The 113,492-nt window shown below is 68.3% G+C and carries 98 protein-coding genes and 22 pseudogenes (2 of these 120 running past the window's edge); 62 read left to right on the forward strand and 58 right to left on the reverse strand.

Annotated elements, in window-relative coordinates:
• The 5 genes and pseudogenes from OG978_RS41370 to OG978_RS41390 all read left to right on the forward strand — a co-directional run.
• A pseudogene (locus tag OG978_RS41370) lies at positions 1-1,046 on the forward strand (IS1380 family transposase); it begins 335 nt to the left of the window's first position.
• A gap of 218 nt (positions 1,047-1,264) precedes the next feature.
• Positions 1,265-2,434, forward strand: a pseudogene (locus OG978_RS41375) (IS4 family transposase); the annotation flags it as partial.
• Between the two features lie 16 nt (positions 2,435-2,450).
• Complete coding sequence (locus tag OG978_RS41380) at positions 2,451-3,401, forward strand: family 78 glycoside hydrolase catalytic domain (protein WP_326763312.1); 951 nt, start codon at positions 2,451-2,453, stop codon at positions 3,399-3,401.
• 13 nt (positions 3,402-3,414) lie between these two features.
• Complete coding sequence (locus tag OG978_RS41385) at positions 3,415-3,537, forward strand: hypothetical protein (protein ID WP_326763313.1); 123 nt, start codon at positions 3,415-3,417, stop codon at positions 3,535-3,537.
• Between the two features lie 61 nt (positions 3,538-3,598).
• Positions 3,599-4,219, forward strand: a complete 621-nt coding sequence (locus OG978_RS41390) for a DUF7691 family protein (RefSeq protein WP_326763314.1) — start codon at positions 3,599-3,601, stop codon at positions 4,217-4,219.
• A 167-nt stretch (positions 4,220-4,386) separates the two neighbouring features.
• On the opposite strand, the gene OG978_RS41395 is transcribed toward OG978_RS41390, so the two are convergent.
• Positions 4,387-4,971 (reverse strand): DNA-binding protein, encoded by a 585-nt coding sequence (locus OG978_RS41395; RefSeq protein WP_326763315.1) that lies wholly within the window; start codon positions 4,969-4,971, stop codon positions 4,387-4,389.
• Between the two features lie 333 nt (positions 4,972-5,304).
• Between OG978_RS41395 and OG978_RS41400 the strand changes: the two genes are divergently transcribed.
• Complete coding sequence (locus OG978_RS41400; RefSeq protein WP_326763316.1) at positions 5,305-5,691, forward strand: hypothetical protein; 387 nt, start codon at positions 5,305-5,307, stop codon at positions 5,689-5,691.
• 254 nt (positions 5,692-5,945) lie between these two features.
• Here OG978_RS41400 and OG978_RS41405 read toward each other — a convergent pair whose 3' ends face one another.
• The 3 genes from OG978_RS41405 to OG978_RS41415 all read right to left on the reverse strand — a co-directional run bounded on the left by OG978_RS41405 (position 5,946) and on the right by OG978_RS41415 (position 8,261).
• The gene (locus OG978_RS41405; RefSeq protein WP_326763317.1) at positions 5,946-6,704 is read right to left on the reverse strand and encodes an IS6 family transposase; all 759 of its coding nucleotides are present in this window, start codon (positions 6,702-6,704) and stop codon (positions 5,946-5,948) included.
• Between the two features lie 62 nt (positions 6,705-6,766).
• Positions 6,767-7,183 (reverse strand): nuclear transport factor 2 family protein, encoded by a 417-nt coding sequence (locus OG978_RS41410; RefSeq protein ID WP_326763318.1) that lies wholly within the window; start codon positions 7,181-7,183, stop codon positions 6,767-6,769.
• A 109-nt stretch (positions 7,184-7,292) separates the two neighbouring features.
• Positions 7,293-8,261 carry an NADP-dependent oxidoreductase gene (locus tag OG978_RS41415; protein WP_326763319.1) on the reverse strand — a complete coding sequence of 323 codons (969 nt, stop codon included), beginning with the start codon at positions 8,259-8,261 and terminating at the stop codon, positions 7,293-7,295.
• Between the two features lie 129 nt (positions 8,262-8,390).
• On the opposite strand from OG978_RS41415, the gene OG978_RS41420 reads away from it, so the two are divergent.
• Positions 8,391-9,371, forward strand: a complete 981-nt coding sequence (locus tag OG978_RS41420; protein ID WP_326763320.1) for a GlxA family transcriptional regulator — start codon at positions 8,391-8,393, stop codon at positions 9,369-9,371.
• A gap of 54 nt (positions 9,372-9,425) precedes the next feature.
• A pseudogene (locus OG978_RS41425) lies at positions 9,426-9,809 on the forward strand (transposase); the annotation flags it as partial.
• Positions 9,810-9,836: 27 nt separating this feature from the next.
• Here the strand turns inward: OG978_RS41425 and OG978_RS41430 are convergent.
• Together OG978_RS41430 and OG978_RS41435 are read right to left on the reverse strand one after the other, a co-directional pair.
• A protein-coding gene (locus tag OG978_RS41430; RefSeq protein WP_326769883.1) for an IS3 family transposase occupies positions 9,837-11,047 on the reverse strand; the annotation gives its coding sequence in 2 pieces (ribosomal slippage) (positions 9,837-10,753 and positions 10,753-11,047; 1,212 coding nt in all).
• 51 nt (positions 11,048-11,098) lie between these two features.
• On the reverse strand, positions 11,099-12,724 hold the full coding sequence (locus tag OG978_RS41435) for an IS4 family transposase (protein ID WP_326763322.1): 1,626 nt from the start codon (positions 12,722-12,724) through the stop codon (positions 11,099-11,101).
• 645 nt (positions 12,725-13,369) lie between these two features.
• On the opposite strand from OG978_RS41435, the gene OG978_RS41440 reads away from it, so the two are divergent.
• Together OG978_RS41440 and OG978_RS41445 are read left to right on the forward strand one after the other, a co-directional pair.
• Positions 13,370-13,543, forward strand: coding sequence for a hypothetical protein (locus tag OG978_RS41440; protein WP_164495457.1), 174 nt, complete (start codon positions 13,370-13,372; stop codon positions 13,541-13,543).
• Positions 13,544-13,548: 5 nt separating this feature from the next.
• Positions 13,549-15,681, forward strand: a complete 2,133-nt coding sequence (locus tag OG978_RS41445; protein WP_442817633.1) for a SpoIIE family protein phosphatase — start codon at positions 13,549-13,551, stop codon at positions 15,679-15,681.
• Here the strand turns inward: OG978_RS41445 and OG978_RS41450 are convergent.
• From OG978_RS41450 to OG978_RS41465, 4 genes are all read right to left on the reverse strand, one after another.
• Complete coding sequence (locus OG978_RS41450; protein ID WP_442817814.1) at positions 15,665-17,155, reverse strand: ISKra4 family transposase; 1,491 nt, start codon at positions 17,153-17,155, stop codon at positions 15,665-15,667. The genes OG978_RS41445 and OG978_RS41450 overlap by 17 nt on opposite strands.
• A gap of 29 nt (positions 17,156-17,184) precedes the next feature.
• Positions 17,185-17,604 carry a hypothetical protein gene (locus OG978_RS41455; protein WP_326763325.1) on the reverse strand — a complete coding sequence of 140 codons (420 nt, stop codon included), beginning with the start codon at positions 17,602-17,604 and terminating at the stop codon, positions 17,185-17,187.
• Positions 17,605-18,322: 718 nt separating this feature from the next.
• Positions 18,323-20,152 (reverse strand): hypothetical protein, encoded by a 1,830-nt coding sequence (locus OG978_RS41460; RefSeq protein ID WP_326763326.1) that lies wholly within the window; start codon positions 20,150-20,152, stop codon positions 18,323-18,325.
• Between the two features lie 207 nt (positions 20,153-20,359).
• A complete protein-coding gene (locus OG978_RS41465; protein WP_326763327.1) occupies positions 20,360-21,256 on the reverse strand; it encodes a LysR family transcriptional regulator in 897 nt (298 codons plus the stop codon).
• Positions 21,257-21,468: 212 nt separating this feature from the next.
• Between OG978_RS41465 and OG978_RS41470 the strand changes: the two genes are divergently transcribed.
• The 5 genes from OG978_RS41470 to ku all read left to right on the forward strand — a co-directional run bounded on the left by OG978_RS41470 (position 21,469) and on the right by ku (position 26,337).
• Positions 21,469-22,347 (forward strand): carbon-nitrogen hydrolase family protein, encoded by an 879-nt coding sequence (locus OG978_RS41470; protein WP_326763328.1) that lies wholly within the window; start codon positions 21,469-21,471, stop codon positions 22,345-22,347.
• Positions 22,344-23,714, forward strand: coding sequence for an APC family permease (locus OG978_RS41475; protein ID WP_326763329.1), 1,371 nt, complete (start codon positions 22,344-22,346; stop codon positions 23,712-23,714). The genes OG978_RS41470 and OG978_RS41475 overlap by 4 nt, the downstream gene beginning before the upstream one ends.
• A gap of 915 nt (positions 23,715-24,629) precedes the next feature.
• Complete coding sequence (locus OG978_RS41480; protein WP_326763330.1) at positions 24,630-24,956, forward strand: hypothetical protein; 327 nt, start codon at positions 24,630-24,632, stop codon at positions 24,954-24,956.
• A 5-nt stretch (positions 24,957-24,961) separates the two neighbouring features.
• Complete coding sequence (locus tag OG978_RS41485; RefSeq protein ID WP_326763331.1) at positions 24,962-25,153, forward strand: hypothetical protein; 192 nt, start codon at positions 24,962-24,964, stop codon at positions 25,151-25,153.
• Between the two features lie 236 nt (positions 25,154-25,389).
• Positions 25,390-26,337 (forward strand): non-homologous end joining protein Ku, encoded by a 948-nt coding sequence (ku, locus tag OG978_RS41490; protein ID WP_326763332.1) that lies wholly within the window; start codon positions 25,390-25,392, stop codon positions 26,335-26,337.
• Positions 26,338-26,544: 207 nt separating this feature from the next.
• Here the strand turns inward: ku and OG978_RS41495 are convergent, their stop codons facing one another.
• The gene (locus tag OG978_RS41495; RefSeq protein ID WP_326763333.1) at positions 26,545-27,912 is read right to left on the reverse strand and encodes a transcriptional regulator; all 1,368 of its coding nucleotides are present in this window, start codon (positions 27,910-27,912) and stop codon (positions 26,545-26,547) included.
• Positions 27,913-28,106: 194 nt separating this feature from the next.
• Between OG978_RS41495 and OG978_RS41500 the strand changes: the two genes are divergently transcribed.
• The 8 genes and pseudogenes from OG978_RS41500 to OG978_RS41535 form a co-directional block, all read left to right on the forward strand.
• Positions 28,107-28,976: an aspartyl/asparaginyl beta-hydroxylase domain-containing protein gene (locus OG978_RS41500; RefSeq protein ID WP_326763334.1), complete on the forward strand. Its 870-nt coding sequence runs from the start codon at positions 28,107-28,109 to the stop codon at positions 28,974-28,976.
• Positions 28,977-29,016: 40 nt separating this feature from the next.
• Positions 29,017-29,931, forward strand: a complete 915-nt coding sequence (locus OG978_RS41505; RefSeq protein WP_326763335.1) for a nucleotidyltransferase domain-containing protein — start codon at positions 29,017-29,019, stop codon at positions 29,929-29,931.
• Positions 29,928-30,482 (forward strand): LOG family protein, encoded by a 555-nt coding sequence (locus tag OG978_RS41510; protein WP_326763336.1) that lies wholly within the window; start codon positions 29,928-29,930, stop codon positions 30,480-30,482. The genes OG978_RS41505 and OG978_RS41510 overlap by 4 nt, the downstream gene beginning before the upstream one ends.
• A complete protein-coding gene (locus tag OG978_RS41515) occupies positions 30,479-31,003 on the forward strand; it encodes an orotate phosphoribosyltransferase (protein WP_326763337.1) in 525 nt (174 codons plus the stop codon). Before OG978_RS41510 ends, OG978_RS41515 begins: the two co-directional genes overlap by 4 nt.
• Positions 31,000-31,659: an HAD family hydrolase gene (locus OG978_RS41520; protein WP_326763338.1), complete on the forward strand. Its 660-nt coding sequence runs from the start codon at positions 31,000-31,002 to the stop codon at positions 31,657-31,659. The genes OG978_RS41515 and OG978_RS41520 overlap by 4 nt, the downstream gene beginning before the upstream one ends.
• A 189-nt stretch (positions 31,660-31,848) precedes the next feature.
• Complete coding sequence (locus tag OG978_RS41525) at positions 31,849-33,261, forward strand: NF041680 family putative transposase (RefSeq protein ID WP_326763339.1); 1,413 nt, start codon at positions 31,849-31,851, stop codon at positions 33,259-33,261.
• A 201-nt stretch (positions 33,262-33,462) separates the two neighbouring features.
• Positions 33,463-34,398, forward strand: a complete 936-nt coding sequence (locus OG978_RS41530) for a phosphotransferase family protein (protein WP_326770330.1) — start codon at positions 33,463-33,465, stop codon at positions 34,396-34,398.
• A 427-nt stretch (positions 34,399-34,825) separates the two neighbouring features.
• Positions 34,826-36,052: pseudogene (locus OG978_RS41535) on the forward strand (IS1380 family transposase); the annotation flags it as partial.
• On the opposite strand, the pseudogene OG978_RS41540 reads toward OG978_RS41535, so the two are convergent.
• Positions 36,020-36,169, reverse strand: a pseudogene (locus tag OG978_RS41540) (NUDIX domain-containing protein); the annotation flags it as partial. The pseudogenes OG978_RS41535 and OG978_RS41540 overlap by 33 nt on opposite strands.
• 1 nt (position 36,170) lies before the next feature.
• Here OG978_RS41540 and OG978_RS41545 point away from each other — a divergent pair.
• From OG978_RS41545 to OG978_RS41585, 9 genes and pseudogenes are all read left to right on the forward strand, one after another.
• Positions 36,171-36,716 (forward strand): annotated as a pseudogene (locus tag OG978_RS41545) (PLP-dependent aminotransferase family protein); the annotation flags it as partial.
• Positions 36,717-36,927: 211 nt separating this feature from the next.
• Positions 36,928-37,144 (forward strand): annotated as a pseudogene (locus OG978_RS41550) (MBL fold metallo-hydrolase); the annotation flags it as partial.
• 488 nt (positions 37,145-37,632) lie between these two features.
• Positions 37,633-38,679 (forward strand): LacI family DNA-binding transcriptional regulator, encoded by a 1,047-nt coding sequence (locus OG978_RS41555; RefSeq protein WP_326771044.1) that lies wholly within the window; start codon positions 37,633-37,635, stop codon positions 38,677-38,679.
• 11 nt (positions 38,680-38,690) lie between these two features.
• Complete coding sequence (locus OG978_RS41560) at positions 38,691-40,286, forward strand: FAD-dependent oxidoreductase (RefSeq protein WP_326763342.1); 1,596 nt, start codon at positions 38,691-38,693, stop codon at positions 40,284-40,286.
• A gap of 24 nt (positions 40,287-40,310) precedes the next feature.
• Positions 40,311-41,606, forward strand: coding sequence for an extracellular solute-binding protein (locus OG978_RS41565; protein ID WP_326763343.1), 1,296 nt, complete (start codon positions 40,311-40,313; stop codon positions 41,604-41,606).
• A gap of 116 nt (positions 41,607-41,722) precedes the next feature.
• Positions 41,723-42,580 carry a carbohydrate ABC transporter permease gene (locus OG978_RS41570; protein WP_326771045.1) on the forward strand — a complete coding sequence of 286 codons (858 nt, stop codon included), beginning with the start codon at positions 41,723-41,725 and terminating at the stop codon, positions 42,578-42,580.
• Complete coding sequence (locus OG978_RS41575) at positions 42,570-43,442, forward strand: carbohydrate ABC transporter permease (RefSeq protein WP_326763345.1); 873 nt, start codon at positions 42,570-42,572, stop codon at positions 43,440-43,442. The genes OG978_RS41570 and OG978_RS41575 overlap by 11 nt, the downstream gene beginning before the upstream one ends.
• Positions 43,443-43,450: 8 nt before the next feature.
• Positions 43,451-44,824 (forward strand): glycoside hydrolase family 5 protein, encoded by a 1,374-nt coding sequence (locus OG978_RS41580; RefSeq protein ID WP_326763346.1) that lies wholly within the window; start codon positions 43,451-43,453, stop codon positions 44,822-44,824.
• A gap of 26 nt (positions 44,825-44,850) precedes the next feature.
• Positions 44,851-46,806: a hypothetical protein gene (locus OG978_RS41585; protein ID WP_326763347.1), complete on the forward strand. Its 1,956-nt coding sequence runs from the start codon at positions 44,851-44,853 to the stop codon at positions 46,804-46,806.
• Between the two features lie 418 nt (positions 46,807-47,224).
• Here OG978_RS41585 and OG978_RS41590 read toward each other — a convergent pair.
• Positions 47,225-47,415, reverse strand: a pseudogene (locus OG978_RS41590) (IS630 family transposase); the annotation flags it as partial.
• A 155-nt stretch (positions 47,416-47,570) separates the two neighbouring features.
• Positions 47,571-47,840 (reverse strand): annotated as a pseudogene (locus tag OG978_RS41595) (hypothetical protein); the annotation flags it as partial.
• Here OG978_RS41595 and OG978_RS41600 point away from each other — a divergent pair.
• From OG978_RS41600 to OG978_RS41610, 3 genes are all read left to right on the forward strand, one after another.
• Positions 47,839-48,045, forward strand: coding sequence for a hypothetical protein (locus OG978_RS41600; RefSeq protein WP_326763348.1), 207 nt, complete (start codon positions 47,839-47,841; stop codon positions 48,043-48,045). The pseudogene OG978_RS41595 and the gene OG978_RS41600 overlap by 2 nt on opposite strands.
• A 10-nt stretch (positions 48,046-48,055) precedes the next feature.
• Positions 48,056-48,673, forward strand: coding sequence for a TetR/AcrR family transcriptional regulator (locus tag OG978_RS41605; RefSeq protein WP_326763349.1), 618 nt, complete (start codon positions 48,056-48,058; stop codon positions 48,671-48,673).
• Positions 48,674-48,761: 88 nt separating this feature from the next.
• A complete protein-coding gene (locus OG978_RS41610) occupies positions 48,762-49,556 on the forward strand; it encodes an SDR family NAD(P)-dependent oxidoreductase (protein ID WP_326763350.1) in 795 nt (264 codons plus the stop codon).
• Between the two features lie 152 nt (positions 49,557-49,708).
• Here the strand turns inward: OG978_RS41610 and OG978_RS41615 are convergent, their stop codons facing one another.
• The 7 genes and pseudogenes from OG978_RS41615 to OG978_RS41640 all read right to left on the reverse strand — a co-directional run.
• Entirely contained in the window at positions 49,709-50,386 is a 678-nt protein-coding gene (locus tag OG978_RS41615) for an IS6 family transposase (protein ID WP_326763351.1), read from the reverse strand.
• Between the two features lie 158 nt (positions 50,387-50,544).
• Complete coding sequence (locus OG978_RS41620) at positions 50,545-50,802, reverse strand: hypothetical protein (protein ID WP_326769884.1); 258 nt, start codon at positions 50,800-50,802, stop codon at positions 50,545-50,547.
• 333 nt (positions 50,803-51,135) lie between these two features.
• A pseudogene (locus OG978_RS48595) lies at positions 51,136-51,348 on the reverse strand (DUF3761 domain-containing protein); the annotation flags it as partial.
• 82 nt (positions 51,349-51,430) lie between these two features.
• A pseudogene (locus OG978_RS41625) lies at positions 51,431-51,838 on the reverse strand (transposase); the annotation flags it as partial.
• A 23-nt stretch (positions 51,839-51,861) separates the two neighbouring features.
• Positions 51,862-53,103: an IS110 family transposase gene (locus OG978_RS41630; RefSeq protein ID WP_326769885.1), complete on the reverse strand. Its 1,242-nt coding sequence runs from the start codon at positions 53,101-53,103 to the stop codon at positions 51,862-51,864.
• A 428-nt stretch (positions 53,104-53,531) separates the two neighbouring features.
• Positions 53,532-54,344 (reverse strand): annotated as a pseudogene (locus OG978_RS41635) (IS110 family transposase); the annotation flags it as partial.
• 288 nt (positions 54,345-54,632) lie between these two features.
• A pseudogene (locus tag OG978_RS41640) lies at positions 54,633-54,761 on the reverse strand (undecaprenyl-diphosphatase); the annotation flags it as partial.
• On the opposite strand from OG978_RS41640, the gene OG978_RS41645 reads away from it, so the two are divergent.
• Both OG978_RS41645 and OG978_RS41650 read left to right on the forward strand, forming a co-directional pair.
• Positions 54,718-54,867 carry a hypothetical protein gene (locus OG978_RS41645; protein WP_326770308.1) on the forward strand — a complete coding sequence of 50 codons (150 nt, stop codon included), beginning with the start codon at positions 54,718-54,720 and terminating at the stop codon, positions 54,865-54,867. The pseudogene OG978_RS41640 and the gene OG978_RS41645 overlap by 44 nt on opposite strands.
• Positions 54,868-55,043: 176 nt before the next feature.
• Positions 55,044-55,961 (forward strand): IS5 family transposase, encoded by a 918-nt coding sequence (locus OG978_RS41650; protein WP_326763352.1) that lies wholly within the window; start codon positions 55,044-55,046, stop codon positions 55,959-55,961.
• On the opposite strand, the pseudogene OG978_RS41655 reads toward OG978_RS41650, so the two are convergent.
• The 5 genes and pseudogenes from OG978_RS41655 to OG978_RS41675 all read right to left on the reverse strand — a co-directional run bounded on the left by OG978_RS41655 (position 55,918) and on the right by OG978_RS41675 (position 59,121).
• A pseudogene (locus OG978_RS41655) lies at positions 55,918-56,451 on the reverse strand (hypothetical protein). The gene OG978_RS41650 and the pseudogene OG978_RS41655 overlap by 44 nt on opposite strands.
• Before the next feature lie 62 nt (positions 56,452-56,513).
• A pseudogene (locus OG978_RS41660) lies at positions 56,514-56,894 on the reverse strand (transposase); the annotation flags it as partial.
• Between the two features lie 82 nt (positions 56,895-56,976).
• Entirely contained in the window at positions 56,977-57,468 is a 492-nt protein-coding gene (locus OG978_RS41665) for an NUDIX hydrolase (protein ID WP_326769886.1), read from the reverse strand.
• Between the two features lie 104 nt (positions 57,469-57,572).
• Positions 57,573-57,845, reverse strand: a complete 273-nt coding sequence (locus tag OG978_RS41670) for a DUF6225 family protein (protein WP_326763353.1) — start codon at positions 57,843-57,845, stop codon at positions 57,573-57,575.
• 337 nt (positions 57,846-58,182) lie between these two features.
• A complete protein-coding gene (locus tag OG978_RS41675; RefSeq protein ID WP_326763354.1) occupies positions 58,183-59,121 on the reverse strand; it encodes an alpha/beta fold hydrolase in 939 nt (312 codons plus the stop codon).
• Positions 59,122-59,249: 128 nt separating this feature from the next.
• On the opposite strand from OG978_RS41675, the gene OG978_RS41680 reads away from it, so the two are divergent.
• Positions 59,250-59,885 carry a TetR/AcrR family transcriptional regulator gene (locus OG978_RS41680; RefSeq protein ID WP_326763355.1) on the forward strand — a complete coding sequence of 212 codons (636 nt, stop codon included), beginning with the start codon at positions 59,250-59,252 and terminating at the stop codon, positions 59,883-59,885.
• 160 nt (positions 59,886-60,045) lie between these two features.
• Entirely contained in the window at positions 60,046-60,522 is a 477-nt protein-coding gene (locus tag OG978_RS41685; protein ID WP_326763356.1) for a hypothetical protein, read from the forward strand.
• A 27-nt stretch (positions 60,523-60,549) separates the two neighbouring features.
• On the opposite strand, the gene OG978_RS41690 is transcribed toward OG978_RS41685, so the two are convergent.
• Complete coding sequence (locus OG978_RS41690) at positions 60,550-60,738, reverse strand: hypothetical protein (protein ID WP_326763357.1); 189 nt, start codon at positions 60,736-60,738, stop codon at positions 60,550-60,552.
• Between the two features lie 32 nt (positions 60,739-60,770).
• Between OG978_RS41690 and OG978_RS41695 the strand changes: the two are divergent.
• Together OG978_RS41695 and OG978_RS41700 are read left to right on the forward strand one after the other, a co-directional pair.
• A pseudogene (locus OG978_RS41695) lies at positions 60,771-61,430 on the forward strand (TniB family NTP-binding protein); the annotation flags it as partial.
• 631 nt (positions 61,431-62,061) lie between these two features.
• A pseudogene (locus OG978_RS41700) lies at positions 62,062-62,261 on the forward strand (ferredoxin).
• 30 nt (positions 62,262-62,291) lie between these two features.
• On the opposite strand, the gene OG978_RS41705 reads toward OG978_RS41700, so the two are convergent.
• The 3 genes and pseudogenes from OG978_RS41705 to OG978_RS41715 all read right to left on the reverse strand — a co-directional run.
• Positions 62,292-63,431 (reverse strand): lipid II:glycine glycyltransferase FemX, encoded by a 1,140-nt coding sequence (locus OG978_RS41705; RefSeq protein WP_442817634.1) that lies wholly within the window; start codon positions 63,429-63,431, stop codon positions 62,292-62,294.
• 217 nt (positions 63,432-63,648) lie between these two features.
• Positions 63,649-64,425, reverse strand: coding sequence for a cation:proton antiporter (locus OG978_RS41710; RefSeq protein ID WP_326769887.1), 777 nt, complete (start codon positions 64,423-64,425; stop codon positions 63,649-63,651).
• Between the two features lie 157 nt (positions 64,426-64,582).
• Positions 64,583-65,398, reverse strand: a pseudogene (locus OG978_RS41715) (ABC transporter transmembrane domain-containing protein); the annotation flags it as partial.
• Positions 65,399-66,146: 748 nt separating this feature from the next.
• On the opposite strand from OG978_RS41715, the pseudogene OG978_RS41725 reads away from it, so the two are divergent.
• Positions 66,147-66,420 (forward strand): annotated as a pseudogene (locus OG978_RS41725) (IS5/IS1182 family transposase); the annotation flags it as partial.
• Between the two features lie 160 nt (positions 66,421-66,580).
• Here OG978_RS41725 and OG978_RS41730 read toward each other — a convergent pair.
• From OG978_RS41730 to vanH, 4 genes are read right to left on the reverse strand one after another with little or no spacing between them, the layout of a single operon-like run.
• Positions 66,581-67,252, reverse strand: a complete 672-nt coding sequence (locus tag OG978_RS41730; RefSeq protein ID WP_326763359.1) for a hypothetical protein — start codon at positions 67,250-67,252, stop codon at positions 66,581-66,583.
• Positions 67,224-67,832 (reverse strand): D-Ala-D-Ala dipeptidase VanX, encoded by a 609-nt coding sequence (vanX, locus tag OG978_RS41735; RefSeq protein WP_326763360.1) that lies wholly within the window; start codon positions 67,830-67,832, stop codon positions 67,224-67,226. Before vanX ends, OG978_RS41730 begins: the two co-directional genes overlap by 29 nt.
• Entirely contained in the window at positions 67,829-68,869 is a 1,041-nt protein-coding gene (gene vanA / locus OG978_RS41740) for a D-alanine--(R)-lactate ligase (protein WP_326763361.1), read from the reverse strand. Before vanA ends, vanX begins: the two co-directional genes overlap by 4 nt.
• Positions 68,857-69,897 (reverse strand): D-lactate dehydrogenase VanH, encoded by a 1,041-nt coding sequence (vanH, locus tag OG978_RS41745; RefSeq protein ID WP_326763362.1) that lies wholly within the window; start codon positions 69,895-69,897, stop codon positions 68,857-68,859. Before vanH ends, vanA begins: the two co-directional genes overlap by 13 nt.
• A 441-nt stretch (positions 69,898-70,338) precedes the next feature.
• Between vanH and OG978_RS41750 the strand changes: the two genes are divergently transcribed.
• Both OG978_RS41750 and OG978_RS41755 read left to right on the forward strand, forming a co-directional pair.
• Positions 70,339-71,721, forward strand: a complete 1,383-nt coding sequence (locus tag OG978_RS41750; RefSeq protein WP_317865730.1) for a UDP-N-acetylmuramoyl-tripeptide--D-alanyl-D-alanine ligase — start codon at positions 70,339-70,341, stop codon at positions 71,719-71,721.
• 263 nt (positions 71,722-71,984) lie between these two features.
• Positions 71,985-72,281: pseudogene (locus tag OG978_RS41755) on the forward strand (peptidoglycan bridge formation glycyltransferase FemA/FemB family protein); the annotation flags it as partial.
• Positions 72,282-72,399: 118 nt separating this feature from the next.
• Here the strand turns inward: OG978_RS41755 and OG978_RS41760 are convergent.
• Both OG978_RS41760 and OG978_RS41765 read right to left on the reverse strand, forming a co-directional pair.
• Positions 72,400-73,521: a sensor histidine kinase gene (locus tag OG978_RS41760; RefSeq protein WP_326769889.1), complete on the reverse strand. Its 1,122-nt coding sequence runs from the start codon at positions 73,519-73,521 to the stop codon at positions 72,400-72,402.
• Positions 73,514-74,209 carry a response regulator transcription factor gene (locus OG978_RS41765; RefSeq protein ID WP_317865726.1) on the reverse strand — a complete coding sequence of 232 codons (696 nt, stop codon included), beginning with the start codon at positions 74,207-74,209 and terminating at the stop codon, positions 73,514-73,516. Before OG978_RS41765 ends, OG978_RS41760 begins: the two co-directional genes overlap by 8 nt.
• A gap of 86 nt (positions 74,210-74,295) precedes the next feature.
• Between OG978_RS41765 and vanY-N the strand changes: the two genes are divergently transcribed.
• Both vanY-N and OG978_RS48600 read left to right on the forward strand, forming a co-directional pair.
• A complete protein-coding gene (vanY-N, locus tag OG978_RS41770) occupies positions 74,296-74,847 on the forward strand; it encodes a D,D-peptidase/D,D-carboxypeptidase VanY-N (RefSeq protein WP_266694172.1) in 552 nt (183 codons plus the stop codon).
• Positions 74,828-75,520 carry an ATP-binding protein gene (locus OG978_RS48600; RefSeq protein ID WP_442817635.1) on the forward strand — a complete coding sequence of 231 codons (693 nt, stop codon included), beginning with the start codon at positions 74,828-74,830 and terminating at the stop codon, positions 75,518-75,520. The genes vanY-N and OG978_RS48600 overlap by 20 nt, the downstream gene beginning before the upstream one ends.
• 28 nt (positions 75,521-75,548) lie before the next feature.
• Here the strand turns inward: OG978_RS48600 and OG978_RS41775 are convergent, their stop codons facing one another.
• The 3 genes from OG978_RS41775 to OG978_RS41785 form a co-directional block, all read right to left on the reverse strand.
• Positions 75,549-76,469, reverse strand: coding sequence for an IS3 family transposase (locus tag OG978_RS41775; protein ID WP_326763363.1), 921 nt, complete (start codon positions 76,467-76,469; stop codon positions 75,549-75,551).
• Entirely contained in the window at positions 76,466-76,774 is a 309-nt protein-coding gene (locus tag OG978_RS41780) for a transposase (protein WP_176740405.1), read from the reverse strand. The genes OG978_RS41775 and OG978_RS41780 overlap by 4 nt, the downstream gene beginning before the upstream one ends.
• A 951-nt stretch (positions 76,775-77,725) precedes the next feature.
• Positions 77,726-78,256, reverse strand: coding sequence for a helicase associated domain-containing protein (locus tag OG978_RS41785; protein ID WP_326763364.1), 531 nt, complete (start codon positions 78,254-78,256; stop codon positions 77,726-77,728).
• On the opposite strand from OG978_RS41785, the gene OG978_RS41790 reads away from it, so the two are divergent.
• On the forward strand, positions 78,257-78,517 hold the full coding sequence (locus OG978_RS41790) for a hypothetical protein (protein WP_326763365.1): 261 nt from the start codon (positions 78,257-78,259) through the stop codon (positions 78,515-78,517).
• A 326-nt stretch (positions 78,518-78,843) separates the two neighbouring features.
• Complete coding sequence (locus OG978_RS41795) at positions 78,844-80,271, forward strand: helicase associated domain-containing protein (RefSeq protein WP_326770331.1); 1,428 nt, start codon at positions 78,844-78,846, stop codon at positions 80,269-80,271.
• Positions 80,272-80,355: 84 nt separating this feature from the next.
• Here the strand turns inward: OG978_RS41795 and OG978_RS41800 are convergent, their stop codons facing one another.
• The gene (locus OG978_RS41800) at positions 80,356-80,742 is read right to left on the reverse strand and encodes a hypothetical protein (RefSeq protein WP_326770332.1); all 387 of its coding nucleotides are present in this window, start codon (positions 80,740-80,742) and stop codon (positions 80,356-80,358) included.
• 351 nt (positions 80,743-81,093) lie between these two features.
• Here OG978_RS41800 and OG978_RS41805 point away from each other — a divergent pair.
• Together OG978_RS41805 and OG978_RS41810 are read left to right on the forward strand one after the other, a co-directional pair.
• Positions 81,094-82,444: pseudogene (locus OG978_RS41805) on the forward strand (IS630 family transposase).
• 147 nt (positions 82,445-82,591) lie between these two features.
• The gene (locus OG978_RS41810) at positions 82,592-83,233 is read left to right on the forward strand and encodes a gamma carbonic anhydrase family protein (protein WP_326770333.1); all 642 of its coding nucleotides are present in this window, start codon (positions 82,592-82,594) and stop codon (positions 83,231-83,233) included.
• Positions 83,234-83,554: 321 nt separating this feature from the next.
• Here the strand turns inward: OG978_RS41810 and OG978_RS41815 are convergent, their stop codons facing one another.
• The 6 genes from OG978_RS41815 to OG978_RS41840 all read right to left on the reverse strand — a co-directional run bounded on the left by OG978_RS41815 (position 83,555) and on the right by OG978_RS41840 (position 88,265).
• Complete coding sequence (locus OG978_RS41815) at positions 83,555-84,490, reverse strand: phosphotransferase family protein (RefSeq protein ID WP_326770334.1); 936 nt, start codon at positions 84,488-84,490, stop codon at positions 83,555-83,557.
• Between the two features lie 215 nt (positions 84,491-84,705).
• Positions 84,706-85,365: an HAD family hydrolase gene (locus OG978_RS41820; RefSeq protein ID WP_326770335.1), complete on the reverse strand. Its 660-nt coding sequence runs from the start codon at positions 85,363-85,365 to the stop codon at positions 84,706-84,708.
• A complete protein-coding gene (locus OG978_RS41825; protein WP_326770336.1) occupies positions 85,362-85,886 on the reverse strand; it encodes an orotate phosphoribosyltransferase in 525 nt (174 codons plus the stop codon). Before OG978_RS41825 ends, OG978_RS41820 begins: the two co-directional genes overlap by 4 nt.
• Positions 85,883-86,437 carry an LOG family protein gene (locus tag OG978_RS41830; protein WP_326770337.1) on the reverse strand — a complete coding sequence of 185 codons (555 nt, stop codon included), beginning with the start codon at positions 86,435-86,437 and terminating at the stop codon, positions 85,883-85,885. Before OG978_RS41830 ends, OG978_RS41825 begins: the two co-directional genes overlap by 4 nt.
• Positions 86,434-87,351 carry a nucleotidyltransferase domain-containing protein gene (locus OG978_RS41835; RefSeq protein ID WP_326770338.1) on the reverse strand — a complete coding sequence of 306 codons (918 nt, stop codon included), beginning with the start codon at positions 87,349-87,351 and terminating at the stop codon, positions 86,434-86,436. Before OG978_RS41835 ends, OG978_RS41830 begins: the two co-directional genes overlap by 4 nt.
• Before the next feature lie 38 nt (positions 87,352-87,389).
• Positions 87,390-88,265: an aspartyl/asparaginyl beta-hydroxylase domain-containing protein gene (locus OG978_RS41840; RefSeq protein WP_326770339.1), complete on the reverse strand. Its 876-nt coding sequence runs from the start codon at positions 88,263-88,265 to the stop codon at positions 87,390-87,392.
• 206 nt (positions 88,266-88,471) lie between these two features.
• Between OG978_RS41840 and OG978_RS41845 the strand changes: the two genes are divergently transcribed.
• The 3 genes from OG978_RS41845 (at position 88,472) to OG978_RS41860 (ending at position 91,574) form a co-directional block, all read left to right on the forward strand.
• The gene (locus OG978_RS41845; RefSeq protein WP_326770340.1) at positions 88,472-89,845 is read left to right on the forward strand and encodes a transcriptional regulator; all 1,374 of its coding nucleotides are present in this window, start codon (positions 88,472-88,474) and stop codon (positions 89,843-89,845) included.
• Between the two features lie 429 nt (positions 89,846-90,274).
• Positions 90,275-90,982 carry an IS21-like element helper ATPase IstB gene (istB, locus tag OG978_RS41855; RefSeq protein ID WP_326771046.1) on the forward strand — a complete coding sequence of 236 codons (708 nt, stop codon included), beginning with the start codon at positions 90,275-90,277 and terminating at the stop codon, positions 90,980-90,982.
• A 100-nt stretch (positions 90,983-91,082) separates the two neighbouring features.
• A complete protein-coding gene (locus OG978_RS41860; RefSeq protein ID WP_326771047.1) occupies positions 91,083-91,574 on the forward strand; it encodes an NUDIX hydrolase in 492 nt (163 codons plus the stop codon).
• Between the two features lie 358 nt (positions 91,575-91,932).
• Here the strand turns inward: OG978_RS41860 and OG978_RS41865 are convergent, their stop codons facing one another.
• Positions 91,933-94,479 (reverse strand): tetratricopeptide repeat protein, encoded by a 2,547-nt coding sequence (locus OG978_RS41865; protein WP_326770341.1) that lies wholly within the window; start codon positions 94,477-94,479, stop codon positions 91,933-91,935.
• Between the two features lie 47 nt (positions 94,480-94,526).
• The gene (locus OG978_RS41870) at positions 94,527-94,907 is read right to left on the reverse strand and encodes a hypothetical protein (RefSeq protein WP_326770342.1); all 381 of its coding nucleotides are present in this window, start codon (positions 94,905-94,907) and stop codon (positions 94,527-94,529) included.
• Between the two features lie 409 nt (positions 94,908-95,316).
• Here OG978_RS41870 and OG978_RS41875 point away from each other — a divergent pair, with 409 nt between their 5' ends.
• Entirely contained in the window at positions 95,317-95,745 is a 429-nt protein-coding gene (locus OG978_RS41875; protein WP_326770343.1) for a hypothetical protein, read from the forward strand.
• A 182-nt stretch (positions 95,746-95,927) separates the two neighbouring features.
• Complete coding sequence (locus OG978_RS41880; protein WP_326770344.1) at positions 95,928-97,607, forward strand: tetratricopeptide repeat protein; 1,680 nt, start codon at positions 95,928-95,930, stop codon at positions 97,605-97,607.
• A 304-nt stretch (positions 97,608-97,911) separates the two neighbouring features.
• Here OG978_RS41880 and OG978_RS41885 read toward each other — a convergent pair whose 3' ends face one another.
• Complete coding sequence (locus OG978_RS41885) at positions 97,912-98,175, reverse strand: hypothetical protein (protein ID WP_326770345.1); 264 nt, start codon at positions 98,173-98,175, stop codon at positions 97,912-97,914.
• Positions 98,176-98,449: 274 nt separating this feature from the next.
• On the opposite strand from OG978_RS41885, the gene OG978_RS41890 reads away from it, so the two are divergent.
• The gene (locus OG978_RS41890) at positions 98,450-99,451 is read left to right on the forward strand and encodes a hypothetical protein (protein ID WP_326770346.1); all 1,002 of its coding nucleotides are present in this window, start codon (positions 98,450-98,452) and stop codon (positions 99,449-99,451) included.
• A 197-nt stretch (positions 99,452-99,648) separates the two neighbouring features.
• Here the strand turns inward: OG978_RS41890 and OG978_RS41895 are convergent, their stop codons facing one another.
• Positions 99,649-100,065, reverse strand: coding sequence for a DUF6234 family protein (locus OG978_RS41895; protein ID WP_326770347.1), 417 nt, complete (start codon positions 100,063-100,065; stop codon positions 99,649-99,651).
• A gap of 528 nt (positions 100,066-100,593) precedes the next feature.
• Between OG978_RS41895 and OG978_RS41900 the strand changes: the two genes are divergently transcribed.
• Positions 100,594-101,238 (forward strand): dihydrofolate reductase family protein, encoded by a 645-nt coding sequence (locus OG978_RS41900; RefSeq protein WP_326770348.1) that lies wholly within the window; start codon positions 100,594-100,596, stop codon positions 101,236-101,238.
• Between the two features lie 105 nt (positions 101,239-101,343).
• Here the strand turns inward: OG978_RS41900 and OG978_RS41905 are convergent, their stop codons facing one another.
• From OG978_RS41905 to OG978_RS41925, 5 genes and pseudogenes are all read right to left on the reverse strand, one after another.
• Positions 101,344-102,960 carry an IS1634 family transposase gene (locus OG978_RS41905; protein WP_326770349.1) on the reverse strand — a complete coding sequence of 539 codons (1,617 nt, stop codon included), beginning with the start codon at positions 102,958-102,960 and terminating at the stop codon, positions 101,344-101,346.
• A 613-nt stretch (positions 102,961-103,573) separates the two neighbouring features.
• Positions 103,574-103,840, reverse strand: a complete 267-nt coding sequence (locus tag OG978_RS41910) for a hypothetical protein (protein WP_326770350.1) — start codon at positions 103,838-103,840, stop codon at positions 103,574-103,576.
• A gap of 162 nt (positions 103,841-104,002) precedes the next feature.
• Complete coding sequence (locus OG978_RS41915) at positions 104,003-104,572, reverse strand: transcriptional regulator (RefSeq protein ID WP_326770351.1); 570 nt, start codon at positions 104,570-104,572, stop codon at positions 104,003-104,005.
• Positions 104,573-104,868: 296 nt separating this feature from the next.
• A complete protein-coding gene (locus OG978_RS41920; RefSeq protein ID WP_326770352.1) occupies positions 104,869-105,264 on the reverse strand; it encodes a hypothetical protein in 396 nt (131 codons plus the stop codon).
• Positions 105,265-105,303: 39 nt separating this feature from the next.
• A pseudogene (locus OG978_RS41925) lies at positions 105,304-105,523 on the reverse strand (hypothetical protein).
• Between the two features lie 98 nt (positions 105,524-105,621).
• Between OG978_RS41925 and OG978_RS41930 the strand changes: the two are divergent.
• On the forward strand, positions 105,622-105,999 hold the full coding sequence (locus tag OG978_RS41930; RefSeq protein ID WP_326770353.1) for a hypothetical protein: 378 nt from the start codon (positions 105,622-105,624) through the stop codon (positions 105,997-105,999).
• A gap of 10 nt (positions 106,000-106,009) precedes the next feature.
• On the opposite strand, the gene OG978_RS41935 is transcribed toward OG978_RS41930, so the two are convergent.
• Positions 106,010-106,984, reverse strand: a complete 975-nt coding sequence (locus tag OG978_RS41935; RefSeq protein WP_326770354.1) for a LysR family transcriptional regulator — start codon at positions 106,982-106,984, stop codon at positions 106,010-106,012.
• A 161-nt stretch (positions 106,985-107,145) separates the two neighbouring features.
• Here OG978_RS41935 and OG978_RS41940 point away from each other — a divergent pair, with 161 nt between their 5' ends.
• The 3 genes from OG978_RS41940 (at position 107,146) to OG978_RS41950 (ending at position 111,173) form a co-directional block, all read left to right on the forward strand.
• Positions 107,146-107,937 carry an ISL3 family transposase gene (locus tag OG978_RS41940; protein ID WP_326770355.1) on the forward strand — a complete coding sequence of 264 codons (792 nt, stop codon included), beginning with the start codon at positions 107,146-107,148 and terminating at the stop codon, positions 107,935-107,937.
• A 457-nt stretch (positions 107,938-108,394) separates the two neighbouring features.
• Entirely contained in the window at positions 108,395-110,179 is a 1,785-nt protein-coding gene (locus OG978_RS41945; RefSeq protein ID WP_326770356.1) for a reverse transcriptase/maturase family protein, read from the forward strand.
• A gap of 142 nt (positions 110,180-110,321) precedes the next feature.
• Complete coding sequence (locus OG978_RS41950; RefSeq protein WP_326770357.1) at positions 110,322-111,173, forward strand: transposase; 852 nt, start codon at positions 110,322-110,324, stop codon at positions 111,171-111,173.
• 36 nt (positions 111,174-111,209) lie between these two features.
• Here OG978_RS41950 and OG978_RS41955 read toward each other — a convergent pair whose 3' ends face one another.
• Together OG978_RS41955 and OG978_RS41960 are read right to left on the reverse strand one after the other, a co-directional pair.
• Positions 111,210-111,716 (reverse strand): GNAT family N-acetyltransferase, encoded by a 507-nt coding sequence (locus tag OG978_RS41955; protein WP_326770358.1) that lies wholly within the window; start codon positions 111,714-111,716, stop codon positions 111,210-111,212.
• A 642-nt stretch (positions 111,717-112,358) separates the two neighbouring features.
• Positions 112,359-112,940, reverse strand: a complete 582-nt coding sequence (locus tag OG978_RS41960; protein ID WP_326770359.1) for a class I SAM-dependent methyltransferase — start codon at positions 112,938-112,940, stop codon at positions 112,359-112,361.
• 108 nt (positions 112,941-113,048) lie between these two features.
• On the opposite strand from OG978_RS41960, the gene OG978_RS41965 reads away from it, so the two are divergent.
• Positions 113,049-113,492, forward strand: partial view of a TetR/AcrR family transcriptional regulator gene (locus OG978_RS41965; protein ID WP_326770360.1) — the 5' portion only. It continues 219 nt past the right edge of the window; the window shows 444 of its 663 coding nt (coding positions 1-444); the start codon lies at positions 113,049-113,051; its stop codon lies beyond the right edge, outside the window.

The raw sequence follows: 113,492 nt of genomic DNA on the forward strand, positions 1-113,492 counted from the left end.
GCTCACCGCGATCCGCGCGGCACGAGCCGAAGTGCGCACGCGAGTATGGGAGTTGGCCGGTGAAGACAATCCGGCCGCCGGTGGCAGCGTGATCGTGGACATCGACGGCGTGCTGGTGCTTGCGCACTCCGAGAAGCAGGACGCCACCGCGACCTGGAAGAAGACCTTCGGTCACCATCCGCTCGTTGCGTTCGTCGACCACGGCCAGGCCGGTTCCGGGGAACCGGTGGCCGCGCTGCTGCGGCCTGGCAACGCAGGCTCCAACACCGCGAGCGATCACATCGAAACCACCCGCCTCGCCCTGGCCCAACTGCCCAAACACCTGCGGCGGGGACGGCAGACGCTGGTCCGCACCGACTCCGCCGAGCGGCACCCACGCCTTCCTCGACTGGCTCTCCCGCCGCGGCCGGTGGCTGTCCTACTCGGTCGGAATGACCATCACCGACGCCATCCACCAGGCTGTGCTGAAGATCCCGAAACGGGCCTGGACACCGGCCTACGACTCCGACGGCACCGAACGGCCCGGCGCCTGGGTCGCAGAGATCACCGACATGCCCGACCTGAGCACCTGGCCCAAGGGCATGCGGCTGATCGTCCGCAAGGAACGGCCACACCCCGGCGCCCAGTTGCGCTTCACCGACGTTGACGGGCTGCGACTGACCTGCTTCGCGACCAACACAAAGGGCGGCCAGCTCGCCGACCTCGAACTGCGTCACCGCAGGCGGGCCCGCTGCGAGGACCGCATCCGAAACGCCCGCGATACCAGCCTGCGCAACCTGCCCCTGCACGACACAGCCCAGAACCGGATCTGGCTGGAGATCGTCTCCATCGCGCTCTACCTCCTCGCCTGGATGCCGATGCTCGCCCTGACAGGCGAAACCCGCCGTTGGGAGCCGAAGCGCCTCCGCCTCCGCTTGTTTTCCGCCGCCGCCCAGCTCGTGAACACCGGCCGCCGCCGCTGGCTCCGCCTGGCCGCCCGATGGCCCTGGACATCCGTGATCACCAGCGCCATGGACCGGCTCCAGGCCCTACCGAACCCCGGCTGACCAGTAAATTCACCCGTCCCAACAACCTGCACGACCACCCCGGGAGTGGAACCCGGCGCCCACCCGACGCGACAACCGGGCCACCAACATGCCCTCGCACATCCGCAACAGCAAAACGGCCCGACGGAAGAACCGACGGACCGTCATGCAAGATCGAGGCTAAGCTTGGCTTAAACCCAATACCGTTCAGTTAAGGGTCAGGGCGGTACTGTGGGGGCATGCCGCGTTCTGGTTGGGTGAAGCCGTCTTCTGGTGTCCGGTTGTCGGATTTGGTGTCTGTGGGGTTGCTGACGCGGGTGTTTCCCGCGGACGTGGTTGACGCGGTGATCGAGGAGGCGGGGCGTACTGAGCGGCGTCGCCGGTCGTTGCCCGCACGGGTAATGGCGTACTTCTCGATCGGGATGGCGCTGTATTCCGATGACTCGTACGAGGATGTGTTCGCGCAGCTCACGGACGGGCTGTCGTGGGCGTCGGGGTGGTCCGAGTCGTTCCCGCCGCCGTCGAAGTCGGCGATCTTCCAGGCCAGGTCTCGTTTGGGGTTCGAGCCGGTGCGGGATCTCTTCGCGCGGGTCGCACGTCCGCTGGCGGGGCCGGGCACGCCGGGGTCGTGGCTGGCGGGGCGTCGTCTGGTGGCGGTCGATGGGACGTGCCTGGACGTGGCGGACACGTCAGTCAACGCAGAGTTCTTCGGGCGGCCCGCTTCAAGCCGAGGGGAGCGGGCCGCGTTTCCGCAGGCCCGCCTGGTGGCATTGGCTGAATGCGGCACCCATGCGGTCTTCGACGCTGTTACCGGCCCGTGCGGTGTGTCGGAGATGGAGTTGTCCCGGCAGCTCGTCGGGCGGCTGGAGCCGGGCCAGCTGGTCCTGGCCGACCGGGGTTTCTACGGGTTCCGCCTCTGGCAACAGGCCGCAGCCACGGGCGCGGATCTGCTCTGGCGAGTGAAGACGAACCTGAGGCCCCGGTACCTGGAAACCCTGGCCGACGGGTCGTGGCTGGCCCGGATCGTCCCGACATCGGGAACGAACCGGGCCACGACGGATCCACTCACGGTCAGAGTGATCGACTACACGATCGATGACGGCCGGGACAACCCCGAGGAATACCGGCTGCTGACCACGATCCTCGACCCTGCCGAGGCCGGCGCCGAGGACCTCGCAGCCGCCTACGCCCAACGGTGGGAAATCGAGACCACCTTCGACGAGCTGAAGACCCACCAGCGCGGGCCCCGCGCGGTACTGCGCTCGAAGGCCCCCGACCTTGTCCAGCAAGAAATCTGGGGACACCTGTGCTGCCACTACGCCATTCGCACCCTGATGGCCGACACCGCCGCCCACGCCGGCCACGACCCCGACAGAGTCTCCTTACGCGCTTCGAGTACTGCAAGGCGAGTGGATCACGGACTCGATGACGTACGCAGCCGACGAAGATCCGGTGCTCTACTTCGGGGCCGCCCTGGAAATTCCCGAACGGGTCGTCCGGGCCCGCGCCTACGCCTCGGCCCTGGGCTGGTACCGCCTGGTGGTCAACGGCAAGGACCTGACCGGGGCGAGCCTGGTGCCACGCTTCACGCCGTTCGAGCAGGAGGTCGAGTACCGCGAGTACGACCCGGCCGGCGCGATCGTCCCCGGCATGAATCTGTTCCACCTGGTGGTCGCCGACGGGCGTTTCCGTGGCCGCCTCGGGTTTCTCGCACGCCGCTGCGTCTACGGGCCGGAACTGGCGGCATACCTGCACTTGGAGCTGGAGTTCGCCGACGGAACCCGACGCACGTGGGGCACGGACGCCACGTGGACCGTGGGCCGCGGGCCCGTCGTGCGTGCCGACCCGAAGTTCGGTGAGTTTGCAGATCTGCGTATCCCTGCGCCGTGGAGTCAGCCTCATGACCACGCTCAGTCGCGCCCGGTGCGTCCGTTCTCCCCGCACTCCCGGCAGCTGATCGCTGAGCAGGTACCACCGGTCACTGCCGTGAAAGAGCTGACACCGGTTTCGGTGTGGCGATCCCCCAGGGGACGCCAACTGGTTGATTTCGGGCAGAACTTCGCCGGCGTCGCGCGCCTGCGCCTCACCGGCCGGGCGGGCACCTCTGTCCGCGTCACCTATAGCGAGCTCATCAGCCCTGACGGCGAGCTGGACACGCAGTGGATTCTGAGCGACAGGAAAAAGCCGTGGTACCAGCGTGACGAGGTCATCATCGGCGCCCCGGGTGAGTGGTTCGAACCGAGCTTCACCATCCACGGCTTCCGTTACCTGGAGATCGAGGTCCTGGATCAGGACCTGGCGCCCAACGACATCGTGGGCGTGGTTCTGTCCTCCGAGCGGGACGCGGTCGGGTTGGCCGCTCGTAGCGTGCCGTAGGACGCCGGTCCGGGTGACTCAGGGTGAAGCCGCGGGGCGGACCGGCATCGACGACATGCAGCGCGTCGACCGTTCCGCGCTCCTCCGCGGTGGTCATGATGACCGGCACGCCCTCGAAGACTGCACCGGGCCGTGACCTGCCTGGCCGGGCGGTGCCCGCGCGCAGCAGTGTCAGCGGCTTCCCTTAGGTTCGTCCCATGAGTTCTTCTCTGAGCGTCTACCTGCTCGACGTGGCCGCTACGCGCGCCTTGGTCGGATCCCGCGACAACCAGTTGCTGGAGGCGATCCGCAACGGCTTCGGGGACGACCTGGCACGCGACGACGACTATTTCAGCGACGCGATCGAGGAAGGCGCCCCCACGGCATACGAGGCACTGCGCGCGGTCATCGACGGCGAGCCCTTCAGTGAGGATAGGGACCACGCCTTCCAGTACGGCTACGCCTACAAGCGGCTGTGTTCGCTCACCGGCTCGTTCTTGGACAACGACCGTTTTACGCCGCACCGGGGTGACTGGCTGTCGGTGGTCGACGAGGGCCTGAATGCTCTGGGCGTCACCGCCGTGTCTGTTGAGGACTTCAGCTACAGCGACCTGCCCGATCCTCTGCCGTACACATTCATACCGGGCTGCGGCGAGTGGACGCCCGATCACATCGCACAGGCGCTGGAGCAGTTCGAGGCCACCAAGCGGGCGGTCGACGAGTCGGGCCAGGCGCCACCGCTGGAGTCTGAGGTCGTGGAGGCCGTTATGCAGTGTCTCGGCTGGATGCGGCACGCCGCGGGACGGCCTGGCTTTGGAGTCATCGGCTTCCGGTCCTGAACGCGAACACCGACGCCAGGCCCTCGTACGGCACCTCGGTGAGCAGTACCGCCGACTGTCCGAGCGCTTCCTGATGCCGAACGGGGTGTCGCTGGAGAACCGGCGCGACCCGCATTCGCTGCTGATCTCCACGGTGCCCCGGATCGGGGCGCGGACGGAGAAGAAGGTCACCGGGACGGGGAGCTGCGGTGGGCTTGGGCGAGGAGCCGTTCCCAGGTACGGGTTGATCCGCCGTACTGGGCGGCGAGAGCGGCCGCGAGGCGGGTACGGGGGACGTCCTCGGCGGTTTCGAGTGCCTCGGTGGCGGTGCGCAGGCGGGGGTCGCCTTCGTAGGCGTGGGCCTTGAGGGGCCCGTTCCCTGTGCCCGGGGGGCGTCCGCCTCCCTTTCCCTGCCGGGGAGGGGCGTTGCGGCGTTTCTCGACGTCGCGTCGGGCCCAGAGTCGGAGGCTGTAGACGGTTGTGCCGGGCGGGAGGTAGCCCTGGGTCGCGTAGGCGCGGACGGTGCTTGCCGCGACGTCGAGCAGGGCGGCGGCCTCCTCGTCGTTGAGGAGGTCGTCGGGGTGTTCGCGGGTGGGCAGGGCGGGGATGGGCCGCCCGTCGAGGTGGGCCTGGGCCTGGGCGAGGTCGTAGACCAGGACGCGACTGTCGGGGAAGAGGGTTGGCACGTGCTGGCGGAATGCGGGGGCGTCGCGGCGCCGCCAGGTGGCGATGGGTACGCCGGCCTGCTGGGCGATGTCGGCTTCGTTGATCACGGGGCGGCTGTGGGGGATCACGGGCGGTTGGCTTCTCTCGGGTGTTCCGGCGGACGGGCTACGCTGGTGGGACTTCCTCGGCTGGCGGTGACGTCTGCGTGGATGTTGGTCAGGGGCCGGTGGTGTGCCGGGTCGCTTCTCGCAAGTGGCTCTCCGCCGGCCCCTTCTCTGTCTCCCTCTTCCAGCGGCGGACCTCGCGCGGGTTGGCTGAACTTTCGGCTGCGGGCGATGGGCTGGCAGACCGCGCGCGCCTGTGCCGTCAGCTCATCGCGGAGCGCACCTGAGGAAGGCCACGGTTTCGCGCAGACGTTTCGCTGCCCGGGTTGACTTTAAATGGAGGCCGATTCCACTGCCACCGGATCGGGCACGGTCAATTTCGACGACGAGTCGCCGAAGTACACGGACGGCGGCCCGTACCCCGGTACCGACTACTCCGGCAAGGTGCCGGGCGACGACGCCGAGCTGACCCATTCACTGATCGACGAGTACAGCCGCAGCTTCCCCGGCAAGAACATCATCGTGGCGAAATCGTTCAACAACCTCTCCTTCTCCGGGGTGTCCGGCCTCGAACATCTTGCGGTGGTGGACGGTGTCGATGTGTTCGCCCTCGACAGCGGAACCATCACCAACAAGGGGGACGGCGGCTGGAAGAACTGGGGTTTCACCGGCAACTTCGAGTACGCCGAGGACGCGAAGGAGGTGACCTTCGGCGACCGGTGAGGTAGAGGTCGACCGCGCGCCCGTCGAGGGCTGAGGGGTGCCGTCGGAGACGCTGATCGGAGGACTGCCCACCACCTGGCCGGGCGCAAGGACCTCGGACGGTGGGTAAACGTGCAGCGGTTCGGGTGGGAGCAGCTCCTACCCGAACAGCAGTGGATCCTGGAGAACACCCTCACGGGTGCTGTTACGTTGTTGGGTTGCAGGTGCCTGACGGTGCGTCGTGGCCTGGTGGGGCCCGCGGTCCGGGCCTGTGGTCAGGCTGTGGTGGGCCGGCCGGCAGCGCCGGTGATCTGGTCCCAGATCGCGAAGCGGACGGTCATCTCGGCTCGGTGGTCGGAGGCGGTCATCAGGTGGCGGTGAGGGCGGAAGTGGGGTGAGATGCCGCTGAACGCGGACAGGAACCGCTGGGCCCCGCCGACGGAGCGGAATCCCTTAATGGCACGTTCGCGCTGCCGGGTAGGCTGATGACTGTTCTCGGCCCGGTTGTTCAGGCCCTTGTGGGCACGGTGTTCCACCGAGGGCATGACCTCGCGGTGCGCCGCGCCGTAGGAACGGAGCTTGTCGGTGACGACCACCCGCGGCACCGTACGGGTCTTCTTCATCAGGCGGCGGAAGAAGCGTCCTGCCGCGGCCTTGTCCCGGCGGCTCTGCAGGAGGATGTCGAGCACGTTGCCGTCCTGGTCGACGGCCCGCCACAGGTACTTCTGCTCTCCGTTGTTCTTCACGAAGACCTCGTCCAGGTGCCACTTGTCCCCGGGCCGTGGCCGACGGCGGCGCAGTCCGTCCGCGTAGGCCTGGCCGAACTTGGCGGACCAGCGGCGGATGGTCTCGTAGGAGACGATGACGCCGCGCTCGAGCATCAGCTCCTCGACCTCGCGGAAGGACAGCGGGAAGCGGAAGTACAGCCATACCGCGTGCGCGATCACCTCCACCGGGTACCGGTGGCCCTTGTACGACGGCGACGCGGACGACACGAACGAATCTCTCCCCGGCACGACCAACCAGAAGATCATCCCACCCGGCCAGTCAACGTGACAGTGCCCTGGAGCACTGTGCGGTAGTTGCCGACGTGTGGTCAGAAGGTGAAGGCTTCGCTGATGGCGTGGCTGTCCTCGTACATGCGGTAGCCGGTGATCTTGCCTTCGGCTGCGGTGATGTGGAGGGCAAAGTGGTTGGTGAAGGTCTTGCCGGTGGCCAGGACCCCGAAGCGGTTGTGGCCGATGACCACGGCGTGGTCACCATCGACGACGGTCGTGGCGACGACGTACTCCTTTGCGGGGGTGAGGTGCCGGCCGAAGGAGGCGAAGAACGCGGCGATGTCGTCCTTGGTGGTGCGGTTTCCGGCCCAGGGGACGTTGGGAGCGCCGCCGACGTGGAAGGCAATGTCGTCGGCGAACAGGTCCAGCAGGGCGGGCATGTCGCCTTCGCCGAAGCGGGCGAAGAATGCGTCGACAACGTCACGGGTGCTGGCCTGGGCGGTGATGGTGCTCATGGTGGTTCCGTTCTGTGTGGTGTGTGTCGTGCGGGTGGGATGGGTCCTGCCTGACGCAGGCCGGGGAGCCGGCGGTCTGGCTGCCGCAGGGCAGAAGCTGCGGGGCGGGTCAGGGGGCGATGGAGAGGACGATCTTGCCGGTGGTGCGGCCGATCTCGCCCAGCGTGTGGGCCCGGACGGCTTCTTCGAGGGGGAAGACCGCGTCGACAATCACGCGCAGGTGGCCGTCCTCGACCAGGGAGGTGATCTCGCGCAACCCCGCATGGTCGGGCTCGACGAGCATGAACACCGCCCGGATACCGGCCGCCTCGGCCTCCTTCGCGGGGAAGGTGTCGTCCAGCGGCAGGATCGAGATCAGCGTGCCGCCCGGCCGCAGCGTTTGCAGGGACCGGGCCCAGTTGGGGCCGCCGAGGGTGTCCAGGACGACATCGACGTCGCGGAGGGTCTCGGCGAAGTCCTGGGTGCGGTAGTCGATCAGCTCGTCGGCGCCCAGCGAGCGCAGCAGCTCGTGCTTGGCCGCGCTGGCCGTGCCGATGACGTACGCGCCGCGGGCCTTGGCGATCTGCACGGCCAGGTGGCCGACGCCTCCGGCGGCCGCGTGGATCAGGACGCGCTGGCCGGGCTGGACGTTCGCGGTGTCCACCAGGGCCTGCCAAGCGGTCAGCGAGGCCAGCGGCAGGGCGCCGGCCTGGATGTGGTTCAGGCCGTTGGGGCGCGGGGCGAAGTGGCGGGTCGGGGCGGCGACGTACTCGGCATAGGCCCCCGCCGGGTGCGGGAAGCGCGGCATCCCGAACACCTCGTCGCCGACCTCGAAGAGTGTCACCCCGCCGCCGACCGCCTCGACCACCCCAGCGACGTCGAAGCCCAGGGTGAACGGCGGCCTGGCTCCGGTGGCGAACACGCCGCGCTCGCGGGTCTTCCAGTCGGCCGGGTTCACGCCTGCCGCGTGCACCCGGACCAGGATCTCGCCCCGGCCCGGGACCGGACGCTGCGTCTCGACGGTCTTGAGGACCTCCGGGGCTCCAGCGGCGTCCTGGGAGACGGCGCGCATGGTCGAGGGGCTGGTGGCCTGGTCCATGATGACGTGCTCTTTTCAGCAGTGCGTTTCTTGTCGTTCGTGCCGTTTCTCCTGGGCACGTCCTAAGACTGCCTGGGAGGAAAGACCCCCAGTAGTGGCCCGATGGCCATGGAGTGAAAGGATCGGGTCATGCACCACATTGGCGTTCTGGCCCTGGAAGGTGTCGTCCCCTTCGAGCTCGGCATCCCCGCGCGGATCTTCGGCGCCGCCCGCGACGGCACGGGCAACCGGCTCTACTCCGTGACCACGTGCAGCCTGGACGGCCACCCCGTCCGCACCGAGGCCGACTACCAGCTCACCGTCTCCCACGACGCCTCCCTGCTGACCACCGTCGACACCGTCGTCATCCCGCCCTCCCACGCGCTGGGCCCCATTCGCGAGGAGGGCCGCCTGCCCGACCCCCTGCGCGAGGCCCTGGCCGCCATCCGCCCCGAAACCCGGATCGTGGCGATCTGCACCGGCACCTACGTGCTGGCCGCCGCGGGGCTGCTAGACGGCCGCCCCGCCACTACCCACTGGCGCGAAGCCGACCGCCTGCAGCGCATGTTCCCCACCGCGCGCATCAACCCTGACGTCCTCTTCATCGACGACGGCGAGATCCTCACCTCTGCCGGGGTCGCCGCCGGAATCGACCTGTGCCTGCACATCGTCCGCCGCGACCACGGCAGCGAAATCGCCAACGAGGTCGCCCGCTCGTGCGTCGTACCGCCCTGGCGCGACGGCGGACAGGCTCAGTACATCCAGCGCCCCGTCCCCGACCCCACTGCCCCCGGCACCGCCCCCACACAGGCGTGGATCATGGAACACCTCGCCGAACCCGTCACTCTGGCCGATATGGCCGCCCACGCCAACGTCAGCGTGCGCACCTTCACCCGCCGCTTCCGCGACGAGGTCGGCACCAGCCCCGGCCAGTGGCTCGTCCGCCAGCGCGTCGACCTGGCCCGGCACCTGCTGGAGACCACTGACTGGCCCGTCGACCTGGTCGCCGGCCGCGCCGGATTCGGCACCGGTGTCTCCCTGCGCCAGCACCTTCATGCCGCCATCGGGATCACACCCCAGGCATACCGCCGCACCTTCCGCCCCACCCCCGCAACGCTGGGGGGTGGCTAGTAGGGCTTTGTTACGTATCTGGGCAAGTGGTCGCCTTGATGGTTTCCTGCAGTTATGAGGGCGGATGAACTCGCGGCGTGCAGGGCCCGGTTGGAGGAGTTCGCTGGGGAGGTGTTCGCGCCTTTGGCGCGTGCTGATCAGCGGAGGAAGGGCGGGCTGTACCTGCGGGGCCTGCTGCTGGACGGGCATCGGAAGTCGATGCAGCCGATGGCTGGTCGGCTGGGTGTGGACCACCAGCAATTGCAGCAGTTCATGACCTCGTCGACCTGGCCGGTGGACACGGTTCGTGCCAGGCTGGCTCGCAGGGCGGTGGCTGTGGTCCGGCCGCAGGTGTGGGCCGTGGACGACACCGGGTTCCCGAAGGACGGAAGGTCCTCGCCCGGGGTGGCCAGGCAGTACTCCGGCACCCTGGGCAAGGTCGGGAACTGCCAGATAGGGGCCTTGACCCCTGATCTTGAACACGGGTTATGCGGATTCGGCCAGCGTAGTTGATGTTGTTCGGAGTGCTCGCTCGTAGGCGATGGGGCTGCGATGTCCGAGGCGGGAGTGGCGTCGGACGGTGTTGTATCGGTGGAGCCAGCGGAGGAGGTCCAGGTGGGCCTCGTGCTCGGTGTCCCAGGCCCGGCGGCCTTGGAGGGTCTCCCGTTTGCAGGTCGCGTTGAACGACTCGGCGAGTGCGTTGTCCGCGCTGGAGCCGACCGCGCTCATGGACTGGGTGACGCCGGCTTCGCGGCAGGCATCGGCGAAGGCCCGGCTGCAGTACTGGGCCCCGTGATCGCTGTGGAAAATGGCGCCGGTGAGATTGCCGCGGGTCCGTTCGGCCGCATGCAGGGCGTCGATGACGAGGTCGGCCCGCATGTGGTCGGCGATCGCCCACCCCGCCAGGCGCCGCGAGGCGAGGTCGATCACGGTCGCCAGGTAGCGGAACGTCCCGCCGCTCAGCGGCAGATAGGTGATGTCGCCGACGTACTTGGTGTTGACGTCGGTGGCGGTGAAGTCGCGGCCGATCAGGGCCGGGACCTTCGCGACGGTGAGGTCGGGGACGGTGGTGCGGTGCCGGCGGCGCAGGCGGAGCCCGGCCAGGCCGATGGCCTTCATGACCCGGGCGACGCGTTTGTGGTTCACCACCTCACCCCCGTCGCGAAGCTCGGCGGTGATCCTCGGGACACCGTAGGTGCCGTCCGAGGCTCGGTGGACGGTGCGTATCAGGGTGGCAAGCCGTGCGTCGGCCGCCTGCCGGGCTGCCCGCAGCGACGCCGTCCGGCGCCAGTAGTAGAAGGTCGACCGGGCCAGGCCCAGCACACGGCACAACCGCTTCACGCCGTATCGGCGCTGGTGGTCCTCAACGAACTGGCAGCGGTTCACCAGCCCGTCTCCGCCGCGAAATAGCGGGCCGCCTTGCGCAGGATCTCGCGTTCCTTCTTCAGCTCGGCGTTTTCCCGTCGCAGGGCGGCGACCTCGGCTTCCAGCGCCGACGGCACTACCGGGGCTGAAGACGGGGCGGTCGAACGGCGGCCCCGCGGGCAGCCGGAGCCGGCCACCCGGATCCAGTTCCGCAGGGTCTCCGGGTTGATCCCCAGGTCCGCGGCAACCTGCTTGATCGTCGCTTCCGGCCGCGACTCGTACAACGCGACCGCATCCGCCTTGAACTCGGCGGAGTAGTGCTTCATGACCACGACACGTCCATCTCTCAGATCCTCAAGATCCACTATCTCGAGTGTCCAAGATCAGGGGTGAGGGCCCAAGGCCGGGTAGTTAGCGTTTTCGCTGGTCACGCAAGGGGAGTTGGGGTCCATGTTGTGGCGGCGTAGAGGCCGGGGCCGAGTTTGTGGATGAGGCCGGTCTCGGCCCATCTGGAGGCGCCAGAGGCGGTCGGGGTCCTTCTCGAGCAGGGCCAGGATTCGGTGCCGGCGGCGCTTGGCGAGGGCGGTGTGCCGGTCGTCGCGGGAGACGGCGGGGAGCTGAGGGTGGGATTCCGGAGGCTCGAGGATGTTGATGTCGAGACCGGTGACGGTGCAGGTGTTGTCGGGCCTGCCGTCCTCGTGGCGGGTGCTGTAGCGGGACATCGGTGACTTGACCTTGCGGGTGCTGACCCGCTGGCGTCTGGGCGGGAGGAGGCGGGTCAGGATCCGGTGGCCGATCAGTCCGGGACGACCGGCATCGACGGGGTCGGTGATGACGGCGGCGGCCTGGACGACCTGGTCACGGGCGGTCTGGAGGGCGACGGTGAAGCAGCAGCGGTCCGGGTCGGTGCCCGGCAGCGACTCCGCGGCCTCGACCATCACGGTCCGCAGGGTCTGGTAGAGAGTGAGCAGGGCCCACATCTCCTGTTCGACGCCGGCCGGGTCGCCCGAACGCAGGACGCGCCCGTTCATGATCGTGTGGCGGAGCGCGTAGTACGCCGATTCGTGTTCCCACCGCTGGTGGTAGAGACCTGCCAGCACGGCCGCCGGGTAGCGGCGGGCGTCGGTCAGGGTAGTGACCAGCCGGTAGGAGCCTGCGAAGACGGTCCCGCCCGCGCAGGTCACCGTGATGGTCGCGTCGATGACACGGACTTTCTCCGTACCGATCACCGACAGGTACGAGCCGTCACCGAGACGCGTCAGGACCGGAGTGCGGCGGTTGGCCCGGAGCCGGCCCAGCACCTGAGCGCCGGTCGCGTTCACGGCAGCGAGGAAGCTGTTGCCGTCGAAGCCCTTGTCCCACAGGACCAGCATGTCCGGCCGCAGCAGATGCAGTAGCCGTGAGGCGTAACCGGTTTCGCCGCCGGACGGTGGCCCGAACACCGCGCCGATGAGCGCCCTGGTCCCGGTCTCGACCAGCGTCATCAACTCCATGGTCGGATAGCCGTGGTGAGACGTCCGCCCCAGCCAGCCCCGGTTCCGCTCGGAGTCGGCGACCTTCTGTGAACTGCACCCGTCGAACGACACCGTCCGGAACGGACCGAATCGCACCCCCGGTGTCGTCGGCCGGGCCAGCGGACCGGCCAGCACCTCGAACAGTGCCCGAACCGGTGCGGCTCCAAGCCGACGGCGCAGATCACGCAGGGCCTTCGGCGTCGGACCGGCCACCGAAACCCCGTCCAGGCCCGCCGCCAGCTTGTCCCAGACCAACCGGTATCCGACCTCGGGGAACAGGCACATCGCGAGCAGGAAGTACACCCCCACCCGCGACGGGAGATCACGCAGTCGCCGCTGTATCGACCGCGTCTCCTCCAGGACCGCGTCGACCAGCTCAAACGGCACGACGGCTGTCAGCTCGCCCAGATGCCCCGGCGCGAACCGGCCCGCCGCCACGGTGACCGTACGGGTGATGGCCACTACCGGGGCCGAAAGGACATGATGAAACGGCAACGGACCTCCTCGGGAACAAGCTGTCTTGGACGACTGTCTGTACCAACGAGCTCCGTTGCTCCACGCCGAGAATCCCTCAACGGGCTTGCGTGACCAGCGAAAACGCTAACTACCCGGCCTTGGGCCTTGACCCCGGGTTTTGGACACCGGAGAGACTTTCGCGTTTCAGCTCGATACCCGAGACCAGAAGGACGCGGTCGGCCGCGTAGTGAGGGCAGCACAGGCGGTGCCACGTCAGGGTGAGGCGGTCCCGGCTGCGATGCAGGGTTGCGGTCCCTGCGCGACCCGGACAAGGTTCTGGACAAAGCCGAGGCGGAGTAACGGATGCGCTGCTACGTCCCTCTGACGAGGTCGGGACGGGGTGCCGTCACACAGGGACGGGCATATTGTCCGTATATGGGTGACGTGCGGTGCGGCTGGTGCGGTGCGCGGCTGTCGGGATCCGAGGCCCGCGGGCGCCGGTACTGCCGGCCGGCTCACCGGCAGGCGGCTTGGCGGGCCCGGCGCCGTTGGCGGGAGGCAGCGCCCGCGCGGAAAGGGGTGGCCGCGGCCGGTGAGCTCCTGTTGCTGCACGTCACAAGCGTCGCGCGGCTACCCGTGGAGCCGCCTCGCCCGGGTTCGCCCGTGGGCTGGAACTGCGCTGCCGTGGCCCGGGTATCTGATCTGGCCGGACAGCTGGTCCGTGCGGCGGTGCTGGCGGATCGGCGGGCCGGGGCGAGCTGGGCACAGATCGGTGCGGGGCTGGGGATCAGCGCCGAGGCGGCCCGCAGCCGCTTCGGGCGCAGCCGCAGAGCCGCGCCTGCCGGCCGGGGCGGGTGACGGCCATGCGGGGCCCTGCTGTCCCTGCAAGTGCTGCCGGCCCCGGAAAGGGGCTGCTGGATGCGGTCCTGGTCGACGTCATGCGGGATACCGGCGCATCGGTGGGCCTGGTGTTTCTGCTGCCGCCGGGGGAGCGGGTGCTGCGGCTGGTGCTGGCTTCCGGGATGTCCCGGGAGATCGCCGCTCCCTGGGCCCGTGTTCCCATCAATGCGGCGATCCCGGTGGCGGACGCCGTGCGCCAGAGGTGCCTGGTCTGGCTGGGCAGCCAGGAGGAGATCGCCCGCCGCTACCCCCGGGTCGGCATCGTCCTGCCGTACGACTTCAGGGTCGCCGCAGCCCCGATCACCGACGGCACCACCGTGTGGGGCGGCATCGTGCTGCTGTGGCCCGTCCGGCACCCGGCGCAGCTCAGTGCGGCCGAGCAGGAGACGATCACCGCCTGCTGCCGGCGCGCGGCACCGCTCTTGCAACAGGCCGCCGACAGCGGCCGTCCGCTGGGGTTCGCCGACGAACCCCGTCTGCTGCCTGCGCTGCACTCCCGCGAGGCCGACTCGGCCCGGGCCGTGGCCGCCCTGGACTGTGCCGAGCGGCTGCCCGTGGGCTGCTGCGCGCTCGATCTGGACGGCCGACTCACCTACATCAACCCCGCCGGCGCCGGACTGGTCGGTGCCGGTGCCGCCTCCCTGCTGGGCAAACGCCCATGGGAGGTACTTCTGTGGCTGTACGACCCGGTGTTCGAAGACCGCTACCGGGAGGCGGTGGTCTCCCGGCAGCCCACCTCCTTCACCGCCAGGCGTCCGCCCGACATCCGGCTGTCCTTCCAGCTCTACCCTCATGACAGCGGCATCAGCGTCCACATCACCCCCACCGCCGGGGATCCGACCGCCACAGCGGCCAAGGCCGCGGCCCCATCCCCCGCCGGGCTCGTCGGCGCGACGGGGCTGTACCACCTGACGCACCTTGCCACCGCCCTAGCCGAGGCCGTCAGCGTGCAGGACGTGGTCGAACTTGCCGCCGACCAGATCGTGCCGGCCTTCGGCCCGAAGGCGCTGGCTCTTCTCACGGTGAACGACGGACGGCTGCGGATCACCGGCTACCGAGGCTACAGCCCGGAACTAATGGACCGCTTCGACGCGGCCCCCCTGACCTCTGACATCCCCGCTGCACATGTCATCACCACAGGTGTGGCCAGCTTCTTCGCCACCTTCACCGATCTCAAGAGGGCCTACCCTCCTGCCGTGCACCAGGACGAGATGGCAGGCTGGGCCTTCCTCCCCCTGATCGTGTCAGGACGCCCGGTCGGCTCCCTGGTCCTCGCCTACGACCAGCCTCGGCCCTTCCCGCCCGCCGAGCGGGCCATGCTCACGTCATTGACCGGCCTGATCGCCCAGGCCTTGGACCGCGCCCGCCTCTACGACGCCAACCACACTCTCGCCCACACCCTGCAGACCGGACTGCTGCCGCACACCCTCCCGCGCCTCACTGGCTTTGACGTCGCCGCCCGCTACCGGCCAGCCGGTCACGGCATGGACATCGGCGGCGACTTCTACGACCTCATCGTCTGCACACCCACGACGGCCGCCGCGGTGATCGGCGACGTGCAAGGCCACAACACCACCGCCGCCGCCCTCATGGGACAGGTCCGCACCGCCGTCCACGCCTACGCCGCCACCGCCAGCGCCTCCCCCGGCGCGGTCCTCGCCTGCACCAACCGCCTCCTGGCCGACCTCGACCCCGGCCTGTTCGCCAGCTGCCTCATCGCCCACCTCGACCACACCCACCACCGCGCGCTTCTCGCCACGGCCGGACACCCCCCGGCCCTGCTCCGCCACCCCGACGGGCACACCGACATCCTTCGCGTGCCGCCAGGGCTGCTGCTGGGCATCGACCCGGACGCCGACTACCCCACCACCGAGATCCCCCTCCCTCCCGGCGCCGTCCTCGCCCTGTACACCGACGGACTCGTCGAAACCCCCGGCACCGACATCGACGACGCCACCAACACGCTCGCCGGCCACCTGGCAGCAGCGGAACCCGAGAACCTCGACGCCCTCGCCGATGTCCTCCTCCACCACGCCGAACAATCCGCGCCGGGTGCAGATCCAATGAGGGTTCTGGCGATCAAGCCGCTGGTATGAGCGTGTCGCGGTATCGGGCCTGGTGGTTGCGCGTGAACTCCTGTGTCTCGTGCCAGGCCCAGTAGGTGTCGAAGTCGCCGTTGCTGCGCAGGGCACGGAGTTTCAGGACGGCTTCGGCGCCGGAGAGGCCCCAGCGGGCTCCGGTGATGTCGAGGCGGTCTTTGACCAGGTGGCGGCACGCCCCCTCGATGATCCCGGTGGCGATCGGGAAGCCTTCGGTCAGCGCGGTGTCGTAACGCAGGTAGGCGGCCTTGTTCTTCAGGTAACCGACGGCGTCGTCGATACCCTTGCGTGAGCCAGGCCTGAGCCCGACGGCGTCGGCGGCGGCGCTGATCGAGGCCGCGGCCTGCTCGGAGCCTCCGGCCAGGATGGTACGGGCCTGTCCGGCGACCCAGGCCTCGGCCGCGCGGTCGCCGGCCGGGTGCAGGCAGTGCGCGGCGCCCCACAGGTATTCGAGCACGTGGATGATGTCGATGACGATGTGCACGGTGACGTTCCGGCGTGCTGCCTCGGCTCGGATGAGGTCGAGCTGGTGCCGGGCGCCGTCGACCAGCACGACCCAGGTCCGGCGGTGGGCGGGGTCGCGGGCTTCGGCCTGGTCGAATACCGCGGCGATGACTTGTTCGGCGGTGTCGTTCACCGAGCCGCACAGCCACTTGGACCTGGCTCTCGGTCCCGGGCGACACTCCTTCGCGGGGTCGGCGGGGTCGGCGATGATGTCGTCGACGCCGCGGACGGCGGGCTCGGTGTCGTAGACGGTGCCCAGGGTGGCCATCCGTTTGCGGCCGTGCTTCTCCCCGGGCGCGAGCCTGGTCGCCATCTTGTTGCCGCTCTTGGTCGCAGCGGCCTTCGCCGTGGCCTCGCGCAGCGCCTCGGGCCTTATCACCACGCCCTTGCCGTCGGTGGACAGCACCAGCAGCGTGGCGTCGGTGCACGGCTCGGGCACCAGGGCCTGGTAGAAAGCGTCGATGCCGGCCGCGGCGGCCACGGCGAGCTCCTGGACCTGCCTGTGGCCGACCCCGGCGCCGGTCAGCGCGTTGACGCGGTCGACCGCCTCGGCGAAGGAGCCGCGGGCGGACTCGGTGGCGGCGAGCCTGGCCAGCCCATGGCTGTGCATCCCGGCCGGCATGTTCAGCGCGGCGTCGGCCAGGTGCAGATCCGCCGAGCCGGTGGCCCGGTAGGCGATCCGGGTCGCGGTGACCTTCCCGAACACCGTGGCCAGGATCCGGCGTCGGCCCCGCTCGATCCGGGTGCGTTCAACCCCGGTCTCATCGACCACCTGCCCGGCCCGCCGCTCGCGCACCGCGCGCAGATCCAGATGGTCCTGGAACAGCTGCCGGGTCACCTCGCGCATGCGCGCCGCGAGCAGGTCTTCCAGCCCTGAATGCGTCAACGCGGCGGCGTCCGGCGACGTCAGATCCTTGGCGACCTGCTCGAACAGGCCGCGGGCGGCGGCGAACGCGGTCTCGGCCACCGCCGGACCGCCGGTCTCCAGGGCGGCGCTCACCAGCCCAACTCCCGTCCGTCCACCCTGAACAGCCCCGGCGCAGTCTCGGCCAGGATCCCCCGCTCCACCAGGCGCTTCAGCTTCGAGCGCATGCCCTCCACGTGACGGGCCTCGGTCTGAAGCCCCAGCTCCACGCACACGTCCTTGCACCGCCACGCCGACCCCGACGTCGCGAACAGCGCGGTGATCCGCTGGTAGTCCGGCGACATCACCGTCACATCGCCCGCGGCCTCGGCGGCCAGCAGCGCCGCGGCAACATCGACCGGCCCGGACGCCGCCGGCACGGAGACATCACGTGTGGCCACCGGACCGTCGGCCAGCACCTGCTTCACCGTCTCCCGCGTGATCTGCAACCGGGACAGTTCAGCTTCCGCCTGGGACACCGCTTCGGAAAGCTCTGCGATCTGCTTGCGCAACTCCGCGACCCTGGCCCGGCATTCACTCTCTCTGGCATCCAACGCGGCCATCAACGACGGCACCACACCACCCCGCCTCACCCGGTGCCCGCACCCACGGCCGGCTCACCTCGCCGACGTTAGAGACCGCCCCACACCGGCACATCCCGAACCTCTGCGAATCACCCCAACGAAGCACCCTCACAAGATCTGCACCCATCGAAGTTAGTCGGGTGGAGTGGGCTGACCTGGGGCGACTGAGTTGGATGTCAAGGGGGAGGCTGGCCATTCACTCAGGAGATGCCCGACAGCGGTTGAGAGTGAAGGCCGTATATGAGGATGCTTGCACGGCAATTAGCGCTGGTCACGGCTCCGCTAGCAGGCGAGGCTTCCGCCTCATGGGTCGACCGGATGGCGCGGCTGAATAGGTCTTCGCCAGCAGCGGTCGCAGATTCTGATGGGCCCCTTGCGTGGGAGCTATCAGTTGAGCCTGGGTGCGTCATTGCTTGATCGCGATCCCGCCCCGGTGACGCACCCAGGCACGCTCCTGCCCGTCGGTTGTAGCACCCGACGGGCAGGAGCGTGACCACACGAAGGAGGCTGAACTGTCCACCCCTCAGCGCCTGTCGGCTGGCCGGAGTCTCCTATCGAGCCTGGAAGGGTTCGGGTGGGACACCCCGGCAACGGTCATCGTCAGGCGAAGCGCATCCCAGGCCGACAAGGGTGCGTTCGATGGGGTCTACCTCGCAGTAACTGCCGCTCCGGGCATGGGCGCCAGCTTGTCGGCTTCGACGACGGCGGCGTTCCAACTGAACTCGTTGTTGTCGCTGAAGTAGTAGTAGGTGGCGCCGTTCGGCATCATCGCGACGGTGATGCCGCCGTATCCCGACATGAAGGGTACGTAGAAGGGGCTGGTGTAGGCGGGGTTGTCGGCGGAGGTGAACTCCTGGCCCCAGAAGCCGTTCTGGTACTTCATGGGCTTGGTGCCGGTGGTGGTCATGCCCGGGGCCTCCGGTGTGCGTTGCATGGTGGCCGCGAGCAGTGTCGGGTCGAGTATCTGCGTGCCGTTGACGGCGCCGTGGTCGTTGTTGAGAAACTTCGCGAACCGGGCGATGGAGTCCTGCGTCCAGAACATGCCGTAGCCGCCGAAGGGCACCCCGCCGGGGCTGTTGTCGGTGCGGGAGGAGACGAGGGAGTCGGGCCCGACGCCGATGGGTTCGAGCACGTCGTCGCGGAGCATGTCGAAGATGTCGGCGTCCGAACCGGCCTTGTCCCGCAGGTAGTTGTTCATTGCGCGGGTGGCGAGGAAGGTGTCCGAGGTGTGGTAGACCCACTTGCTGCCGGGGCTGGCCTTACGTGGGAAGGACAGGGCGAGTCGCATCTTGTCGGCGTAGGGCTCGGCTGCGAAGAAGTCCGCCATGGTGCGGCGCGATTCGTCGGTCTCGTAGCCGGGCGAGGTGTAGTTCCCGGTGGCCATGTCGAGGGTGTGGTCGAGTGTGACGCCGCTCCAGGCAGTGTTGCCGGCGGTCTCGGGGATGCGGTTGGAGAGTTTCTCCTGGGCCACGGCCGGGCTGTAGCGCTGCGCCAGACGCAGCATGGCTGTTCCCGCGAACGCCGACTTCGCGGTCGAGTACGAGGGCAGCAGCATCTGGCCGCAGAACGGGTACTCCCCTTGCCGCGTGCGACAGTTGCCCACGTAGTGGACTCCGCCGAAGTAGAAGCCGAAGGTGCTCAGCGCGGACGGCGTGATGCCGGAGCCGAACTTCGTCACGTCCACCCCACTGTCCGGGTAGTCGGTGGCCAGCGCCGAGATGGGCTTGGCCGGAAGCCGGTCCCCGACCTCGGCGGCGTACGCGTCGCGCCGGTTCTCGGCGCCGTCGACGGGTCCGGGCCGGTAGTCGGCCGTTACCTGGCCCCACATGTCGAACTGGAAGTACTCGCAGGTCTCCGTGGTGATCTGGTAGCGGACCTCGGAGATCGATGTGGCGTCGAAGAGGAACGTCAGGGCGCCGTTGTGCACGCAGTTGGCGTTGCGCTCGACGAGCGCGAACGGCAGGGAGGCACGGGTGCGTTCGCCGTCGCCGTCCTCGTTCCACGCGCGGCCGGGTCCCACCGCCAGGTTCCACGCCGGGTTCCCCGTGTACTGCAGCCCGCGCTTCGCCGGGACGAGGTGGCTGCCGTTCTGCACGAGGGCGACGTCGATCGGCGGCAGGTGTCGGGTTGCCGCCGTGTCTCCGTATCCGTTCGGGTCCTTCAGTGCGCGGAAACCGCCGGCGGTGGAGAGCCCGTCGAGGGTGAGGGTGCCTTCGAAGCTGTGGGTGGGTGGCGCCGCTTGCGCCGGCAGGGCGAAAGCGCTGTCGGGCACGGTGTCCTCGGCGCTGCCCCCGGTGAGTTGGCCGGCGGTGAGTTCGGTCCGGTTCACCGCACCGCTTCCGGTGAGCGGATCACCCGGTACGGGTGCGGTTGCGGGCGCCGCCATCGTCGGCAGCGGGACGGCGAACAGCCCCGCGAGCACGGCGGCAGTGGCGGCGGCACGGCGTAGCCGCCGGGCATGGAACGGTCTTGGCATGGTCCGAGGTCCTCTCGGGCTGGCAACTGATGCGGAATATCGCTGCATGGTGGGGCGCACCGGTGCCGCCGTCCAATGCCTGCCCGGTCTGGTCAGGCTGCTCGCCAGGCATACCTCCAGCTCTCCTTGGCCTGTCGGCCGTCGGGTCGGCGTGCGGTCACGCCTCGCGTTGTGGTGAGGGCCGTGGTCTGGAGTCGTCGCTGCAGTTCACAGGCGGGCGGCGACCTGTGGCCCGTACCGCTCGACACAAAAACATGACAGCCCGGCCGCGAATGCCTCGATGCTGTGCAGCGCGTAGTGGCCGGCGTCCCACGCCGCGTGCAGGTGGATCTGCAGCGGTTCGCCCGTGCTGTCGAGGATCAGCAGCGGGTGCAGGTCGAAGCGGGGATCGTCGGAGACCACCGCGACACCATGGCCCGAAGCCGCCATGGCCTGTGCGACGTGCGGGGTGTCGCATTCGAGCACGATGTCGTACGAGGCGTCCGCATCCTGCACGGCATGGTCCAGGATGCGGCGGGTGCCGTGCGCCGGGGTGAGGACGATGAGGGGCTCCGCGGCAAGTTCCCTGATGGTGACGCGGCCCCGGTCCGCCCAGGCATGGTCGGCACGGACGTAGGCCCACAGCGGCAGGCGGGCCACCGGGAGCCCGGCGAAACGGCGCCTCGGAGGTGCCGAGGAGATGGCTACATCGGCGCCCCACGCAAGGGCCTGGTACGCACGTGCCGGACTCTCCGCCTGCACGGTGACGAGCGGATCCTCCGGCCCCCAGGTGGCCAGGAACGGCGCGATCACGTCGGTGATGGTGGTGGGCGGCGCCGCCACGGTGATCCGCATGGCACGACCGGCAGCCAGCGCACCGACTGCGGCCTCGGCGGCATCCGCACGGGCGACCAGGTCGCGGGCCAGGGGAAGGAAGCGCCGGCCGGCCGCCGTCAGGACCATCTGCTTGCCGCCGCGGTCGAAGAGCGTCATCCCCAAGGACCCTTCCAGGCCGCGCAGTTGACGCGACAGCGAGGGCTGGGCGACGCGGACCACCTCGGCAGCCTTGGTGACGGAACCGGTCTCCACGATGGACAGGAAGTAGCGCAGCACTCGGAGTTCCATGGCGGTGGCCCCTCGGGAGACGGAGGAGGCATGACACCCTCATGCCTCGAAGGCATGATAGTCAACCCTCACAAGTATTTGAAGCTATGGCTGACTGGCTGCATTCTTGTCCCACCCTCGGCCCCGCCCTCCAGAATCTCTGGCCGGCGGCGCCCGAATCTCCGTCGGTTTCTCCTCGTAGAACCCTCCCTTCGATTGGCTGGTGTTCCCGCATGGCCCGCCCCCTGCCCCTGATCCTCGCCCAGGCGCCCGGCCGCCCGGCCGACGACCTCGCAGGCTTTGCCGCCGACGTGGAGCGGCGCGTGAAACTGCGCGCACCCGGCGCCCTCGTCGTCTACCCCGAACTGCACCTAGGCGAGAGCGCCCCCGGCGTCCCGGCCGCCCCGGAGAAGGCCGCCGAGCCGCTCGACGGCAAACGCGATGCGGCCTTCGCCGAGCTCGCGGGGGATCTGGGCATCTGGCTGGTACCCGGCAGCGTCTACGAGCGAGGCACCGGCGACCGCGTCCACAACACGACACCGGTCTATTCACCACGAGGTGAGCGCCTCGCCGCGTACCGCAAGATCTGCCCGTGGCGCCCGTACGAGACGACCACACCCGGCAACCGGTTCGAGGTCGTCGACCTCGCCGGGGTCGGCCGCATCGGACTGTCCATCTGCTACGACACCTGGTTCCCGGAGATCTCCCGCCATCTGGCCTGGATGGGCGCCGAGCTGATCGTCAACGTGGTCCGCACGTCGACGAGCGACCGCGCGCAGGAAGTCGTCCTCAGCCGCGCCAACGCCATCACCAATCAGGTCTTCGTTGCCAGCGTCAACTCCGCCGCCCCATCCGGGATCGGCCGCAGCCTCGTCATCGATCCACAGGGCACGGTGCGCGCCGAAACCGTCGATGCCGGAGACTCCACCCTCACCGACGTGATCGACCTCGACGAGGTCAGCAACGTCCGCCGCTACGGCACCGCCGGTCTCAACCGGATCTGGGACCAGTTCCGCCCCGGCGACCCAGCCCTCGAACTCCCGCTGTACGGGGGCCGCATCGACCCCGCCACCTGGAACCCCGCCCACACCACCGAGGAGCCGCCACGATGAACAGCGAGACCACAGGAAACACCATGAGACTGAAGGGCGACCTGAGCCTCCTCTCCGTCGTCCTGTTCGGCCTGGCCTACATCTCCCCCGGCATCGTCGTCACGATCTTCGGCGTGGTCGCCGCCACCAGCGGCGGCGCGGCCCCGACCGCGTTCGCCATCGCCACCCTCGCGATGCTGCTCACCGGGCTGAGTTACGCGAAGATGGCGCGCGCCGTGCCCGGCGCGGGATCGGTCTACACCTACGCCCGCAAGATGCTCGACAGCCGCATCGGTTTCCTGTCCGGCTGGGCGATGCTGCTCGACTACTTCTTCATCCCGATGGTCGGCTGGCTGATCACGGCGATCTACTTCAACGCCCAGTTCCCTGACATACCCAAGTGGGTCTGGCTGATCGTCTCGGTAGGCATCACCACCGCCATCAACGTCTTCGGCATGAAGCTCGCGGACCGCGTCAACAAGGTCCTGATGTTCATCGCTCTGGGGTCGCTGGTCCTCTTCGCCACCCTGTGTGTCGTCTTCCTCGGCAAGCACGGCTCGTCCGCCCCTGCCACGGACGCCGTGTGGAACTCCGGCACGTCGATCGGCGCGGTCACGGCGGCCGCAGCCATCGCCGCGTACTCCTTCCTCGGCTTCGACGCCGTCTCCACGCTCGGTGAGGAGGCCAGGGGCGGGGCGAGGACGATCGGCCGCGGCATCATCGGCTGCGTCATCGCCGCCGGAGCGATCTTCATCGTGCTGTCCTTCGTGATGCAACTGGTCCACCCCGGCGCGAAGTTCGCCGACGTCGACGCGGCCGCCTACCACCTGAAGGTGCAGGTCGGCGGCAAAACGTACGCCGAGATCATCAACTTCGTCACCATCGCCGGATCCATCGCCTCCTGTATCGCCCTGCAAGCCTCCGCCGCCCGCCTCATGTACGTCATGGGACGCGACGGCGCACTGCCCAAGGCCGTCTTCGGCAACCTGTCGAAGAAGACCGGCACGCCCGTCTTGAACCTGCTGCTGACCGCGGCCGCCGGTGTCATCGCCATGAAACTCGACCTGACCACAGCCACCTCGTTCATCAACTTCGGCGCCTTCCTCGGCTTCGCCCTGGTGAACGTCTGTGTGATCGCCCACCTGGTCCGCGAGCGCAGACACGGCCGCACCCCCAACCTCTTCTCGTTCCTGGTGATGCCGGCCATCGGCGCCGGCGTTTCCCTCTACCTGCTCACGAAGCTCGGTGACGTCGCACTCCAGATCGGCGGCGTCTGGCTGGCGATCGGCGTCGTCTACCTGGCCGTCCTGACCAAGGGCTTCCGCCGGCCCGCACCGGAGATGACCTTCGACGACGACACCACGGCCACGGACGCAGTCACCGCGTAGCTCCCCTCCCTCGCCCGGGCTCGTCGTGCGGTGTCGCGACGGCGTCACCGGCCGGGTGAGGCACGGCCGTACCCCCTCCGAGCTGCCCTTTGCCCTGCGTCCAGGGCCGGCTGCGGCGAAGTCGACAAAGGGAAGCGCGTCCATCAGCTCGCACACGGCGGAGCGGATGGTGCGGCGGCGGATCAGACCAGCCGCGTACGCTTCCTCGCCGACCCGTGGAAAGTGGACCCCATTGGCGTCGCCGACATCCGGCACCGCCGCGACCCAGTTGTGGCCGATGCCTGCGAAGGCAGACGTGACCCGGCGCTCGTAGAGCTCGGCGAACGGGCAGTCGTTGCCCAGCGCACCAACGAGGGCTGGCCGTTGCGCTGGCAAGACGGGGCATGCGCAGGAAGGGGGCGTGCTCGACTGGCGCGTTCAAGATCCACCGTCGACCGTACATACCCCTGTTAGAGAAGTCGGAACGACTGGGTTCGATGTCAAACGACTCGGTTGGATGACAAAGGACACCAAATGTCCTGTCTCGACGAACCGAGTTGTCCGCCGATCCGTCTCATCGAATCCAGTCGCTGCAGGTCGGCGTCCTTGAGAGAGCGGCTCCGTTCCAAGGCGCCCGTCTCAACGAAGTTTGTCCGCACTGGTCAGCAACTCGGGATCGACTGGCTTGGTTGAGACAGGACACCAAAGTGCCGGACAAACGCTGCTGCTGAAAGTGAACGAAGCCACGGCGAAAGACCGGCCACTTCTCTATCGGGGTCATCCTCACGCTTTCCCTCGGTCCGTGGGCACCGAGGGACATGATCACCCCGGCTGATTCCACGTAACTTCTAGGGTGCGGAGACGCGGCAGATCGGGCGGCAAATCGTATATGTGTTCTACTCTACGCCGTGGGACTGAGCGGACGAGGAGGACAGCATGATCAACGCTGACCTGCTGCGATCCCTCGCCATCGACCCGTCGGACCTGGATCCCGCCCCGCCATGGACGCCGTGCGGGAGCGCAGGCATCCAGCGTCTCCATGGCAGGCATCCATGCGTGCGCTGTGGCCGGCCGTCGACCGTGGCCGGGGTCGTCGAAGTGCCCGAGCACGGCCGGCGCTGGGTGGACCGCTGCGTTCCCTGCCTCGTCGCCACCACCCCGCGCGGCGGCCCGCAGGCGCCCCTCGCGGAGCCGCTCGCCGTGCTGCGGGAGGCGGCCCGAACGGCGGGCGTCACCCTGACGACTGCCGCTGACGGGGTGTAGCGATCATGGATCGCTATCGACTGACCCTGGCGATCGGAGCCCGGACCATCATGCGCGGCTGGTGGCCCGACCTACCAACCGCCGAACGGAAGTACCTGCGATGGATCGGCGAGCGCGGCAGCGTAAACGGTGCCCGGGTCACCCTCGCCGACGAAGCGGCCGACGGGCGCGTGCTGAAGTCGTGGCCGCCGGACTGACCAAGCCCGGTTGTCATCGCTACTCGTACCGTTCCGCTGGGCGTACCCGGCATCTGCCTCAGCTGCCGGCGGCCACGGGTGGCTACCCGATCCAGGCAGCCGGCCGCTCCGTATGCGATCACGTCCGCCTCAGGCAAGGATCGTATTGGCGGCCGGTCGCGCCCCCGACTCCTGCCTTTCCCCGGTGCTCCGACCGTTTCCCGGCGCAGTGCGATCAGGGGGTTCTGGAGGTACGTATGCCGCGGCCCTTGTGGACCGGAGCCATTTCTTTTGGCCTGGTTACCATCCCGATCAAGGTCGTCAGCGCGACCGAAGACCGCTCGGTTCATTTCCACCAGGTCCATCTGGAGGACATGGGCCGGGTCCGAACCCGCAAGGTCTGTGAGATCGAGGACGAGGTCGTGCCGCAGGAGGAGATCGGCAAGGGCTACGAGGTCGCCAAGGACCAACTCGTCGCGGTCACCGATGAAGAGCTCGACGAGATGCCGCTGCCGACCGCGAAGGCGATCGAGATTGTGGCGTTCGTCGATGCCGACAGCATCGACCCGATCCGGATCAGCGACAGCTACTACCTCGCGATCGACGGACAAGTCGCAGCCAAGCCCTACACGTTGCTCCGCAAGGCGCTGGAGCGGTCCGACAAGGTCGCCGTCGCCAAATTCGCGTGGCACAACCGCGAAAGGCTCGGGCTGCTCCGGGTGCGCGAGGACGCGATCGTGCTGCACGCGATGCGATGGCCCGACGAGATCCGCAGCCCCGAGTCCCTCAAGCCGAAGGACGTCGACCTGGACGACGACGAGATCGAGCGGGCCGTCCAGCTCACCGACACCATGGCCCTCGACGACATCTCCGGCTTCCGGGACGAGTACCGCGACGCCCTGGAGGAACTGATCGAGGCGAAGGCGGAAGGCACGGAGCTCCCGGAGCCGGCCGAGGGCGAGGAACGGGAATCCGGGAAGGTCGTCGACCTTATGGCGGCCCTGAACGCCTCAGTCAAGGCAGCCAAGGAATCGCGCGGCGAGCACGGCGGCCAGGACGCCACTGTGCACACGATGCAGCCCCGCAAGAAGACCGCGGCCAAGAAGAAGGCCGCCCCGGCCAGGAAGACCACCGCGAAGAAGACCACAGCCACGAAGAAGCGCACGGCGAAGAAGACCACCACGAAGAAGCGCAGCGCGTCCTGAGCAGGCGCGAAGCGGGATGGTCATGAGGTTGCCGCGGATCGCTCCGATGCTCGCCACGCCCGGCAGCCTGCCGCCGTCGGGCGCCGAAGACCACTGGGCATTCGAGGTTGTTGTAGACAGCCGCTCCCGCAATCGGACAACCCCGCATGGCCTTTGAGAACGGTTGAGCATGGCCGGAGGGGTGCCTGGCGGCCGGCCGTTGGGCGATCACTCGGTGTTGGTGTAGTCCAGGAATTCGGCGACGGCGGGTATCCCGCGGCGGCGGGCGAGTTTGCTGCGCAGGTCTTCCAGGGTGTGGGTGCTGCGGGCGGAGGTGATGCCTCCCATCCGGTCGACGGCGTCGTGGGCGGTGGCCACGGCGGCATCGACATCGCCGAGACCGAGATGGGCCTCGGCGAGCCGGGCGAGGTAGATGGCGTGGCCGCGGGGGAAGGCGTCGCCGTTGTATGCCTCCTGGTTGGTGTGGACGGTGGAGGCTTCCAGGAAGTGGGCGAGGGCCCGTTTGGGGTTGCCCAGGTTGAGGGCGGAGCTGCCGATGAGCTGGTGGGTCTCGCCGAGGTTGTACCAGTAGACGCAGGAGAGATCGTCCTCGATGGGTCCGGCGTGCTCGTAGGCGTCCAGGGCGGCGTTGGCGGCCCGGTCGGCGGCCCGGGCATCGCCGGCATGGGCGTGGGCCCGGCAGGCGCGGGCGTGGAGCATGGAGGTCAGGCGGGGCGAGCCGGTCCTTGGTGCTTTTGACAGGGCGGCCTCGATGAGGTCGACCGCGCCGCGGGGATTGCCGGTGGAGTAGTGCTGGATGGCCCAGAAGGCGAGAGTGTTCGCTCCGACCACGGGGTCGTCGGCGCTGGCGGCGGCGCGCAGGGCGGTGACGTAGTGGCGTTCGGCGGCGGCGGTCTTCCCGCTGTCGTAGGCCGTCCAGCCCGCGGAGCGGGAGGCTTCGGCCGCCGCGGCGAACAGGCGGCGCTCGACGCCTTCGCCGAAGGAGGCGTTCTTGAGGGTGGCGGTGATCAGGCGGAGTTCGGCGCGGGCCGCGTCGTAGACGTCGCCGGAGCCGACGGTGTCGTCGAGCCGGCGCAGGCCCTCAAGGCGGCGTTCGAAGAGGTCGGGGACGTCGTCACCGATCCGGCAGCCCGTGGTGGGGGCCGCTCCTGCGGGGGCGGCGGCGGACCATTGCGCCACGGTGGTGCCCAGGGTGACGGATGTGGTGATCAGAAACTTCCTGCGGTCCACCGGACCTCCTGTGATCTCCAGTGCCTGCACCACCCCCGTGGTCGTCCACGGGAGGGTGAAGAGGGTGTGGTCCGGCAGGGCCAACAGGAGCCAGCCCGGCCAGCCGTGGGCGTGGATCGCCTCGGGCGGGATGCCTTCGAGCGCGGCCATGGCGAGCTGGGTGCGGTAGTTGGGCGCGTAGTCCCCCCTGATCCAGCGGGATGCCTTCTCCCGGCGGTACGCCATCTGCCCGTATCCCATGCGCTGGTGCTGCTCGGCGACCCGGAGCAGGTACGCCTGCGCCTTCTGGCCGCGTACGGCCAGGAGGTAGGCAAGCGGGTGGCGTTCGGCGGCGTCAGTGGTCACGGCCATCCCTTTTCGCGGGCGCGGGCGCCACCAGTTTCCCGGCTTCCGGCGGGCGGGGGAAGGCCGCCGGAGGTGAACGGCAACGGCCTGCAACGGGCGGCAACGCCAGCGGTCTGTGAGGCGGTTCGTGCCTGCGGTGTCCTTGCACGGCTGCCCTGCAGGGCAGCGTCCGACAAGATGTCAGGAGGATTCCGATGGTGACCATACTCCCCGCAGCCACCCCGGTGGCGCAGGCCGGCCCCGGGCGGGCGGACGTCCTTGCCCAGGTCGCCCGGCTGGCCGACCTGGACGAGCTGACGGTCGAGCAGATGCGGGCCGAGGCGCTGGCAGCGCCCGCCCGCGGCGTCGTCGCGTACGGCGAGTACCAGTCGGGCGGCTGGTGGACCACGTCGCTGCTGAACCACTCCGGTGACCCCCACGACGTCGTGATCGGCGACGGCCGCCCCCGGCCCACCTCCTTACTGGAGGCCATGCCCGCCACCACGCGGTTCCTCGACGGGCTGGGACTGGACTTCATGTACGTGCGCCTGGCCCGCCTGGAACCGCACTCCTACCTGTGGGAGCACCGCGACTACGCGGAACTGCGAGACATGGGCAGGCACCGTCTGCACATCCCGCTCGTCACCAATCCTTCGGCAGTTCTGGTCACCGCAGGGACCAGGGTCCACATGGCAGCCGGCGCATTGTGGCGGCTGACGCCCTCGCAGGCACACGGCGTATGCAACACGACCGGCCCGGACCGGCTCCACCTGATCGCCGACGTGTACGCCAACGACGCCTACCAGGCCCTGGCCGCCCGCCCCTGCCTGCGTGACGGGGACGCGGCGGACCTGCCGGAGATGACCGGGGCGAACCGGGCCGCACTGCTGTCCGGGGCCGGGCAGCTTGCCGAACTCGGCTTCACCGACGCGGCGGAACAGACCCTGCTGCGCGCTTTCTACAGCTACGCCCTGCCGGAGGGCGGGGCCTACGACCTGATCGCCGAACTCCACACGGGCCGCGGCGCGGACAGCGATGCGCACCGGTGGCGCCAGGCGAAGGCGCACCTGCTCGACCGCCCCTGACCCCAGCCCCGATCCTCTTCATCCGAAAGGCAGGACACTGATGTCCACCTCGGCATCCCCGCCGCGCGAGCTGCCCGCGATCGAGGAACTCGCGCACGCCCACCGGCCGGCGCAACTCGCCGTCCTGGGCGACCTGGTCCAGGCCCTGTCCGCCACCACGGCCGTGACCCACCTCCTGGTCCGCGGCTCGCTGGCCACCGGCACCGCGGACCGGCTCTCCGACGTCGACCTGGTCGTCGCCGTCCACGACAGCCGACTGCCCGACCTGATGAACAGCCTGGACGCGCTGATGTCCACCACCTTCGGCACGCTGCTGCCCGGATGGCGGGACACCATCGTCGGCGATCTCGGCGGCGCCGGGTTCGTCTACCTGCTGCCGCACGACGGCCACCTGCTCCAGCTCGACCTGTACCTGTGCCCGACCAGCACGGTCGGGGCGCTGCGCCGCAGGATCGGCCCCCGCCTGCTGTGGCAGGGCCCCGGCGCCGACAGCCTCGCCGATGCCGGCACCCGGCAGCGCACGGCGCAGGAACTCGCCCGCGCGGCACAGGCACCCGCGGACTGCGGCAGTCTCCTCGTCCAGGCGATGGTCCTGCACGCGATGCTCCGCAAACGCCTGGCCAGGGGCCAGCACTACATCGCCTACGGCCTCCTGCACGACCTGAACGCCACCTGCCGGGACGTGATCCGCACCGCGCTGGTGCCGCACTCCCGGCATCACGGCTGGTACCACCTGCCCGACGAAGTCGGCCGCACCGCCACCGGCCGGGAGTGTCTGGCCCAGCTGACGCAGGCGCTGACCAGTCCGCCGGTCCCCACCGTGGCGCAGGCCGATGAAGCACTGGACCGCATCGTGCGCCTTGCGCAGCGGATCGCCCCGCACGCCGCCGGCTCGCTGACCGACGAGATCTCCGCATACCGCTCCTACCAGCAGCACGAGGAAGGACTCGTATGAACAGCACCGACCTCACCGCGGCCCTGTTCGCCGGAGTCGTACCGCCGGACGGCGAGGAACCGCTGGCGGAGGCTGCCGGCGCCGCACTGGCCCGCGCCGGGTACGCCCTGCGGCACGGCGGCTACAACGGACTGATGGAGGCCGCCGCGCGCGGCGCCGCACCCCACGGAGTACCGGTCACCGCGATCACGCTGGCCGGCCGCCCCGACTGGGGAGCGCTCAACCCCCACGTCACCGCCACCGTGTACGCCCCGACCATCGGCGCCCGGCTGCATGCCTATCTCGACGACGCCGACCTGGTCGTCGCGATGGGCGGAGGGGTCGGCACGCTGCACGAACTCACCGCCGCCCTGTACTACGCCACCACGATCCGTTCCCTTCCCGTGCGGCTGCTCGGGCCCACCGCGTGCCGTCTGGGTGCGTTCCTGCGGGCCGGGGGATGGCTGACCGAGAGCCCCATCCGGCCGCTGGGCTTCCTGCGGGAACTGCCCGACGCCGCGGCGCTCGAAGCGGATCTCAAGGCCCTCGATGCCGGGCGGTGCAAGCGATGACGTTGCCCGCCGTCACCTTCGCGGAGAAGATCGCGGGCGTCGCCTACCGGCCCGGCCCCTACCGGCTGCCGGAAGGCGGCACCCTGGACACCTACTTCGACCCGTACCGGCTGGCCGGTGACCCGGAGCTGCTGGCGGAGACCGCAGCCGCGCTCGCCAGCCTGCTGCCCGCTGGCACCGAGGTCCTGGCGGGTCCCGCGCTGGCCGGCATCCCGCTGGTCACGGCGGTGTCCCTGCACACCGGTCTGCCCGCCGCCTTCCTTCGCCCCTCTCCCAAGGAACACGGCACGTGGCAGCAGATCGAGGGCGCCGAGCTGAGCGGCCGGCAAACGGTCCTGCTGGACGACACCGCCCGCAGCGGCACAAGTCTCCTGCGCAGTGCCCGCCTGCTGCGGATGGGCGGCGCGCGGGTCGGCACGGCCCTGTGCGTCCTGGACCGCGACGCGGGCGCCGCCACCCTGCTCGCCGACCACCACATCGTCCTGCGCGCCCTGGTCCAAGATCCGGACGGTGCCCGGTGACCGGGCCCCGCCAAGCGGCGCTGTTCGACCTGGACGGAGTGCTGCTGGACAGTGCCGCCGCAGTGCGCTCCACCCTCGCGGCGGTCGCCACCTGTGCTCTCGGCCGCCGGGTGATGCCGGATGACCTTCCGCCTGCTGCCCTGCGCCGCCCCCGCTGCGAGGTCCTGGCACTCCTGGACGTCGCCGATCCCGACGACGCCTGCGACCGGTGGTGGGACGGCGCGGCGTCAACCCTCCCCGTCGAACCGTTCCCCGGGATTCTCGCCGGGCTGCTGGCCCTGCGCGCGCAGGGCACGGCCGTCGGCGTCGTCACGGTCCAGGACCCCGACCGGCTGCGGTGGCTGCTGCCACCAGCCCTGACCAAACTGCTGGAGGTCGTCGTCACACGGCAGGACGCGCCGCCCAAACCGGCTCCCGACGGACTGCATCTCGCCCTGAGCCGGCTCGACATCCCACCGGAACGCGCGGTGTTCGTAGGGGACAGCCCCACCGACATGACCGCGGCCCGCGCCGCCGGCGTCGTCGCACTCGGAGCGGTCTGGGGCTGGCACCCTCCCGCCGCCCTGCACGCCGCCGGGGCCGATCACCTCCTGCCCGAACCCGCCAGCATCGGGCCGTCCCTGCTCAACCACCTGCCCCCAACCGACAGCGCGTGACCCACCCGCCGCACTACAGTGAAGGGGCGCCCCCCACGGGCGCCCCTTATTGCACTTCTGCACTCAGCTTGGCTTTAAACCCCACCAAGATCATTTCTTGGTGGGGTTTGTCGTTCGCCTGACAGCTGAGCGGCCTCTGCTTGATCATATGTTTCCGCCAAGAGACACGTTGATCAACCAAAGGCCGTGATGGACAGTCTGCAAGACGGCGCCGTGCGCGTCGAGGCCCTGGCCAGGTTGTCCCGGTTTCGCCGTGAGCTGTACGAGTGCCTGACGTTGCGGGCGGATGCTCTGTTCGAGCTCATGGATGCGGTGCTGTGCGCAGACGGGCCGGTGACGTCCCTGCCGGAACTCTCGCTGTCGGGGGTGCATCGGCGCGGGCACGGAGCGATGTACGACGCGCTGACCCAGGGACACATCAACGTGTCCCGGCTTCGGATGGCGCTGGCCGGTCTGCGGCTGCCGCGCGGGACGGACGGGCAGCTGTCGATCGCGTTGGATGTCACGCCGTGGCCGCGTCCGGATGCCGAGTGCTCGCCCGAGCGGCTGCACTGCCACCGTCCGTGCCGGTGCGACGGGGTGCGTCAGACCATCCCGGGCTGGCCCTACCAGGTCGCGGCGGCCCTGGGTGGGGGCCGCTCCTCGTGGACCGGGCCGCTGGACGCGGTGCGGTTGGGGCCCGAGGACGATCCCACCGAGGTCACCGCCGCCCAGATCCGCGACCTTGTCGCCCGCCTGGAGCGGGCCGGGCAGTGGCGCCCGGGGGACTTGCCGGTGCTGTTCGTCCTGGACTCCGGCTACGACCTGGTTCGTCTGACCTGGCTGCTGCGCGAGGAGCCGGTGCGGCTACTGGGACGCATCCGCGCCGACCGGGTGATGCGCGCCCCAGCCGGCAAGCGCCGCGGGACGAACCCCGGGCGCCCGCCCCGGCATGGAGCGGAGTTCCGCCTGGCCCACGCCGCGACCTATCCCGCGCCGGTCCAGGAGTCGGCCGGCGTCCACGACCGCTTCGGTCAAGTCCTCGCCCGCTGCTGGGGCCGCCTGCACCCCAGGCTGGACCGGCGCGGCTCCTGGGCTGACCACGAAGGCGAACTCCCCATCGTCGAGGGAACGTTGGTCCATCTGGCGGTCGAGCACCTGCCCGGCAATCGCGACCCCAAGCCGCTATGGCTGTGGCACAGCGACCCCGACGCCACCGCGCACGACGTCGACCGCCTCTGGCGGATCTTCCTTCGAAGGTTCGACATCGAGCACACTTTCCGCTTCTTCAAGCAGACGCTCGGCCTGACCCGACCCCGCTTGCGCACCCCCGAACAGGCCGACCGGTGGGTGTGGCTGATCCTCGCCGCCTACGCGCAACTCCGTCTCATCCGGCCTCTGGCCGAGGACCTCCGGCGGCCCTGGGAGAAACCCCTGACACCGGATCAGCTCACCCCGGGCCGAGTCCGACGGGGCTATCCCCGCATCCGACGGACCGTGGGCACTCCAGCCCGCGCGCCAAAAGCCTCCCGCCCCGGCCCAGGCCGCCCCAAGGGCCGCACCTCCACACCCGCACCCCGCCACCCAGTCGGCAAGAAACAGCGCAAAACGGATAATGCCTAGACGCGACGGGGCCGACCAGCAGCCTTAAAGATCAAGCTCAGAGGACACAGGCGAATGCGCGTGATGCGGCGACGAGCGCCCGGCGCCGAGCTGGAGCACTGAGAGAGCGGACCCCGCCCCTCAGCCCCGACTCCCGGTCCGGCTCGGCGCGCACCCCCATCACCCCGTCACCCGTCCCCTGGACCTCTGAAAGCTGCCCCGATGCCTGTACCGCCCACCAGCGGCCGTCTGCAATGGACCGACGTCCCCACGGCGCTGCGCGCCCGCCTCGAAGACGCCCTCGGCGCACCCGTCACCGACACCGTCACCCCCGGCGGCGGCTTCGGCCACCAACTGGCCGCCGCCCTCCGTCTGGCCGACGGGCGACGGGCCTTCGTCAAGGCAGCTCCCGACGACGACCCGCTCACCGCCGCCAACGTCCACGAAGCCGCCGTCCTGGACGCGCTGCCTCCCGGCGCCCCGGCCCCAAAACTGCTGGGCATCCACCACGCCGCCAACTGGACCGCCGTCGTCATCGCCCACCTCGACGGCCCGCACCCCGACCTCTCCCCCGCCTCAGGCGACGCCGGGCAGACATGGGCGCTCCTGGACAAGCTCACCTCCAGCCCCGCCCCGGCACCGTACGCCAAGGCGGTCAGCACCACACCCTCGACAGCGGCCGGCCTGCACGGCTGGGACGAACTCCTCCGCGATCCGCCCGCAGACCTCGCCCCCGCCGCCCGTGACCGCCTGCCCCAGCTCGCCGAACTGGAAGCCGCCTGGCCCGCCCTTGCCCGCGGCAACCGCATCGTCCACGGAGACCTGCGGGCCGACAACATGGTCCGCGACCGCCACCTCGGCGTGACCTTCGTGGACTGGGCACACGCCACCACCGGCCCGGCCTGCATCGACGCCGCATCTCTCGCCCCGCAACTCGTCCTCGCCGGACACGCACCCGCAGACATCGCCCGCCTGCTTTGCGACCACCCCGCCACCGCCACCAACCCCGACGCCACCACCGCGTTCCTCACCGCACTCACCGGTCACTGGCACCGCAACGCCCGCAAACCCGCACCCCCCGGCGCCCCCGGACTGCGCGCCTACCAGCACCGCGCCGCCGCCGCGGGCCTCGCCCTCCTCGGCTACCGCCTGAGCTGAGACATCGACCTGGACGAAGACGGCCTGACTCAGGAAGCGAACCCCGGTCAAAAGACCGGCGTGGCTTTATCGAGCAGCAGTGAAGGCGCTTCTCGATGGGTTTGGGAGGCGCCTTCGGTGTCCCGATCCCGGTATCGACGAGTACGGGAGGCAGTGCCCACGGAGACCTCCGCGCCGGCAACGGAGTCGGTCCACCCGGCCACCTGATCCCGTAGCCAGCATCTTTGACCTCAGCTTGCCTCGGTGCGGGGACGCGCAGACGGGAATTAGGTCACGCGGATCCAGGAGTGTGCCGTCCGGACTCGTCGACATTCGGGCCCTCTGGAGTGCGTACGCGCCTCCCGAACTGCCCGAGAATCGAATCGCTGTTCCTCGTCATCAACAGAGCCAAGGGGTTCTGTCGGTCCAGGCGGAAGGCACTTTCTGCGTGCAGGGTATCGGTTCGCGTCCCAAGCTCCATGTCTCTGCTGACGGTGCCGGGGTGGTTGGTCACGCCGGGGCACGGTTGCTGGCTGATCTTGCCGATGCCACCGAACTGACCAGCGCGTACTCCACCGCGTTGGGACCACTTCGGCCACGCGGCACTGGCCACGACCCGGGCCGGATCGCCACCGACCTCGCGGTGATGCTGGCTGATGGCGGGGAATCCATCACGGATCTGGCCGTGTTGCGGGACCAGGGCAAGGTGTTCGGCCCGGTCGCCTCGACACCGACGGCCTGGCGGCTGCTCGCCGACATCGACGAGACCGGACTCGCTCGGCTGCGAGCGGCCCGCGCCCAGGCACGGGAAGTGGCCTGGCTGCAGGCCGCCGAGACCCGCTGCGGAATACCGGCGGCAAAAGCCGGCGGACGGGAACTGCCCGGCCTGGTCCTGGACCTCGACGCCACGCTGGTGACCTGCCACTCCGAGAAGGACCAAGCCGCACCCACCTACAAAGGCGGCTTCGGATTCCACCCTCTGGTGTGTTTCCTGGCCAACACCGGCGAGGGCATGTCCGGGCGGCTGCGGCCCGGCAACGCCGGAGCCAACACCGCCGCCGATCACATCGCGGTGCTGGACGACGCTCTCGCGCAGATCCCCGACACCCACCGGCACGGCACCGACATCCTCGTCCGCACCGACAGCGCCGGATCGGCGAAAGCCTTCCTCGCCCACGTCCGAGACATGCGGATACGAGGAATCCGCACCTTCTTCTCGGTCGGATACGCGGTCACCGAACCGGTCCGCCGCGCGATCCGGGCCCTGCCCGAACAGGTCTGGCACCCCGCCCTGGACCAGGACGGAACACTGCGTGCCGGCGCCTCGGTCGCCGAGCTGACCGGCACGGTCGACATTGCCGGCTACCCGGACGGCACCCGCATCATCGTGCGCCGCGAGCGCCCGCACCCCGGAGCCCAGCTCTCCTTGTTCGACCAGGACGAGGGCCTGCGGCACCAGGTCTTCCTCACCGACACCCCGCTCGCCGGCGCCGGCTCCGCCCAGTTCCTGGAAGTCCGCCACCGCGGGCATGCCACCGTCGAGGACCACATCCGGTGCGGCAAGACCACCGGCTTCGGACGCTTCCCATCCCGCCACTTCCTGGTCAACGCCGCATGGCTCGAACTCAGCCTCGCCGCGACCGTGTTGAACCCCGGTGCCGCCCTCCAGCTCGTCGGTGATCAGGTGGACGAGCTCGGCACGTTGCAGCTTGCCGCCCAGCTCCTCGAATACCTCGCGGTGCAGGGCCGCCTCGATGGTCGCGTCGTCCTCCTCGACCCCGCCGCCGACCGACGACGAAGTGCCGCCGCTCGCCTCTCTGGCCCCCCAGCAGACCGTCCTCGTCGACAGCCTGTCCAAGCGCATAGCCCCTGGCCTGACCCTCGGGTTCGTGGTGGCGCCCGGCTTCCTGGTGGGCGAGATCGCCACGTCGCTGCGCTCGGGGGGCTGGACCCCCATGCGCTTCGCACTGGAGGCGGCCTACCACTGGCAGCAGGACGGCACCGTGAAGGCGCTCGTACAGGCCAAGCAGCGGGAAGCCGCCGTACGACAGGAGATCGCGGCCCGGCACCTCGGCGGCTTCGCTGTACGGAGCGACCCGCGCTCGTACCACTGCTGGTGGCAACTGCCCCGCCCGTGGCGCGCGGACACCTTCGTCGCCGCCGCTGCCCGGCACGGCATCGGAGTGGTGCCGGCCGCCGCGTTCACCGTCGGCAATAACCAGGCCCCCAACGCGATCCGGCTGGGGCTTGCCTCCCCGCAGACCGACGTTCTCTCCCAGGCGCTGGCCACACTGGCCGAACTCGCCCGGTCCGCCCCGGACGACCTCGTCACCGACTGACGCCTGCCCGCGCGCCGGCGACCGTCCGGCGAAGACCGAGGCGAAGCCCACGGCCACAGACACGGGATCGGCATCGAGATCGTCGAGCGGAACCCGCAGGACAAGAGCTTCATCGCGACTCCGAGGGGGCCGGGCGGCCCTCGTAGTCGCGGACCAGTCGCCGGTGCAGTATCAAGGTCGTCAACACCTGTGGATCAAGCGTTCTCCCCGGATGACCACCGAGCTTCTCCGTCTCACCGTCCCGGGGTGTGCGACGCCTTGTCCGAGCGTGGACAATCCCTTGCTCCGGCCACCTGGTGTCCAGCGGCGACACACGGGTGTGGATGGACGCGGGCAGCGGGACGCTGGCTCAGCTTCAACGGCACGTCCAACTGGATGAGCTGGACGCGATCTGGATCTCGCATCTGCACGCCGAGCACAGCGCGGACCGGGAACCTCAGCCCTGCCCGACGCGGTGAACACCGTCTGGCTTCCCGGTCGCCTGAGCCTCGATTTACCGGTCCGGTTTGAAGTGGTTTCCTGAGGCTGTGCAGGGCGGCGTTCGGTGCCGTTGGCCGGGTGCGGGCAGGGGTCATCCGCTGGTCTGACCAGAGTGTCCACGGGTTCCGTTCCGGTTGTGACCAAGTGGGGCATCAGCCGCTACGACGCGCTCAAGCGCCTCTTCACCACCGGGGCGTGGATCCCTCACCCGCGAAATCACCCTCGCCCTCCACGACATCCCGGGAACGAATCAGACATCCACGGAACACTCCGGCGCTCTGGCCCGCCCCCGGCTCAGCTGCTGCCAACGGAAGCTGTTGACGCCCGACTTACTAATTCGCATTATCAGCGCCCCCAAGTCTTGACGTGTTTGAAACACAGGGTTCACACTGATCCCGAGGCGAGATAATTCGTATTAGCGGAGGCTCAAGTGACAATTGGTCGCCCTGCGCGGCGGATCACGCAGCGGGACATTGCCAAGCTGGCCGGGGTGAGTCAGCCGACCGTGTCGCTGGTGCTCAACGGTCGGGCCGACGCGGATATCCGGATTCCCGAGGAGACCCGCGAGCGCGTGTTGAAGGTGATCCGGGAATCCGGGTACGTGCCCGATCCAGTGGCACGACGGCTGGCTGACAAACGCAACCGCATACTGGGCGTCTTCACCTATGAGGCGGTCTTCCCCAGCGCCACCAGCGACTTCTACCACCCGTTCCTGGTCGGTATCGAGGGCGCGGCCGAACAGGTCGGCTGCGACCTGCTGTTGCTCACCAGCACATCAGTGACGGGCGGTCGGCGGCGTGTCTTCGAGGGCGACAATCGGCTCCGGCTGGCGGACGGCTGCCTGCTGCTCGGCCGGTCGCTCGACCGCGACGACCTGAGGCGGATGGTCGCCGACGGATACCCCTTCGTGGCAGTTGGCCGGCGCGATGACGCCGGAGGCCCGGTGCCTCACGTGGGCGCCGATTACGCGACGGCCGTCAGCCGCCTCGTCGAGCTGGCGGTGACCCGCGGCCACCGTCGCGTGGCATACCTCGGACTCCCCACCGACGTGGAGTCCTCCGCAGACCGTCGGAAAGGCTTTCTGCAGGCCACCCAGGCGGCACCGGGGCCCGGCGTCCTCATCGCGCTCGACGAGCTGTCTCCCGGACGCGAACCCGACGAGTTGCTGTCGGCGTTGCTGGCCTCACGCGCAACGGTAGTCCTGGTCGAAGACTTCGCCACCGCTGCGGATCTGGTCGCTTCCGCGCGTCGGCGCGGCCTGGCCGTACCGGAGGACCTGTCGGTCCTGACTCTCGGCGATCCGACCACGCCCGTACCTGCCGATGTGGACTTCACCGGATTCAAGATCCCGAGAGAGGAGATGGGCCGACAGTCCATCGCGCTGCTGACCGACCTCCTCCAAGGCACCGCGGACACCCCGCAGCTACTGCTGCCCTGCGAACTCGTCACCGGCGCCACCCTGGCGCCCGCACCCGCACAGTGAAAGGAACGTGGATGGAAACGGAGATCCTCGTCATCGGCGGAGGGCTCGGCGGAGTGGCAGCGGCATTGGCCGCCCTGCGCGCCGGCCGGCGGGTAGTGCTCACCGAGGAGTACGACTGGCTGGGTGGCCAGCTGACGAGCCAGGCCGTCCCACCGGACGAGCCCAGCTGGGTGGAGCAGTTCGGTGTGACCGCCGGCTACCGGGCACTGCGGGACGGAATCCGCGACTACTACCGCCAGCACTACCCGCTGACCGAGCGGTCCCGGGCCTGGCGCCACCTCAACCCGGGGGCCGGACACGTCAGTCGGCTCTGCCACGAGCCGCAGGTGGCAGTGGCGGTCATCGAGGCAATGCTCGCGCCGTACCGGGGCAGCGGGCGGTTGCGCGTGCTGCAGCCGTACCGACCGGTGTCCGCCGAGACCGACGGCGACCGGGTCTGTGCCGTGACGGTGGGGCACTGCGGAGATGGCGACGAGATCACCATCGCCGCACCGTACATTCTCGACGCGACGGAGACCGGCGAGCTGCTACCTCTCACCGGTACCGAGTACGTCACCGGCTTCGAGGCGCAGTCCGAGACCGGTGAGCCGAGCGCCCCGGGCACGGCGCAGCCCTTGAACATGCAAGCCGCCTCGGTCTGCTTCGCGCTGGACCATGTGGACGGCGATCACACGATCGACAAACCGGTCCGATACGACTTCTGGCGCACCTACCAGCCGGACTTCTGGGGCGGCCCGATGCTCTCCCTGAGCGCGCCTCACCCACGGACCAAGGAGATCGTCGAGCGCAGCTTCACCCCGAATCCCGACGACGACCCGCTGGCCGTCGTCGCGGACCAGCGGCTCAGCGCCGGCGACAGCAACCTGTGGACGTTCCGGCGTATCGCGGCACGGCGCAACTTCACCGACGGCGCGTACAGTAGCGACATCACGCTGGTCAACTGGCCGATGATCGATTACCTGGCAGGTCCAGTCTACGACGTACCTGATGCCGCGCAGCACCTCGCGGCCGCTCGCGAACTGTCCTTCGCGTACCTGTACTGGCTGCAGACCGAGGCTCCACGGCCCGACGGCGGCACCGGCTTCCCCGGTCTGCGGCTGCGCGGCGATATCACTGGCTCGGCCGACGGTCTGGCACAGGCACCGTATATCCGCGAGTCACGGCGTATCCGCGCCGAATACACGGTCGTCGAACAGGACCTGTCCATCGCGTTACGGGGCGACAAGGGTGCCGTGGAGTATCCCGACACGGTGGGCATCGGCATGTACCGCATTGACCTGCACCCCACCACCGGCGGCGACAACTACCTCGATGTGGCGTGCTGCCCGTTCCGGATCCCGCTGGGTGCGCTGCTCCCACAGCGGGTGGAAAACCTGCTCCCCGCCTCCAAGAACATCGGCACGACACACATCACCAATGGGTGCTACCGCCTGCACCCCGTCGAGTGGAACGTCGGCGAGGCGGCCGGTGCACTGGCCGCCTTCTGCCTGGAGCGCCGGGTCTCCCCGCGCGCCGTCAGAAACACGCCCGGCCTCCTGGCCGACTTCCAGGACCGTCTCACCGGCGACGGGGTCGAGCTGCAGTGGCCGCGAATAGCGGGTTACTAGCCAATCATCGCAAGGAGTACAGCAATGAACCCATCGAGACGCTCCGTCCTCGCGGCGACCGCGGCCGCAGCCGCGACCGCTGCCCTCACCGCCGGCTGCGGCAACGGCGGCGGTCGGTCGGGAGCCGACGACGGCAACCTGCGCATCGCCGTGTGGACGGCGGTGAAGGAGCATCTGGCGCTGCTGAACAGCATCGCGGACGCCTTCAAAGCCAGTAACCCGAAGGTGAAGAGCATCAAGTTCGAATCGCTCAACCCCATGGACTACACCACCGCGCTGACCACTCAGCTCGCCTCGGGCAACCCGCCCGACCTGGGCTGGATTCTGGAAACGAACGCGGCCGACTTCATCGAGGCCGACACGCTCGTCGACATGGCTCCGGCCATGAAGGCGGAGAGCGGCTACGGATACAACGACTTGGAGCCGGCGCTGCTCAGCCAGTGGCGGCGCGGCAAATCGCTCTACGCGTACCCGTTCTCCAGCTCGCCCCTCGCGGTCTTCTACAACGCCGACGCCCTGGCCAAGGCCGACGCGGACGATCCGGCCAAGCTCGCCTCCGAAGACGCCTGGACATGGGACGCGCTCGCCGCCGCGGCCAGGAAGGTCACCGATGCCAAGACTGCACGGTTCGGCCTGCTCGTCCACGATTTCGACTACAAGCACTGGGACCGGCTCTATCCGATCATGAGCGCGTACGGGGCGGCACCGTGGACGTCCGACAACGACTGCGGGTTCTCCGACGGGAAGATGGTCGACGCGATTGACTTCTTCCGGAAGATGGCCTTCACCGACCGGAGTACGCCGGGGCCCGGAGAGCAGGCAGACTTCTTCTCCGGCGAAAGCGGCATGATCATTACCCAGGTCAGCAAGGCCGGCCCGCTCGCCGACGTCTCGTGGAAGTGGGGCGTCGTACCGCTGCCGTCCGGACCGGCCGGAGCTCACCAGGTGATCGGGCAGGCCGGCCTGGCCGTCTTCGCCAAGGCCAAGAACCAGGAACTGGCCAAACAGTTCTTCCTCTTCGCCACCGACAAGAAGAACACCGCCGAACTTGCCCAGTTCTTCCCGCCGCCGCGCGCCTCACTGCTGACGGCCGAGACCCTTGCCAGAACCAACCCGCTGCTCAGCAAGGACCAGCTCCAAGAGAGCATCATCGATTCGCTTAAGTCCGGTACGGTGCGCCCCGGCCATAGCGGGTACGCCGAGCTGAACGAGAAGACGCGGGCGGCCCTCGACGCGGCATGGAAGCCGAAGGCCGATACGCACAAGGTCACCCGTGCCGTCTGTACCGCCATCGAGCCCCTGCTGCAGGCCGGATCGTGAGCCTGACAAAGAAGGCCCCGACCCCTGCCGTGTCCCGGCGGGCCACCGTGCCTCTCAAGGTGCGGCCGGCCCGCCGGGGCGGGCGGCAACGGACCCCGCGGTGGCGTCGGCGGGACATGCTCGCCGGGTACGTACTCATCGCCCCGCAGATGGTGGGATTCGCCGCTTTCGTGCTGGGGCCCCTCATAGCCGTCGTCTACTACAGCTTTACGAAGTACAACAATCTCACCGGCGATATCAGCTTCATCGGCGGTGACAATTACCGGAAGCTGCTCGACGACCCGCTCGCGATTGAGGTGGCTCAGAACACGGCCGTGTTCTCCCTGGGTCTGGTGCCGCTCAACATCTGCCTCGCCCTGCTGCTCGCCGTGCTGCTGGACCAGGGGCTGCGCGGCACCATAGTGTTCCGCGCGATCTTCTTCTCCCCGACCGTCGTGTCGGTCATCGCGTGGACCATCGTATGGAGCTTCCTGCTCAGCAAGGACGGCGGCCTCAACCTGCTCATACGCATGGTCGGCGCCGATGGTCCCAACTGGCTGCGCGAGCCGGACACCGCGATGTTCTCGGTGATCCTGGTGCAGGTCCTCAAAGGTGTGGGCGTGAACATGGTGCTCTTTCTGGCCGCCCTGCAAAGCGTCCCCACGGAGCTGCGGGAGGCGGCAAGGGTCGACGGCGCCCCTCCCTGGACCATATTCCGCCGGATCACCCTGCCGATGATCAGCCCGACCATGCTGCTGGCCGCGATCGTCACGGTGATCGGCTCGCTTCAGGTCTTCGGCCAGGTCATGGTGCTGACCGGCGGCGGTCCGGGTAACGCCACGACCGTACTCGCCTACTACGTCTATCTGCAGGCATTCAAGTTCTTCGACCTCGGCTACGCGAGTGCCCTCGCGGTACTGCTCTTCCTCGCTGTCCTGGTCCTGACCGTCGTGCAGTGGTGGTTGCGCAAGAAGTGGGTGTTCCATGAGCAGTAACCCCTTGGCCCTGTTCCGACGCAGGGCTCGGAAGCCCGCATTCGGGCGGATCCTGCTGTACGTACTGATGGTGGCCCTCGCGGTGCCGTTCCTCCTGCCCCTGCTGTGGATGGTGAGCAGCTCCCTCAAACCGATCTCGGAGATCTTTTCCTATCCGCCCTCGCTGCTCCCGAGCGACTGGCGGTGGGACAACTACGCCCGTATCACCGATTACCAGCCCTTCGGCCGTCAGTACTTCAACAGTCTCTATATCGCGGCGTTGGTGTGTGTCGGCAGCGTCGTGGTCTCGGCCATGGCCGGTTACGCCTTCGCCCGGGTCCGCCTCATCGGCGGCGGCACCATGTTCGTCCTCCTGCTCACCGCATTGCTGATGCCGAGCGAGGTCATCATCGTTCCGCTGTTCCGGCTGTTCTCCGAGATCGGCTGGACCGACACGCACTGGCCGCTGATCATTCCGGCCGTGTTCGGCAGCAACTCGGTCTTCGGCACCTTCGTCATGCGCCAGTTCTTCCTTGGCCTGCCGGCCGAGCTGGAGGAGAGCGGAAGGCTCGACGGTCTGGGGCGTTTCGGGCTGTTCTTCCGGATCGCGCTCCCGCTGGCCGGACCTTCGCTCTCAGCGGTGGCACTGCTCTCCTTCCTGCACAGCTGGAACTCCTTCCTGGAACCGCTGGTGTTCCTGCGCAGCCCGGAGATGTTCACCCTGCCGGTAGCGCTCACCCAGATCGTGGACAACTTTGGAGCCCCGGTCTGGAATGTGCAGCTCGCGGCCAGCACGCTCACGGTCATTCCGGTTCTCGCGGTATTCCTGGTGGCCCAGCGCTGGTTCATCAAGTCAATCGTCAACAGTGGTCTGAAGGGTTAGTCATGGAAATGCTCACAGTATCCGGTGACCGGTTCGTCACCCCGTCCGGAAATCCAGTGACTCTGCGCGGCACCGGGCTCGGCGGCTGGATGATGATGGAGAACTTCCTCAACGGCTTCCCCGGCGCCGAGCACCAGGCCAGGGACGCGCTGCGGCATTCCATGGGCGCAGAAAAGGCCGACCGGCTGTTCGACCTCATCCTGGACGAGTTCTTCACCGACGCCGATGCAGCGCTGATCGCCCGCACCGGACTCAACTGCGTTCGCATTGCGGTCAATTACCGGCACCTCTCCGACGATGCCAACCCGTTCGACATCAAGGAGGACGGAATACGGCGGCTCACTACCGCCATCGACGCCTGCGCCCGGCACGGCATCTACACCATCATCGACCTGCATGCCGCACCAGGCTTTCAGAACCAGTCCGAGCACAGCGACAATCCGAGCCACCATGCCTGGCTGTGGCGCCACCGCCACTTCCAGGACCGAGTGGTGGCCATCTGGGAGGCGCTTGCGGACCGGTTCCGGGGCCGGCCCGAGGTAGCCGGGTTCAACCTGCTCAACGAGCCCGGCGATCCCACCGGCGAGGTGATCGGTCCGTTCTACCGCCGACTCGTCGACGCCGTACGGGCCATAGACCCGGACCATGTGATCTTCCTCGACGGCAACCGCTACGCCAACGACTTCGATGCCATCGGCAGTGGATTCGACAACACCGTGTACTCCGCCCACGACTACGCCCTCGCCGGAATCCGTGACGCGACCGAGTACCCGGGCGTAGTACGCGGACAGTATGTCGACCGCAGCTGGCTGGAGGAGCGCTTCCTGGAGCGAACCGAGCACTCCCGCAGAACGGGCACACCAGTCTGGGTGGGCGAGTTCGGGCCGGTCTATTCCGGCGACCCCGCAGTCGACAAGCACCGCTACGCCGTACTGCGCGATCAGCTGGAGATCTACCGTGAGCACGGGGCGAACTGGTCCATCTGGACCTACAAGGACACCCATCTGTCCGGGCTGGTGTCCCTCGACCCCGACTCACCCTGGTCCCGGCTGCTGCAGCCGATCAGGGAGAAGAAGGAGCGGCTGGGCACCGAGCCTTGGTCCACCGGCGAGGAGGGCATCGGCCACGCCCTCGCCCCGCTCGATGAGCTGATGGCCACCGAGTACCCCGACTTCGACCCCCAGCCCTTCGGCCAGCGCTGGTACGTGCGCAGGCTCGTCCGTGAACTTCTGCTCGGGGAGCCCATGCTCGCCGACTTCGCCGCCCTCTTCGCCACTGTCGACGACGCCGGCATCGCAGCTCTGGCCGGCTCATTCCGCGTCGACGCCTGTATACCTCGCACGCCGCTGGCGGAACTCCTCACTGAATTCACCCGCAGCTGAAACCACCTCTTCAGAAGGAGACACCAGTGCGACACCCGACCGACAGACCTATCCACACCGCGCCCGGACTCCCCGGCCTCAGCCGCCGCGCGCTGCTCGGAGCTGCCGGCGCCGCAGCGCTGCTGACCGCGCTGCCCGCCCGCCCCGCCGGCGCCACCGAGGGGACGACCGCCCTGCGGCTCCTCGACCCGCTGCCCCCGGGACTCCCCGACCGCACGCTGTTCGCCCCCGAGGAGCAGCGGTACGCGCCGTACCTGGTGACCCTCGCGCCGATGGCAAACGACATCGAGGATGCCGACCCGGCCACATACGGCTGGTTCAAGGGCGGCTGGTGGCGCACGCCGGACGAGCCGTACAACGCCCGGATCCAGGAGCACGTGTACACGCTGAGCTGGTTCTACGCCAACTCCCGGCCCTGGAACCCGTACGCCGGTGACCCGGCACTGCTGGCCCGCCTCGACGCAGCGCTCCAGCACTATCTGCGCCTGCAGCACGACAACGGCTCATGGCCGGAGTACCGCCCCACCGAATATTCCAGAGCGGCCACCGGTTTCGGACTCGGGTATCTGAGCAAGACGCTGCAGGTTCTGCGCACGGCCGGGGCCCTGCCCGAGCGGCAGACCGAGATCCGGACCGCCGTGCACAGAGCGATGGTGTGGTTCCTCGACCCCGGCAACACCACCGTCTGGCAGAACCCCCTGAGATACACCAACCACTACATCGCCGGCCTCGCAGGCGCGACTCTGAGTCTGCAACTGGACCCCGATGCCGCTTTGCAGACACGGCTGGCAGAACGCATCACCTTCATCGCAGACCGCGGTCAGAGCCCACAAGGTTTCTTCTACGAACCACGCGGCATGGATGTCGGCTACAACTTCGATGTCATGCTGCCGGACATGGCCGAGCTCTATCACCTCACCGGCGATCCGGCCATGCTCTCCATGGCCCGCAAATTCGCCCCCTGGCTCGGCTACAACCTGGTGTGGGAGCCCGATGGATCGGGCTACTTCACCAACGTCGCCGCCTCCGCCCGCACCAGCTCCCTCTCGTACGACGGGGTCATGCTGGAGCCCGACCGCACGCACCTCGGCTCGCTCTTCGTGCCTGAAACACCCGAGCTCGCGGCGTTCTTCACCGCCCGTGAGGACCGGGCGGACGCACGCGCCGCCTGGGCGGCGGATCCGAATCCCGTGCCGGTGCTGGAGCGCGGCAAGACCTCCCCGCGCGTCATCGCGCACGTCCCTTACGGCGATGGGTCCCCGACCCGTGCAGAGAAGAACGACGCGATCTCCGATCTGCCGTACCTGAGGCAGGACAACTTCGTCGAACTCCGCCGTGACGCCAAACAGGACTTCCTCTTCATCCGGCGCCCCAGCCTCTACCTGGGAACCTTCTTCGGCACCCGAGCCACCAGCCTCGTCCGCTCCGGCCTCACCTTCCTGTGGCACCCCGACGCAGGCATGGTCGTGTACTCACTCAACAACGGCGACTCCTGGGCCACCGAGCTCGACGGCGGCCGGCTCGACGCCAACAGCGACCTGACGGCCGAGTACTTCACCGGTGCGCCCACCGCACGGCCCTGGACCGGCGGCGACCTCTCCCCCGGCGAACCCTTCTGCATCCAGTATCGCACCCCCGACTCCGCGGTCACCACCGACGTCACTGTCGCCCAGCAGTCCGTGCGTCGCGTCGTGACCGCCGGCTCGGCGGCGAGCGAACTGATCCCGCTCGTGCTGCACCCGACCGACCAGGTGACCTTCACCGACGGCACGGAGGCGGCCTACGGCAGCGCGACTTCGGCTGCCGCGGACGGCCTTACCGTGCGCCGTGGCGACACCACGATCTTGATCCGGTGGGATGCCCCACGCGCCGCCAGCCTCACCAGCGGCCCCACCACGTTCCTGCGCGACGCCACCCGCCGCGCCCACCTACTCCGCATCCCGCACCCTGGCGCTCTCCACCTGACGATCACGTTCAGCTGAACCACACCAACGGGACGTCACCGGCGTCCCCGAAAGAATCGGACAGGCATGACGATTCGACCGTCTCAACGAAAGTCGACGGTTGCGTGGCTGCTATCTCGATGAGTATTCCTGGCATCGGGTGACCCGCTGGCTGCGTAAACGACATCCTCGTGTCCCGTGGGCATCCTTGTTCCGGCGTTTCCTCCCGGGGAAACGCCGGCCGAAGACGGGATCTCGCTGATCCAACCCCAAAAGGTTCCGGTGGTCCGCTACCGATATCGGAGGCGGAACATACCGACACCATGGACGCCAATACCGGCAGCCGTCGGCCAACCGGCGGCAAGAGCACGTGGAGAGCCGGATGCTCGGAGACGGGCACGTCCGGTTCGGCGGGCGGGCGGGCCGGGGAAACGGAACACCAGAAATGGTGTCACCGCGCCCCAGTCCGACCCGACTCATCCACACAGAACACCAATGCCCGTTCGGCGGGTCCAGGTAGAGGCCGACGACATCGTGGACCTTGTCGACGACGTACGGATCGGTCGACAGCTTGAAGGTCTTCTCCGAGCGGTGCGGCTGTGGGTCGAACGCCCGCCAGATCCGTGACACCGATGACTGCGAAAGTCCCCGACACTATGCCGCCCACGCGGGCCTGGTTCGCCCTTCAGCCCCTTTTCATTGTGCAGGGCCCCAGAGCGCCAGACCGTGGCCCCGCTCGCCGGGTAGACGACCATGCAATAGCCTTCTGCGCAGCGCTCCCAGCCATTGCGCCGCCCGCTGGCCAGGTCCACCGGATCGCCGTCGGCGATGCCCAGTTCGGCCAGGTCTTCGGGGTTGACCATGATGACCGGCGGGCGTAGTGGAAGCAGTTCGGCAGCCTCGCTGTCCACGACACTGGTCCAGCCGTGCCGCTTTTCGGCCCCTCGGACACGGTCCTGGGCGGCCAGGACCGCGTGGGGGAAACCGGCCTGTTCCCAGCCGGGACAGCAGCCGATCGCTAGCGCCGGCCGCGTCAGGGTGCGCGGCCTGGGCCCGGCGTACAGGGAGCGCATGGACGGGCAGAACCGCTTGGCTGAGACCAGCGGGCGGCGCCAGGGCCTCGTCGAGGGCGGTCTGGGCCGCCTCCACGATTCCCGGATCGGGCACCTGCATCCGGCCGGTCATGCCGAACACACCAGTTCGCCGCTCGCCGCGGCCGGGGCCCTCCGGGTGACGCGGCTCTTGATCAACTTGAAAAACCGACTCGAAGGTATTTAGTATTGGGGGCATGGGAAGGCCAGTGGATCAACTGACACCGAAGGGCGCGGCGACGCGCCGGGAGATTCTGCGCGCCGCCGCCCGTGTCTTCGATGCCAAGGGGTACGCCCTGGCCCGGATGGACGACGTGGTGAGCGAGACCGGCCTCACCAAGGGTGCCGTGTACTTCCACTTCAAGAGCAAGGCCGCCCTGGCCCATGCGGTCGTCGACGATCAGAAGCAGGGGATGCTTGCGCATGTGCGCAGGCAGCTCGAGGGGCTCGGAGGGCCGGCTGCGCAGGTACGCGGACTCGTCCCCGTCCTCGTGGACCTCGTCATCGCCGAACCCGCGGGATGGTCCGTCGTGCGGCTCGACCGCGAGCTCACCACCGAGTCACCGCAGGAACGCGCTCAGGTGTCCGTTCTCGCGGAGTGGGTCGGCCTGGTCGAAGAACTCCTTCTGGCCGGCGCCCGCGCGGGCGACCTGCACCTTCCGGCCGACGCCCACGTGCTGGCGACCGTATTCGTGGGCGCGTTCGACGGGCTGAAGGGCGTCCTCGAGGCCACGGGGCGCGCCACTCCCGAAGAGCTGCGCCGTGCAGCAGGCGCTCTCGCCGAAGTCATTGAGGCGACCATCGAAGCTCACTGAACGCGGGCAGGCCGGACATCACGCACGTCGGCCACGTCGGCCTTTTCATCGCCAAGAAAAAAACCTTCAAGTCGGTATGGAGACAGACATGAACTACTCGGACACTCTCACCTCCCAGCTGGCCGTCGTCACCGGCGCTTCGTCAGGGATCGGCGCCGAGTTCGCCCGACAGCTGGCCGCCCGCGGTGTGGACCTGGTCCTCGTCGCCCGTTCGAAAGACAAGCTGGAGGAGCTCGCCTCGACCCTGCGGACCAAGCACGGCGTGACCGTCAGACCCATCGCCCTCGACCTCTCCCTGCCCGACTCCTCCGAGACCCTCGCGCGCACGCTCGACAAGCAGGGCGTCGTGGTGGACATCCTCATCAACAACGCCGGCTTCGCTTCCCACGGCGACCTCGCCGAGGCCGACCCCGGCCACATGGCGTCCCAGGTGCAGCTCAACGTCGGCACGCTCGTCGGCAACACCACCCGGCTCCTGCCCGGCATGGTCGAGCGCGGGCGCGGCACCGTCATCAACGTCGCCAGCACGGCCGGATTCCAGGCGGTGCCGCACATGGCGGTGTACTCCGCGACGAAGGCATTCGTCCTGTCCTTCACGCGTTCCCTCTGGGGCGAGACCCGCGGCACCGGTGTGACCGTCCTCGGGATCTGCCCGGGCGCCACCGACACCCCGTTCTTCGACGTGGCCGGTGACAACGCGTCGGTCGGCAGCCGGCGCACACCGCAGCAGGTCGTCGCCACAGCACTCGCGGCGCTCGGCGGACGCAAGGCGACCGTCGTCGACGGCGCCGGCAATGCCCTGGTGTCACGCGTCGTCAGCCGCCTGGTACCCGAGCGCCCCCTGATCCGCATCGCCGAACGCAGCGTACGCCCCAGCGCGTGAAAGGCCCGCTGGCGAACCGTGAACGCAACGTCGTCGTCCAGGGCGAAGACCTCGGACGGTGGGTGAGTGCGCAGCGGGGCGTTGTCACGTTGGTGCGGTGTTGATCGATTGAGGGCGCGTCAGGGTGTGTAGGGGTCGGGTGGGGGCCTGGCTTACGCTGCGATGGGCTGGTCGGTGGCGCCGGTGATCTCGTCCCAGATGGTGAAGCGGGTGGTCATCTCGGTGCGGTATTGGGTGGCGGTCATCAGGTGGCGGCGTGGTCGGAAGTGCGGTGAGATGCCGCTGAACGCGGACAGGAACCGCTGGGCCCCGCCGGTACTGCGGAAGCCCTTCATCGCGCGTTCGTGCTGCCTCGTCGGCTGATGGCTGTTCTCGGCCCGGTTGTTCAGACCCTTGTGGGCGCGGTGTTCTACGGAGGGCATGACCTCGCGGTGGGCCGCGCCGTAGGAGCGGAGCTTGTCGGTGACGATCACCCTCGGCACCGAGCAGGTCTTCTTGAGCAGTTTGTGGAAGAACCGCCTGGCCGCAGCCTTGTCCCTTCGGCCCTGGACCAAAATGTCGAGCACGTTGCCATCGGCGTCGACGGCCCGCCACAGGTACTTCAGCTCACCGTTGATCCTGAGGAAGACCTCGTCCAGGTGCCACTTGTCACCCGGCTGCACACGCCGGCGGCCCAGGCCGTTGGCGTAGGCCTGCCCGAACTTCGTACACCAGCGGCGGACCGTCTCGTGGGAGACGATCACGCCGCGCTCGAGCATCAGCTCCTCGACCTCGCGGAACGACAGCGGGAAACGGAAGTACAGCCACACGCAGTGCGCAATGATCTCCACCGGTTACCGGTGCCCCTTGTACGACGGCGGCGCGCTGTCCACGGACGCCCCCTCCCAGCACGACCAACCAGAAGATCATCCCAGGCCGGTCAGTCAACGTGACAGTGCCCGGGCGAGGGCTTCACGGTGGGTGATCACGACGACAGCGCGCTCGGTTGTCAGTCGGCCACGGTGTGCAACGCCTCAGATGCGGTCTCCTGGTCGTCGTGCTCGTAGTTGGCGAGGGCCAGACCGATAGCGAAGAAGGTCGGCGCCCACTCGCCGACGAAGATGCCCCAGTGATCTGCACGCCCCGTCCGGCACTCCGCTTTCAACGACCCGGCCCACGAGGCAACGGCCAGACCGACGGAAAGGAAGCCGGCGCAGTACGCGTGCTCGGACTTCAGGCCCTTCTCGTGCAGCACTTTGATGATCATGGCTCTCCCGAGAGTCAGATGGCCCCCATCCACCGTCGCGCAGGAAACCGTCCGCTGCACCTGGGGCAGGCGGTCACTGAAAACCGGGCCCGAATCCCAAGACACCCAAGGACATCGGCGCCTGGCTCGACTCGTGGCCGATCCCGTTTCCCTCGCCCGAAACAGCAGCCGGTGAGGGCGAGTGGGGCGGTCTCCTTCGCTCGGCGAACCTGAGGCGCGTGTCGTGATGTGCCACCACCACACGTGGACGGCTCCGTGGTGGCCGAGCAGGTCGATCGCGCACCAAGTAGTCTCCAAGCAGCTGTACTTGTACCTGTACCGAACACCGCCGTGGCGGCTGCAAGTACCGCGGAACGTCTTCGAGGAGCTGTAGGCCCCGTCCTTGCATTGGGCGGTGACACCCGCCGGGGTGCGCGCTGCCGGCCTTGCACACGCCGGTGGCGCGGGGCGCGCACGCGGCCGTCGCCTCGGCCTGAACAGCCGGGACCAGGAGCGCGGCGGCGACGGCGAACGCGGTGCCCCCCACGCCCTGACGACGCGGAGCAATCTCGCTTTCTGGCGGGGGGTGCCTCTATGTTCTTCGTCAACCCCAAGGTGCCGGTTCTGGGGTGGTTTGCCGGGGTGGGGTTCATGCGGTTGCTGGGGTGTTGGTTCGGGGTTCGCGGGGCTCGTAGAAGGTGCCGTCTCGGAGCATGGCGAACAGGACGCTGATGCGTTGGCGTGCGAGGCGGAGGAGGGCCTGTGTGTGGGTCTTGCCGCGGGCGCGTTGTTTGTCGTAGTAGGTGCGGGAGACGGGATCGGCGTTCATGCAGGCGAAGGCGGAGAGGAACATGGCGCGTTTGAGCTGCCGGTTTCCTCCTCGGGGTGCGTGTTCGCCGTGGATCGATATGCCTGACTGCTTGGTGGTGGGGGCGAGGCCGGCGTAGGAGGCGAGGTGGGCGGCGGTGGGGAAGCCGGTGCCGTCGCCGACGGTGGTCAGCAGGACTGCGGCGGTCCTGACGCCGACTCCGGGCATCGAGGTCAGGACCGGGGAAAGAGACATCCGATGCAGTTGATCTGTCAAGCGGCGATGGTGAGTTGTGGGGTTGACGGTGCGGGGAACGCGGCGAGCTCGTCATAGCGGGTTCGCTTGGTAAGGCAGTGGTGGAGGCAGCCGAGCATGCGGTTGAAGAGGTTGCGCTGAGCGGCGGTGTGACGGTCTCCATCGGCTCGCCGCCGGTCGTAGTGGGCCCGGGCTCCGGGTGAAGCGGTCAGGCTGGCGAAGGCCCAGACATAGCCGACCGAGGCCAGACGCTGGTTCTTGACCCGTCGGGCCATGACCGCGAGGCTCCTGCCGGACGCCCGGGTGACCGGTGCGGCTCCGGCGAAGGCCTTGAGCCCTCTAGCGTCGGTGAAGCGGGATCGGTCGTCACCGATCTCGGCGAGCACCCGGGCGCCGGTGAGAGCCCCGAGCCCTGGAAAGCTGGTGATGACCTCGGCGTCCGGGTGCGTGTCAAAAGACTCCACCGTCGCTTCGGCGAGGTCGTCGACACTGGTGCAGGCGGCATCAAGTTGTCTGAGCAGGGCGATGGCCTGGCGGCCCATGGCCTGCTCGACCTGCGGAGGCTGGCGCATCTGCGGGATGCGCAGTGCGTCTCGGAGCCGTTCGGCTTCCGCCTCGATGCCGCGTTGGCGGCCGGCCCTTTTCAGGAGCGAGCGCAGCTGGACGCGGGTGAGCCTGGCCGCCTGTTCGGGTGTGGGGGCCGCGGCCAGGAGGACGCGGGCGACGTTGCTGCTGATTCCTTCGCGGTTGTGCTGGAAGGTCGCGAGGAAGCCGGGGAAGCATTCGCGCAGGTGGGAGCGGAGTTTGTTGCCCGCTTGGGTGCGGTCCCAGACCGCGTCCTGCTGAGCGCGGGCCAGGACGGCTATAGCGCGGGCGAGTTCGCTGTCGTCGGGCAGCGGCCGGTGGGCGGCCTTGTCCGTGCGCAAGATGTTCGCGAGCACCATGGCGTCGAGGTGGTCGGACTTCTTGCGGGTGACCGTATGCCGGTCGCGGTAGCGTGCGGCGGCCATCGGGTTGATCGCGTAGACGGGCCGGCCGGTGGCTCGCAGGCAGGCCACAAGGAGGCCGCGGGAGGTCTCGATCGCGACAGGAATCAGGGTGTTCGCGCTGTCGCCGTGAGCGGTGAGGAGACTGAGGAGCTGGTGCAGGCCCTCGAGGTCGTCGTTGATTCGGGCCCTGGATAACAAGGTGCCCTCGTGGTCGATCAGAGCGACATCGTGGTGGTCGCTGGCCCAGTCGATTCCGCAGGTGACGGTCATCGTGGCGTGTTCGTCCTCTCGGTCTGGGGTGTCCTGCTGGTCGCAGCCGTGCGGGGGCACGCGTCTCCCTAATGGAAGGGCTCGATGGCCCTGCATCCGATTAGCCGTTCGTGACCCCAGCGACTCACAGGGCCCTCGGTCTGCTCCAGAGCTCGGCGGCTCCAGGCGTGGTGAGAGGTGACCCCTGTGGGCGGCTCGGACCACAAACTTCAACGATCCGATCATCGGACTGGATGCGGTGGGGTACGGACTCGTGACGCTGGACGGCACCGGAGGCCGACTCTTGACCAAGGGATCCAAGTCCCTGGGGGTGTGCGCGGCTTCTCCGGCACCGACCACCGTCACGAGGGTGATGCGGGGCCCGCAGTCTCTTTCAAGGCGTCGACGGGCCGGGGTGGGCCTGGCGGTGCCCCGCATCACTGCCCATTAGGGTGGGCCTCCAGCAGGGTGTTGATCTGGGCTTCCAGGGCCCGGCGTTGTTCGTGGACGGCGGCGAGCGAGCGGGCCAGGGAGGGCAGGACGATGTCGAGGGTGCCGGTCCCCGGGACCACGACGGTCTGCTCGTCCAGGGCGTCGAAGACGTCGTCGATCAGCCGTCCTGCCATGCGCGGGGCCTTGGGGCGGACGAGCTCGACGAGGCGGCGGCGTCCGGCTTTGCGTAGGGCGGCCGGCGAGCCGTGGCGTTCCAGCAGCCAGGTGACGGCCTGGTGGTCGAGACGGGGGCCGAGGACACGTTCCAGCGAGGGGTGGAACTGGGTGAGCAGGCCGCGTATCCGGTTGCTGGTGCGGGTGGCCTCGGCCGCGAGGTCCTGGTCGAAGCCGGCGAGGACGGTCAGCTCGGCGGTGATCTCGTCGGTGAGTTCCAGGGTTCGCAGGGTGTGCGGCATGGTGCGGGCCGCGTCCGCGATGACGGCGGCGTCGCGGGCGTCCGTTTTGGCCTCGCCGGGGTAGAGGTCGGCGATCCGGCGCATGGCCAGGCCGGGCAGGTAGGCGACCTTGCAGCCCGTGTCCCGGGCGACGGCCAGGGGCAGGGCTCCGATGGAGGCGGGCTGGTCCACGATCACCAGGACGGTGCCGAACTTGGCGGCCAGTTTGTCGAAGACGGCCCGCAGTTTCGGCTCGCTGTTGGGCAGGGGCTTGTCGAAGACCTTCTTGCCTGCCGGGGTGAGCCCGTGGCCGTGATGGGCCGTCTTGCCGACGTCCAGGCCGAGGAACACGCCCACGTCTTCGGTTTCGAACATTGTTCCCTTCCAGGGGAGTTGAACGTGCCGGCCTCGGCGTCGGTGTCGTACGCGCGCATCCACGTTATGCAGACCTGCCGCCCGCGAGCTGTCCGGCATTGCGCCGGACCGGGCGGTGGCCGGACCTCTCATCAGCGTCTCCGACGGCACCTCCCGGGCCCGGTGACACCACCCCCCCCAGGTCATCCGTTCGACAGGGGGACACAGTCATGCCGGGCCCGGAGGCCAGCGGCCCTCTTGCAGGACCGCGAAAAACATAACGGGGGGAGGCAGGGGATGGAGAGTGGATCACCCGGCAGACTCGCCTGCGTGCGGGCTCAGGACTCCCGCGCCGACCAGGACAAAAAGCAAAATGCCCAGAATGATCCGGTAGATGACGAACGGCATGAAGCTCTTGGTCGTGATGAACTTCATGAACAGGGTGCTCGACGGCTTGTTCATTGCCCCCGCCCAGCCCGCCCAGCCCGCCGCCCAGAAGGCCAGGCGCGAGGCCCGCCAAGAGCCGAACGCATCGGGTACCTGATCTCATGGGCGCCACATGGTGATCCCGCCGCTCAGAAGCTGTTGTCTTTTCGATCTTGAGCGGTGGCGGTCGAACGTGGATTCCCGGTTGGGTGATCCTGCCGTGGCCAGGGCATGAAGACGGGACCTCCTGAACAGCTCGTGGGTGTCGAATCCATAGAGCAACAGGAGGCCCCGATGCCGCAGTCTTCCGTGCCGACGGCCGGGCAGTCCAACTCGGCTGCTCCATCGTGTGATTGCCTCGCGCACGTGTACGGCAACGCGGCCGACCGGCCCGCGCGGCAGCGCCGGTACCCGACGGACATGACGGACGGGGAGTGGGCTGAGGTCCGGCCGCTGCTGCCGGTGCCGGGCTGGATGCGCGGGCGGGGCGGCCGGCCGGAAGGGTACTGCCACCGCGCGCTGCTGGACGCGGTCCGGTATCTCGTGGACAACGGGATCAAGTGGCGGGCGATGCCCGCCGACTTCCCGCCGTGGGACCGGGTGTATGCCTTCTTCCGCCGCTGGCGCGACCACGTGCTGGTCAAGGAGTTCCACGACCGGCTGCGTGCCAGGGTCCGCGAGAGGCTGGGCCGCGATGCGGAGCCGAGTGCGGGTGTGATCGACTCGCAGTCCGTCAAGGCGGACGCCGTCGTCGGCGTGGACAGCCGCGGCTTTGACGGCGGCAAGCTGGTCAACGGGCGCAAGCGGCACGTCGTGGTCGACACCCTCGGCCTGCTGCTGGGCGTGATGGTCACCGCCGCGGACACCGGCGACCGCGCTGCCGCCCACGTCCTGCTGAGGCAAGTGGCCGACTCGCACCACCGCCTCGCCCGCGTCTGGGCCGACGGCGGCTACACCGGCAGCCTCGTCGAGCACTGCCTGGCCACGCTCGCCCTGGTCCTGGCGATCGTCAAACGCAGCGACGACATGCGCGGCTTCGTGGTGCTGCCCAAGCGGTGGATCGTCGAACGGTTCTTCGCGCATCTGATGCGCACCCGCCGCCTGGCCCGCGACTTCGAGCGCCGCACCACCAGCGCCGAGGCGATGATCTACTGGTCGATGACCCTGCTCATGACCCGCCGCCTGGCCCGGCCACACCCGCAGCGAGCGTGAACCGGCCCGGCTGCCGCTCGGCCAGTCAGCCGCGCGCGACCAGACGTTTCGCCTTCGACCGCAGCGCCTCCACCTTGGCCGGCACCGGGTCCACGCCGAACACCGCGGCCATCTCCTGGCAGGTCAGCGGCCCTTGACCGAGCCGGGCCCGGTCCGCGAGAGCCTGCAGAATGCGCTGGTAGTCCACCGACAGCGCCGCCGAGGAAAGACCGTCACGCCACACCGGCACCTGCGACTTCGGCTTCGCCGCCTCCCCAGACACTGACCGCGCCTCCGCGTCCCGCGGATCCTCGGGGACCTCCGTTTCGGCGGTGCCGCCGACCGGAGCCAGCACCGCATCGACCCGCCTGCGAGCGATCGCCCACTCCTGCCATTCCAGCTCGGCCGCAGCCAGCTCGGCCTGGATGCGGTCGGCCTCCGCCCGCAGCCCGTCGACTCGACGCCGAGCAGCGAGTTCGTGTTGTTCCAGCAGTCCAACAACCGACGGCATCCGCGACCTCCCGGGGAACGACGACCCGACAGGCCACCACTCCCACGAACCCACCACTCCTATCCCCGACCAGCGGAAACACGTCCATCACGTCCGGAAAGACAACAGCTTCTGACGTGCGAACCGTCGATCGCAGCGTCATCCATCTCCAGCAGACCTTCTCTGCGTAGTTCTGCAAGCAGGACCTCATGCAGGCGGGGCCATACGCCAGCCTCGGTCCAGTCCCGCAGGCGCCGCCAGGCCGTCACCCCACTGCAGCCGACCAGCTCTGCAGGTACATCCCGCCAGCTCACACTCTTGCGCAGCACGTAAACGATGCCCCGCAGGGCAGCACGGTCATCGGCGGGCAACCGCCCGGGATACCGCTGCCGACGAGGCGGACGAACCGGCAGCAGCGGGGCTATGCGCTCCCACAAGTCATCAGGCACAAGATCAGCAGACACCCGGCAGATCCTGCCGACGCAACACCTAAGTGCCAAGCCAACACACCGATCTCATTCTGAAACGATCAGTAAGGACGTGCGCTCAGCCGTCTACGGGGATCGGTCGGTCCGGTGGGCCGTCGGTCAGCAAGGACGCCAACAGTTTCGGCAGCCCAGCCGGCCGCAATACATCCGAGGTCGCGGCCAGTTCCGCTACGGTCCACCAGCGGTGCCCAGTGATCGCGGCCTTCTCGATCTCCTCGAAAGCCGAGGTATCGACCTGGAACGCAGGCACCCGGGCCATGTAGTAGCGCTGGCGAACCTCATAAGCGACGCTGCCCCGGACCGCTGTCCACGGACGCCCTCGCCAAATCTCCGGACCCAGCGAGAGGTTCGTCAGCCCGGTTTCCTCCTGCAACTCCCGCAGGGCTGCCTGCTCGTGGCTTTCGCCTGGCTTGAGCCCGCCTCCAGGGGTGAACCACCGGACGGAACCGTCCCCCTTGTTCAGGGCGGAGAACAGCAGTAGCCGACTGACGTCGTCCAGCAACACCACGCGCGCGCTCGGGCGCGGCACCAGGCTCCCCTCCGGTTTCATCACCTCGTCAGATTAGAGCCGCTGTCCCTGGGCGACCAACGGAGTTGGTCACCGGGCTGAGCTTTCACGCAATTCCGGTCAGAGCCGGATTCAGGTTCACAGGTTCAGTCGAGCAGGTCGTACTCTCCGGGCGTCCAGTCGGCAAAGAGAGTGAGCGCCTTCTCCTTCTCTGCCCGTTCGGGCGTGGTGCCAGTGGCCGGCCACCAGTTCTCCACGTGGTCGGCGTCGACGAGGACGGATTCGCGGTACCCGCCGAAGTCGCCGGGGTCTTCAGCGACACCAATGTGAATGGGGGTGTCGTCGGGCAGGTCCTTGAGTGCTGCGCGGAGCTGCGCGGCGTTCCATACCTGCGGCGCGTGGTCAAAGACGTCGGTCATGCGCACAGAGTGCCGAACCAGGCGGCGTTGCTGGTGGAGACACGGCTGTACCCCGGGCCAGAGCGCTGATCCGGGGTACAGGGGACTGGGGTGAAAAGCTGATCACCGGTGGTGAAGCAGGCCCAGCCGGTGGATACCGTACCGGGCGGCCTCGAGGTCGGTCCGCTTCGGGGAGGGTCCAGCCTCTCGGGCCAACGGTGTCGACTCTCGCCTATTCGGGGCAGGCGATATCCGTCACCAAGGCCACGTCTCCTCGCCGTGGTCCTGGTCGTACCACCGCTGCACCTGCACTGACTGCAGCCGCCACACCTGCGCCAGTGTTCCCCAGCCGCAGGTCCTACGCGTCGACTGCGGCCGGGTCGAGGGAGTCGACATCCTCCATGAAGCTCAGCATCCGGGCGTTGACCACGTCGGGATGGTCGATCTGCGGTCCGTGGCCCGTCGCGGCGATGATCTCGGCACGGGCCCCGGGGATCAGGCGCGGCACCCGCTCCAACTGCCGTTGCGGGTGTACCAGAAGGCTGCGCTTGCCCATGATGACGTAGAGCGGGGTCCGGATGGAGCGCAGTGCATCCTCGGCCAGCGGCAGCGGTGCGGGGCGGCGGATCCTGAAGGCCCGGGCGCCCACCTGGACCCACTTTCGCAACTCGGGAACGGCGATGACCGGCTGCTCCAGCCAGGAGGCGAGGCGGGGGCGCAGCGCCTTGGGGGCGAAGCTGGCGAAGAGGCTCACGAAGACCCAGGCGAAGAAGCGCAGGCCTACCTTCTCCAGGCCGCCGGGGTCGAGGGCGGTGACCGAGGCGAGCCGTCCGGGTCGGCGGTGCGCCTGGTTGAGCACCAGCCAGCCGCCATATGAGGAGCCGACGAGGTGGACCCGGTCCAGGCCGAGCGCGTCGAGGGCCTCGTCCATCCACTGGGCGGCACGCTCGGGCTGCCACATGGGCTCCCGGTGCACGCTGCGCCCGGCGTCACCTGGGGTGTCGAGCGCGTAGACGGGCCGTTCGCCGCTGAGCGCGGGGGTGTTGGGGTACCACATCGCCGAGCAGTAGCCCGCGCCGTGGATCAGGACGACCGGCGTGCGGGATTCGGCGGCGGGGTCCGAGGGGCCGTACCGGTAGACGTGCGTGGTGCCGAAGCTCGTCTCGACGTCCGTCTCGGAACGAACGGGTGCGCCCATCGCGTAGAGGACGTCGCTGGCGGCGAAGTAGCGGTCGCGCAGGGTGTCGTTGACGTAGCGGCCGACGTCGCGGCGCACACGGGTCGTGTTCTCGGGCACGGGGCACCTCCGGGAAGATCCGTTCTTCGTAATACGACCGTACCATGATGGTGGTACGGCGGTACCATGAAGGGGTCCGGAGAGAGCGGACGGCGAACCCCACCACCGACGGGCGGAGACACCGGCACATGCCAAAGCGTGTGGATCACGAGGAGCGGCGCACCCAGATCGCCGATGCGTTCATCCGGGTCGCGGGGCGGCGAGGACTGCACGCCGTCGGCATGCGCGACGTGGCCGCGGAGGCCGGAGTGTCACTCCGGCTCGTGCAGTACTACTTCGAGACCAAGGAGAAGCTGCTTTTCTACGGGGTCCAGCACCTGACCGATCGCTTCACCGCACGGGTGGGCACCCGCCTGGCTGCCGCCGGCCCGGACCCGGGCCCCCGCGCGACTATCGAGGCGATCCTCGTGGCGTCCCTCCCCACCGACGAGGAGAGCCGCACCTTCCACCTCCTCTACAGCTCCTACTCGATCCTGTCCGTGACCAATGAGGCGCTGGCTGCTCAGCCCTTCCTCGACAACCCCGACGCCGCGGAAAACGCCCTGACAGGCTTGCTCGAACAGACCCAGGCATCAGGCCTGGCCGGTCCCGACATCGACGCACGCACGGAGGCGATCAGTCTGCTTGCGATGGCGGCGACCATGGGCACCAGCATCCTCGTGGGCCAGCGGAGTCCGGAGTCGGCCATCGAGGTACTCCATCATCACCTGGACCGGATCTTCGTGACCGTCGAGACGTCGGTGGCTGGGGAGAATCCAATCTGACGTGCCGTTGCGGCAGTTGTGGCACGCGGATAGTGCGCGACTCTGAAGGATTCAGGCAACACATCCGGCGCCGCTGCAAACGCCCCGCTCGGCGACGCTAACGCCTCGACCCACAGGTTTTGACGATTGCTGTGGTCAGGGCTATGCCGAGGGTGGGTTGATGGCCGAGGTCGATGAGCAGCAGCTGTTCACCGAGGCGTGCCTGCACGGGCTGAGGGCCAGGCTGTGTGACGACGTCGACTCGCTGGACGGCTACCTGCCGCCGCAGGTCGCGGGGCTGGCGCGGAAGGTCGCCGAGATCCTGGAGGAGCCGCAACTGGCCACCCCATGGCAGCGGGCGTCGGCGAGCTGGTTTCAAGAATCGGCCCTGCCCCGAGGTCTGCTGGGCGGGGGTGGACGACCTGGTCCGCTGAAGCCGGTCGTCCACCTTCAGGAATCCACACTGGTCAGCCAACCGAACAGCCCTGGACGAGAACCGGTCCTCACGGCCGCCGCGGCCGGAGCAGCCGCGGACCGATGTCGTCCTCCTGGTGCTCAACGCTGTGCGTCTGACCCGAATCCTGACCCGCGCACCCGGACCGGCGCTGCCGTCGTAGTTGTCGTACTCGGGGTCGTCGTAGCCGGGTCCGATGATTGACATAGGGGGTCTCTTTCCTGGTCTCGCTCAGTCCAGGTCGGCGCTGGCCAGGGTGACCGCGAGCGCGATGTGGGGCACAGCGCTCAGGCACAGCTCCGCCGCCGTGCACGGATTGGACGCGATGCGCGCCTCCTGCAGCGCCAGCAGACCGGTCAGCACCGCGGAGTCGGCCGCCTCGTCGAGGACCTCGCCGGCGGTGAGTTCGCCGCCGGCCACCAGCTCGCGCAGCCAGGCCGCCGCCTCCTGCGCCGGTGCCGGTCGCCTACGTCCTGGTACCGCCCGCGGCGACAGCAAAAGCCCTGGCCACGGAGTTCGCCCGCTACCTCGGCATCCCCGTCACCGCCCGCATGACCCAGGCCCAGATCACCGACGCCGTCTGCCACACCTACAACCATGCGGGCGTGCGTCTGGTACTCATCGACGAGATCCACCGGCTCAACCCCCGCACCACCACCGGCGCGGAAACCACCGACCTGCTCAAAGACCTCACCGAACGCATCGGGGCGACGTTCGTGTACGCGGGCATCGACGTCACCACCACCGCGTTGTTCAGCGGTGTGCGCGGGGCCCAGCTTGCCGGGCGGGCTTCCCTCGTGGAATGCGGGGCGTTCCCGGCACGGCTCGGCACACGCGAACCCTTCAGAGAACTGATCGCGGGCGTAGAAGCCGCACTCGATCTCCGCGCGCACCGGGCCGGGACACTCCCCCGCCACACCGCCTACCTCCACCAAAGGACCGCAGGCAGGATCGGGAGCCTGACCCGGCTGATCCGCCAAGCCGCGATCACGAGCATCCTCGACGGCACCGAACGCATCACCAAGGCGTCCCTGGACCAGGTCCGCCTGGACCACCTCGCCGAAACCCACCGCCGCCCCGCCCCGAACGGGTCCCGCGCACCCCGCCGGTAGCCCCTCTCATTTTCTGCCCAGCGGTCGACGCAGAAGGCTGTGACCAGGGAAAACACACTTGGTCCTTTAGGAGTTGACGCTATCTGAGGAACGCCAAGGTGATCTCAACGAAGAAGAGACATCCCCAGACCAGCAGGCCTACGCCCCCGCGAACCCGCGCTCACACGGTCTCAACCAATCCCGGATATCCCCAGCACACACCCCTCCCCGTACCTCAACTACACCCCACGAAACGACACCGAGCATGGTGTCGTCGGCGTAACGCGAATATCGCAGTCGCCGGTAGCCAGGCAGGGCGATTGCAAAGCCCCGGGGATCTTGTGAGTGCGCAGGTCACAGTAGCGAGACGACGATGGATGGATGCGCAACCACACGCAACGAAGCTTCTCCGTTGCGGAGGTGACCTTCCCAAGTCCCCTTCGCGCAACGGAGTCATCCCCGGCCCTTCCAGTGCCCGCCCCGTACCGAACTGCGGATCGTCCTGCCCGAGCTCTTCCGGCACCTCCCGACCTGAAGATTGCCGTGCCCCGGAGGGAGATCGACTTCAGGCAGGGCTCCATCGTCTACGGCGTCGAGTAAATACCCGTCATCTGGTGACGGGCCCCACACAGAGAAACAGGGAAGAACCATGATGCGTGTTGAGGTCGACGTTCCCAGGTGTGTTGCCTCGGGCCAGTGCGTGATGCTCGCCCCGACGTCTTCGACCAGCGGGACGAGGACGGCATGGTCGAACTCCTCGATGACACTCCGCCCTCCGAACTCCACGACGCCGTACGCGAGTCGGCCACGATATGCCCCGCGACAGCGATCCGGCTCGGGGAGTCGTCGTGACCGCCGCACCGATCGAGTCGTGTGTGCGGTTCAGCGTCCGCGCCGCCTCATATAGAGATCGAAGGCCCGGTAAACCATCGGTCGCAGCGGCAGGTCCCACTCGCCGATGTACCGCATCGCCTGGCCGCCGGTGCCGACTTTGAACTGGACAAGGCCGACGTGCGGGTCGTCGGCGTCGAGGGTGGGGGTGATGCCACGCAGATCGTAGACGTCGCAGCCGGCCGCGAGCGAGTCGCGGATCATCGCCCACTGGCAGGCGTTGGAGCCGCGCACCTCGCGCTTCGCGGTGGAGGAGGCGCCATAGGCGTACACGGCGTGGGTGCCGACGCGGACCAGGAGAGTAGCGGCGGCCAAGTCGCCCTGATGGCGGGCCAGGTAGAGCTTGATCCGCTCGGGGTCCTCGGCACTCAGCGCCGCGAACATGGTCTCGAAGTAGCGCAGCGGCCGGGGTGTGAAGTGGTCGCGCTCGGCGGTGTGGACGTAGAGGTCGTGAAACGCCTTGAGGTCCTCCGGGCCCCTGTCGCTGACCGTGACCTCGACGCCCTCCTTAGCCGCCTTCTTGATGTTGCGACGCCACTGCTGGTTCATGCCCCTGAGCAGCTCGTCCTCGGTCCTGCCTACCATCGGGATCTCGTACTTGAACTGTGGATGCCCGACCCCGAACCCGTCCTCCGGGCTCTGCGGCAGCCAGCCGGCGTCCCGGAACCAGCTGGCCACGCGGGCACCGACCGGGTCGGCCCAGTGGCCGGAGATGTCGGTGAGCCGTTTGCTGCCCGGGTCGGCGATGCCCTCCTTGACCTGGGCGGCGCTCCAGGTGTGTGTGCACACCGGCGGGCCGAGCCGGATCGCGAACGCGCCGTGGGCCTTGAGATGGATCGCCAGCGGATCGAGCCAAGCACCGATCTCGCCGCTCCAGTCGATGACCGGGCCCTCGGGTAGATACGCCAGCGTGAAGCGGTCGAGCCGCGGCACCGGGCGGTGCAGTACGAGCCCAGCACCAACCAGGCGCCGCCCCTCGAACCAGCCGAGGGACTCGCTGCGCCACTCGGTCTTGACGCGGCCCCACGCCGGGGTCTGCAGAAAGCTGACCGACCGCTGGGCCCGCACGAACGCCATATGCTCGGCGGCGCTGATCGGCCTGACGACCGGATTCCGGGCTGCAGGTCGCATTGGTTCGCTGGAGGGGTTGAAGGACATGCCACCAGTCAATGTAGCAGGGTGTTGCCCGGGCGTATGCGATTCTCGATACGCCGACGATATGTCACCACCCGGCGGCTCACTATCTGGTTCTGGCCGCCACCAGCCGGTGGCTGCCGGGATGTCCTCGACCCGACCATGGGTCTGGACCTCCGGCGGGTACTTGCACATCAGTGCATGTCGGTTGTCGTCAGGGGGCGTGGTGCCGGCGCCGGAGTGGGCGCTTCGCTGCCGAGTGCATCTCCAGGTGTTTCGGGAGCGCCCGGCGGTACAGCGGCAGGGCCGCGGTGCTCGTGATGACGGCGACCATGACGAGAACGGAGAACACCGGCTTGGTGATCAGGCCCTGCGCCAAGCCGATGTTGATGAAGATGATGATCATCATGCCGCGGGCGTTCATCAGTCCTCCCACAGCGAATGCCTCGCGCCAACTGAAGCGGAGTGTCTTCATAGCCAGGGTGCTGCCGAAGTATTTGCCCGCGAGTCCCGCCAGGAGCGCGGCGACGCCGAACAGCAGGGTGTCGGCCGAAATGCTCCGCAGGTCGGTGGTGAGGCCGGACAGGGCGAAGAAGACGGGCAGCAGTAGCGTGGAGACGGTATCCATCATCCGGCTGTGCAGCGCTTGGCGGAACTGCGGGTCACGGGGCATGGCCAGGCCGGCGATGAAGCCGCCGAAGACCGAGTAGATCCCGATCAGGTCGGTGAGGTATCCGCAGACGATCGGGACGATGACGACGACGTACATCACGCCGGGGCTCAGCGTGCCCTGTCGGCCGACGTGCCGCGCCAGCGGCCGCAGCAGCCGGGACACTCCGAGCAGCATCACGGCGGTGAACAGGATGCTGTAGCCGATCATGGGCAGAGCGTCGGCGGCCCCGGAACCGGTGTGCACGGCCGTCAGCGTGGCCAGGAAGCACCAGGCCGCCGCGTCGTCGATCGAGGCGGCGACCAGGGACAGCCGCCCCAGGCGGGAGTTCTGCGGTGAGGGTTCCGGCCTGCACGTGAAAACTCACGTCGCGCAGGACATCCGGCGTCGCTTTCCCGTGCTCGCGATCGGTCCGCAGATGCTCCAGAGACGCCAGTGAGACCTCCTCCGCGGTGGGATAGCGGAAGAGCGAGGCCATCAGCGTCATCATCACGAAGGCCATCCGGCCCCAGACGGCAAGGTTCACGCCGATCTCGCGGATCCTATTGGCACGATCCGCGTATTCGGCCATCTCCTCGTCCGGACGGCCGAAGAGCTTGGAGAGCATCGCCCCCTGTACGTTGAACCGCTCCTGCAGCCGTCCGCCGAGGCCGGCGTTCTCGTCCATCTGCCGTTGGGTGCGCCGCTGTATCACCCGCCCCACGTGAACCCAGGGCACGATGAATATCGGAACCAGCGCCAGCGTGATGACGCCGACAAGCCACGACAGGTAGAACAGCTCGGCCAGCACCACCACGACCATGACCGCACTGGTGGCCGCCATCAGCAAGCCGCTGAACTGCTGCTGTGCCATGATCAGTTCGGTGTGCAGCCGGCCGACCAGCACCCCCGTCTGGGTGCGGGTGAAGAACGCGAGCGGCAGCCGCCGGACGTGGTCGAGCGCCTGAACCCGGAGGTCGTAGCTGACCACCTGCCCGATCCGCCCGGAGATATAGGCGGACACCAGCGACAACCCCGCGCCCAGCACGGCAAGGCCGACGGCCAGGCAGGCCGTCAAGATCACGACCCCGCGATCGTTCTTGACGATGCCGTTGTCGACGAGCTCCCTCAGCAGCAAGGGAGTTGCGGCGACGGTCAGCGCCTCCATCGTGGCGACTACGACGAAGAGCGCCACCATGCGGATGTGCGGGCGGAAGTAGGCGAGCACTCGGCGCACCGTCCCCGGGTGGATCGTGGTCCGCCAGGGATCGGGATCGTCATCGCTCTTCCTCACCCCCTGGTAGCGCAACACCATTTCCACGCAGGTGCCCCTCTCACACGGCTCACGAAGTCAGCGAATCTCAATCGTGCTGAACCAAGTCGATGTCCACGAGTGAGTCCAACTGAAGACTTCGGGCACTTGGACGCATCTGTCGGTGTCCGTGCCGCACGGCTGCCGCGGCGCGGGGGACCACCGCGATCACCCTCTCGCCCCGGGGCTCGTCGGCTTGCCGCCGTGACGTGATCCCGCTTTTGCCGACGGTGAGCCTCTTCGAGGTGGCCGCGTCAAGTGACGGTCTGCGAGCCGCCACGAGCGAGGCCCCGGGGCTGTTGATCGAGATGTCTGATGTCTCCATCATGCTGCCCGGGGGGCCTCGTTGGTCATCTGTCCTGCCGTACTCGACCCTCTGCCGGGCGGCGCCCTCGCCGAGTGCGACCGGGTCGCAGTCTCACGCGCGGACTGCTCCCCCACGCGCCGCCGGCACGGGGTGCAGGTGCGGGCAGTCACCGGGCGGCCGGCTTTCACCTTCATGCCGGGCAGCCCGGAACAAGCCCTGGTCCTGATCCCGAGGGTCATGCAGCCCACCACCGAAGTGGTCGGCCCCGACTGCAGTGAGGCACCGCCGCGAACAGGGCCCCGGTGATCGCCGTACCGCAGGGGTCGGACCGGTCCGGCAACGCGGACCGGCCGGTGGAGCTGGGTGTGGAGAAGGCTGTGTACGGGGGCGTCCCGACCCCCGTGGTACATCTCAGCGACCGTCGTGGGGTATTCCGCCCGCACGCTGTCGGGCCGGGCTCACGACCTGACCGCGCCCGCACTCACCGGATCATCCGCATCTGTGAGGGCCAGGCCGTTTCCGTCCTGGCCGATCCCGCCGACCCAGGGCGCCGGCCCCTGGCTGAGCGCGGGCGTCACCGGGGCCCCCGGCGGGCCCGGGCACCGGTCGAGCGCGGCGCCGCCCGCCTGACGTCCTGGCGGGTCGTCCGCAGATACCGTGGCAGTCCCACCGCAGGACGTCAATCGTCGAAGCGGTCTCCAGCCCGCAGCGGCAGCGCCGAAGAAGCTCAACTGGAGCTCTTTCAGGCCGACCACGGCTCGGGGGACGGGCCGTGAGGGACCACACTCCTCCCGCGCCCGCCCGGGCCGGGCTGATGCCGGCTCAGCAGACCCTCAATCGTGCGCTCGCAGCGGCGCGCGGTGCCGGTTCGCCTGGCCTCACGGTGTCACACTGACCAGGATTCCTCGTCCTGCGTGGAAGCGCTCGAATACGCGCATGGGCAGCGATGCGGAGTCCGCATTGTGGGAGTAGCCCGACGGATTATGGAACCGCACCGTCCCGCCATGGACCTCATGAACCAGCACAAGATGCCCTCCCCGCCGCGGTTTATAGGTGCTTGGGTCGCGAATCTCAGGAGACACTGAAGCGATCAGGGCTTGCCCGGGGCGCACCGCTCGGGCGGATGCTTGAATCGGTGTGTTCTCGACCAGTTGGCATTTGAATCCGAAGTGTGAGCTGACCCAAGCCATGAATGGCCGGTATATCAGTCCTTGGACCTTGCCCTGGGGTTCCACCACGTAGCAACCCCAGTCGAGGGCCAGCGCAAGGAGTTCACGCATCAGCAGTCGGGTGTCCGTCCAGCCGTGGAGCAGGGACTGCAGACATGCCAAGCCGCAGACTTTGCGGGACCAGAACAGGTACTCCTCGCGCGAGTGGTACCCGTCGGAGGTCCAGTCGTGCAGTTGCGATGGATCGGTGCGCCTCAGGAAGACGTCGATCCTGGATGGGGCGGCACGCCGCATGACGACCTCGTCGTTCCGGTCCAGGCTTCCCCACTGTGAGACGTAAGGGAGGCTTCCATCAGGTGATGGGAAAGTCGAAATAGACATCTGAGTAAGGCTCGCTTTCCAGCGTGTAGTGCCACCACTCGCAGGCGTAGCGAGCAAATCCGCAGTCCTCCATTACGGAGCAAAGGTGCTCGCGGTTTTCCGCTTCGATGGGTCTTATTCCTGCTGCTCCATGATGTGAGATCGAGTCCATGAGGTCGTGTTCACCACCCATGCAAGCATTTTCTCCGGTGGCAAGGGTGTAGAGCGTCAAGTCGACGGAACTGCCGCGGCTGTGGCCTGACTTGGCAGCCACGTATCCCTTGTCGAAAAGCTCGGACCTGTCGATATTGGGGTAGTGCCGCTGCTTTGTCCGGCCGTCCTCCGACTGTTCGGACCAGCGCATGAAGCAGTCGACGGCGCGTTGCGGACGGTATCCGTCCCAGACAAGCAAGCCGAAGCCGCGGGACGCGGCTTTTTCCTGCGCTCGCCCCAGGGCTGCGCACAAGGCTCTGGTGCCGACTATCCGATTCACCAGGTATCCGTCTACCGGCTTTCCGGTGAAGTTGTCCCCGGTGGCGTACTTGGCATCCCAACGGATGCCGGGCACCAGCTCGTCCAGGTACCCGAAGTCGCCGTTCATCGCTTTTTCCGGTGCAGTGTCATTGACACGAGCCGGTCGATGACGTCGGAAAGCGGCATTCCTGCGGCGCCCATCATCCGTGGATAGCGGCTGTAGGAGGTCATGCCGGGAAAGGTGTTGACTTCGTTGAGTACCACCTGGCCGTCGTCCTGGAGGAACACGTCCACGCGGGCAAGCCCCTGGCAGCCCAGTGTGCGGTAGATGGTCTTGGCGCTCTCTTGGACGAGCCGACGCGATTCTTCGGAGATGTCGGCGGGAACGATGAACGTCGAGTTCTCCGAACCACTCTCGGGTGACTCCTCCTGGTGGATCCTGAAGAATCCGTGGGAGAGGGCTACGCGGTCCACCTCGCCCGCGATCGGGGTGGATGGGTCCCCCAGGATCGCGCAGCCGACCTCACTCCCGGCCACGGCCTCTTCGATCAGGACCTTCGAGTCGTACTGCCGTGCGGCCTCCAGCGCACTCGGCAAGTCCTCTGCTCCGGCGACTTTGCTGACGCCGAAGGATGAGCCCGAACGGGCTGGCTTCACGAAGACGGGATAAGGAAGCTGTTCGGCGTCGACCTTCTCGTCTCCCGCGACCACCCGGAAATTTGGCGTGGCGATGCCCGCGCTCTTGGCGACGGCGTAGGTCAGGGATTTGTCCATGCAGATGGCAGAGCTCTGGATATCGCAGCCGGCATAGGGGACGCCAGAGAGCTCCAACAGGCCCTGGATCGCCCCGTCTTCGCCGAGTGTGCCGTGCAGGACGGGCAGCACGAGGTCCAGACGGATCACTTCGAATCGGTCCTGTTCCAGGACGAGCAGTCCGTGGACGCTTCGGTCGGGTGACAGCATGACCGGCCGAGCGTCGGTGTTCTCCCAGTCTGTGCCAGGGGAGTCACAGAGCTGCCAGGCACCGGACTGCGTGATGCCGATCCAGTACGGCTCGTATTTACCGGTGTCGAGGTTCTTTGCGACCTCTTGGGCGGACTTGACGGAGACGGGGTGTTCTTCGGAAGAGCCCCCGAAGATGACGCCGATCTTCAACCTGTCCATGTTTTCCCGCTTTCAAAGTTGAGGCAGTTGATGAGGCTGTTTCTGATGGTGTCGCTCAGCGCGTGGTCGGTGTAATAGGCCGTGTGCGGGCTGATGAGCACATTCGGCAGATCCTGTAGTCGCAACAGCTGGCGGTTCTCTATGGGCTTGTTCCGGCAGTCGGTGTAGAAGATTCCTTCTTCGCCGTCGAGGACGTCCAGCGCCGCGCCGCCCAATCTGCCGCTCTCCAATGCCGATAGAAGGGCTTCGGTATCGATGAGTGGCCCGCGTCCGGTGTTGACGATGAACGCGCCGTGTTTCATCTGGTCGATACGTCGGCGATCGACGAGATGGCGGGTTTCTGCGGTGAGCGGGGTGTGGAGCGTGACAATGTCGCTGTGCTGAAGCAGCTCGTCGATCGGCGTGTAATCGGCGGGGGTCTTGGGGCGATTGCCGTAGGCCAGCACGCGGCAGCCGAAGCCTCGCAATCGGTCGATGACTGCTGTGCCGATACGCCCCGTGCCGACCACTCCGACAGTCAGGTCGCGCAGCTCTTTGCCGCGTATCTCACTCAGCCGGTAGTCATGAGCATCGGTGCGGCGGACGGTGGCCTTCGCGTGGCGCACGGCCATCAGCATCAGCATGAGCGTGTAGTCGGCAACGCTGTCGGGAGAATACGCCACGTTTCCGACGGAGATACCGACGCTGTCCGCGTAGCTCACGTCGATGTGGTTGCATCCGACGCTTCGTGTGGAGAGATACTCCACACCGGCGCGGCTCAGTGCGCTGAGTGTGGCACGGGTGACGTGCGTCTTGTGGCCGATGCTGATGTATCGGTTCCCGACTGCCAGGTCGATATTGGCTTCAGATACCGCTTCCTTTGTGATGGTTGGCGCCATGCCAAAGCGAGGCGCCATTTCTCGGAATAGAAGGGCCTCGTCCTGCTCGCACCCATAGACTGTGATTCCCGTTGCCGAGACAGCCCGTGAGGGCGACGCTGGCGCTCGGGTGCGGCACGCCGCTGCTCGTGTTGGTCCGCTGGAACTCATGCCTTCCAGTCAAGAGAGCGTGGTGTTGCCAGCGCGTATGCATTTTTTGATACGCCGACGATACGTTGCCGGCCAACACCCTGCGCGAGCATGGATGCGGCTGGTCGGCCGCGCTGGCTTCGCCCGTGGGATCGACCGGAGCTCTGCGGGCGACACGCAACGTGTTGTGCATTCGCCTCGCCGGCACCTCTACGGGCTGGGGACTCGTCCTTGAAGATCAGGACGAGCATCGTCCTGCGCCTGTAGCGGCCGGCAACATACATATCGTCGACGTATCGAAAACTGCATACGCGCCGGCAACACCACGCTCTCTTGACTGGAAGGCATGAGTTCCAGCGAATCAGCCTCTGCCATCCTCTACTTCGCCAGCCCGCCCCCGATCGCCAGCACAGCGACCGGACGGTTGTTGATGTGCTTCGCCGATCCTTGCGTGGTCCGGGCATGATCCCGCTCAGCCTCGGTGAGATCGCCACAGTTGTCGGCGGGACGGTCGAGGGCGACGGCGCCGTGACAGTGACCGCGCCGGCCGTGCTCGACGGCCGGCAGGCCGAGCCGGGCGGCCTCTTCGTGGCCTTCGCCGGCGAACACGTCGACGGCCACGACTACGCCATCCAGGCCGGCCGGGCCGGCGCGGTGGCCGTGCTCGGCTCCCGGCCCACGGCGCTACCGACCGTCGTGGTCGAGGACGCCAAGGCCGCGTTGCAGGCGCTCGCCACCCACGTCGTGGCACGGCTGCGCGACGGGCTGACTGTCGTCGGGGTGACCGGATCCCGCGGCAAGACCAGCACCAAGGACCTGCTGGCGGCCGTGTTGTCGAGCGCCGCGCCGACGATCGCCACGATCGGCTCGCTCAACAACGACCTCGGCGTGCCGCTCACCATGCTGCGTTCCAACGCGGCCACCCGGTTCCTCGTCCTTGAGATGGGAGTCCGCCGCATCGGCGACATCTCCAAACTCACCGGCCTGGTCGCGCCCGACGTCGGTGTCGTCCTCAACGTCGGCCAGGCCCACCTCAGCCATCTCGGGTCGCGCGAGGCAACCGCCCAGGCCAAGGGTGAGCTGGTGCAGGGTCTGGCGCCCGGCGGCACCGCGGTCCTGAGCGCCGACGATCCCCGGGTGGTCGCGATGCGCTCGCTCACCGACTGCCCGGTGCTGACGTTCGGCCAGGCGGAACACGCCGACGTTCGCGTACTCGACGTAGTCCTTGACCGGCTCGCCCGGCCGTCCTTCACACTGCGGACCGCCGCCACCTCGGCTCGCGTCGGGCTGCCGCTCGTGGGCACTCACCAGACGCTCAACGCGTCGGCTGCCGCGGCGGCAGGGCTGGCGGCCGGCGTTCCCCTCGATGGGGCCGCGGCAGCGCTGCCCACGGTCTCGCTGTCGAAGTGGCGCTTGGAACTACGTGACCTCGTCGGCGGCGCAACGCTGCTCAACGACTCCTTCAACGCCGACCCCGACTCGACCCGCGCCGCCCTGGACGCGCTGGCGGCAATCGAGGGCGGGCGCCGCATCGCCGTCCTCGGCGAAATGCTCGAACTCGGCGACGACAACGAGGCCGAGCACCGCGCCATCGGGGAGTACGCCGCCTCCCGGGCCGACGTGGTGGTCGCGGTCGGCACCCGGCCGCTCGCCGACGGTGCCGGAGAGCGGGCGGTGGCGCTGGCCGACAACGCCGCGGCCGTCGAGTGGCTGCGCGGTCGGCTCACTGCCGGCGATGTGGTGCTCGTCAAGGCCTCCCGCGGGGCGCGCCTCGACAAGGTCGCCGCCGCGCTCGCGTCCGGACCCCACGATGTGCTGGTAGGTCGACCGATGGACGACAGGTAGGAGCGGCTGTGGCTTTTCGGGTACGTGCCATCACGGTGAGCGATCACGCCTCGTCCAACGCGACCCAACCTGCGGTGGCGGCTGCCCGGGTTCAAGACATCGCTGGCGTACCTGCCCGAAGGGCCGGTGATCGACTGGGCCTCGGATGATCTGGCCGGCTGGCTCGACCCATTGGTGGACCACCTGAAGCACTCTGGCACCTTCGCCCTACGCATCGGGTCGACGGCGGTGGCCCGCATCTGGAGTGCTGCGAGCTGCGGGCCCGGGTCGGAGAACACGCCTGGTACAGCTACGGCGCCTCCGCCACGGCCGAACGGGAGGTATGTGGGTCGAACGCCGTGCAGCGGAAGATGATCACTGATGCTCTGGCTGCCGGATGTACGGTCCACGACCTGCGCGGCATCACCGGCGCCGTGGACGACAACTTCCTGCACCTGGGCCTGATCCAGTTCAAGGTCGGCACCGGCGGCGAAGCCTTGGAGTATCTCGGCGAATGGGATCTGCCGCTGAATCGCCTGCTTTGTAAGGCATTCGACGTCTCCATATCCCATCGAGGCTGAGGCGGCCTGTCGGTGGCGGAACTCGGCGGGCGAGACGCGAAGTGGGCGTGGAAGCAGCGACCGGCGTAGTTCGGGCGTGAGCAGGCAGCGGGTTTCCCCGGTGAGATTCGGACGTTCTTCAGGCCTGATCGCCATCTGTTTGTGTGTGCGCTGACGCGGCGGGCAGTTGCACCGTGACGCGGAGCCCGCCGGCGGGGCGGGGGGTGAGGGTGAGGGTTCCGTCGTGTGCCTGGGTGATGGTCTTGACGATGGCCAGGCCGAGGCCGACACCTGCGTGGCTGCTGTGTATGCGTTCGGTGCCGCGCTGGAATGGCTCGGTGAGTGTCGAGACCAGCTGTGAGGTGAGCTTCTCGCCAGTGTTCTCGACAGTGAGCACAACAGTGTCGGGGCGGACGCTGGTATGCACCCATACGGTGCCCTGTTCAGGCAGGTTGTGGCCGATCGCGTTGTGCAGAAGGTTCATGACCATCTGCAGCAGGAGCGCCTGTGAGCCGATGGTGGTGCTCATGTCGCCGGAGGTTTCGATGGTGACGCCATGCTTTTCTGCCAAGGGGAGGAGCGTTTCAGTGGCTTCTTCCGCCAGGAGGGACAGGTCGACGTCTTCCCTGGTGAATGACCGCTGGTTGGCGCGGTTGAGCAGGAGCAGTGCTTCAGTGAGGTCGATGGCTCGGGTGTTGACCACGCGGAGGCGCTCGACAAGCTCACAGGTGTCGCGGTTCGGATCGTTGCGGGTCGCGTCGAGAAGCGTCTGCGTGACCGCCAGCGGGGTGCGCAGTTCGTGAGAGGCATTGGCCGCGAATCGCTGCTGTTCGGCGACGTGGGCTTCGAGCTGCGCGAGCATGGTGTCGAAGGAGTCGGCGAGTTCGCGGAACTCATCTCGGCGGCCCGGTAGGCGGATCCGGTGGGAGAGCGGTCCGTTCGCCACCCTGTGTGTGGCGTCGGTGATGCGTATCAGCGGGGCGAGCATCCGGCCGGCCAGAATCCACCCGCCCACGAGACCGAACACCAGCAGGAACCCCAGCGCCAGGATTCCCGCCGGGACGAAGACGACTGGGCCGAAATTGCTTGGCTTGAAGACGCGTAGGAAGTCGGACCAATCGGGGACGGCCAGGCTGTTCGACCTTCCCCGCAGAAGGAACACCCACACGGCGGCGAGCAGCAATGCGCCCGCGATCACGAGGAACCCGGCATAGCTGAGGGTGAACTTGAGGCGGACGCTCAACCCTTGACGCCTATCCACGCACCGCTCCCCGGTCATCGGCGTCCGGTCCTGCGTCGATGCGGTAACCGACCCCGAGCACGGTGGCGATCAGCCAGGGCTCGCCAAGGCGTTTGCGCAGGGCCGAGACCGTGATGCGCACGGCGTTGGTGAACGGATCGGCGTTCTCATCCCACGCTCGCTCCAGCAACTCTTCTGCGCTGACGGCACCGCCTTCGGCAGCGACGAGGACTTCGAGCACAGCGAACTGCTTCCTGGTCAGCGCGATGTAGCGGCCCTCGCGGTAGACCTCGCGGCGGAACGGATCCACACGTAAGCCTGCGATCTCTCGCACAGGTGGTCTGTTGTGGGCTCGCCTGCGGTCGAGTGCTCTGAGCCTGAGCACGAGTTCGCGGAGTTCGAAGGGCTTGGTGAGGTAGTCGTCGGCGCCGATCTCGAACCCGGTGGCCTTGTCGTCGAGCCGGTCGGCAGCGGTCAGCATGAGGATCGGCATGCCGCTGCCGGAGGCGACGATGTGTTTGGCGATCTCGTCACCGGTAGGTCCGGGGATGTCCCGGTCGAGGACGGCGATGTCGTAAGCGTTGGTGCTCAGCAGTTCCAGAGCGGTATCACCGTCACCGGCGGTGTCGGCCGCGATCGCTTCCAGGCGCAGCCCATCGCGGATCGCCTCTGCCATGTAGGGTTCGTCCTCGACGACTAATACACGCATAGTCCGATGTTACGAGCCGGTACGTATCGTCGGTATATCGAAAACTGGATACGGGCTGGCAACATCACGCCCCCTTGACTGGGGGCATGAACGAGCCACACGTTATCCCGCTTCGGCCCCGTGACCGGCTGTTCACCGTACTTGCGGTGGTGCTCGCCGTGCTCCTGCTCCCCGTTGCGTTCGTCCGCGATCCCGGCCGCGCCCGTGAACTGGCCTGCCACTGGGCGTTGGGGATCCGATTTCCTGCCGAGGATCTCACCGGGCTCACCGACGGTGCCAGGGCGGCGTTCACCGCTGCACGCGCTGAGGCGCTCTGGCGTCATGGGCAGCTCGTCGGCCTCACCTCGGGATACCGCGATCCCCTCGTCCAGCAGCGGTTGTTCGACGAGGAGGTGCGCCGCGTCGGCTCACCGGCCGCGGCCCGGATGCTCGTACTGCCACCGGCGGAATCCAGGCACGTCAAGGGCACCGCGCTGGATGTGCGCCCGTTCGAAGGCGCGCGCTGGCTCGAGGAACACGGTGCCCGCTACGACCTCTACCGCATCTACGACAACGAGTGGTGGCACTTCGAGTACCGCCCGGACGCCGACGTGCCACCAACGACCCAGGAGATCCGCGATGCCCTGCAAGCTCGTTGACGAGGGGCAGCATGCCGGGCGCCTGGAGGGGCGTCTCCAGGCCGCGAGGCAACGTGCCTTCGTCGGACGAAAGGAAGAGCTCGCTGCCTTCGAGGAGGCGCTGTGCACCGGCGGCCGAGTGCTGTTCATTCATGGCCCCGGCGGTGTCGGCAAGTCGGCGCTGCTGGGACGCTTCGCCCAGCGGGCCGCAGCAGCGGATCGCACCGTACTGATGCTGGACGGGCGGAGTCTCGAGGAGTCCCCCGCAGCCTTCGTGGCCGAGGCCAGGGCGGTGCAGCGCCTGCGCGCAGGCCACCGCACACAGCGCCATCGTCCCCGAACCCACGACGCGCGCGACGGCACCCCACCCCGACGCTCTCCCAGAACGCCGCAAGCAACGGGAGCGCGGGCCAGGGGCGGCAGTTCGGATCCAGGAAATGCTCAGCTACCTCGCAGCCGCCCTCCCCTCCGAGGTCGGTGCCGCTGCGCGGCTGCTGGCTCTGCAGTGCGCGCTGCGGGCAACTGTCTCCGGCCGGCTCTGGATGCTGGCAGGGCTACTGCGAGGCCTGCGCATGAATCGTCATTCGTCTCTCTGGCAAGAGCTGGAGCAATCCGGCTGGCTCACGCGTCTGGCTACGAACCCGCCTTGGGCAAAGCAGCGCGGGTTCGCGGTGCAACTTCTCGACGCTGCTGAGGTTCCCCCGCAGCGCGGGAGTGGCTGACTAGCTGGTCAGAGCGGGTTGACGTGGTTTCAGGTTCACTTGTTCGGTCGCTGCCGGGGCGGCGTAGTACTTCTCCTCGAACTCGATCGGGCTGAGGTAGCCCAGTCGTTTCTGGATGCGGCGGGGGTTGTAGAAGCCGTCGATGTACTCGAAGAGCGCGAGGTTCGCTTCGGCTCTGGTGGCGAAGACGCGGCCGCGGATGCACTCGGTCTTGATGACCATCCACAGGTTCTCCGCCAGGGCATTGTCGAACGAGTCGCCGACCGAGCCCATGGACGCCTGGATACCGGCCCTGACCAGGCGTGTTGTGAGCTTCACGGACGTGTATTGACAGCCGTGGTCGGCGTGGTGAATGAGCTCACCGGGGGCGACCTCGCGGCTGGCCAGGGCATACTCCAGCGAGGTGAGGACCAGGTCGGCGTCCGCGCGGGCGGAGGTCTCCCAGGCGACCACCCGGCGGGAGAACGCGTCGCGGATCGCGGACAGCCACAACGGCCCCTCCCCGGTGGAGATCATGGTCAAGTCGGTAACCCACAGCCGGTTCGGCCCATTCGCGGTGAGGTCGCGTTGCACCAGGTCAGGGGCCAGATCGGCGTCCGGGTCACGGCGAGTGAAACCCGTGCCCCGGCGGGGGCTGATCCCGGCCAGGCCGGCCTCCCGCATGAGCCGCTCGACGCGCTTCCTGCCGACGTGGACGCCCTCACGCTTGAGGACGGCGTGCACGCGAGGTGAGCCATAGATCCCGCCGGACTCGTCGTGGACCTGCTGGATCCTGCCCGTCAGCTCGGCGTCCCGGCGGCGCCGTTCGCACGGTTCCTTCTCGGCCTGGCGCCACCGGTAGTAGGTGGAGGAAGGGATGTTCAGTTCCCGGAGTACGGGCTCGACCCCCAGATGCGGGTGCTCGTCAACGAGCGCCGTCACCTGGGCCGGGTCGGGTCGAGCTGGGCCGCGAAAAAAGCCGAGGCCGTCCGCAGGACCTCATTCGCACGCTTGAGCTGGGCATTCTCCTTGCGCAGGGCGGCAAGCTCCTCACGCTCGGCGGTGGTGAGCAGGTCGTCGCGTTCGCCGGCGTCGGCCTCGGCCTGGCGGATCCAGTTGCGCAGGGCCTCGTGGTGCACGCCGAGTTCCTCGGCCATGCGGCGGATCACGGGCTTCGGCTCGGCGGTCCGGTACATCCGGACCGCACGCTCACGCAACTCCAGCGGGTACTTTCTCGGCGCAGGCATCGTCTGGGCTCCTCTCATGAGACCCATCTGACCTTCTGTCACCCATCCCCGCATCTCGGGGGAACCTCAACTTCTCGACGCTGCTGTCCTGACACAGGCCCCTGGGCGCCGGGACCGTGCCCATGCCGCCGACGCAGCGCTGCGCCTGACATCCTGCCCGGCGCTTCGCAGCCTGTCGGCCTCAGAACAGCTCGCCGGACTCGCGCTGGCCACCTACCTCTCCCCCGGCCACGTGCACGGCATCATCGAGGCAGACCGACTCGGGCGCGTGTGCGCAGCAGACACACCTGGCGCCCTGACTGCCACCCTCGACCGGCTGGTTGCCGCCCGGGTAGCGGACGGGTGGTCGTACGACCCGGGATCCGACGACATCACGTGGGTTCTAGGGCCCGCGTTGGCCAGGCGGTACCAGAGCGTGACCGCCGGGAATGACTCTGCGGTCACGTGACGAACTCTCGCAGCATGCGCGTGCAACTCGCCCCCGCCACCAGGTGACCAACCCGCCCCGCCAGCGCTGCCCTCACCCACCAGACCAGCATTCAGGAATCGGGCGTGCGAGCCCCGGGTCCGACCCGTCGAGCCTCGCGACAGCGATCGTGCAGCAGCTCAGAGAGCCATGAGGCGGTGATAGTCCTGGACCTGCTGGGCCAGGTCGTCTTCAGGAATACCGGTCCAAGCGCTCATCTGGGCATAGGGCAGGCCGCTTCCGCGTCCGACCAGCGCGGATCCAGCGGCACGGACCGGGCCGGCCATGAGGTTTCCCCGGTGTGCGGGAGGTGCCGATCAGCTGGTCAGGGCGGGTTGACGGGGTTTCAGGTTCAGTTGTTCGACCGTCACCTGGCCGACGCAATACTTCTCCTCAAACTCGACGGGACTGAGCCAGCCAAGCCGCTGCGGCGGCCGTTGCTGGTCAAGTACGACGCACGACTGTTCGTAAGCGGGTGTGGCCGGTCAAGCGCCTGTGTGGCTGGGGCGAGGGATCCAGCGCATGTCGAGGGCCTCGAGGGCGGCGATCTGCTCAGCTCTGAGCTGGGTTACGTTCCGGCGTCGTTCCGCGATCCAGCGCCCCAGATGGAGGCTCTGGCCGTCCTCCTCATGCAGGTAACCGTAGGGGACGTCGAAGTGTTCGTGGCGGCGCCAGAACATGTAGGCAGCATGCAGGCCCTTGCTGAAGGCACGTTGCGACGCCCCGCGGGGACGGCGCAGCAGATAGGCGAGGGGGTGGCGTTGGCGGGAGTGGTTAGTGGCTTCTTCCTCGGTCGGCGGCAGGTCAGGGACCAAGCTGCGGTTGAGCACGGCCAGTGGCTCCGTGGACAGCGTCAGGACGCATACGTTGCACTCCTTGATGCCTGGGACACCGCGGTGAAGGAATTCCAAGAGGAGATCGACCAGGGAGAGTACTTCGACGAAATAGCGGCGCATGAGGAAGCTCGGATGGGCGACAGCTTCTGGGAGGACCACGAAGAGAGTACGGCGGCCCATGTGGATCGGATCTCTGAAGGTGTGCAGCGTCCCCTGGAGCGGGTGCTGCTTCTCGTCCCGGAGCTTGTGGACAAGGCGTGCATCAACCTTGCCGAGGCGCTGGAGGCCCTGGGATCTTCGGTGCGCTCGAAATCCGGAACCTCGGGCTGGCCCAACTACGACATATATCGCGACATGTACAGGAATGCAGGGAAAGCTCGCAGTGCCTTCCTGGACGCGTCACGCGAATCCATGCGCGCGGCACCACGCCCCGGCCGCTGACCCATCGGACGGCCACGGAGGAGACGGACAGATCCACTCTGCCGCACACTCAATTCGACCTTTCACCGGCTCGCCGTGATCAGCGGTCCGTTCGCCACCTTCACCGGGATCGGACACCCGCCCACACCACACCACTGACCAGCACGAACACCCCACCCTCGTAGCGATCAGCAGCAAACCGACCACCACGCCCCGCAAGAACGACAGTCCTTCATCGGCATCCGCTGTCAGAACCCAGCACCCCGCATCATCGGCCAGGAAACACCACCGAGCCACTGACAAAACGATGACGAACACCCACCGACAAAACGACACCGATCACCACGGTGAAGGTACTGGGCGAGGGCGTCGATACCGCGAATTGTGATTCCGTCGCATTCTGCGATGCACGGGGGTCGATGATCGATATCGTGCAAATGGTCGGACGCGCCCTGAGAATCAAGCCGGGGGAAGGGAAGATTGCTTCTCTGGTCGTTCCGGTATTCCTCGCTCCGGGTGAAAGTCCGGACGAAATGCTGACCTCGGACGCCTACGGAACCCTCTCGAAGGTCCTCTCAGCACTGCGGGCACACGACACCGACACCATCGAACACCTCGCCGACCCCCGTATCCGGAGCGGGAGTTGGCACCCGGAGGGAACCGAGGAAGGCGAGGTGGAGGCTGAGCGGGAAGTGTCGGAAGGTGAGCGGGGGCCGAGTGTGCCCGCGCGGGAGCTGCTGAAGTTCAGCACACCCCGGGATCCCGCGTTGCTGGCGCAGTTCGTGAAGCTGCGGGTGATCGAGCCCGAGAACACGTTCTGGCGGCGCGGTATCCAGGCATGCGTGCGGTATGTGAAGGAGACCGGGGCGAAGCAGTTGCGGGTGCCGTACGACTACGTCACCCCCGGCCACTGGGTTCCGGCCGGGTTCCCGCTCGGGACCTGGCTCGCCGACCAGCGCAAAACCCATAAGGCGGGGCGTCTGGATGCGGGGCGGGTGGAACAGCTGGCCGGGCTGGGCATGGTGTGGTCGCACCAGGACGTCGCGTTCGAGGAAGGCCTCGCAGCCGCCCGCGCCTGGGCGGCCGTGCACGGACACCTGCTGCCGCCCGCGACTGCGGTATGGGACGGATACCCGGTCGGGACCTGGGCCAAGAACCAGCGATACGCAGCCCGGACCGCAGACACCAACGCGCAGCGAAGGCAGGCCGGCCTGGCTGTCGAGAGCAGTGCGGGCGCGTTGACCGAGGCGCGGCGCGCAGCATTGGACGAGATCGATCCGGGCTGGTGCCCGGTATGGGACACGGGGTGGCAACGCTGCTTCCGCCTCGTCCAAAACCTGCTCCAGAACGGCGGGACCGCACCGCTGGCGGCCGGGAAGGTGATCGTGCAAGGAGAAGACCTCGGACGCTGGATCACCGCGCAGCGGCACGGGTGGGAGGAGTTGCTGCCCGCACAGCAATGGCTCCTGGAAAACGTGCTCGGCATTGAGGCGGTTGGGGACGACGAACGCCCTGTACGGCGGACACAAGACGATATGTGGGCACTCAACCTGCGTGCGGCGCAGCAGTTCCATGCTCGTGAGGGGCATCTGCGGGTGCCCCGGAAACACATCGAGCAGGTGGGGGCGGAAGCTGGCTTGGCGGGCCGTCAGGCAGGTGCTGGAGAGCCCGTGGTGGTCAAGCTCGGTGTGTGGCTCGACAACGTACGCAAACGCGCCGACAAGCTCACCGAGCAGCGCCGGGCGGATCTCGATCAGCTCGGGATGCGCTGGTAAAGGTGGGTGGAACAGTGGCAACACGGGGACGCTCGGCGCGTTGTGCTCCTCGCCGCCGCTGTCTTCCGGGACGAGCTCGGGGTTTCAGCCAACGTAGATCCAGGACCCGATCGCGAGGCCGGTGGTGACCGGGCAGGTCAGGGTGCCGGTGAGGAGCAGACGGCCCGCCCAGTGCAGGCGGCGCACTCCGGGGGCGAAGGCCAGAGCGATCACGGCGACGACGGCGCCGGTGACGATCAGCACGAACTGCAGGACGAAGCCGCCGGCTGCTGCCCCTTCCGCAGCGCCCCAGAGCACGGTCAGGGCCACGAGGAACGTCAGCCAGGCCAGCGACGCCACGTTGAGTATCCATAGCATCCAGGCCAGCACGACGACGCCGGTCCGCCTGGGGCGCGGCGCCAGCTGCGGGGCCCGTACAGGCGGGCGTAGGTGCTGGGATTCATCGGATTTCCTTCCGTGCGCGGTACGCACGATCCTCACCGCGCAGACAACACCCCAGCATGGGCCCAGATACTCATCTCCGCCCGAGCTCATACTCAGCCCGTACGCCTTGCGGCTCGGACCGGCCGAACCAGGGCGGTCCAAGGGCGCATACGGAGTGGAAGCCACCGAAGAAGGCCTCGCCGCCGCCCGGGCGAGCAACCCCAGGGGCACCACAGCGATGGCCATCCGCGACCACCTCAACGGCCTGTGGAGCGACGAGGACTTCGAGGAGGGTATCCCCGGGACGGCAAGCCGGGCCTGTCACCCGCCCAACTGGCCATTGTCTCGGTCTAGTGTGATGCGCCAGAAAAGGCGGTCTTAAGTCTGTAGGCTGTTTTTATGTCGCATCGAGGCCCTCGTGCTGTCGAAGTCGTGCTGTCCGCTGAGGAGCGTGCGGAGTTGCTGCGCTGGGCGGGTGGCGGGGTGCCGGCCCGTGTGGCCGAGCGGGCGCGGATCATCCTGGCCTGTGCGGACGGGGCGTCAAATACCGCTGTGGCGGCGGACTGTGGGGTGTCCGTGGAGACGGTGCGCAAGTGGCGTTCGCGGTTCGTGGCCCGGCGGCTGGCGGGCTTGGTGGATGAGCCGCGGCCGGGCCGGCGCAAGCCGGACCTGGTGCTCAGCGAAGCCGAGCGTGCGGAGCTGACGCGCTGGGCGCGGCGGGCGAAGACCGCGCAGTTCCTGGCACTGCGCGCGAAGATCGTGCTGCGGTGTGCGGAGGGCGGGACGAACAAGGAGGTCGCGGCCGAACTCGGCATCGCCCACGCGACGGTGAACCGCTGGCGCTCCAGGTTCATCACCCTGCGTCTGGACGGACTGACGGACGAGCCCCGCCCCGGCAGGCCGCCCTCGGTCCTGCTCGACCAGGTCGAGGACGTACTCGTGGCGACTCTGGAGTCCGTCCCGGGCAAGGACACGCACTGGTCGCGTGCCTCGATGGCGAAGCACAGCGGGCTGTCGAAATCGACCGTCGGGCGGATCTGGAAGAAGTTCGACCTCAAGCCCCACCTGCAGGACTCCTTCAGACTGTCCACCGACCCGCAGTTCGTCGCCAAGGTCGTCGACGTCGTCGGCCTCTACCACCAGCCGCCGGAGAAGGCGGTGGTTCTCTGCGTCGATGGAAAGAGCCAGATCCAGGCACTGGACCGCTCGCAGCCGGTACTGCCGATGATGCCGGGCATGCCCGAACGCCGCACCCACGACTACTACCGGCACGGGATCACCAGCCTGTTCGCCGCCTTCAACATCGCCGACGGCACCGTCATATCGGAACTGCACCGCCGCCACCGCGCCATCGAGTTCAAGAAGTTCCTGATCCGGATCGACAAGGCCGTGCCCAGCGGACTCGACGTCCATCTGGTCTGTGACAAATTACGCCACCCACAACACCGCCGAGATCAAGACGTGGCTGGGAAAACACCCCCGCTTCCACGTCCACTTCACCCCGACCGGCTCTTCCTGGATGAACCAGGTCGAGCGGTGGTTCGGCCTGCTGACCGACAAACTCATCCGCCGCGGCGTCCACACCTCCGTGACAGCCCTGGAGAAGGACATCACCGCCTGGATCGACACCTGGAACGAGAACCCGAAGCCGTTCACCTGGACCAAGACCGCCGACGAGATCCTCAAGTCCCTCGCCGACTACCTCACCAAAATCAGCCCACCCAGCACCGAAAACCAGCGGCAGACTTAAGATCACCTTTTCTGGCGCATCACACTAGTGCCGTATCAGCCAACGTTCGCCCTGTAGTACCTCAGATCGCGGATGGCACATGTCTCGGCGAACGCGACGTCGGAAATCCGCCAGCATGCTCGCGGTCGGTCGGGCGAGAATCCGCTCATGATCGCTGAAGCGCAGGGAATCCGCATCCGGCACCGCGGGCATGAACCGCAGGTCCATCCCACCGCCTACGTCGCCCCGACGGCCACGCTCGTCGGTGATGTCCGCGTGGGGCGAAGGGCGCGGGTGATGTACGGTGCGGTGCTCGATGCCGAGGGGTCTCGGATCGAGGTCGGGGAGGCGGCGGTGATCTGCGAGAACGCGGTGTTGCGCGGGTCTGCGGTCGCCGGCGATCAGCCGGTGCTTGTCGACGACCACGTCTTCGTGGGGCCGCATGCCACGCTGCTGGGCTGCGAGGTCGGCAGGTGCGTCTATGTGGCGACCGCGGCGACGGTCCTGCAGTGCGCACGGTTGGGGGCCGGCTCGGTTGTCGCTGTCGGCGCGCTCGTCCATGCGCGCACCGTTTTGCCGGACGAGTACTTCGTGCCGCCGCACACCGTGGCGCTTGACGCGCCGGTGCGGCTGCTGGCCCCTGGCGATCCGGGCCTGGCCGAGGCCGTCGGGCGGGTGGGCTTCGCGCAGGTGGCGTTCGGCGTCGACGCGGAGTGGACCGACCGGATCAGCCGGTACGAGCACATCGCGGAGGTGCGCGTCGCCGAGTTCGGCACGCACGCGGACGATGAGGTTCTGAATCTCGGCTAACGCCGCATCAGCGACCCTTGTGCTGTGGTGAGGTGACGCGCCGTCCGGATTCCACTCCGGCGCGCGCGTCCGGCAAGCTGTGCCGGTGGCAGAGCGAGTGCGGGTCCGTGAGATCGAAGTCAGGGTAGGGCGGCCTGGGCCGGGGCGGTATGGGGTCAGCGCCCTGCCGCTGTCGCGAAGTGCACTTGTGCGCGCCGGAATTGATGTGCGGCCGGGGCCTTCCGCTGACCCGGGCCAGCAGCTTCCCATCCCAGGCCGCTCCCCATCCGGGCTACGTGGCGGCCGGGAGGGGTTCCGTGAGGCGGTCCAGCCGGTTGTGGTTCAGCTCAGGCGGTGGCTAAGGAGGGCGAGACCAGCCCCGGCGGCCCGGTGCTGGTAGGCGCGCAGTCCCGGGGCGCCGGGGGGTGCGGGTTTGCGAGCGTTGTGGTGCCAGTGGCCGGTGAGTGCGGCGAGGAACGCGGTGGTGGTGTCGGGGTTGCTGGCGGTGGCGGGGTGGTCGCGGAGCAGGCGTGCGATGTCTGCGGGCGTGTGTCCGGCGAGGATGAGTTGCGGTGCGAGGGAGGCGGCGTCGATGCAGGCCGGGCCGGTGGTGGCGTGTGCCCAGTCCACGAAGGTCACGCCGCGGGCCTGGTCGTGGACCATGTTGTCGGCCCGCAGGTCGCCGTGGACGATGCGGTCGCCGTGGGCGAGGGCGGGCCAGGCCGCTTCCAGTTCGGCGAGCTGCGGCAGGCGGTCACGGGCAGCGGGGGCGAGGTCGGTCGGCGGATCGGAGATGAGTTCGTCCCAGCCGTGCAGGGCCGCCGCCGTGGACGGCATGGTGCTCACCGCTGCGGCGTACGGCGCCGGGGCGGGGCTGGAAGTCAGTTTGTCCAGGAGGGCCAAGGTCTGCCCGACGTCGCCGGACGCCGGGGACAGGTCGGGGTGCGGTCCGTCCAGGTGGGCGATGACGACGGCGGTCCAGCCGGCGGCGCGGTGGATCCCCAGCAGCTCCGGGGCCGGAGCCCCGGAAGGCAACGCGTCCAGGACTGCGGCCTCGTGGACGTTGGCGGCGGTCAGCGGGTCGTCGTCGGGGGCCGCTTTGACGAAGACCCGTCGGCCGTCGGCCAGAGTGAGCGCGGCGGCGAGCTGGTGGCCGAAGCCGCCTGCGGGGGTGACCGTGTCGGTGACGGGTGCGCCGAGGGCGTCTTCGAGGCGGGCGCGCAGCGGCAGGGGGACGTCGGTCCATTGCAGACGGCCGCTGGTGGGCGGTACAGGCATGGGGGCAGCTTTCAGAGGTCAGGGATCGGTGGCGGGGTGATGGGGGTGCGCGCCGAGCCGGACCGCGAGTCGGGCTGAGGAAGGGGTTCCTCAGTGCTCCAGCTCGGCGCCGGGCGCTCGTCGCCGCATCACGCGCATTCGCCTGTGTCCTCTGGGGTGTGGGGGTGGAGGGGAACCCGTTGCGGGTTCCCCTCCACTGTAGTGGGGCTACTGCATCACGCGTTGTCGATTGGGGGCAGGTGGCGCAGGAGGGACGGTCCGATGCTGGTGGGCGCGGGCAGGAGGTGGCTGGCTCCGGCCGCGCGGAGAGCGGCGGGAGGGTGCCAGCCCCAGACCGCTCCGAGCGCAAGGACTCGGGCGGCGCGGGCCGCGGTCATGTCGGTGGGGCTGTCCCCGATGAATACCGCGTGCTCCGGGCCGACGTTCAATCGGCTCAGGGCGAGGTGTAGCCCGTCGGGGGCCGGTTTGGGTGGCGCGTCCTGCCGGGTGACGATGACGTCCAGCAGTTCGGACAGGGCCGGCGGCAGCAGCCACCGCAGGCGGTCGGGGTCCTGAACCGTGACCGCGCCCGTGGCCGTGCCCTGTGCGCGCAGGGCCAGCAGGCCGGAGAGCACCCCGGGGAACGGCTGGACAGAGTTGGCGGACATGGCGCCGTCCCACCAGCGATCGCACGCGTCGTCGGGGTCGGCGACGTCCAGGAACGCCAGGACCTCGCAGCGGGGGCGGCGCAGAGCGCCGGGCGGAAGGTCACCCGGCATCACACGACGGCCGGTTGCACAGGTGGCGACCCCCGCGAGGGTGGCCCGCACCGCGGCGGCGCTGTCCAGCAGCACTCCGTCCAGGTCGAACAGCGCCGCTCGCCGGGTGGCCGTCACCGCGCACTGTCCGGGTCACGGACCAGGGAGCGCAGGAGCAGATGGTGGCTGGCGAGCAGGGCGGTGGCGCCCGTGTCCCGATCGAGGACGCATAAGGCCGTGCCGACCCTTGCGCCGCCGATCCGCAGCAGACGGGCGCTGCGCAGGAGACTGACGCCGCTGCGGGCGGTGTCGTCCAGCAGGACGGTTCGCCGGCCTTCCAGGCCGGTGCCCTCGATCTGTTGCCATGTGCCGTGTTCCTTGGGGGCCGGGCGTAGGAAGGCGGCGGGCAGGCCGGTGTGCAGGGACACCGCCGTGACCAGCGGGATGCCGGCCAGCGCCGGACCGGCCAGGACCTCGGTGTCGGCGGGCAGCAGGTCCGCCAGCGCGGCCGCGGTCTCCGTCAGCAGCTGCGGGTCACCGGCCAGCCGGTAGGGGTCGAAGTAGGTTTCGAGCGTGCCGCCGTCCGGCAGCCGGTAAGGGCCCAGCCGGTAGGCGACGGCGGCGATCTTCTCCGCGAAGAGGACGGTGGACGGAGTCACTGCTCGCACCGCCCGGCGTCGAGGGTCTTGAGATCGGCGGCGAGCGCTTCGGCGTCGGGAAGTTCCCGCAGAAAGCCCAGGGGCCGGGTGGGGCTCTCGGTCAGCCATCCCTCCGCTCGCAAGATCGCGCTCAGACGGCACACGGCGGGCCCGAGCAGCCGCACGGGAAGGGGGCGGATCGTGGTGGCGTAGTACAGGGCGGCGGTGAGTTCGTGCAGCGTGCCGACCCCTCCGCCCATCGCGACGACCAGGTCCGCGTCGTCGAGGTATGCGTGCAGCCGGGCCCCCATGGTCGGGGCGTACACGGTGGTGGTGACGTGGGGGTTGAGGGCTCCCCAGTCGGGGCGGTCGGCCAGCGTGACGGCGGTGACTGGCGCGCCGTGGCGTGCGGCGCCGCGCGCGGCGGCCTCCATCAGCCCGTTGTAGCCGCCGTGCTTCAGGGCGTATCCGGCGCGGGCGAGTGCGGCGCCGGCGGCCTCCGCCAGGGGTTCCTCGCCGTCCGGCGGTACAACTCCGGCGAACAGGGCCGCGGTCAGGTCGGTGCTGTTCATACGAGTCCTTCCTCGTGCTGCTGGTAGGCGCGGTACGCGGTGATCTCGTCGGCCAGCGAGTCGACGGCGTGCGGGGCGATCCGCTGCGCAAGGCGCACGATGCGGTTCAGGGCCTCGTCCGCCTGCGCCACGTTGGGGACCGGCGGGCTGGTCAGCGCGTCCGTCAGCTCCGCCAGGCACTCCCGCCCGATCGTCGTACGGCCCACCTCGTCGGGCAGGTGGTACCAGCCGTGATGCCGGGAGTGCGGCACCAGCGCGGTGCGGATCACGTCCCGGCACGTTTCGTGCAGCTGGTGCAGGAGTCCGTAGGCGATGTACTCCTGGCCCCGCAGGACGCGTTTGCGGAGCATCGCGTGCAGGACCATCGCCTGTACCAGCAGCGTCGAGCAGTTGTCCGGCGTGGCTGCCGTACGGGCCAGCTCTGCCACCGTCTCCCCCCGGGCCCCCGCGTTCACGTCCGGGCCGGTGTCCGCACGGGTCTCCTGCCAGAGCAGGCGCGGGCCGATCCGGCGTCGCAGCGCGTCCACTGCGCTGGCCGGGCAGAGGTAGAGGTCCAGCTGGAGCAGGTGCCCGTCGTGCGGCAGCAGGTAGACGAAACCCGCGCCGCCCAGGTCGCCGACGATGGTGTCCCGCCAGCCGGGCAGCAGCGCGCCGAACTCGGTGGACATCACCGCGTCCAGACTTCCCATCAGCGCCGGGAGCCGTTCGTCCCGTACGGCGACGACCAGGTCGACGTCGGACAGCCGGTCTGCCGTCCCGGTTGCCAGGGAGCCCCTCACGAGCAGCTGCGTCACCGCCTGCACACCGGACAACGTCTGCACCAGATCGGCCAGCACCGTCAGTTGAGCGGGCCGGTGGGCGTACGCCAGTTCTTCCAGCGGCGGCAGCGGCGCCGGGGGTGTTGTCGTGGTCATACGACTTTTTCCTTCCTGTGAAAGAGACGAGGTACGGGTCAGCGGGCGAGCAGGTGCCTCTTCGCCTCCGTCCATCGGGCGGCGTCTGTGTCCGATCCGCGGTTTGTGTGCAGATCGGTGATCAGGTCGTACGCCCTGCCCTCCGCCAGCGCGTAGGCGTAGTAGGCCCGCAGCAGGACCTGCTCAGCCGAGGAGACGAACCCGAGCGAGGCAAGCTGGCTGGCCCGCTCCATCAGCCGGCCACGGTCGGCGGCCGTCATCACCGGCAGCTGGGCCGCGTCGCCCGCGCGCAGATGCGGTCGGGCGGCGAGCTTGCGGTAGGCGTCGTCGGTGTAGACGTCGGCGATCAGGTGCAGCCGGTCGGGGCCTGTGACGTTGCGGACCCCGTGGGCCTGGGAGGGCGTCAGCCGCCACAGGGAGCCGGTCGCCATGTGCACCCGGGCCCCGGCCGTGACGAGAACCGCCGACGGATTGGTGACAAGCGGGATGTGCAGGCGGTGCCGGCCGCGCTCGTGGAGCTCCGCGTAGTCGCGGTGCTCCCACAGGTAGGAGTGCGGTTCCAGTCGCGCGAGACGTACGTACATGAAGTCCAGTCCCAGTCCCGCCAGGAAGTCCTTGGTCACGGGCATGCGGTCCAGGAGGGTGGTCGGGCGGGGCCGGCCGTCGCCGATTACGACATCGTGCGGATCCCCGTCCGGGGAGTGGTTCATCAGCGAGGCGGTCCACCAGCCGCCGGACTGGTACTCCCCGTACGCGACCTTCCCCCGCGTCGGCGCCCCGAGCGCCTCCGCCCTCATCCGCTCCACCAGCGTCTCGTCCAGGTCGGCCAGCCGGGCCACCTGTTCCAGCAGCTCCGGCCCCGGGTCCGTTTTCTCCTCGCCGGCTGTTGTCGCGGCGAACGTCATCGTCCCCATGCGTCTCTCCCGACACCTCGTCCAGCGGCGGCCCGGCCGGGCCGCCGGGCTCACCACACCGCACCCGCAACCCGGGGCACAGAGCAGCGGCGTTGCGGCCGGTTGCTGCCGGTTGCGGTGGGTTGCGGTCCGGTCCCGGCGGCCTTCCCCCGCCCCTTCGCAGCCGGAAGACTGGTGGCCCGTGTGCTCGCGAAAGGGAAGCCGCCGTGACCGTGGACATCACCGCCGAACAGCACCCGCTCGCCTACCTGCTGTCACAGCGCGGGACGACCCACGAGGCGTATCTGTTCCGGGTGGCCGAGCAGCACCGGCGCATGGGATACGGGCAGATGGGCTACCGCAAGGAGAAGGCGTCCCGGTGGGTCAGCGGCGAGAACGCACCCAACCTCCGCACCCAGTTCGCCATGGCCGCACTGGAGAAGATCCCTCCCGAAACAGTTCTGGCCCACGGCTGGCCAGGCTGGCTCTTACTCGCGGTGCCCGACGACCACGCCATCCTCACCGCCCCGTGGACCACCACGGCGACCGTGCACGCACTGGAGATCGCAGGAGGTCCGATGGACCGCAGGAAGTTCCTGATCACCACATCCGTCACCCTCGGCAGCACCGTCGCCCAGTGGTCCGGAGCCACCCCCACAGGCGCATCCCCAACTGGCGGCCGACGCATCGACGACAGCACCCCCGACCGCTTCGAACGCCGCCTGGACGACCTGCGCCACCTGGACGACCAACTGGGATCCGGGGAGGTCTACGACGCCGCCCGCACCGAACTACGCCTCATCATCAGCGCGCTCAAGGACGCCTCCTACAGCGAGCGCGTCGGGCGCCGCCTGTTCGGCGCCGCTGCAGAGGCATCCAGGTCAGCCGGCTGGACGGCGTATGACAGTGGCCAGATCGCCGCCGCCGAACGCCACTACGTCACTGCCCTGCGGGCCGCCGCGAGCGCGGATGACCCGGTCGTCGGCGCCAACACGCTCGCGTTCTGGGCCATCCAGCAGTACTCGACCGGCAACCCGCGCGGCGCGATCGACCTCATCGACGCAGCCCTGGCCCAGGCCCCTCGGATCGGCTCCGCCCGCATGACCGCCATGCTCCACGCCCGAGCCTGCCGGGCCCACGCACGCGCCGGCGACACCCGGGCTGCCGACCGGGCCGCCAACGCGGCCCTGGACACCTACGCGAACGCCGGCCCGATGGAAGCGGACCCGGCCTGCGTCTACTGGTTCAACCTCGGCGAAACCCACCAGCTCCTCGGCAGCTCCGCCCTCAATCTCGGCAACCCCCGCCAAGCCCTCAAGCACTTCCAGGACGCTTCCACCGCCCATCACAGTGAGGGTGAGGCGTACAACGGCGACGAATTCCCGCGCGGGCACGCCATCTACCTCGCACGCCTCGCGGAGGCCCATCTCGCCCTCGGTGACATCGATGCCGCCGTCGACACCGCCCACACCGCCGTGGCCCGCATGGGCGGTGTCACCTCCGCCCGCGGCACCAGCACACTGAACGACCTCCGGCAGAAACTCGGACGCCGCCGCGGCGTACCCGTCGTCGCCAACTTCCTCAACTACACCGCCGACTAACGGCGTGAGCAGCCCGTCCGGCTGTGTAGCGGCGGGGAGGGCTTCTGTGAGGCCGTCCAACCGCGTGTAGAGGGCCCGTACGAGTCGGGCACGGTTCTTGGCGCAGCGGGCGGTGCGCTCCAGCGGTGCGGGCAGGCGTCCGTCGGCTTCGCGGAGGACGACTTCGGCGAGGGCGCCGCGGCCTCGCTTTCGGGCAGTGCGGCGGCGTGACGGCGCTCGGTGGGTCCTACCCCGCGTGCATCTGTCTCAGGACTCCGTGCGGGGGCGTCGCGACCGGGACCGAGCGCGCTGACTGCCCCGAGCACCGCCTCACTCCCACTCAGGCGGTGCACTGGGCGGCCGAGTGTCCCGATAGGAGGTGCTCGTAACCGGCCGGGCCTGGACGATGGCCCCGGCCTGAGGCGGTCAGGCGCCGTGCTGGGCCATCTTGTGGAGACAGCCGGCCGACAGCCTGAACTGAACAACCGAGGAAACCGGCGGGGCCGGGAGGTCGAAGACCTTCCCGGCCCCGCCGTCACAGTTCGCTGTCGAGCTCTTCAATTAATGGACGCCCTCGTCCGCGCGGCGAAATTCCCCCGGCCAAAGCGGCTGGAGGACTTCGACTTCGACAAGAACCCCAACGTCTCCCCGGAAGTCGTCGCCGATCTGAAGTCCACGTCCTGGGTCCGTGAGGGCCGTCCGCTGGTGCTGATCGGTGACTCTGGCACCGGCAAGTCCCACCTGCTGATCGGGGTCGGTACCGCGATCGCGGAGGCCGGACTGTCCGCCCGTTACATCACCACCCAGGCCCTGGTGAACGAGCTCGCCGAAGCCGAGGCGGCCAGGCGGCTGTCCTCGCTCATGGCCCGCTACACCAAGGTCGACCTGCTCTGCCTGGACGAGTTTGGCTACGCGAACCTGGACAAGAAGGGCGCCAAGCTGCTGTTCCAGATCTTCACCGAACGCGAGGAGCGCAAGGCCACCGCGGTCGCCACGAACTCCCCGTTCGCCGAGTGGGACAAGACCTTCGGCGACCGCCGGCTCTGCGCGGCCATCGCCGACCGCATTACGTTCCGCTGCACGCTGATCCAGACCGGCACCGAGTCCTACCGCTTCCAGTCCACCGAAGCCGACCGCCAGGCCACCGCACGGTCATGAGGCTCTCTGAATCCGGCTCTGACCAGACTTGCGTGAAAGCTCAGCCCGGTGACCAACTCCGTTGGTCACCCAGGGACCGCGGTTCTAATCTGACGAGGTGATGAAACCGGAGGGCAGCCTGGTGCCGCGCCCGAGCGCGCGCGTGGTGTTGCTGGACGACGCCAGTCGGCTACTGCTGTTCTCTGCCCTGAACAAGGGGGATGGTTCCGTTCGGTGGTTCACCCCTGGAGGCGGACTCAAGCCAGGCGAAAGCCACGAGCAGGCAGCCCTGCGGGAGTTGCGAGAAGAAACCGGCCTGACGAACCTCTCGCTGGGTCCGGAGATTTGGCGAGGGCGTCCGTGGACAGCGGTCCGGGGCGGCGTCGCTTATGAGGTTCGCCAGCGCTACTACATGGCCCGGACGCCTGCGTTCCAGGTCGATACCTCGGCTTTCGAGGAGATCGAGAAGGCCGCGATCACCGGGCACCGCTGGTGGACCATAGCGGAACTGGCCGCGACCTCGGATGTGCTGCGGCCGGCTGAGCTGCCGAAACTATTGGCGTCCTTGCTGACCGACGGCCCACCGAACCGGCCGATCCCCGTAGACGGCTGAGCGCACGTCCTTAAGCACACCGCCGACCAATAGCCGGCCGAACGCGAGGCCGGGCCCTGCCGAACCGCGCCTGTCAGGGACACGGACCAGCAGGACCCGGGGCAACCAAACTATCGCCAAACACCTCCGGACCACGGCGGACACTCCACATCCACAGGCGTGATGTCACCCGACAGGGGTGGCTCCCGAACCCGTTGACGATCATGGACCTGTGTCGGGCCCATCCTCGTCACAGATGGAGCAAAGTGGCTCCCAAACTCGCCGATGCAGTGGCTCCCGTTCACCCCGACAAAATCAAGCGCGTACTCGGGAAGCGTTACAGTCGCGCCCTGCGGAAATGTCCTGCCGATCTTCGTGTTCACGAGTGATCGTTATTCGGCGTTGAATCCGCCCGTCTCCGCTGCCAGAAGGCGAGAAAGTTCCGGGTCTCTAGGGTGTGGGGGTGGTCGGGTCCCAGCACACGCTCCCGGTCGGCCAGCAGAGCGGCGAACGCGTCGGCGGCCCCAGCCGCATCCCCCGCCTCCCCCAGCCAGTGGGCAAAATTCTGCCGGGCGCTCAGGGTGTGGGGGTGGTCGGGCCCCAGCACACGCTGGTCGGCCAGCAGACTGGCGAAGGCTTCCGCGGCCCCAGCCGCATCCCCCGCCTGCCCCCGCCAGTGGGCAACGTTGTACCGGGTCGTCAGGGTTTCGGGGTGGTCCGGTCCCAGCACACGCTCCTCGTCGGCCAGCAGACCGGCGAAGGCCTCCATGGCCCCAGCCACATCCCCCGCCTCCCCCCGCCAGCGCGCAAGAAGGCTCCGGGCCCTCAGAGTGCCAGGGTGATCAGGACCCTGCACACGCTCCCAGTCGGCCAGCAGACCGGCGAAGGCCTCCATGGCCCCAGCCACATCCCCCGCCTCCCCCCGCCAGCGCGCAAGGTTGTGCCGGGCGTTCAGGGTTTCGGGGTGATCAGGACCCTGCACACGCTCCCGGTCGGCCAGCAGACCGGCGAAGGCTTCCACGGCGCCAGCCACATCCCCCGCCTCCCCCCGCCAGTGGGCAAGATTGTGCCGGGCGCTCAGAGTGCTGGGGTGGTCGGGTCGCCGCACACGCTCCCAGTCGGCCAGCAGACCGGCGAAGGCCTCCATGGCCCCAGCCACATCCCCCGCCTCCCCCCGCCAGAAGGCAAGATTGTGCCGGGCCGTCAGGGTTTCGGGGTGATCAGGACCCAGGCGGTCGTGGGCGGTGTCCGCCAGGTGTTGGAAGTGGTTGATGGCGGCAGTGACCTGGCCGCTTTCGCCGAGACTTTTGCCGGTGCGGTAGAGAACCGGGTGGGCACGGGGGTGCCACAAGGTGTCCTCGGCCTGGCTGGTGAGGGCTTCCGCGTTGGCGCGCAAGGTCCCGGCAAGAGTGGTATCTCGCTCAACCTGGGGCCAGGCATCGGTCAGGGCGTTGGCAGCGGCGCGGGCGAGCTGTTTGTGTTGGTTTGTCGGCATGGTGTCGCGGACGGTGCGTTGGATGAGGTTGTGGACGCGTACTGCCTGGTGTGGGGTGGTGGGGGTGTGGCCGATCAGGCTGAGCCGGTGCAGACACCGGAGCGCGTCGGCCGCGTCCTGCATGCTGACCTGTGGCCCTCGTCTACGCCTTCGCCAGCGCCCTCTCTTGCTGGGGTGCTGGCCTGGGGTGCGGTGTTTGGTGAGGTATTTCAGGGCCGGGGGTGCGGTCAGGACGGGGGCGGGGATGCCGTTGGGGTCAAGCATCGCGGCTAGTTGGAGCATGGGGCGTGCCAGACCTGCCGGGCCCAGGCGGTCGGCGCGTTCGATGGACAGGGACCAGGCTGCGGCGGCTGTGGTGGTGTGGTCGTCGGGAAGTGCGTCAGGTTCGGGCAGGGCGTCCGTGAGTGTGCGGGCGCGGTCGGTCAGTAGTTGTCGGTAGGTGGCGCAGTCGGTGCCGGTGTCGGTGAGGTAGGCGGCGGCCTGGGCAAGGGCCAGTGGCAGGTGTCCGAGGTCGGCGGCCAGGGCGGTGAGTTGGCCGGCCAGTTCGTGGCGGTGGTGCGCTGTCAGGGTGGTGGTCAGGTAGGTGGTGGCTTCGTCGGGGGTGAACAGGCCGATGGTGACCAGTCGTCGGTCGGGGCCAGTGAGGGTGGTGTCGCGTCGGCGGGTGGTGATGAGAGTTCGGCCGGAGGGGTTGGTGGGGGGCCACAGGCCGCGTAGGTCGGCCGGGTCGGCGAGGTCGTCCAGGACGATCAGCCATCGGCACGGTTGCGTGCTGGGTTTGGGTTCGAGCCAGGCCAGGAACGTCTTCGCGGCCTGTTCCGGGTCCTGCGGGTCTGCGCCGAGGACCTCGGTGCCGGCCTGTGCGTACCCGGCCACGATCGCCGGGCGGGTGCTGGCGGTGATCCATACCAGTACGTCGGCCCCGCCGGATTCCCAGGTGGCGCGGGCGTGGTCGGCGGCGAGCTGGGTCTTGCCGACTCCGCCGGTTCCTGTCAGGACCTGGCACAGTACCGCCGTGCCTCCGCCGTCGACCGCTGCCCGCAGCTGTTCGGCCTCGGGCCGGTGCTGGAAGGACTGCGCCCGGGGCGGGATCACACCTACCTGGTGCGGCCAGGATGCCCGTTCCCGCGGGGCGGTTTGCTGCACGACGGTCAGTTCACCGACGTGCCCGCTGATCGCGGTACCGCCTGTGGAGGCGGTGGCGTCCCCGGTCCGCGATACCTGCACCGGGCCCTGGGGTGGAGGGCCAGCGGGCTCGGGGGCCGGTCCGCGGTAGCCGGTCAGCGCGGTTCCCCCACCGTGGGCCTGGGCGTCGCCGGTGTCCGTGACCTCCACCGCCCGTGTCGGTACACCGCCCCCTGCCTCGGGACCGGCCTCATCGGGGCTGGTCACATCGGGGCCGGGCGTTGAGCGGCGCTTCCAGAACCTCATGGCAGAAAGGAGTCTTCCTCTCGTGGATTGCTGCGGGATCCGGGGGGTCAGCTGTAGTCGATACCGGTGCCAGCGCTGCTGCCGGGTCCTTGCGCGGTGGCGTCCCCGGTCCGCTCCGCCTTCGCCGACCCGGTACCCGCGCCGCCGGGGCGCCGTACACCGGTGTGAGCCGTACCGCCGTCAATTCCGTCGGCCTTCCCAGTATCAACGGCCGAATCCGCCGGCCCCGGAACCGGGGTCGGTGCCGGTGCCGGTGCAGGCGGGCGTTGGAGTAGCGCCCAGACCAGGGCGGCGATGCCGGTGGCGGCCTGCACCGAGGCGCCGACCAGCTGACCGGTATCAGGGCTGTCCAGCAGCCAGACCAGCGGCGTCGACACCACACCGGCCACCCCGACCACCATGACCGTGATCTTCCAACCCCGCGACATGCTCACCCCTCCCCTGTCCACCACCCGACAACGCGTCAGCCCCCAGCGTCACGTGAGGCTTTCACTGATAGCAAGCACGCGTGCCCGCCGCCATCGGTTTCAACGACCAGGCCGGCAGTGTGCGGCGCCAGGGCCGGAAGGTCCCCTCGCTTCGATGCGGCATGGACCTGGTGAATCCGGCTTCCGCCTCGATGTCCCTCAACTGCCTTTCAGCCGGCTGTTGACCTGGCATGGGTCGCTGCGAAGCCGCCAGGCTGGCGGGCAGCGATGCTTCCCAGTCGGGTTTCGTGCTTGGTTGGGGTGTAGGAGCACTGGGCCGTTACGGTCTCAGTAGAGCTGACGGCGCGTCGGCTTCTTGATTCTTGAGTCTTGAACTGCTTTGTCCATGTGGTCTGTTGCGGGAAGGTCGGTGAGCTTTGTGGCTTCGGCGGGGGTGGCGCGGGTGTGGGTGTGGGTGACGGCGGTGGTGGCGTTTCTGGGGACGGTGGGGCTGGTGTTGGTGGCGGTCCTGGCTGATCTGGATACGGCTGGTCAGGCTGCGAGCGTGGTGGGTTCGGTGGTCGGGCTGGTGGCGTTGCTGGTGTCGGTGGTCGCGCTGTTTCGTGGTGGTGGATCCGTGGGCGGGCGTCGGGTGCGTGGTGGTCGTGGTGCGGTTGTGGCCGGTGGTGACATCACGGGCTCGGCGCTCGGGAAGGACTCGAAGGTGACCGGTGCCCGTACTCCGTCGAGGAGGGGTTCCTCGCGGCGGGACGGGGATGATGTGCGGGCCGGGCGGGACGGGGTGGCGGCTGGTGGCGACATCACCGACAGTGCCCTGGGTGAGGGAAGCGAGCGGTGAGCCTGTTCCCTCGGGCCCGTCGCGGGGGTAAGACCGGCGAATCTGGAGACGGTGCGGCTCCCTCAGGGGCGGGGGCGGCGCGCCGGGTGTCCGCCGGGGCGGGTTCGGTTGCGGCTGGCGGGGCGATCACTGGTTCTGCGCTGGGTGACAACAGCCGGGTCACGTATGTCGACAAGCAGTTCGTGGCGCAGAACGAAGTGCTGGTGGGGTGGCCGGTGGTGGTGGGGACGGTGCCGGTGCTGGCGTCCGCGTTCCAGCCGCGCGAGGTACTGCGTCAGGCGGTCGACGAGGCCCGCGGGCACGGCCGGAGCGTCGTGCTGGCGAGCGATACCCCGCTCGGTGAGCGGTCGCGGTCCGGTACGCGTGCGTCTGTGCAGGTGATGTCGGGCGGTGGCGGGGTGGGCAAGTCGCAGCTGGCCGCCGCCTACGCCCGTGAAGCGCTCGAAGATGGCGCCGATCTGGTGGTGTGGACGTCGGCGAACGATATCCAGCAGGTTCTGACCGTCTATGCGCAGGCCGCTGCGCTCGTGCAGGCGCCCGGCCTTACCGGCACGGACCTGGAAGCGGACGCACGGGCTTTCCTGAGCTGGCTTGCGGCCACCGACCGCCGGTGGCTGGTCGTCCTGGACAACATCACCGATCCGGATGAGATCGAGCCCTGGTGGCCGGACAGCCAGCGCGGCACCGGCTGGACCCTTGCCACCACCCGCCTCAAGGACCCGCGCCTGACCGGAGGCGGCCGGGCCCGCATCGACGTCGACGTCTACACCCCGGCCGAGGCAACCGGCTACCTCATCGCCCGCCTCGCCCACGACCGCAAAGCCCACCTGGCCGACCACCGGGCCCCGGCCCTCGCCGAGGCACTCGGACACCTGCCGCTGGCGCTGGGACACGCCGCCGCCTACATGCTTCGCGAGAACACCTCCTGCAGCACCTACCTGGAACAGTTCACCGACCGCGCCACGCACCTGGACAAGGTTCTGCCGCACTGGGCGGACACCGAACGCTACGGCCGGCAGGTCACCACCACCCTGCTCCTCGCTCTCGACGCCACCGACCAGGACCCCCACGGCCCCCTGGCCCGCGCCGCCCTCCGCATCGCCGCCTACCTCGACCCCGCCGGACAACCCGCCGCCCTGTGGACCACCAACGCCTTCCTCACCTATCTCACCCACCAGCAGCCCGCCGCCGTCCCAGCCCGACGGAAGCTCAGCCTGCGCCGCCGGCGCACAAACGCGGCACGGACCGTCACGGGTGACGAGGCAGCCGCGGCGCTGCGGCTCCTCGACCGGTACGGACTGATCACGTACGACTCCACCGACAACCCCCGAGCGGTGCGTATCCACGCGCTCACCGCCCGGGCCGTACGCGAGACCATCCCTCAGGACCAGCAGCCGACGACCGTCATCACCGCCGCCGATGCCCTCGTCGAGATCTGGCCAGACTCTGACCACGCCCAGCGCGAACTGGCCGGCACACTACGCACCAACACGGACTCACTCACCACCCATGCCGGAGAGTCCCTATGGACGCCCGACGCCCACCCTGTGCTCTACCGCGCGGGAGCAAGCCTCCTCAATGCTCACCTGCACAGCGCTTCCTCGACGTACTGGGAACAAATGGTCGCCGACTGCGAGCAGCTGCTGGGCAACGAACACCCCGACACCCTGAACGCCCGCGCCAACCTCGCCACCTCCTACCGGCAGGCCGGGCGCACCAACAACGCCATCGAAATTGAAGAACACGTCCTCACCGAGTACGAGCGACTACTCGGCAACGAACACCCCGATACTCGTTCTGCTCGTGATGTGCTGTCCCGGTGGCGGTCGGCGGGGGATGGTCTTGGGGAGTCTCCGTTATAAACGGGGCCGCTCGGTTCGTGCAGGCGGTGGCGCCAGGCGGGAGTGTCCGTGCGATCCACCGACGGCGGGCGGACGGCCGCGTTCGAGTCCGTGGCCGGGCCTCCAACTGTTCCGGCCGATCCGAGCGCGGTGGCGGAGCTCTTGCCTGAGCGCTGTCCCCCACATCGCGCTCGCGGTCACCCTGGCCAGCGCCGACCTGGACTGATCGGCAGCCCCTGCACCTCCACTCGCCAACCGGGCCAGCATCCTCGGACAACGGTTGCCTCGGCGTCGCCCCCTGACCAGCAGTCAGGCACGGGCACCCTCACCGCATCCGGGTCACAGTGAGGGTGCCGTGCCGGCCGGACCCGGCCAGCACCTCCACAACCAGGTCCGTCTCCACCCGTGTGTACGGCTCGCCCTCTGCCCGCCGCTCCCCCACCACCGCCGCGCCACTCAACGCCTCACCGACACGAGCCGCAAGAACGGGCTCCAGGCGCGCGGACACCCGGGCCAGCCCGCCCTCGTCCCCCACCGCCAGGACCAGATGATGCGGCCTGAGCCAGGGGCCGGTGAACCCCAGCACCAAGGCGTCAACCGTGTCCGCGTGCCGAACTTTCACCCTTAACTGCACCACTGGGAGAACCGCCAATGCGCGAATCTGTGTCGGCCGACACGGCAGACTTCAGTAGCGCACGGAAGATTTCAGTCGGTCCTTCAGTACCGCACCGAACGCTTCAGTACGCAGACGCGTTGAGCAGGGCGCCCTGGACGTACAGTCCGTGGCTCAGAGGGAGAGACAGTGAGGACCGACAATCAATCAGCCTGGGGGTGGAATGGGTAACAGAGATCCGTTCGATGGGGTGCCCTACGACAGAGTGTCCCTTGGCCGACGCATTGTTGAGCGCCCTGACGTCACCTTCCGCCCCGTCCGCAACGGGATCGACTACCTTCTGAGCGCAGTGGAGCACTTGACGGCCCGCAGGCATCGCGACCTCTTTCCTGCCGACCGCGACCTCAAGTACGGAGTCCTGCACCTCCACGCCGCCACAGAGATCCTGCTCAAGGCGCGGCTTGAGGTAGAACACTGGAGCCTCGTCTTCGCCGACCCCGGGAAGGCGACCCTCGCCAACTTTCAGGCCGGCAGCTTCAACAGCACGACGGTGGACGGCGCCATCGCCCGGCTGCGCGACATCGCGCAGGTCGAGATCAGCGACAAGACCCGACAGGCGATCAAGCGGTTGGGGGATACACGCAACGCGTTCACGCACTACGGCCACTCCGTGCCCGCGCTCGTGGTGGAATCCCGTTCGGCCGAAGTGCTGGCCTTCTTGATCGAGTTCATTGAGGAGGAGCTGCACGTTCCTACCAATGACTTCGACGAGGAGTTCGACACCTCCATGCGGCGCATCCGGGCCGTCCTGGGCAACATCGATTCCCTTGTCGCAGATCGCATGCGGGACGTCGACGCGGAGCTCAAGGGCGAACTTCTAGAAAACACCATTATGTGCCCGGCCTGTCGGCAGTTCGCTGTACTCGTAGGCAGTCAACCGCAGTGCCGCTTCTGCCTGCAAGCCTGGACGCCCCGAGACCTGGCCTCTGAGTACGTCGTGCTGGTCACAGGCCCAGACGACGGACAAGTCATCCCGTGCGAGGACTGTGCGTCGGGAGAACGGGGGGTGGGCGACGAGCGCACGCTGGTCTTCCACGTGGCCACCGCGGACAACCCGCAGGATGACGGGAAAGCGCTGTGCTTCAAGTGCGGCACCAAGTACATGAGGCGCGAGAGGGTCGTCTACGACCATGCCAGCGACGCCTTTGCGGAGCATGCCCCGACCGAACGAACCCCCGATGAGCAGCACTGACCGGCCTACCCAGGCCACGCGTCCGGCGAGTCTGCGGTGCGCACTGTCAGATCTGCACGCTGAAGTCTTTCGTACGCCCGACCGCCCGCCAGTCACCGCACGGAAGATTTCAGTGCCCAGGCCAGGGCACCGGCGACTGAAATCTGTGATGAGGACCGACAATCTGCACGCCCGCGGGCCGGATTCGCAGGACGAGATCACGGCCGCCATGTGCGTCGGCGGACCGACGCCGACGCAGGCGTGCTGCCTTCGCGCTGGGACTCGTGCCAGCGCAGCCGCTCCCGCCGAAGACGGCGCCGCAGCCTCTCTCGCCTGATTCGCTTGCCGCACGCGCTGCCTGCGACCAGGAGCAGCAGCAACGCCAGCAGGGCGGCCATGACCGCCTGGGCCGTGCAGGCTATAGGCAGATCAGCCCAGGACAAGCCGTAGGCGATCACTGCCGAACATGCCGACCCCGTGCTCAGCACCAGCACGTACCGGCCCGTCGGATCAGGCACCGACTGCCCCTGGGCGGCCCACTGCTTGAGGCCTTCCACGAACCAGAAGCCGACCAACCCCAGGGCTCCGAGCGCTGACAGCAGCACGGCCAAGCCTAGGTCCGCAAGGAACTCCATGTTCGCCATGCTCTGGCAGGCGGCCAGCAGCCCGCCAGAGTACGGCTACTCAGGTACTCAGTTTGCAGGGCTTCACCAGAAGGTGCTGCACCATCCGGAGAACCACTAGCCCCGTATTTCGCGGGTCGCTGATTCGGCTGGAGAGCGGGGCCGGGCAGTGTCCGGCACGGGCCTGTCAACGTTCGATCGGGTGTGTCGATGACTTCCCGGTCCCCGCGGCCACGAACGGAACGCCCCCGTATGGAGTGCGTGATCGAGTCCGTGGTGACCAAGCGTTTGGGCGCTCTGCCCGTCGCTGCCGAGTTTCTGCGCCGGCTGGATGTCAAGGGCCGGAAGCCCCCCGCTTCCGCTGGACGCTCGCCCGGTGAGGGGTACGCGGCCGCGCCGGGGGATGACCACGGGGAGTCGTCGCCCTGCGCGCGGCTGCGGGAGCTCGATGAGAACTGCACGATGCGGCGATGAGTTTTCCCGGCCCGGCCGGTCTACGGTTCGTCAGGTGATCAGAAAGTGCGAAGCAGGAGGAGCGACATGAGCCAGTTGCTGCGGGTCCAGAACTTCACCGTCTCGAGCGACGGGTTCGGCGCCGGCGAGGGCCAGAGCCTCGAGAAGCCGTTCGGCCATGCCGATCCGGGGAACTTGCTCGCCTGGGCCTTTGCCACCGACCACCCACCCATCAACCGCTCCGAACCCGGTGGCCGAGGTCTGGACGACTACTTCACGCGGGACTACGCCCGCAACATCGGCGCCGAGATCATGGGCCGCAACAAGTTCGGGCCGCAGCGCGGGCCCTGGCAGGACCACGAGTGGCAGGGATGGTGGGGTGACGAGCCCCCGTTCCACACGCCGGTGTTCGTCATGACGCACCACAAGCGCCCGTCGTTCACGCTCTCCGACACCACGTTCCACTTCGTCGACGGCGACCCGGCCGCGGTGCTCGCCCAGGCGAAGGAGGCAGCGCAGGGCCAGGACGTCCGGCTTGGCGGTGGGGCCACGATCATCCGGCAGTTCCTCGAGGCCGACCTCCTCGACACCTTGCATGTGGCGGTCGCGCCGACGAAGCTCGGCTCCGGGGCCCGGCTGTGGGAGTCCCCTGATGAGCTGCTCGACCGGTTCCACCAGGACGTCGTGCCCAGCCCGAGCGGCGTGACGCACCACCTGTTCTGGCGGAAGTGAGGCCGGACCAGCCGGCCGGCGCGGGCTCCGTCACCGGCGCCCGCGGCATGGCCGCTGCCCAGCGGCGTCCTAGCCTCGCATTTCGCGGGTCGCTGCGGGTGCTGTTCAGGTCTGCAGCCAGCGTGGGCGTCGCACGTCGAGTCCCAGCAGATCGAGGAGGTCGACCTGGACGACCTGGCTGAGGATGATGGTGGGCGGGTCGGTGGCTCCGCGGATGCGTAGCTGGAGCTCACCGAGGTGATGCAGGATCATCCGGCCCGTGGGCCGCACTCGGCGGCGGCCCGGGTAGATCCCTGGCATCGTGCCGTCTCCATCGCGTTCCAGCGCCTGCCGTACCTGCCGCTCGATCAGGCAGAACACCAGCAGGGCCAGGCAGATCACCTGGACGAGGGCGGCGACGCGCCGGTTGTGCTGGACGAACACCGGGGTGACCGCCAGCGTCCCCTTGAAGTCGCCGTAGCGGCGCTCGGCGTCGCCCTGTCCTTTATAGTCCAGCAGGACTTGGGCGGGGGTGGCCTGCTCGACCGGGCGGGAGGCGATCAGCGCGTACCAGCCGTCGGCCGCCGCCTGCACGGCCAGCACCTGCTCGTCGAAGTGCCAGGCCAGGGTCGGCCGGCCCTCCTCGTCGGTGCCGATCTCGGTGCGTAGGCAGGAGGCGACCCTGCGGGTCTTGGCGATTACCCCGACCCGGGCGGCGAGCTTCTCAGCCGTGTTGTAGTAGCGGCCACTGGCCCCGCGCTGCACCTTCTCCAGTTCGGCTGTGGCCTTGGCCAGCCGCTTGGTGCGCGCTTGGCGCTGGCCGGCGGCGTTACCGGTGGAATGCACCAGGATCCGGCGCACCTGTAGCACCGGATCGCGCTTGCGGGGCCCGGGGATGCGCTGGATGTCCTGAAGGACGCGGTAGTGCCCGCGCTGCTCGGGCGGCAGGTGCTCCTCCCGCTCGGCGGTGTAGTCCACCGGCGCGGCCTGCTGGAGGTCCAGGCCGGCCCAGAACTCGTCGCTGATCTTGGACGCCGGTACCGGCGCGATGAAGTCCACCTCGGCGGCCAGCAGCGCACCGATGTTGCCCCAGGAGTACAGCTTGGAGTCCGCGACCATCAGCAGGCGTCGCTCGCCGGCGAGTGCCTTGAGGGCCTGTATCGCGCCGACGACCTGGGAGACCTCCCCGGCGCCGCCGGAAAGGACGCGGGAGAAGACCGGGACGCCGCCGTCGGCGGCCACCCCGATGCCGGCCTGGACCTGCTTCAAGTCCACCCGCCGGTCCTTGGGATGCCCGAACTTGACCATCGGGTAGTCCTCGTCCTGCCCGGCCTCGGGGTAGGCGCCGTGCACGGACATGCTCGTCATATCCCAGTGGATGCGGGCCACATCGATGCCGAAGCCGGCGATCGCGGCCGCCCCGACGCTGCCGGCAAGCCGGTCCAGGTGCGGAGCGATGGCGTCCAGAGCACGCGCCAGGCGGTCGTCACCCAGCAGGTCGGCCTCGACGCCGAAGACCTCCTCCACCGCCCAGCTGCGGGCCCAGTCCCCGACCCTGAACAGCGGCGCCGGAGCGGTCAGCCGGTTGGCCACCAGCACCTCGATCACCTGGCCGTGCGTCAGCTCCGCCCGGGGATCGGGCGGGCAAAGGGCATCGACGATCCCCGCAACGTCCAGCCGGCGCAGAAACTCGGCAGCGACGGGCAGAGCGCCCAAACGCTTGGTCACCACGGACTCGATCACGCACTCCATACGGGGGCGTTCCGTTCGTGGCCGCGGGGACCGGGAAGTCATCGACACACCCGATCGAACGTTGACAGGCCCGTGCCGGACACTGCCCGGCCCCGCTCTCCAGCCGAATCAGCGACCCGCGAAATACGGGACTAGCCGCCTTCGCCTACGACCTTCGGCAGCTCGGCGAGGGCAAGATCCCCATACCGGTCATTGCTGAGCGCAGCTCCGTTTCCCGGGCGGCCCTCTACGCGGCCATCTCAGGAACACGGCTTCCGTCCAGCAAGACAGTTGCCACGCTCGTCAAGTGGTGGGCAGGGGATCCGTCTGCCGAGTTCAAAACGGATGAGGGCCATCTCGCGGACCCTGTGTGGGGCTGGACCGTCCTTCTCCCACGGGACCACCCGTCACGGAAGACGATCTCGAACTGGGAGCGGCGCTATCGGAACCTGGTCAAGGAGCTTGACGAGGGACGGGTCCATAAACCGGCCGCTGCCCCCGTGAGAATCGCTGTCCCTCCGGAGCAGCAGAAGTTCATCGACGAGCTGCAGAAGCTCATCGACTCAACAGACCTGCAAGACAGCCGCTGGCTGCTCTTCGGCGAGCTGAACCGCAAAGTCACCAGCTACCTTGCTGGCAACTGTCTTCCCGAGAACAGAAACATCTCCCGAATCGTCGTGACTTGCCTTGAGACCCAGGGTTCGAACTTGACCCTGACGACCCGAACGATGATGAGGAGTGGGCCTTGGCGTTCGAGACGATAGATGACCTCAAAGAGCTGGTCGCTGAAGCTCGTGTTGCCCGGGCCCGGGAACGACGAAAGGCTCGCGGAGGATGATGTCTTGATCCCCTCACTCAACTCGTCGACATCGCCGTCCGTGGCGTTACCCATCTGCCGTGCTCGACCGGATTGGATCGTTCGGCAGGACCTCACAGGCGCAAGAGGAAGACAAGCGCGCCCGCCTGACGGCCTGTCGGCCGAACGCGAACCGCCCCGGGCTTTGGGGAGACCCGGGGCGGCTAACAGGCGCTCAGAGCGGCCTACAGGGCCGTTCTAGGCGGCGAAGCCGATGTTGGTGACGTACTCGTACTGGCCCCACTGGGATCCCAGGTCGACGATGACGTCTTCCCAGGAGTCGTCCAGGCCCTGCTGGTCACCGGCCGCCCAGGCTTCGACGATGCGGTCCCAGCGGCGGACGTTCATCGCGCGGTACTCCACCATCCGCTGGAGCGGGCGCGGCACCTGTGACTGGTTCAGCGGGTGGATCTCCACCCGCGTCCCGCCGTTGGCGTTCAGGCGGCGGAGGAGGTGTCGGGCGACGTTCTGGCGGCGAACCTGGCGGTAGGCGGCGTCGATGCGTTCCAGGTTGGCGTTCGACGGCCGGCGCTTCTCCTCCAGCCACGCCTTCAGCGTCCGGTCGGTCACCGTGAGCCCGGCGTCCCTGGCCGCCTGGCGGCTGTGGTCGGTCCGGGTCAGGTAGTGCAGGCGCGCCATCAGGCCGCGCTTCACGGTCACCGGGGTGACGATGCCGTCGGCCAGCTCGTCGAGCTTGCGTGCGACAGCGTCACTGCCCTTGATGCCCCGGGCGCCGAACTTCCCGAAGTCGATGGTCCTCTCCGGCATCTACTCCTCCTCGTCGTGCGAACTGGTTACTCGTCAGCGGATCCCCTGTACGCCTCTCTGAGCGGCGAACACGGGCCACCCCGGACCAGGGGCCCGGAGTGGTTGATCGTCAGCGAGAGGCATCCCCAAGCCGCTTGAGGGGTGTTGGGGGCCTGTAGGTTCTCACTTTCGGTGTCAGGCGCCGACGCTGTGACCTGGACGTTCCCCTTCAGTCTCACGACGTGTCGGCAGGCGGCTGTCTCAGATCGGTGTCATTTCCTCAGACTGTCCAGCAGGCTGCAACGCTGCCCGGGGCTTCACGAACCTGCATCGGTAGCCATCCGTTCCACCCACTCACGCACGGACACTGCTCGCTCGATGCGGCTGACGATGTCCTTCTTGGACGCCGTGTCCAAGGTCTCCGGGATCTTGTCGAAGGTGTCGGGAAGGACGTCGAGCAGACCCAAGATCTGTTCGCCGGTGCTGACGGTCAACAGTTGCTGGCACCTCCACTGCAGCGGCATCTCGGGGCGATGCGTGAGCCGCTGCACGAGCGTCGGGAACAGGTAGTGCGTCCCCTCCGCGGCGAGGTGCTCTCGGAGCCAGTCGACCGGGAGACGCTGGCTGAAGCTGTGCATGGCGGCCTCCTGGGCCAGGTCCAGGAGGCCAGCAGTATCGACGGCTCGGACGGTGCGGGGAAGGGTCGGGGTCATGTCGCGATGATGCCAAGGACCCTGTGCGGCGCCGAGAGGTCAGCTGGGCTGAGATGCGATCTGCTGACGGGCACGACCCCAGACTTCCTCGAACTCCTCAGGTGAGTTGTTCGGGGTCGTGGCCTTCCCACTCGGCAAGGGAGGCAGCAGCGATCGGGGTCAGCTCAGGCCCTTCGAGTTCGACCTGCCGGATCACCCAGCCTTCGGCGTTGACCTCGAAGTAGAACCAGGTGTCTTCCTCGTCCCAGTAACAGCGCATCCACGTCTTCACGAGCCCATGATGGCGGCGGTCTGCGCCCCAGCCGCTGCGGTGTGATTCCTGTGGTTGGTCATCTGGACTACTGGGATGCTCTTGCTGTGACCACCACGACGAGCAAACTGCAGACCGACGCCGGATGGGACGGCCCCTACTACCGTGTCCTCGCCGAAGGGTTCGAGGCGCTGTTCCTCCCGAGCCCTGACGAGGTGCTCGATGAGGTCTGCAATGTGGATGTCGAGGTTCACCTCCCCGATGGCTCTCGCTGGAGTGCGACGATCTTCACCCTCGCCGAGGTGGACCGGCTGATGAGGAAGTGGGAGGGGGTCGGAGAAGCGGCAGGGGGCCGGTGCTTCTGGTGCTCGGACGGGCTGATCGTTCGAGACCCTGGCATCCAAGGCATCGTGGGCGTGATCGCCAAGCTGCTTGCGTCGGGAGAGTTCGACGGAGCCTTTCATCGCCTTTCCGACCCGGAGTGAACTTCGAATTTCATGACCCTGCACCATCTTGAGACGTTCGAATCGCTCTGAGCACCCTCCTCCCCAAGGGGGTCAGTGTCATGGGCCGGCCGCGTTCGGCTCTGACCAGCAGCGGTCCGCCGAGCTCTCGTTCGATCCGGTTGATCTGCGCGACGAGGGTGAACGTGTTGAGACCGAGGCCGCTCGCCGCCGCGCCGAGGCTGGGAAAGGCGGATGCAGCCGCGAATCGGCTCAAGCGTTCACTGGCACCCTGACCGCTCAGTGCTGGCCGGAGGACGCGCGGCGCTCGATGGGCCTGGTCGGCAGCGCGAAGTGCCTGGCTGTGGCTGGCTCCTCCGCGTGATCGCAGCGGGACGTTGTGGCTCTTGGCCCAGCGCGCCATGTTCGCGGTGCTCATGCCGGTTTCACGGGCGAGGTCCGGCAGGGTTCGGCGGCGGTGGACGTACTGCTCGATGAGCCAGTCCCGTTCGATGGTGCCGCGGCGCTTGCAGTCCTGTGGGCCCTCGCGGAGCGGGATGCCGTACTCCTTGGCGAGGCCGGTCAGCACTCTGCGGGAGAAGCCGGTGAGGGTGGCGATCTGCTGGAGGGACCGGTGTTCGTCGAGGTAGAGCCGGATGAAGCTCTCTGCCGGGATGGCTTGCCGGGCTTGCTGCCGGATGCGGCCGGTGGCTCTGGCGGTGTTCTTCGTCAGCGGAGGTGCGGGGACTGGGTGCTCGTCAAGGACATGACGGATGGCCTCGACGGTCGTGCCCAGGACCTGGGCGGCGTGCTGAACGGGGTGCTGGCGTTCTCGGACGAGCTGGTGCAGGCGGGGTAGGTCGACGTGCGCCGGGTCGGCGCCGGGAAAGGAGAGCCCTGCCAGCAAGGTGGTGGGAGGCTGCCAGGTCAAGGGTTCGTCGTGGATGTGGTGTGAGGCCAGGAAGTTGAGGGCTTCCTGCTGGAGGGCGTGCGCGAGTTCGGGGGTCTGAAGCGCCGTGAACCGCAAGGACGTCGCCCCCGACTGTTTTCGCCGGGCAGTTTTGGGGTCTGGCCCAAGTTGTGTGGTCCGACTACTCGTTGTAGTTGTTGATCTTTGCGGCGAGGGTTCGGAAGTCGCCTGGGTTTCGCTCCTCGTCGTGTGGCTGATGTGCTCGACATTCGATCGCTGTGAACGAAGATCCGTCTCCGGTACAAGAGCTGTTGTTCCCGTCGAACACGAAGGCCGTGATCACGTCCGTCAGGATGGATGGGGAAGCGATACGCATCGAGGCACGGTGCACCGCAAGTGGCGCTTGTTGCCCGGCCTGCGGGGACTGGTCGGCTCAGATCCACGGCTCCTACCTGCGCTTCCCGGCGGATCTGGCCTGTGCCGGACGGCCTTGTGTACTGGCACTGCGGGTCCGCCGGTTCGTCTGCACGACGCCGAGCTGTCCGCGGCGCACGTTTGTCGAGCAGGTTCCGGGGTTGACCAGGCGCCACGGCCGGACCACCGAGCGTCTGCGGGTGACGATGAGCAAGGTCGGCCTGGCGCTGGCAGGGCGGGCTGGCGCCCGCCTCGCTGGACACCTGGGCATCGTGACCAGCCGCAATACGTTGCTGCGGCGGGTGATGGACCTACCCGACCCGGCCGCGACGGAGCCTCGCGCCGTCGGCGTGGACGACTTCGCACTCCGACGTGGCCACGTCTACGGAACGGTCGTGATCGACGCCGAAACCCATCAGGTCCTTGATCTGCTGCCCGAGCGCGACGCCGCGACTCTCGCCCAGTGGCTCGCGGCCCGACCGGCAATCGAGGTCATCTGCCGCGACCGCGCCGGGGCCTACGCCGAGGCCGCCGACACTGCCGCACCCCAGGCACTCCAGGTCGCCGACCGGTTCCAGTGCGCCATGAGGCGCCTTGTTGTATTCCCGACCCAGTCGGGAGGAATTTGGAGGGAGATTCTTTGGCCTGATGGCTAACCCAATCCGGAAACGGTGATGGGGAAAATAGCATGCCAGGAAATCGACGGCCGGGCTCAGGCAGTAGAGACGGGGCGTCGAGGGGCCCGCGTGACATGGTGAAAGCTGGATTGCCTGAATCCTAATCTCCAGAAGATCGAAGGTCAGATCCGTCGGAAAGCTGTCTGCCACCGACGCCGCACCCTGCGACGGCTTTATGGAATGGCCGATGCAACCTCCGGAGTGCGGAGCGATGCCCAATGAGGGCATTGAAGGAGATGAGTGGGGCACCTACATCACGCTAGGACGTACTACAAGGACGAACATGGGATCGCCTACGGGAAGAGATCTCCCTACGGCGACGGAGGCCCCGTAGTAGTCGCCGGAGTCACGACCGGTCAAGGAGGACGGGAAAGCCGTCTACATCGGGCGAAGGGGGCCAGGTGATCGGACATCACAGAGTCGGGAGGTATGCGAAATGCAGAGTGCCGAAACGGTGCTGGGTGTCCTCCGTGAACGCGGCAGGCGTGGCCTGCCGTGCAATGAACTATATCGACAACTCTTCAACCCGCAGTTGTATCTGCTGGCCTACGGGCGTCTTTACTCCAACAAGGGAGCGATGACGCCCGGGGTCTCCGGGGAGACCGTGGACGGCATGTCGCTGGGCAAGATCGAGCACGTCATCGACGCGCTGCGCCACGAACGCTATCGGTGGAGCCCAGCCCGCGGGGTCTACATCCCGAAGGGGCGGGGCAGTTCGAAGCTGCGACCGCTCGGCCTGCCTCCCTGGAGCGACAAACTTGTCGGCGAGGTGATCCGCTTGCTGCTTGAGGCGTATTACGAGCCGACATTCTCTGATTCCTCCCACGGTTTCCGTCCCCGCCGGGGCTGCCACACCGCGCTGCGCGATGTGGTCAATACCTGGACGGGGACAGTCTGGTTTATCGAGGGTGACATCGCTCAGTGCTTTGATCGGCTCGACCATGAGGTCATGCTACGAATCCTGGGTGAGAAGATCCGCGATAACCGATTCCTGCGGCTGATGCGGAACATGCTCAAAGCCGGATACATGGAGGATTGGGTCTGGAATGCAACGCACAGCGGAAGCCCGCAAGGCGGAGTCGTTTCACCGATCCTTTCCAATATCTACCTGCACAAGATGGACGAGTACGTCGAGAACGTTCTGATCCCTGAATACACCCGAGGACGAGTCAGGAAGCAGAGTCGCGATTTCCATAAGGTCTGGTACGCGATTCAGTGCGCTCGCAAGCGAGATGACCGTACTGCGGTGCGGGGACTTCGCAAGCAACTCCACAGCATGCCGAGCGGGGATCCTTACGACCCCGGATACCGGCGGCTGAGGTACGTGCGCTACGCGGACGACACGCTACTCGGGTTTGCCGGACCAAAGGAAGAAGCAGAGGAAATCAGAGAGCGACTGGCACAATTCCTTCGTGAAGAACTCAAGTTGGATATGTCGCCGGAGAAAACGCTGATCACACACGCCCGTACCCAGGCGGCGAGGTTCCTCGGCTACGACATCACCGTGCTGCACAACGACCGGAAGATCTCCGGCAGACGCCGATCTGTCAATGGGACCATCCGCTTGCGTGTCCCTCGTTCGGTGGTAGTTGCCAAGCAGACCCAGTACATGAAGCGCGGCAAACCCGCGCGACGGCCCGAACTGCTGAACCAGGACGACCACATCATCCTCAGCACTTATGGGTCGGAGTACCGCGGCATCGTCCAGTACTACCTGCTGGCCGGCGACGTCTTTCGACTTGCCCGGCTGCAATGGGTCATGGAGACCTCGATGCTGATGACGCTCGCCAACAAGCACCGCTCGTCGGTGTCGAAGATGGCCCGCAAGTACGCGGTCACCATCGAGACCCCGCACGGGCTGCGCAAGTGCTTCGAGGCCCGCGTTGAACGCACCGGCAGGAAGCCGCTGGTCGGACGGTTCGGCGGGATCCCGCTGAGACAGAACAAGAAGACGGTCATTACTGACCGTCAGCTGGCCCCGGTCAATACCAAACGCAAGGAGCTGGTCACTCGACTCCTCGCCGGGCGGTGCGAGTCATGCGGACGCGTCGACGAGGTGGAAGTCCACCACGTTGCCAAGCTCGCTGACCTCGGACGATCGGGAAACCGGCCACCGTGGGCAGATCTCATGGCCGCGCGGAAGCGCAAGACTCTTGTGGTCTGCGGTAGTTGTCACGCGGACATCCACGGCAGGAGTCCTGTCCCAGCACACACGGAGTAGTCACTGGAGAGCCGGGTGCGGTGACAAGCCGCATGCCCGGTTCGGGCTGGGGGCCGTTGGAAAAGGACCTGCTCAGCAGGCACCTCGCCGACGGCCCACCAGTACTCTGTGGCAGAACCTCGCCTCTGCCGTCGAGAAAACCGTGGCCGCACACCGCTCCCGCCTGCGTGACCTGCCGCTGCCGGACCTGGATCCGGAGCCGGTCTGGGAGACGCCGGCCGCGGCGGCCCCCGAGCGCAGCGACGACGAAACGGACCCATCACCGGGCAAGTTCGCAGACCGGGCCCGTGTTCATCATGCCCTCGTCCACGAACTCCTCGCCCAAGGCATGAGTCTGCGCGGGATTGCGCAGCATCTGGGCTGGGGCCGTCACACGGTGCAGCGGTACGCACGCGCCGCTTGCTGGCAGGACATGGTCAAAGGCCGCAAACGGAAGCTCCCGAGCAAGCTCGATCCGTTCAAGCCCTACCTGGCCGAACGCTGGGCCGAGACCGGCGGAAAAGTGACTGTCCTCGCCCTCTTCCGGGAGATCACCGCCCGAGGCTTCCGCGGCCACTACTCGATCGTCTGCGACTGGATCCGGCGCGATCTGCCCCAGCGGGAAGGCTTCACACCGGCTCCGCCACCACCGTCGGTGCGACAGGTGACCGGCTGGCTCACCCGGCACCCGGCCACCCTGACCGAAGACGAGAAACTGCACCGCAAGGCCGTCCTCGACCGCTGCCCGGAACTCGCCTCCGCCGCAGAACTGACCAGCTCGTTCGCGGAAATGCTCACCACACTCGACGGACTGCGCCTTCCCGAGTGGATCACTGCGGCAGTGACATCGGGCCTGCCGGGCATCAGCACCTTCGCGGCCGGATTGGAAGGCGACTTCGACGCGGTGACCGGCGGGCTGACCACCGACTGGAACTCCGGCCCGGTTGAAGGAGCAGTCAACCGGATCAAGATGCTCAAACGGCAGATGTTCGGCCGTGCTGGCTTGCCTTGTTGAGAAAGAGAGTCCTGCTGTCGTGACTCATGCGGAACATCAGCAAGCGGGCAGGTTGACCGGACGGTCCACGGCATACACCGTCACTGGGCTGCCCTGCAGACGGTCCTCTCGACGCGGCGCGAACCCCAGGCGCTCGGCCACCCTCACTGACGCCTCGTTGCCCGGCCGCATGAGAGCCGTGAAGTAGTCGTCGTCAAGCGTGGCGAACCCCCAGTTCAGACACGCTTGAGCGGCCTCGGTCGCATACCCGTACCCCCAGTGATCCGCTCGAAGGGTCCACCCCAGCTCCACCTCGTTGAACTGCTCCCAGTACTGCAGACCGCTTCGACCGATGAACTCCCCGCTCGACTTCACCTCGATCGCGCACAGGCCATGGCCTCGCTCAGCCCACTGCCGCTCGATCGCAGTGAGGCGTTCCAGCGCTTGTTGACGCGAGAAAGACCCGACGAAGCGGTTGACCTGCGGGTCGGCATGGAGCTCGACGAAGAAATCAACGTCAGACACATGCAGAGGTCGTAGAAGCAGTCGTTCAGTCTCGATCATGCGTCCGAGCATAAATCTCGCCGCCAACCGAGCCCCGGTAGTCACTGCAACGTCACCCAGCGTTGCACGCACCACAAGAAGTGGACCAGAGCCCAGTTTTGGCCCCACTAGAACGAGTTGCTTTGGCCCCACTTTTGACCCATGTGGGTGATGGGTTCGGGAGGGTTCCAAGAGGAACGGATTGTGTTCTGGCCCCACTCTCGATCGGGTGACGTTTCGTGGGTGTCCTGGGACGGAGGCGGTCAGGTGCAGATGGGGGGCCGCGGCGGCCGGTAGCGTGTGCTCCACGGAGCCCGCCCGGCTGCTTCCCCTGACAGGAATGCGGACGGGCGGGCGCCTTGTTGGCGCCCGCCCGTGGGCAAGGGGCTCGCAGGATTGCCAGCGGAGGGCGCTGCCTGCCCGGCCTTGGGGACCAATCGCGCAGCGGATGGCGTTAAGCCCTACCTCCGCAGGTCACGGGCTTCTGGCGGCGGTCCTCAGAACTGCCTCGCAAAACTTAACGGTTGTGAGAGAGGTTCCGCGAGAGCTGACCTGGGCGAACTGCCCGGGGGCCCACCTCCCAGTACGCCTCTCACATCTCCTCGTTTATGAGAACGGCCGCGCGCGACATCCGCGGCCCGAAGCTGCCCGGTGCGTCTGAGCTCATGCCGCGGCGGCGGCGCGGCGCAGCGTGAACCAGAAAGTCGGGACCGGGTTCGTGCCGGGCGTCACGTCGGCCAGCTGCCACCCAGCGAACCTGGCGCTGAGTTCGTCCGCAGTGACGCCGGACCACGAGTCGTCAAACGCCCCGGGCCCGTACCCGAACATCAGCAATCGTGCACCGGGGGCGGCACGCTTGGTGAGGCCGGCGGCGTAGGCGTCGCGGCGATGCGGTGGAATCCCGCAGTAGCAGCTCAGGTCGAAGAACAGGTCGTACGGGCCGGGCACACCCACCTCGTCGAGTCGGGTGGCGTCCCCGCACAGCACCGTGACGTCCGCTCCGGCCGCGTCGGCCTTCTCCCTCGCACGCCGGACCGCGCGATCGACCAGGTCGACGGCCGTCACCCGCCAGCCGTGCCGGGCCAGGTACACCGCGTTGGTCCCGGTGCCGCAGCCGAGTTCGAGCACCCGGCCCGCCATCAGCGCGCCGGGCCCCTCTATCAGGGCCACCAGCTCGGGCGGCGTGATGCCGCTGTCCCACGGCGGCTTGCCGTCCCGGTAGAAGTCCTCCAACACGCGGCGCACAGACGCCTCTTGGTCGAGCTCTGCAGCTGTCCGAGTTTCACGCATCGCTACCCCTCCAAGAAATTAGAGTTCATCTCTAATGTCTGGCTCTAGAGATAGACTCCCGGCATGGATGCAGTCAAGGGATCCGACGGACAGAACGTCAAGCGCCCCGACAAGCGGGCCGAGCGCTCGCGGCGTACCCGCGAGAAGATCGTTGCGGCGGCGCGGGAGCTGTTCGTCGCACAGGGGTACGGCGCGACAAGCCTTCAGGAGATTGCGGATCGCGCGGGTGTGGCCGTCCAAACCGTGTACTTCGTGTTCCGCAACAAGCGCGCGCTGTTCAAGGACGTCGTCGACACGTCCATCGCGGGCGACGCCGAACCGGTCGCCACGATGGACCGCGACTGGTTCCGCGCCGCGTGCGCCGAGCCCACCGCGGCCGGGCAACTGCGCGCCCACGTACGGGGTGTACGCGACATCCTCGGCCGTGTCGCCCCGATCATGCCGTTGATCGCGGCTGCCGCAGCCACGGACCCGGAGATCGCCGCGCAGTGGCCCGCCGGCCCCGAC

It is taken from the genome of Streptomyces sp. NBC_01591 (assembly GCF_035918155.1).
Taxonomy (GTDB): Bacteria; Actinomycetota; Actinomycetes; order Streptomycetales; family Streptomycetaceae; genus Streptomyces.

Bases quoted from the DNA above. Each gene is read 5' to 3' on its own strand.
- OG978_RS41685 (WP_326763356.1), top strand. From the start codon at position 60,046: ATGGCCGAGGTCGATGAGCAGCAGCTGTTCACCGAGGCGTGCCTGCAC.
- OG978_RS41580 (WP_326763346.1), top strand. From the start codon at position 43,451: ATGCTCACAGTATCCGGTGACCGGTTCGTCACCCCGTCCGGAAATCCA.
- OG978_RS41945 (WP_326770356.1), top strand. From the start codon at position 108,395: ATGCAGAGTGCCGAAACGGTGCTGGGTGTCCTCCGTGAACGCGGCAGG.
- OG978_RS41750 (WP_317865730.1), top strand. From the start codon at position 70,339: ATGATCCCGCTCAGCCTCGGTGAGATCGCCACAGTTGTCGGCGGGACG.
- OG978_RS41670 (WP_326763353.1), bottom strand. From the start codon at position 57,845: ATGACCGACGTCTTTGACCACGCGCCGCAGGTATGGAACGCCGCGCAG.
- vanA (WP_326763361.1), bottom strand. From the start codon at position 68,869: ATGGACAGGTTGAAGATCGGCGTCATCTTCGGGGGCTCTTCCGAAGAA.
- OG978_RS41810 (WP_326770333.1), top strand. From the start codon at position 82,592: ATGATCGCTGAAGCGCAGGGAATCCGCATCCGGCACCGCGGGCATGAA.
- OG978_RS41460 (WP_326763326.1), bottom strand. From the start codon at position 20,152: ATGCCAAGACCGTTCCATGCCCGGCGGCTACGCCGTGCCGCCGCCACT.
- vanH (WP_326763362.1), bottom strand. From the start codon at position 69,897: ATGAGTTCCAGCGGACCAACACGAGCAGCGGCGTGCCGCACCCGAGCG.
- OG978_RS48600 (WP_442817635.1), top strand. From the start codon at position 74,828: ATGCCCTGCAAGCTCGTTGACGAGGGGCAGCATGCCGGGCGCCTGGAG.
- OG978_RS41665 (WP_326769886.1), bottom strand. From the start codon at position 57,468: ATGAAACCGGAGGGGAGCCTGGTGCCGCGCCCGAGCGCGCGCGTGGTG.
- OG978_RS41530 (WP_326770330.1), top strand. From the start codon at position 33,463: ATGCCTGTACCGCCCACCAGCGGCCGTCTGCAATGGACCGACGTCCCC.
- OG978_RS41915 (WP_326770351.1), bottom strand. From the start codon at position 104,572: ATGCCGGAGAGGACCATCGACTTCGGGAAGTTCGGCGCCCGGGGCATC.
- OG978_RS41565 (WP_326763343.1), top strand. From the start codon at position 40,311: ATGAACCCATCGAGACGCTCCGTCCTCGCGGCGACCGCGGCCGCAGCC.
- OG978_RS41705 (WP_442817634.1), bottom strand. From the start codon at position 63,431: ATGCGACCTGCAGCCCGGAATCCGGTCGTCAGGCCGATCAGCGCCGCC.
- OG978_RS41620 (WP_326769884.1), bottom strand. From the start codon at position 50,802: ATGATCATCAAAGTGCTGCACGAGAAGGGCCTGAAGTCCGAGCACGCG.
- OG978_RS41780 (WP_176740405.1), bottom strand. From the start codon at position 76,774: ATGCCTGCGCCGAGAAAGTACCCGCTGGAGTTGCGTGAGCGTGCGGTC.
- vanX (WP_326763360.1), bottom strand. From the start codon at position 67,832: ATGAACGGCGACTTCGGGTACCTGGACGAGCTGGTGCCCGGCATCCGT.
- OG978_RS41525 (WP_326763339.1), top strand. From the start codon at position 31,849: ATGGACAGTCTGCAAGACGGCGCCGTGCGCGTCGAGGCCCTGGCCAGG.
- OG978_RS41575 (WP_326763345.1), top strand. From the start codon at position 42,570: ATGAGCAGTAACCCCTTGGCCCTGTTCCGACGCAGGGCTCGGAAGCCC.
- OG978_RS41380 (WP_326763312.1), top strand. From the start codon at position 2,451: ATGACGTACGCAGCCGACGAAGATCCGGTGCTCTACTTCGGGGCCGCC.
- OG978_RS41630 (WP_326769885.1), bottom strand. From the start codon at position 53,103: ATGACCGTCACCTGCGGAATCGACTGGGCCAGCGACCACCACGATGTC.
- OG978_RS41400 (WP_326763316.1), top strand. From the start codon at position 5,305: ATGGAGGCCGATTCCACTGCCACCGGATCGGGCACGGTCAATTTCGAC.
- OG978_RS41560 (WP_326763342.1), top strand. From the start codon at position 38,691: ATGGAAACGGAGATCCTCGTCATCGGCGGAGGGCTCGGCGGAGTGGCA.
- OG978_RS41390 (WP_326763314.1), top strand. From the start codon at position 3,599: ATGAGTTCTTCTCTGAGCGTCTACCTGCTCGACGTGGCCGCTACGCGC.
- OG978_RS41510 (WP_326763336.1), top strand. From the start codon at position 29,928: ATGAACAGCACCGACCTCACCGCGGCCCTGTTCGCCGGAGTCGTACCG.
- OG978_RS41500 (WP_326763334.1), top strand. From the start codon at position 28,107: ATGGTGACCATACTCCCCGCAGCCACCCCGGTGGCGCAGGCCGGCCCC.
- OG978_RS41415 (WP_326763319.1), bottom strand. From the start codon at position 8,261: ATGGACCAGGCCACCAGCCCCTCGACCATGCGCGCCGTCTCCCAGGAC.
- OG978_RS41650 (WP_326763352.1), top strand. From the start codon at position 55,044: ATGCCGCAGTCTTCCGTGCCGACGGCCGGGCAGTCCAACTCGGCTGCT.
- OG978_RS41865 (WP_326770341.1), bottom strand. From the start codon at position 94,479: ATGAGGTTCTGGAAGCGCCGCTCAACGCCCGGCCCCGATGTGACCAGC.
- OG978_RS41405 (WP_326763317.1), bottom strand. From the start codon at position 6,704: ATGATCTTCTGGTTGGTCGTGCCGGGGAGAGATTCGTTCGTGTCGTCC.
- OG978_RS41475 (WP_326763329.1), top strand. From the start codon at position 22,344: ATGAACAGCGAGACCACAGGAAACACCATGAGACTGAAGGGCGACCTG.
- OG978_RS41955 (WP_326770358.1), bottom strand. From the start codon at position 111,716: ATGATCGAGACTGAACGACTGCTTCTACGACCTCTGCATGTGTCTGAC.
- ku (WP_326763332.1), top strand. From the start codon at position 25,390: ATGCCGCGGCCCTTGTGGACCGGAGCCATTTCTTTTGGCCTGGTTACC.
- OG978_RS41480 (WP_326763330.1), top strand. From the start codon at position 24,630: ATGATCAACGCTGACCTGCTGCGATCCCTCGCCATCGACCCGTCGGAC.
- OG978_RS41765 (WP_317865726.1), bottom strand. From the start codon at position 74,209: ATGCGTGTATTAGTCGTCGAGGACGAACCCTACATGGCAGAGGCGATC.
- OG978_RS41860 (WP_326771047.1), top strand. From the start codon at position 91,083: ATGAAACCGGAGGGCAGCCTGGTGCCGCGCCCGAGCGCGCGCGTGGTG.
- OG978_RS41730 (WP_326763359.1), bottom strand. From the start codon at position 67,252: ATGTCTATTTCGACTTTCCCATCACCTGATGGAAGCCTCCCTTACGTC.
- OG978_RS41920 (WP_326770352.1), bottom strand. From the start codon at position 105,264: ATGACCCCGACCCTTCCCCGCACCGTCCGAGCCGTCGATACTGCTGGC.
- OG978_RS41680 (WP_326763355.1), top strand. From the start codon at position 59,250: ATGCCAAAGCGTGTGGATCACGAGGAGCGGCGCACCCAGATCGCCGAT.
- OG978_RS41815 (WP_326770334.1), bottom strand. From the start codon at position 84,490: ATGCCTGTACCGCCCACCAGCGGCCGTCTGCAATGGACCGACGTCCCC.
- OG978_RS41410 (WP_326763318.1), bottom strand. From the start codon at position 7,183: ATGAGCACCATCACCGCCCAGGCCAGCACCCGTGACGTTGTCGACGCA.
- OG978_RS41910 (WP_326770350.1), bottom strand. From the start codon at position 103,840: ATGGGTAACGCCACGGACGGCGATGTCGACGAGTTGAGTGAGGGGATC.
- OG978_RS41445 (WP_442817633.1), top strand. From the start codon at position 13,549: ATGCGGGGCCCTGCTGTCCCTGCAAGTGCTGCCGGCCCCGGAAAGGGG.
- OG978_RS41465 (WP_326763327.1), bottom strand. From the start codon at position 21,256: ATGGAACTCCGAGTGCTGCGCTACTTCCTGTCCATCGTGGAGACCGGT.
- OG978_RS41610 (WP_326763350.1), top strand. From the start codon at position 48,762: ATGAACTACTCGGACACTCTCACCTCCCAGCTGGCCGTCGTCACCGGC.
- OG978_RS41605 (WP_326763349.1), top strand. From the start codon at position 48,056: ATGGGAAGGCCAGTGGATCAACTGACACCGAAGGGCGCGGCGACGCGC.
- OG978_RS41600 (WP_326763348.1), top strand. From the start codon at position 47,839: ATGGACGGGCAGAACCGCTTGGCTGAGACCAGCGGGCGGCGCCAGGGC.
- OG978_RS41470 (WP_326763328.1), top strand. From the start codon at position 21,469: ATGGCCCGCCCCCTGCCCCTGATCCTCGCCCAGGCGCCCGGCCGCCCG.
- OG978_RS41645 (WP_326770308.1), top strand. From the start codon at position 54,718: ATGACGAACGGCATGAAGCTCTTGGTCGTGATGAACTTCATGAACAGG.
- OG978_RS41570 (WP_326771045.1), top strand. From the start codon at position 41,723: ATGCTCGCCGGGTACGTACTCATCGCCCCGCAGATGGTGGGATTCGCC.
- OG978_RS41900 (WP_326770348.1), top strand. From the start codon at position 100,594: ATGAGCCAGTTGCTGCGGGTCCAGAACTTCACCGTCTCGAGCGACGGG.
- vanY-N (WP_266694172.1), top strand. From the start codon at position 74,296: ATGAACGAGCCACACGTTATCCCGCTTCGGCCCCGTGACCGGCTGTTC.
- OG978_RS41785 (WP_326763364.1), bottom strand. From the start codon at position 78,256: ATGGGCCGCCGTACTCTCTTCGTGGTCCTCCCAGAAGCTGTCGCCCAT.
- OG978_RS41870 (WP_326770342.1), bottom strand. From the start codon at position 94,907: ATGTCGCGGGGTTGGAAGATCACGGTCATGGTGGTCGGGGTGGCCGGT.
- OG978_RS41420 (WP_326763320.1), top strand. From the start codon at position 8,391: ATGCACCACATTGGCGTTCTGGCCCTGGAAGGTGTCGTCCCCTTCGAG.
- OG978_RS41835 (WP_326770338.1), bottom strand. From the start codon at position 87,351: ATGACCACGACAACACCCCCGGCGCCGCTGCCGCCGCTGGAAGAACTG.
- OG978_RS41515 (WP_326763337.1), top strand. From the start codon at position 30,479: ATGACGTTGCCCGCCGTCACCTTCGCGGAGAAGATCGCGGGCGTCGCC.
- OG978_RS41840 (WP_326770339.1), bottom strand. From the start codon at position 88,265: ATGGGGACGATGACGTTCGCCGCGACAACAGCCGGCGAGGAGAAAACG.
- OG978_RS41505 (WP_326763335.1), top strand. From the start codon at position 29,017: ATGTCCACCTCGGCATCCCCGCCGCGCGAGCTGCCCGCGATCGAGGAA.
- OG978_RS41485 (WP_326763331.1), top strand. From the start codon at position 24,962: ATGGATCGCTATCGACTGACCCTGGCGATCGGAGCCCGGACCATCATG.
- OG978_RS41830 (WP_326770337.1), bottom strand. From the start codon at position 86,437: ATGAACAGCACCGACCTGACCGCGGCCCTGTTCGCCGGAGTTGTACCG.
- OG978_RS41895 (WP_326770347.1), bottom strand. From the start codon at position 100,065: ATGGAGTTCCTTGCGGACCTAGGCTTGGCCGTGCTGCTGTCAGCGCTC.